Source organism: Ruficoccus amylovorans, assembly GCF_014230085.1.
In the GTDB taxonomy this organism is placed as follows: Bacteria; Verrucomicrobiota; Verrucomicrobiia; order Opitutales; family Cerasicoccaceae; genus Ruficoccus; species Ruficoccus amylovorans.
In genome coordinates this window covers 1-113,731 of sequence record NZ_JACHVB010000064.1, presented here as the reverse complement: position 1 = coordinate 113,731, position 113,731 = coordinate 1, and the positions used below count along the sequence as shown (strand labels likewise).

General features: G+C 61.9%; 102 protein-coding genes and 1 tRNA gene (1 of these 103 cut by a window edge). 53 read left to right on the top strand and 50 right to left on the bottom strand.

Features of this window, described 5'->3' with window-relative positions:
- The 5 genes from H5P28_RS19130 to H5P28_RS19110 all read left to right on the top strand — a co-directional run.
- Positions 1-43 carry the 3' portion of a hypothetical protein gene (locus H5P28_RS19130; protein WP_185677296.1) on the top strand. The gene continues 143 nt to the left of window position 1, outside the view, so only the last 43 of its 186 coding nucleotides appear in the window; its start codon lies off the left edge, out of view; it ends in the stop codon at positions 41-43.
- A 77-nt stretch (positions 44-120) separates the two neighbouring features.
- Positions 121-1,152 (top strand): LacI family DNA-binding transcriptional regulator, encoded by a 1,032-nt coding sequence (locus tag H5P28_RS19125; RefSeq protein ID WP_185677295.1) that lies wholly within the window; start codon positions 121-123, stop codon positions 1,150-1,152.
- A gap of 400 nt (positions 1,153-1,552) precedes the next feature.
- Entirely contained in the window at positions 1,553-2,359 is an 807-nt protein-coding gene (locus H5P28_RS19120; protein ID WP_185677294.1) for a LamG domain-containing protein, read from the top strand.
- A 459-nt stretch (positions 2,360-2,818) separates the two neighbouring features.
- Positions 2,819-5,593, top strand: a complete 2,775-nt coding sequence (locus H5P28_RS19115) for an FG-GAP-like repeat-containing protein (RefSeq protein WP_185677293.1) — start codon at positions 2,819-2,821, stop codon at positions 5,591-5,593.
- Positions 5,594-5,651: 58 nt separating this feature from the next.
- Positions 5,652-6,323: a type II secretion system protein gene (locus H5P28_RS19110; RefSeq protein WP_185677292.1), complete on the top strand. Its 672-nt coding sequence runs from the start codon at positions 5,652-5,654 to the stop codon at positions 6,321-6,323.
- Positions 6,324-6,399: 76 nt separating this feature from the next.
- Here H5P28_RS19110 and H5P28_RS19105 read toward each other — a convergent pair whose 3' ends face one another.
- From H5P28_RS19105 to H5P28_RS19095, 3 genes are all read right to left on the bottom strand, one after another.
- A complete protein-coding gene (locus H5P28_RS19105) occupies positions 6,400-7,431 on the bottom strand; it encodes a LacI family DNA-binding transcriptional regulator (protein ID WP_185677291.1) in 1,032 nt (343 codons plus the stop codon).
- A 104-nt stretch (positions 7,432-7,535) separates the two neighbouring features.
- Entirely contained in the window at positions 7,536-8,477 is a 942-nt protein-coding gene (locus tag H5P28_RS19100) for a glycoside hydrolase family 130 protein (RefSeq protein WP_185677290.1), read from the bottom strand.
- 218 nt (positions 8,478-8,695) lie between these two features.
- The gene (locus H5P28_RS19095) at positions 8,696-9,322 is read right to left on the bottom strand and encodes an MBL fold metallo-hydrolase (RefSeq protein ID WP_185677289.1); all 627 of its coding nucleotides are present in this window, start codon (positions 9,320-9,322) and stop codon (positions 8,696-8,698) included.
- Between the two features lie 91 nt (positions 9,323-9,413).
- Here H5P28_RS19095 and leuB point away from each other — a divergent pair, with 91 nt between their 5' ends.
- Positions 9,414-10,514, top strand: a complete 1,101-nt coding sequence (gene leuB / locus H5P28_RS19090; RefSeq protein ID WP_185677288.1) for a 3-isopropylmalate dehydrogenase — start codon at positions 9,414-9,416, stop codon at positions 10,512-10,514.
- A gap of 116 nt (positions 10,515-10,630) precedes the next feature.
- Complete coding sequence (gene alaS, locus H5P28_RS19085; RefSeq protein WP_185677287.1) at positions 10,631-13,294, top strand: alanine--tRNA ligase; 2,664 nt, start codon at positions 10,631-10,633, stop codon at positions 13,292-13,294.
- Positions 13,295-13,560: 266 nt separating this feature from the next.
- On the opposite strand, the gene H5P28_RS19080 is transcribed toward alaS, so the two are convergent.
- Both H5P28_RS19080 and H5P28_RS19075 read right to left on the bottom strand, forming a co-directional pair.
- On the bottom strand, positions 13,561-14,910 hold the full coding sequence (locus H5P28_RS19080) for a chloride channel protein (RefSeq protein ID WP_185677286.1): 1,350 nt from the start codon (positions 14,908-14,910) through the stop codon (positions 13,561-13,563).
- A gap of 101 nt (positions 14,911-15,011) precedes the next feature.
- Positions 15,012-18,275 carry a DUF748 domain-containing protein gene (locus tag H5P28_RS19075; protein ID WP_185677285.1) on the bottom strand — a complete coding sequence of 1,088 codons (3,264 nt, stop codon included), beginning with the start codon at positions 18,273-18,275 and terminating at the stop codon, positions 15,012-15,014.
- Positions 18,276-18,503: 228 nt separating this feature from the next.
- Between H5P28_RS19075 and H5P28_RS19070 the strand changes: the two genes are divergently transcribed.
- Positions 18,504-18,668, top strand: a complete 165-nt coding sequence (locus tag H5P28_RS19070) for a hypothetical protein (RefSeq protein ID WP_185677284.1) — start codon at positions 18,504-18,506, stop codon at positions 18,666-18,668.
- 160 nt (positions 18,669-18,828) lie between these two features.
- Here the strand turns inward: H5P28_RS19070 and H5P28_RS19065 are convergent, their stop codons facing one another.
- Positions 18,829-19,233 carry a hypothetical protein gene (locus H5P28_RS19065; protein ID WP_185677283.1) on the bottom strand — a complete coding sequence of 135 codons (405 nt, stop codon included), beginning with the start codon at positions 19,231-19,233 and terminating at the stop codon, positions 18,829-18,831.
- A gap of 74 nt (positions 19,234-19,307) precedes the next feature.
- Positions 19,308-20,252 carry a hypothetical protein gene (locus tag H5P28_RS19060; protein ID WP_185677282.1) on the bottom strand — a complete coding sequence of 315 codons (945 nt, stop codon included), beginning with the start codon at positions 20,250-20,252 and terminating at the stop codon, positions 19,308-19,310.
- Positions 20,253-20,428: 176 nt separating this feature from the next.
- On the opposite strand from H5P28_RS19060, the gene H5P28_RS19055 reads away from it, so the two are divergent.
- Positions 20,429-21,223 (top strand): substrate-binding periplasmic protein, encoded by a 795-nt coding sequence (locus tag H5P28_RS19055; protein ID WP_185677281.1) that lies wholly within the window; start codon positions 20,429-20,431, stop codon positions 21,221-21,223.
- A gap of 223 nt (positions 21,224-21,446) precedes the next feature.
- Here H5P28_RS19055 and H5P28_RS19050 read toward each other — a convergent pair whose 3' ends face one another.
- Genes H5P28_RS19050 through H5P28_RS19035 form a run of 4 tightly spaced genes read right to left on the bottom strand, consistent with a single transcriptional unit; the run spans position 21,447 to position 24,375 of the window.
- On the bottom strand, positions 21,447-22,397 hold the full coding sequence (locus H5P28_RS19050; RefSeq protein ID WP_185677280.1) for a tetratricopeptide repeat protein: 951 nt from the start codon (positions 22,395-22,397) through the stop codon (positions 21,447-21,449).
- A 3-nt stretch (positions 22,398-22,400) separates the two neighbouring features.
- On the bottom strand, positions 22,401-23,243 hold the full coding sequence (locus H5P28_RS19045) for an ABC transporter permease (RefSeq protein ID WP_185677279.1): 843 nt from the start codon (positions 23,241-23,243) through the stop codon (positions 22,401-22,403).
- Positions 23,240-24,094, bottom strand: a complete 855-nt coding sequence (locus H5P28_RS19040) for an ABC transporter ATP-binding protein (RefSeq protein WP_185677278.1) — start codon at positions 24,092-24,094, stop codon at positions 23,240-23,242. The genes H5P28_RS19045 and H5P28_RS19040 overlap by 4 nt, the downstream gene beginning before the upstream one ends.
- On the bottom strand, positions 24,094-24,375 hold the full coding sequence (locus tag H5P28_RS19035; protein WP_185677277.1) for an acylphosphatase: 282 nt from the start codon (positions 24,373-24,375) through the stop codon (positions 24,094-24,096). The genes H5P28_RS19040 and H5P28_RS19035 overlap by 1 nt, the downstream gene beginning before the upstream one ends.
- Positions 24,376-24,664: 289 nt before the next feature.
- On the opposite strand from H5P28_RS19035, the gene H5P28_RS19030 reads away from it, so the two are divergent.
- A complete protein-coding gene (locus H5P28_RS19030) occupies positions 24,665-25,363 on the top strand; it encodes a hypothetical protein (protein WP_185677276.1) in 699 nt (232 codons plus the stop codon).
- Positions 25,364-25,558: 195 nt separating this feature from the next.
- On the opposite strand, the gene ilvE is transcribed toward H5P28_RS19030, so the two are convergent.
- The gene (gene ilvE / locus H5P28_RS19025; protein ID WP_185677275.1) at positions 25,559-26,425 is read right to left on the bottom strand and encodes a branched-chain-amino-acid transaminase; all 867 of its coding nucleotides are present in this window, start codon (positions 26,423-26,425) and stop codon (positions 25,559-25,561) included.
- A 305-nt stretch (positions 26,426-26,730) separates the two neighbouring features.
- On the opposite strand from ilvE, the gene H5P28_RS19020 reads away from it, so the two are divergent.
- On the top strand, positions 26,731-27,363 hold the full coding sequence (locus H5P28_RS19020; protein ID WP_185677274.1) for a hypothetical protein: 633 nt from the start codon (positions 26,731-26,733) through the stop codon (positions 27,361-27,363).
- 366 nt (positions 27,364-27,729) lie between these two features.
- On the opposite strand, the gene H5P28_RS19015 is transcribed toward H5P28_RS19020, so the two are convergent.
- A complete protein-coding gene (locus H5P28_RS19015) occupies positions 27,730-28,806 on the bottom strand; it encodes an IS630 family transposase (RefSeq protein WP_185677273.1) in 1,077 nt (358 codons plus the stop codon).
- A gap of 223 nt (positions 28,807-29,029) precedes the next feature.
- Positions 29,030-32,752 carry a chromosome segregation protein SMC gene (gene smc / locus H5P28_RS19010; RefSeq protein ID WP_185677272.1) on the bottom strand — a complete coding sequence of 1,241 codons (3,723 nt, stop codon included), beginning with the start codon at positions 32,750-32,752 and terminating at the stop codon, positions 29,030-29,032.
- A gap of 372 nt (positions 32,753-33,124) precedes the next feature.
- On the opposite strand from smc, the gene pyrE reads away from it, so the two are divergent.
- The 8 genes from pyrE (at position 33,125) to H5P28_RS18970 (ending at position 40,828) form a co-directional block, all read left to right on the top strand.
- On the top strand, positions 33,125-33,694 hold the full coding sequence (gene pyrE, locus H5P28_RS19005; RefSeq protein ID WP_185677271.1) for an orotate phosphoribosyltransferase: 570 nt from the start codon (positions 33,125-33,127) through the stop codon (positions 33,692-33,694).
- A gap of 167 nt (positions 33,695-33,861) precedes the next feature.
- Positions 33,862-34,932 carry an SH3 domain-containing protein gene (locus H5P28_RS19000; protein WP_185677270.1) on the top strand — a complete coding sequence of 357 codons (1,071 nt, stop codon included), beginning with the start codon at positions 33,862-33,864 and terminating at the stop codon, positions 34,930-34,932.
- A 117-nt stretch (positions 34,933-35,049) separates the two neighbouring features.
- Positions 35,050-35,919 (top strand): bifunctional 5,10-methylenetetrahydrofolate dehydrogenase/5,10-methenyltetrahydrofolate cyclohydrolase, encoded by an 870-nt coding sequence (locus H5P28_RS18995; protein WP_185677269.1) that lies wholly within the window; start codon positions 35,050-35,052, stop codon positions 35,917-35,919.
- 12 nt (positions 35,920-35,931) lie between these two features.
- The gene (locus tag H5P28_RS18990; protein ID WP_185677268.1) at positions 35,932-36,537 is read left to right on the top strand and encodes an RDD family protein; all 606 of its coding nucleotides are present in this window, start codon (positions 35,932-35,934) and stop codon (positions 36,535-36,537) included.
- Between the two features lie 145 nt (positions 36,538-36,682).
- Positions 36,683-37,828, top strand: coding sequence for a response regulator (locus tag H5P28_RS20065; protein ID WP_185677267.1), 1,146 nt, complete (start codon positions 36,683-36,685; stop codon positions 37,826-37,828).
- Positions 37,829-37,835: 7 nt separating this feature from the next.
- The gene (proC, locus tag H5P28_RS18980; protein WP_185677266.1) at positions 37,836-38,639 is read left to right on the top strand and encodes a pyrroline-5-carboxylate reductase; all 804 of its coding nucleotides are present in this window, start codon (positions 37,836-37,838) and stop codon (positions 38,637-38,639) included.
- Between the two features lie 17 nt (positions 38,640-38,656).
- Positions 38,657-39,652 (top strand): ADP-glyceromanno-heptose 6-epimerase, encoded by a 996-nt coding sequence (rfaD, locus tag H5P28_RS18975; RefSeq protein ID WP_185677265.1) that lies wholly within the window; start codon positions 38,657-38,659, stop codon positions 39,650-39,652.
- Between the two features lie 18 nt (positions 39,653-39,670).
- Positions 39,671-40,828, top strand: a complete 1,158-nt coding sequence (locus H5P28_RS18970) for a hybrid sensor histidine kinase/response regulator (protein WP_185677264.1) — start codon at positions 39,671-39,673, stop codon at positions 40,826-40,828.
- Positions 40,829-40,886: 58 nt separating this feature from the next.
- Here the strand turns inward: H5P28_RS18970 and H5P28_RS18965 are convergent, their stop codons facing one another.
- Positions 40,887-41,336 (bottom strand): hypothetical protein, encoded by a 450-nt coding sequence (locus H5P28_RS18965; RefSeq protein ID WP_185677263.1) that lies wholly within the window; start codon positions 41,334-41,336, stop codon positions 40,887-40,889.
- Between the two features lie 25 nt (positions 41,337-41,361).
- Here H5P28_RS18965 and H5P28_RS18960 point away from each other — a divergent pair, with 25 nt between their 5' ends.
- The 3 genes from H5P28_RS18960 to H5P28_RS18950 are packed head-to-tail and all read left to right on the top strand — an operon-like array spanning position 41,362 to position 44,865.
- Positions 41,362-41,808, top strand: a complete 447-nt coding sequence (locus H5P28_RS18960) for a VanZ family protein (protein ID WP_185677262.1) — start codon at positions 41,362-41,364, stop codon at positions 41,806-41,808.
- Positions 41,809-41,846: 38 nt separating this feature from the next.
- Positions 41,847-43,856, top strand: a complete 2,010-nt coding sequence (ligA, locus tag H5P28_RS18955; protein WP_246456606.1) for an NAD-dependent DNA ligase LigA — start codon at positions 41,847-41,849, stop codon at positions 43,854-43,856.
- 16 nt (positions 43,857-43,872) lie between these two features.
- Positions 43,873-44,865 carry a DUF975 family protein gene (locus H5P28_RS18950; RefSeq protein WP_185677261.1) on the top strand — a complete coding sequence of 331 codons (993 nt, stop codon included), beginning with the start codon at positions 43,873-43,875 and terminating at the stop codon, positions 44,863-44,865.
- 176 nt (positions 44,866-45,041) lie between these two features.
- On the opposite strand, the gene H5P28_RS18945 is transcribed toward H5P28_RS18950, so the two are convergent.
- From H5P28_RS18945 to H5P28_RS18910, 8 genes are all read right to left on the bottom strand, one after another.
- The gene (locus H5P28_RS18945) at positions 45,042-45,551 is read right to left on the bottom strand and encodes a hypothetical protein (protein WP_185677260.1); all 510 of its coding nucleotides are present in this window, start codon (positions 45,549-45,551) and stop codon (positions 45,042-45,044) included.
- Positions 45,552-45,740: 189 nt separating this feature from the next.
- Positions 45,741-46,457, bottom strand: coding sequence for a pirin family protein (locus H5P28_RS18940; protein WP_185677259.1), 717 nt, complete (start codon positions 46,455-46,457; stop codon positions 45,741-45,743).
- A gap of 305 nt (positions 46,458-46,762) precedes the next feature.
- Positions 46,763-48,184 carry a chromosomal replication initiator protein DnaA gene (gene dnaA / locus H5P28_RS18935; protein WP_185677258.1) on the bottom strand — a complete coding sequence of 474 codons (1,422 nt, stop codon included), beginning with the start codon at positions 48,182-48,184 and terminating at the stop codon, positions 46,763-46,765.
- 552 nt (positions 48,185-48,736) lie between these two features.
- A complete protein-coding gene (hprK, locus tag H5P28_RS18930) occupies positions 48,737-49,699 on the bottom strand; it encodes an HPr(Ser) kinase/phosphatase (protein WP_185677257.1) in 963 nt (320 codons plus the stop codon).
- 5 nt (positions 49,700-49,704) lie between these two features.
- Positions 49,705-50,481: an LPS export ABC transporter ATP-binding protein gene (lptB, locus tag H5P28_RS18925; RefSeq protein WP_246456605.1), complete on the bottom strand. Its 777-nt coding sequence runs from the start codon at positions 50,479-50,481 to the stop codon at positions 49,705-49,707.
- Positions 50,481-51,032 (bottom strand): LptA/OstA family protein, encoded by a 552-nt coding sequence (locus tag H5P28_RS18920; RefSeq protein WP_185677256.1) that lies wholly within the window; start codon positions 51,030-51,032, stop codon positions 50,481-50,483. The genes lptB and H5P28_RS18920 overlap by 1 nt, the downstream gene beginning before the upstream one ends.
- Positions 51,033-51,044: 12 nt before the next feature.
- Positions 51,045-51,509: a hypothetical protein gene (locus H5P28_RS18915; protein WP_185677255.1), complete on the bottom strand. Its 465-nt coding sequence runs from the start codon at positions 51,507-51,509 to the stop codon at positions 51,045-51,047.
- A 259-nt stretch (positions 51,510-51,768) separates the two neighbouring features.
- A complete protein-coding gene (locus H5P28_RS18910; protein ID WP_185677254.1) occupies positions 51,769-53,055 on the bottom strand; it encodes a hypothetical protein in 1,287 nt (428 codons plus the stop codon).
- A gap of 178 nt (positions 53,056-53,233) precedes the next feature.
- Here H5P28_RS18910 and H5P28_RS18905 point away from each other — a divergent pair, with 178 nt between their 5' ends.
- Both H5P28_RS18905 and H5P28_RS18900 read left to right on the top strand, forming a co-directional pair.
- The gene (locus H5P28_RS18905; protein WP_185677253.1) at positions 53,234-53,800 is read left to right on the top strand and encodes an iron-sulfur cluster assembly protein; all 567 of its coding nucleotides are present in this window, start codon (positions 53,234-53,236) and stop codon (positions 53,798-53,800) included.
- 16 nt (positions 53,801-53,816) lie between these two features.
- Positions 53,817-54,410, top strand: coding sequence for a hypothetical protein (locus H5P28_RS18900; protein ID WP_185677252.1), 594 nt, complete (start codon positions 53,817-53,819; stop codon positions 54,408-54,410).
- Positions 54,411-54,513: 103 nt separating this feature from the next.
- Here H5P28_RS18900 and H5P28_RS18895 read toward each other — a convergent pair whose 3' ends face one another.
- Both H5P28_RS18895 and H5P28_RS18890 read right to left on the bottom strand, forming a co-directional pair.
- Positions 54,514-55,566, bottom strand: coding sequence for a tRNA dihydrouridine synthase (locus H5P28_RS18895; RefSeq protein WP_221773492.1), 1,053 nt, complete (start codon positions 55,564-55,566; stop codon positions 54,514-54,516).
- 321 nt (positions 55,567-55,887) lie between these two features.
- Positions 55,888-56,811: an aldose epimerase family protein gene (locus H5P28_RS18890; RefSeq protein WP_221773488.1), complete on the bottom strand. Its 924-nt coding sequence runs from the start codon at positions 56,809-56,811 to the stop codon at positions 55,888-55,890.
- 192 nt (positions 56,812-57,003) lie between these two features.
- Here H5P28_RS18890 and H5P28_RS18885 point away from each other — a divergent pair, with 192 nt between their 5' ends.
- From H5P28_RS18885 to H5P28_RS18860, 6 genes are all read left to right on the top strand, one after another.
- Positions 57,004-58,587: an NfeD family protein gene (locus tag H5P28_RS18885; protein ID WP_185677251.1), complete on the top strand. Its 1,584-nt coding sequence runs from the start codon at positions 57,004-57,006 to the stop codon at positions 58,585-58,587.
- Positions 58,588-58,589: 2 nt separating this feature from the next.
- Positions 58,590-59,510, top strand: coding sequence for a hypothetical protein (locus H5P28_RS18880; protein WP_185677250.1), 921 nt, complete (start codon positions 58,590-58,592; stop codon positions 59,508-59,510).
- A gap of 46 nt (positions 59,511-59,556) precedes the next feature.
- The gene (locus H5P28_RS18875; RefSeq protein ID WP_185677249.1) at positions 59,557-60,024 is read left to right on the top strand and encodes an NfeD family protein; all 468 of its coding nucleotides are present in this window, start codon (positions 59,557-59,559) and stop codon (positions 60,022-60,024) included.
- Positions 60,021-61,058, top strand: a complete 1,038-nt coding sequence (floA, locus tag H5P28_RS18870; RefSeq protein WP_221773487.1) for a flotillin-like protein FloA — start codon at positions 60,021-60,023, stop codon at positions 61,056-61,058. The genes H5P28_RS18875 and floA overlap by 4 nt, the downstream gene beginning before the upstream one ends.
- Positions 61,059-61,131: 73 nt before the next feature.
- Positions 61,132-61,839 carry a hypothetical protein gene (locus H5P28_RS18865; RefSeq protein WP_185677248.1) on the top strand — a complete coding sequence of 236 codons (708 nt, stop codon included), beginning with the start codon at positions 61,132-61,134 and terminating at the stop codon, positions 61,837-61,839.
- A gap of 215 nt (positions 61,840-62,054) precedes the next feature.
- Positions 62,055-62,672, top strand: a complete 618-nt coding sequence (locus H5P28_RS18860) for a hypothetical protein (RefSeq protein ID WP_185677247.1) — start codon at positions 62,055-62,057, stop codon at positions 62,670-62,672.
- Positions 62,673-62,878: 206 nt separating this feature from the next.
- Here the strand turns inward: H5P28_RS18860 and H5P28_RS18855 are convergent, their stop codons facing one another.
- The 3 genes from H5P28_RS18855 to H5P28_RS18845 form a co-directional block, all read right to left on the bottom strand.
- Positions 62,879-63,655, bottom strand: a complete 777-nt coding sequence (locus H5P28_RS18855; protein WP_185677246.1) for a DUF4115 domain-containing protein — start codon at positions 63,653-63,655, stop codon at positions 62,879-62,881.
- A 75-nt stretch (positions 63,656-63,730) separates the two neighbouring features.
- Positions 63,731-64,624, bottom strand: a complete 894-nt coding sequence (locus H5P28_RS18850; RefSeq protein ID WP_185677245.1) for a helix-turn-helix domain-containing protein — start codon at positions 64,622-64,624, stop codon at positions 63,731-63,733.
- A gap of 161 nt (positions 64,625-64,785) precedes the next feature.
- Positions 64,786-67,398, bottom strand: coding sequence for a DNA translocase FtsK (locus H5P28_RS18845; protein WP_185677244.1), 2,613 nt, complete (start codon positions 67,396-67,398; stop codon positions 64,786-64,788).
- Between the two features lie 236 nt (positions 67,399-67,634).
- Between H5P28_RS18845 and H5P28_RS18840 the strand changes: the two genes are divergently transcribed.
- From H5P28_RS18840 to H5P28_RS18810, 7 genes are all read left to right on the top strand, one after another.
- Positions 67,635-68,582, top strand: coding sequence for a type I phosphomannose isomerase catalytic subunit (locus tag H5P28_RS18840; RefSeq protein WP_185677243.1), 948 nt, complete (start codon positions 67,635-67,637; stop codon positions 68,580-68,582).
- A 284-nt stretch (positions 68,583-68,866) separates the two neighbouring features.
- Positions 68,867-69,673 carry an AsmA family protein gene (locus H5P28_RS18835; RefSeq protein WP_185677242.1) on the top strand — a complete coding sequence of 269 codons (807 nt, stop codon included), beginning with the start codon at positions 68,867-68,869 and terminating at the stop codon, positions 69,671-69,673.
- 108 nt (positions 69,674-69,781) lie between these two features.
- Complete coding sequence (locus H5P28_RS18830; protein ID WP_185677241.1) at positions 69,782-70,366, top strand: nucleotide exchange factor GrpE; 585 nt, start codon at positions 69,782-69,784, stop codon at positions 70,364-70,366.
- 12 nt (positions 70,367-70,378) lie between these two features.
- A complete protein-coding gene (gene dnaJ, locus H5P28_RS18825) occupies positions 70,379-71,509 on the top strand; it encodes a molecular chaperone DnaJ (RefSeq protein WP_185677240.1) in 1,131 nt (376 codons plus the stop codon).
- A gap of 213 nt (positions 71,510-71,722) precedes the next feature.
- On the top strand, positions 71,723-72,229 hold the full coding sequence (locus tag H5P28_RS18820) for an adenylyltransferase/cytidyltransferase family protein (protein ID WP_185677239.1): 507 nt from the start codon (positions 71,723-71,725) through the stop codon (positions 72,227-72,229).
- Between the two features lie 124 nt (positions 72,230-72,353).
- Positions 72,354-72,944, top strand: a complete 591-nt coding sequence (gene purN / locus H5P28_RS18815; RefSeq protein WP_185677238.1) for a phosphoribosylglycinamide formyltransferase — start codon at positions 72,354-72,356, stop codon at positions 72,942-72,944.
- 60 nt (positions 72,945-73,004) lie between these two features.
- A complete protein-coding gene (locus tag H5P28_RS18810) occupies positions 73,005-73,883 on the top strand; it encodes a 50S ribosomal protein L11 methyltransferase (protein WP_185677237.1) in 879 nt (292 codons plus the stop codon).
- 74 nt (positions 73,884-73,957) lie between these two features.
- Here H5P28_RS18810 and thiE read toward each other — a convergent pair whose 3' ends face one another.
- The 14 genes from thiE to nadC form a co-directional block, all read right to left on the bottom strand.
- Positions 73,958-74,596, bottom strand: coding sequence for a thiamine phosphate synthase (gene thiE, locus H5P28_RS18805; protein ID WP_185677236.1), 639 nt, complete (start codon positions 74,594-74,596; stop codon positions 73,958-73,960).
- Between the two features lie 32 nt (positions 74,597-74,628).
- The gene (amaP, locus tag H5P28_RS18800) at positions 74,629-75,345 is read right to left on the bottom strand and encodes an alkaline shock response membrane anchor protein AmaP (RefSeq protein WP_185677235.1); all 717 of its coding nucleotides are present in this window, start codon (positions 75,343-75,345) and stop codon (positions 74,629-74,631) included.
- Positions 75,346-75,360: 15 nt separating this feature from the next.
- The gene (locus H5P28_RS18795; RefSeq protein WP_185677234.1) at positions 75,361-75,825 is read right to left on the bottom strand and encodes an Asp23/Gls24 family envelope stress response protein; all 465 of its coding nucleotides are present in this window, start codon (positions 75,823-75,825) and stop codon (positions 75,361-75,363) included.
- Positions 75,826-75,944: 119 nt separating this feature from the next.
- Entirely contained in the window at positions 75,945-77,324 is a 1,380-nt protein-coding gene (gene accC, locus H5P28_RS18790) for an acetyl-CoA carboxylase biotin carboxylase subunit (RefSeq protein ID WP_185677233.1), read from the bottom strand.
- Positions 77,325-77,388: 64 nt separating this feature from the next.
- On the bottom strand, positions 77,389-77,853 hold the full coding sequence (gene accB, locus H5P28_RS18785; protein ID WP_185677232.1) for an acetyl-CoA carboxylase biotin carboxyl carrier protein: 465 nt from the start codon (positions 77,851-77,853) through the stop codon (positions 77,389-77,391).
- A 251-nt stretch (positions 77,854-78,104) separates the two neighbouring features.
- Positions 78,105-81,002: an AsmA-like C-terminal region-containing protein gene (locus tag H5P28_RS18780; protein ID WP_185677231.1), complete on the bottom strand. Its 2,898-nt coding sequence runs from the start codon at positions 81,000-81,002 to the stop codon at positions 78,105-78,107.
- Between the two features lie 21 nt (positions 81,003-81,023).
- Positions 81,024-83,009: a DUF4340 domain-containing protein gene (locus H5P28_RS18775; protein WP_185677230.1), complete on the bottom strand. Its 1,986-nt coding sequence runs from the start codon at positions 83,007-83,009 to the stop codon at positions 81,024-81,026.
- Positions 83,010-83,024: 15 nt separating this feature from the next.
- Positions 83,025-84,506, bottom strand: a complete 1,482-nt coding sequence (locus tag H5P28_RS18770) for a GldG family protein (protein WP_185677229.1) — start codon at positions 84,504-84,506, stop codon at positions 83,025-83,027.
- Position 84,507: 1 nt separating this feature from the next.
- A complete protein-coding gene (locus tag H5P28_RS18765; RefSeq protein ID WP_185677228.1) occupies positions 84,508-85,272 on the bottom strand; it encodes an ABC transporter permease in 765 nt (254 codons plus the stop codon).
- A gap of 10 nt (positions 85,273-85,282) precedes the next feature.
- Entirely contained in the window at positions 85,283-86,311 is a 1,029-nt protein-coding gene (locus tag H5P28_RS18760) for an ABC transporter ATP-binding protein (RefSeq protein ID WP_185677227.1), read from the bottom strand.
- Between the two features lie 151 nt (positions 86,312-86,462).
- The gene (locus tag H5P28_RS18755; protein ID WP_185677226.1) at positions 86,463-87,605 is read right to left on the bottom strand and encodes a hypothetical protein; all 1,143 of its coding nucleotides are present in this window, start codon (positions 87,603-87,605) and stop codon (positions 86,463-86,465) included.
- 185 nt (positions 87,606-87,790) lie between these two features.
- Positions 87,791-88,552 carry a type III pantothenate kinase gene (locus tag H5P28_RS18750; protein ID WP_185677225.1) on the bottom strand — a complete coding sequence of 254 codons (762 nt, stop codon included), beginning with the start codon at positions 88,550-88,552 and terminating at the stop codon, positions 87,791-87,793.
- Positions 88,549-89,541 carry a biotin--[acetyl-CoA-carboxylase] ligase gene (locus H5P28_RS18745; RefSeq protein WP_185677224.1) on the bottom strand — a complete coding sequence of 331 codons (993 nt, stop codon included), beginning with the start codon at positions 89,539-89,541 and terminating at the stop codon, positions 88,549-88,551. The genes H5P28_RS18750 and H5P28_RS18745 overlap by 4 nt, the downstream gene beginning before the upstream one ends.
- The gene (nadC, locus tag H5P28_RS18740; protein WP_185677223.1) at positions 89,534-90,469 is read right to left on the bottom strand and encodes a carboxylating nicotinate-nucleotide diphosphorylase; all 936 of its coding nucleotides are present in this window, start codon (positions 90,467-90,469) and stop codon (positions 89,534-89,536) included. The genes H5P28_RS18745 and nadC overlap by 8 nt, the downstream gene beginning before the upstream one ends.
- Before the next feature lie 333 nt (positions 90,470-90,802).
- Here nadC and H5P28_RS18735 point away from each other — a divergent pair, with 333 nt between their 5' ends.
- Complete coding sequence (locus tag H5P28_RS18735) at positions 90,803-91,396, top strand: DUF4126 domain-containing protein (protein ID WP_221773485.1); 594 nt, start codon at positions 90,803-90,805, stop codon at positions 91,394-91,396.
- Positions 91,397-91,535: 139 nt separating this feature from the next.
- On the opposite strand, the gene H5P28_RS18730 is transcribed toward H5P28_RS18735, so the two are convergent.
- Together H5P28_RS18730 and eda are read right to left on the bottom strand one after the other, a co-directional pair.
- Positions 91,536-92,561 carry a hypothetical protein gene (locus H5P28_RS18730; RefSeq protein ID WP_185677222.1) on the bottom strand — a complete coding sequence of 342 codons (1,026 nt, stop codon included), beginning with the start codon at positions 92,559-92,561 and terminating at the stop codon, positions 91,536-91,538.
- A gap of 261 nt (positions 92,562-92,822) precedes the next feature.
- Positions 92,823-93,464: a bifunctional 4-hydroxy-2-oxoglutarate aldolase/2-dehydro-3-deoxy-phosphogluconate aldolase gene (gene eda, locus H5P28_RS18725; RefSeq protein WP_185677221.1), complete on the bottom strand. Its 642-nt coding sequence runs from the start codon at positions 93,462-93,464 to the stop codon at positions 92,823-92,825.
- Positions 93,465-93,529: 65 nt separating this feature from the next.
- On the opposite strand from eda, the gene H5P28_RS18720 reads away from it, so the two are divergent.
- The 7 genes from H5P28_RS18720 to H5P28_RS18690 all read left to right on the top strand — a co-directional run bounded on the left by H5P28_RS18720 (position 93,530) and on the right by H5P28_RS18690 (position 100,053).
- Positions 93,530-94,090 carry a helix-turn-helix domain-containing protein gene (locus H5P28_RS18720; RefSeq protein ID WP_185677220.1) on the top strand — a complete coding sequence of 187 codons (561 nt, stop codon included), beginning with the start codon at positions 93,530-93,532 and terminating at the stop codon, positions 94,088-94,090.
- 120 nt (positions 94,091-94,210) lie between these two features.
- Complete coding sequence (locus tag H5P28_RS18715) at positions 94,211-95,581, top strand: glycosyl hydrolase (protein ID WP_185677219.1); 1,371 nt, start codon at positions 94,211-94,213, stop codon at positions 95,579-95,581.
- Between the two features lie 134 nt (positions 95,582-95,715).
- On the top strand, positions 95,716-96,549 hold the full coding sequence (locus H5P28_RS18710; protein WP_185677218.1) for a sugar phosphate isomerase/epimerase family protein: 834 nt from the start codon (positions 95,716-95,718) through the stop codon (positions 96,547-96,549).
- Positions 96,550-96,612: 63 nt separating this feature from the next.
- Entirely contained in the window at positions 96,613-97,764 is a 1,152-nt protein-coding gene (locus H5P28_RS18705) for a Gfo/Idh/MocA family protein (RefSeq protein WP_185677217.1), read from the top strand.
- Between the two features lie 165 nt (positions 97,765-97,929).
- Positions 97,930-98,829 (top strand): TlpA family protein disulfide reductase, encoded by a 900-nt coding sequence (locus H5P28_RS19945; protein WP_281398269.1) that lies wholly within the window; start codon positions 97,930-97,932, stop codon positions 98,827-98,829.
- 154 nt (positions 98,830-98,983) lie between these two features.
- Positions 98,984-99,247, top strand: coding sequence for a four helix bundle protein (locus H5P28_RS18695; protein WP_185677216.1), 264 nt, complete (start codon positions 98,984-98,986; stop codon positions 99,245-99,247).
- 17 nt (positions 99,248-99,264) lie between these two features.
- Positions 99,265-100,053: a 3-ketoacyl-ACP reductase gene (locus H5P28_RS18690; protein ID WP_185677215.1), complete on the top strand. Its 789-nt coding sequence runs from the start codon at positions 99,265-99,267 to the stop codon at positions 100,051-100,053.
- 177 nt (positions 100,054-100,230) lie between these two features.
- On the opposite strand, the gene queG is transcribed toward H5P28_RS18690, so the two are convergent.
- Positions 100,231-101,328 (bottom strand): tRNA epoxyqueuosine(34) reductase QueG, encoded by a 1,098-nt coding sequence (gene queG / locus H5P28_RS18685; protein WP_343075489.1) that lies wholly within the window; start codon positions 101,326-101,328, stop codon positions 100,231-100,233.
- Positions 101,329-101,421: 93 nt separating this feature from the next.
- Between queG and H5P28_RS18680 the strand changes: the two genes are divergently transcribed.
- The 3 genes from H5P28_RS18680 to H5P28_RS18670 all read left to right on the top strand — a co-directional run bounded on the left by H5P28_RS18680 (position 101,422) and on the right by H5P28_RS18670 (position 104,696).
- Entirely contained in the window at positions 101,422-103,284 is a 1,863-nt protein-coding gene (locus H5P28_RS18680; protein WP_185677214.1) for a GNAT family N-acetyltransferase, read from the top strand.
- 190 nt (positions 103,285-103,474) lie between these two features.
- Positions 103,475-103,858 (top strand): hypothetical protein, encoded by a 384-nt coding sequence (locus H5P28_RS18675; protein ID WP_185677213.1) that lies wholly within the window; start codon positions 103,475-103,477, stop codon positions 103,856-103,858.
- Between the two features lie 145 nt (positions 103,859-104,003).
- Complete coding sequence (locus tag H5P28_RS18670) at positions 104,004-104,696, top strand: hypothetical protein (RefSeq protein ID WP_185677212.1); 693 nt, start codon at positions 104,004-104,006, stop codon at positions 104,694-104,696.
- A 258-nt stretch (positions 104,697-104,954) separates the two neighbouring features.
- Here H5P28_RS18670 and H5P28_RS18665 read toward each other — a convergent pair whose 3' ends face one another.
- From H5P28_RS18665 to miaB, 3 genes are all read right to left on the bottom strand, one after another.
- Complete coding sequence (locus H5P28_RS18665; RefSeq protein WP_185677211.1) at positions 104,955-105,857, bottom strand: DMT family transporter; 903 nt, start codon at positions 105,855-105,857, stop codon at positions 104,955-104,957.
- A 266-nt stretch (positions 105,858-106,123) separates the two neighbouring features.
- On the bottom strand, positions 106,124-107,140 hold the full coding sequence (locus tag H5P28_RS18660) for an SAM-dependent methyltransferase (RefSeq protein WP_185677210.1): 1,017 nt from the start codon (positions 107,138-107,140) through the stop codon (positions 106,124-106,126).
- 120 nt (positions 107,141-107,260) lie between these two features.
- Complete coding sequence (miaB, locus tag H5P28_RS18655; RefSeq protein WP_185677209.1) at positions 107,261-108,646, bottom strand: tRNA (N6-isopentenyl adenosine(37)-C2)-methylthiotransferase MiaB; 1,386 nt, start codon at positions 108,644-108,646, stop codon at positions 107,261-107,263.
- A 179-nt stretch (positions 108,647-108,825) separates the two neighbouring features.
- On the opposite strand from miaB, the gene H5P28_RS18650 reads away from it, so the two are divergent.
- Both H5P28_RS18650 and H5P28_RS18645 read left to right on the top strand, forming a co-directional pair.
- Positions 108,826-109,758, top strand: coding sequence for a type II secretion system protein GspD (locus H5P28_RS18650; protein WP_185677208.1), 933 nt, complete (start codon positions 108,826-108,828; stop codon positions 109,756-109,758).
- 13 nt (positions 109,759-109,771) lie between these two features.
- Positions 109,772-110,176, top strand: coding sequence for a gamma-glutamylcyclotransferase family protein (locus H5P28_RS18645; protein ID WP_221773484.1), 405 nt, complete (start codon positions 109,772-109,774; stop codon positions 110,174-110,176).
- A gap of 61 nt (positions 110,177-110,237) precedes the next feature.
- Here H5P28_RS18645 and H5P28_RS18640 read toward each other — a convergent pair whose 3' ends face one another.
- Entirely contained in the window at positions 110,238-110,816 is a 579-nt protein-coding gene (locus H5P28_RS18640; protein WP_185677207.1) for an NUDIX hydrolase, read from the bottom strand.
- Positions 110,809-111,489 carry a LysM peptidoglycan-binding domain-containing protein gene (locus tag H5P28_RS18635; protein ID WP_185677206.1) on the bottom strand — a complete coding sequence of 227 codons (681 nt, stop codon included), beginning with the start codon at positions 111,487-111,489 and terminating at the stop codon, positions 110,809-110,811. The genes H5P28_RS18640 and H5P28_RS18635 overlap by 8 nt, the downstream gene beginning before the upstream one ends.
- A gap of 210 nt (positions 111,490-111,699) precedes the next feature.
- Between H5P28_RS18635 and H5P28_RS18630 the strand changes: the two genes are divergently transcribed.
- The 3 genes from H5P28_RS18630 to H5P28_RS18620 all read left to right on the top strand — a co-directional run bounded on the left by H5P28_RS18630 (position 111,700) and on the right by H5P28_RS18620 (position 113,354).
- A tRNA-Pro gene (locus tag H5P28_RS18630) sits at positions 111,700-111,777 on the top strand.
- 106 nt (positions 111,778-111,883) lie between these two features.
- Positions 111,884-112,525 carry a hypothetical protein gene (locus H5P28_RS18625; RefSeq protein WP_185677205.1) on the top strand — a complete coding sequence of 214 codons (642 nt, stop codon included), beginning with the start codon at positions 111,884-111,886 and terminating at the stop codon, positions 112,523-112,525.
- A 55-nt stretch (positions 112,526-112,580) separates the two neighbouring features.
- Positions 112,581-113,354: a hypothetical protein gene (locus tag H5P28_RS18620; RefSeq protein ID WP_185677204.1), complete on the top strand. Its 774-nt coding sequence runs from the start codon at positions 112,581-112,583 to the stop codon at positions 113,352-113,354.
- The last annotated feature ends 377 nt before the right edge of the window (positions 113,355-113,731 follow it).

Sequence of the window (113,731 nt, the reverse complement as noted above, 5' to 3'; positions counted from 1 at the left end):
ACGGTCCTTCAGACGGATACGCATTGCACATCCTGCCGGATAAGAGCACCTTACCCCATGCGCAACCCCCGCCTGCGAGTGAAATGACAAACGGGCCACCACCTCCAGCAGCACTACGACATGGATAAAAAGCGTTCGGTTTCAGTTTCAATGGTCGCGAAAAAAGCCGGTGTTTCCCCTGCGACTGTTTCCCGCATCCTCCACGGCTCAACCGGGGTGTCCGAAGACAAACGCAAGCGTGTGCAGGAAGCCCTGGACGAACTCGGCGCCATGCCGCGCATGCGCGGGCTGGACAACAGCTCCAACAAAAACCGGACGATCGCCGTGCTGATCGTCTCCCCGGACGGCCTGCACACCAATTCCGCCGACCTGTACCGGACGATCCTCGCCGTGGAAAGCATCCTCAGGAGCAAGCGCATCGATATGATCTTCGGGACCATCGACGAGGAAGCCGTCCTGCCCCGCGCCGTGCTGGCCGGAAAGGTGGACGCCGTCCTGCTGGCCGGGGCCGATTACCCTTCGCGCCTGCGCTCCATGCTGGAGGGGATGCCCTCCCTGTGGCTGAGCTCCCACCACGAGGGGCAGAGCGGGTTCACCCTGGCCGGGAACGAGGACATCGGCCGCATGGCGGGCGATTACCTGATCGAGCGCGGCCACCGACACCTGGCCTATTTCAAGATCCCCGACAGCCACCCCGTCCACGGCACGCGCGGGGAGTTCTTCGCCTTCGCCGCCTCGCGGGCCGGGGCCACAGTCGAGTATTTCCGCTCGGAGCCCACCCGCCTGCCCGGCGGAGATGATGTTGACTGGGAAGCCCTCTACGAGGATGTCCTCAAGCAAGTCCAACGCCTGAAAGCGATGAAGCCCAGGCCGACAGGCGCCTTTGTGCCCGTCGGAATGTTTGTCGGGCTGATCTACCGCGCCCTTGAAGCCTGCGGACTGCGCCCCGGCAAAGACATGGAAGTCATCTGCTGCGAGCAGAACCGCCCGCTGATCGCCTCACTCCAGCCGCGACCGGCCCGCATACAGGTCGATACCCACCTGGTCGCCCAGTGCGCGGTCGAAGAGATCATGCGCCAGATGGAAGACCCCGGCGCCAAGGCGCGCCCGATCAAGATTTCGGTCGCTCCGCAGTTGATCCTGGGCGACTGAGCAGGCACTCCGGCCAGGAGGCCATGCCAACCAAAAACTCCCCGACTCGCCCCACCCTCGCGAGAGTCGATAGCCTTGCCGTACCCGCAGGAGCCGGCCTGGCGGGCAGGCGGCATTGACACTGACATCACATTGAGGCGGAAAGAAACTGAGCTCCATTCATCTTCAATGACGACGCAACCATTCTCCATCACCGCTGAGAGATTGAGGCATAACAACAAATAAAGCCAACAAATAGTCATTTTGTTTCGTGAAATAAGATTGACTATTTCTCTCATTTTTGAAAAGTACCATACCATAGCCGATCTGACGGCGACTCCCAACCCCCATATATCTGAGTATGAAAAAGAAGATGACAATATTGCTTGCGCTCCCCCTCCTTTGCATCAGCCAAGGAGTCTTGCGCTCAGAAACAACCGCCTATTGGACATTCAATGAAGGCAGCGGACAAAATCTGGCCAGTACGGGCACCGCCGCCGACATGACCCTCCAGCTTGGAACCAGCCAAACGGGTTATGCCGATCCAGCCTGGGTTACTGAGCAAGGAGATACGTACCTACAATTCCGCACCGATGGCAGCCCGAACTACAACGCATTGACGCTGGCATCTACTGCAAACGCGTCAGCCTTGGTCCTTGACACATTCACAATTGAGGCCTTTATCAACCTCGCCACCCTCCCGGCATCAGGATATACGACGAACACCCCGTATTCCATCCTGGAGCTTATCAACTACGACGGTTCCGTCGGCTTAATCAACTACGGGCTTCGTGTGCTCACGACAACAGTCAACGACGAAAGTTTAACCACAGTCGATTTTTTCTACACCTACGATGACGGAGGGACCACAAAAACCAAGTCCGTCACCCACAATATGGCACTGGAGACGGATGCCTGGTATTATGTAGGCGTTACGCGTGACAGCGACGGACTGATCAGCCTGTACATCAATAACGATGTGGTAACCTCCTCCAATTCCCCGGATACGCCCTCGCTGACCTCTCCGACCCTCACGATCGGCGCATCCCGCACGAGCAGCGCCTATCGGCGCGGCCTCGACGGCGCCATCAGCGAGGTCCGCATCAGCGATGTGGCACTATCGCCCGACCAGTTACTGATTAATATTCCCGAGCCCTCCCAACTGGGACTGGGAGCATTTGGCCTCCTGCTCACACTCGCCTGCTACTTGCGTCGCCACAAGAACTGACGCGCCCTGTTGGCATTGTAACATCATCAACGGCTGTCCTCAGGCCGCCGCCAGGCAACAGGCGGCGGCCTCGCCGTCTCTCGAACCCAACACCGAAAGCCCCAGGTGCCGCCTTCAAATAACGAAGCGAGAGCATGTTCGCGCCGGCCAGCCTCGAGTTCCCAATACACCCTGAAAAAACAAATGAATTAATTTAATTTAATTTCAGAAACAAATTGACACAAAACTCATTCCCGCATGTACTAATAGAGTCGAAGCGATATGGAATGCCAGCAGACGCGAAGGCCTTACCGCCAACATTTGTCACTGAAAGACCAACAACGCTTCAAGTCCCTGTACCGCCCGCCCCCCCCTGCGCACAGTCTGCGACAGGAGAGGATACCTGGTTTTTCCACCGCCAAATAATACCGTGGAGCAGAGTCCTTCCGGATAACTTGATTCTCACATAGCTGCCTGAAAATGCCTTATCACCGCCCCCACTACCCGTCCCCCAGGAACATACGCCTCGCAAAAGCGCGGATCGCCTGCCTGGTTCACAGCACGCTTGTCGGCATCGCGGCCATGCTGCTACCGACCGCATTCAAGGCCGACGCGACGGAGCCCGTAACGCTGCTCGGTCGTTTTGTCGCCGATGGCGCGGGCGAGTGGGGAAACGCCCCTTCATTTGACGCCGACGCCTCCGCGCAAACCATCCCCCTGCAAGGGAGTCTCGACGGGGGCGGCTATACGCTCTCAGCCTGGATATATCTCGATCGCTTCATCGACGAAGGTAAAGACGGTTTCAGCAGCGTCAGCCCGGCAACGATTGCCACCTTGTCAGACGGCGAAAACGCCCTGGTCTTTTTCTCCATTTACAACAAGCGACTGCGAATCGCCCATCGGATGGTGTCGGGCTTCTCCTCCCTGACCGGGGAGCGCGAACTGCCTTTGCGCACATGGGTCAATGTAACCGCAATGGCCGACAGCTCGGACAATCTCCGCCTCTTCCAGAACGGCGTACCCGACGGAGCGACCTCCGGCGGCAAAGCGCGTTTCCGCCATCGCATTGACCGCCTGCAGATTGGTAGCTTCCGGCACCGGGCTCTGCGGGGGAGGATGGGCGCGCTCGCCTTTTATGACGGAAGCCTGGACCAGAATTCGATCTCGGCACTGGCCGGCGCCGACTCTGCCACAAGGATGGACAGGCTGCTGGACACGGCGGCCACCGGGCGCTCTGCCGTCCCCGACGTTGCGGCAGAAGAGTACGCGCAGCGCCGCCTGCGAGTGGCCGACGACACCCGCCTGCCGCTCGCCGCCGGCCACCTGGTGAGGACGGCGTTGATACCAGACGGCAAAGGAGGTTTGCCGCGGATGATGACACAGGGGCGCACCTTCGGCGCGTCACGGATCGTTTTTGACCATGCCCCAGAAGGAAACCGTGAGGATACTTTTCAAGGGCAGGCGGTGTTCGATGTCGGCAACGGAGACTTCCGTCCTCTCCTGCCCCACCGACAACCGGGCAGCAACCCCCCGTTTTTCGGATTGGACACCGAAGGCGTGGAACCCGGTCTGATCCTGCTCGGCGTTAACCCCCTGACCAATAAAACGGATCTGCTCCGCCTGCGCCTAAGCGGTGAAGAGGGAAAGGACTTCGAATTCGCCGAAGCCCTCCTGTGCAACGGCAAAACGTTCTCGCAAGCCTACCCCGGCGCGCGCCTCAGCTATGTGGGCCGGGTGGACGCAGATGAGGTTCCCGACCTGATTCTGGTGAAGACCCGCTCGGTTGGCTCCTACTACCCGGACGCGCCGGACCATTTCTGGGTCAACCGCCCATTGCCCAACAGCGGCCCCGGACGCGGCTACTCGGTCAATGGAAAATGGCTGGGAGGGGAGAATATCGACACCTATTACTGGGCAAAGGGCGGACTCTCGGCAGACGAGACGCTCAGCTTCGGTCCAATGAAGCCGATATACTTCGGAGACGAAGATTTTATCGTGCAATGGAAAACCTACTTTTATTCCAACGCCGGGGTGATTAACCGGGATGGCCAGTCCTATCTCATCATCACCGGCGACTTGGACAAGCTCCTCGCCCTACCCCTACGTGAGGAAGACGACGCACTCAGGTGCGAGGAAGCCATCCCCTTAATGGCTGATGACGCCCCCATACAAAACACCTACATCATCGAGGCGCTGGCCATCGGGGACATCGATGGCGACGGAGAGGAAGAAATTGTTGTATCAGGGAATCCCGGTTCAGTATCCGTCCTGAAAGGCAGTACGGTCGGCCAGTTCGTGGAACTTCCGGTCGTCACGCGCGGAGGGCCGCTCGCCATGCAGACCCTGATCGTGCCGACCGTGGCCGATTGGGACGGCGACGGGTACGAGGACATTATCGCCGGGGACGCTTCGGGCTCGCTCATGTGCTGGCCCGGCACGGCGGACCCGGAGGTCTTCGGCGAGCCGAAATACCTGACCAGCCAGGGCGAGAGAATACACATACAGGCCGGTTATCACGGTTCTTTACAGGGACCAAACGAAGCCCGCTGGGGGTACGTGAATCCGCTGGTATGCGACTGGAGCGGGCAGGGACGCCTGGACCTCATAACAAGCGACATCAACGGGGACTTGCTGTACTGGGAGCGCAATCCTCAAAACCCCTTCGATCTGCTTCCTGCGCGTCCTTTCACCGATGCCGGGGGTAAAAAGCTCAACCTTCCGTGGCGACAGCGTCCCGCTTTTGTCTCTGGGGATGACCCGATGGCACGCGAAGGCCGCCCAGGTCTGCTGGTGATTGACGGCGAGGGAGACCTGGCCTTGGCAACACCGGTCGCCACCGGAAAGTTGAGCATCGAGTCCGTGGAGAAAATTCACTATACAGACGGAGAGACAGTGCTGACATGCGGCCCAGTCGGAGCATGGGGGCGAGGAAAGTTCTGCTGGGTTGACTGGGACGGCGACGGGCGGCGCGACCTGCTTTTCGGAACCAACCGGATCAATAACATTTTCTTCAGTGACGAAGCGGTCGAGGCAAACAGCATGCCGTTCGTCTTCCGCAATGAAGGCAGCGAACAAAGCCCTCGGCTCGCCCGTCCTCGCCCGTTGCATCTGGATGGCAAACGCCTGAACTTTGGCACGCACATCACCGCCATGTGGCCGTTGTTTGCAGAGGGCGGAGCCATTCCCTCCGCGTTGCTGATCGGCGCCGAAGATGGACGCATCTACCGCTTTGAGCGTGAGGAATTAATCCCATGACCAGCGCCATCCTGACGCAAGTTGCCTACCCGCAGAAAACCACCCCTTGTTGCGCGTTATGAGAACTACCCTTGAACGAAAGAAACTAGCCGGATTTTCACTTCTGGAGCTTCTGGTCTCCATTGCGGTGATATCCATACTCGGAGCGATTATATTCGCTGCAGTCGGCGGAATCACCAACTCGGCACAGAGCACAAAGACAACCAGCCGCCTGCGCAACTGGTTCGTTTTTCTCCAGCTCTACGCGACAGAGAACAACGGTGCGATCCTGCCCGCCTACGAAGTTTATCCCGGCCACACTGGCATGAGGGCAACGATTGGCTACCGGCTGATCGAGAACGGCTACCTGGCAGGCCCGATTGAGGACGAAAAGACCCTGGGATGCGATGCGCAGCGCGAGCAATTCGGATTCAAGGACGCCTACTCTTTCGGGATGAACGGGCGCATTGGCAAACCCCAATCCGACGGAAATTTCACCCCGCTGGGAGTCCAGTCGTTTCAGGAGATTATCCAGCCCGAAAAACTCGCACTGGTCATGCACGGGATATGGAACGGAAACGCCTTTAATGCGGCTGTCTATGAAGCACGTTACGCCAACGAAGTGCAGCCCGTTTTCGATAACAATGTATACATCCTCTTTGCCGATGGCAATGTCTCCGCACGCGACCCTAAAACGACTCCGACCGAGAGGTCATCGGATGAAGGCCGCGCATTCTGGCTGGGAAAGTAGCACGGCGAGAGAAATACGGCCGCCATATGGTGCCCGCTTTTTTGTGTCAACCGGCAGGCGGCAACGGCACTGCGGGTCAGTCGCAGGCGTGCCGGAGTGACGGGCCGTCGATCCATTCGCCGGGGATGAGGGTGGTTTTCGGCTTCAGGGGCAGGCCCGTCTGGTTGAGTTGGAGCGCGGCGGTCACGCTCTCGACCGCGCCGGCCCCCATCTCAGAAAATGTGTGCGAGACGCCCGCCAGCTCCGCGTGCCCCGGCTCCCAGGAGAGGTTCACGAAATCGGTCTCCGCGTCGGCCAACTGGTCTTCCCGCGCCCAGCCGGGGATGAAGGAATTACCGCTGAGGACGACATCGGGGCGAGCCTCGCGCAGCCAGCGGGCCAGCGCCGCCCGGTCCTCCCCTTCGACGATCAGGATGGGCAGCGGACGTTTGTGGTTCTCGCGGAAAAAACTCAGGTAGGCTGCCGCCCAGAAATGCACCGAACGCCGGTGGTCGATCCCCCGCAGCGCCAGGCCGATACGCCCGTAGCCGAGCCGGGTCAGGCGTTCTAGAGTCGAGAGGCAGGCGGTAAAATGGTCATGGCAAATACGGTCCAGCACGGCGGGGTGGAGCGTATAGCCGATGCTCACCCCGGCGAAATGGTCCCAGGCCAGATCGACGACTTTTGACTCCTGCAACAGCGAGACAATGACGCCGCGAATGCCCCGGTGGGTGAGGATGTCGCTCAGCCGCCGATGTGTCATGCCGGGGGAATTGATGGCAAAGGGCTCCACCCGGTAGCCCAGCGGCTGGCCGCGCTCGACGGCCCCGCGAAAAGCATAGGAGGCAGGCAGCGAGCCGCGAACGATATCCTCCTGCCGGTGGTCGTGGAGAAAAGCCAGCGTCGTTTCGCCCCCCGGCTCGCGGCGGGTGCGCATCTGCGTCATGCAGGCGGCCACGAGGGGGTTTATCCGGTAGCCCAGCTCAGCGGCGGTCTGCTTGACGGCCTCCCTCGTCTTGAGGCTGATTCGCGGGTGGTTGCGCAGCGCCATCGAGACCGTCGCCTTGGTCACACCAAGCTTGTCAGCAATGTCCTGCAGGGACGGGGTTCTATCAGCGGGGCCGGACATAAGTGCTCGAAAACAAACCGTCCCCCAGCATGAAAACAGGCAAAAAAAACGCGAGCCTGCTTTGGCTCCAAATGAAACCGCAGGCCCGCGCTTTTCCCCAACGGTTATTCCCCGTCAAGGCAGGCGCCTAGCAACTCCCCGACCGTGCTCTCCGCCAGGCAAAGCACCTGGTCCGCCGCGCCGTAGTAAATCTTCACTGTGCCGTCGTCCTCGGCAATCGAGCCGTTGGTAAACACGACGTTCGGGCTCTGCCCCTGGAACTCGAAGGGCAGTTCGGGCGCGAGGATCGCGCGCTTGCTCTGGCCGATGAGCTTCCAGGGTTCGGCCAGGTCGAGCAGCATGACGCCGAGGCTGTAAACCTCGTCATTCACCTGACGCCGCACGCCGTGCATGATGCATAGCCAGCCCTTGTCCGTCTTGATCGGCACCGAGCCGGGGCCGATTTTTTTCTCGCCCCAGCCGAGGGTTTCCTTGGCCAAGACCCGGCGGTAGTGCCCCCAGAATTCCAGGTCGGGCGAGGCGCTGGCCCAGATGTCGAACGAGTTATCGTTCGGGCGGTCGAGCCTCCAATACAGCCCGTTGATTTTCTCGGGAAAGAGAACGCCGTTGCGGTTATCCGGCTCGCTGATCAGGCCCATCCATTCGAGGCGGCGGAAGTCCCGGTCGATCTTGAACAAACCCAGTTGGCAGGTTTTTCCGTTGGTCACGTCAGCGGCATGCGTGATGTAGTATTGGCCGTCGATCTCGGTCACGCGGGGATCCCAGTACGACTTGGTCGCGTCCACGTACTGGTTGAAAACCGGGTCGTCCGATGGCACCGCCAACGGTTCCGGACGCGGGGTGAAGCGGATGCCGTCCTCGCTCTCGGCGACCCACATGTAGCGCCCGAAGCACGAGTCTTCGCAACGGCAGACGAGGAGGTAGCGTCCGTCCTGCTTGACTGCCCCGGCGTTGAAAACCGACACAATGTCGCCGGGGAAGTCCGCCGCCGTGAGGATGGGGTTCGCGGCGTAGCGCCGCACGAGGCTTTTCTTGGCTCTGATCATGGCTGGATGAGGTAAGGGTTTTCAGGTTTACCGCTGCCAGAACGGCGGAGGAGCCGCGCCCGGCGGCATCCCCTCTTCAACGGAAAAACCTCATCCTCCCGGTATCGCACAGGAGAAAGCCAAAGGCCACGCAGCCCTTGCTTAACAGGTTAAACAACAGCCGGGTATTCCCGACACAATGACGCCCGGATCACCCCGCGCGCCGGTCAGCCGCGCAATCAACCGCGCACGTACGGGTTGGTCTTTTTTTCCTGGCCCACACTGGTGATGGGGCCGTGGCCGGGGTAGAGAATCGTCGCGTCCGGCAGGGTGTAAAGCTGGGTCTTGATCGAATGCTCCAGCGTCGGCCAGTCGCCACCCGGCAGGTCGGGACGCCCCACGCTGCCGGCGAAAATCGCATCCCCGACCACGCAGCACTCCTCTTCCGGGAAATAAATGGCGATGTTGCCGGGGGAATGGCCGGGCACGTGGCGAATTTCCGCGTCCTGGCCAAGCAGTTGCACCTTTTCCCCGGCAGCGAGAAAGCGATCCACCTTGGCGGGCGGGATTTCGTAGCCCGGCGGCAGAAACGCGGCCTGACGCATCGGGTCCTCGATCCACTCGCGGTCGGCCTCGTGCGCCCAGACCGGGATGCCCGCACCCTTGAAAGTTGCCGTGTCGATCATGTGGTCCCAGTGCCCGTGGGTTAACACGAGCGCGTCGAGCGTGAGCTTTTCGGCCTCCAGGATCGGCAGCACCGTCTGCCAAGCGGTGGCCGGGGCGTCGAAAAGCACGGCGTGTGAGCCGTTGTCGATCAGGATGGCGTTGGTTCCGATGGGCGGCAGTTCAAAGGACCGGATTTGCATATCGGTCTCAATTGAACGCCCACAACCGCCCCGAGGAAAGGAAAAACGCTTTTCATTCGCGCCCGTCTCGGTTTTACTGGGCCGCTTTGCCATGAAGACACTCAAGTTTGCCGTACTGCCCGGCGATGGAATCGGGCCCGAAGTGATGGACGCCACCCTCGCGGTGCTCGAAGCTGCCACCAAACCCGAGGGCATCGCCCTGGACTTCACCCACGCCGACGTCGGCGGGATCGCCATCGACAACCACGGCACCGCCCTGCCCGAGAGCACGCTGGAAGTCTGCCGCAACGCCGACGCCATCCTCTTCGGCTCCGTCGGCGGCCCCAAGTGGGAGAACCTCCCGCCCAAGGAGCAGCCCGAGCGCGCCGCCCTCCTGCCCATCCGCAAAGCCTTTAACCTTTTCGCCAACATCCGGCCCGGCCTCCTGTTCAAGGAACTGGTGGACGCCTCCCCGCTGCGCCCGGACAGCATCCCCGAGGGGATCGACATCGTCTGCATCCGCGAGTTGACCGGCGGCATCTACTTCGGCCAGCCCAAGCAGACCGTCACCCTCGAAGACGGCGACGTGCAGGCTGTGGACACGATGGTTTACAAGGTCAGCGAGATCGAGCGCATCGCCGAAGTCGCCGCCGTCACCGCCAAGGCCCGCAGCGGCCGCGTCTGCTCGGTGGACAAGGCCAACGTCCTCGAAACCTCCGTCCTGTGGCGCAAGACCGTGGTCGAGTATTTTAAGAAGAACCATCCGGACCTCGAACTGAGCCACCTCTACGTGGACAACGCCGCCCAGCAGCTCGTGCGCGACCCGAACCAGTTCGACGTCATTTTCACTGAGAACATGTTCGGCGACATTCTCAGCGACGAGATGGCCATCATCTGCGGCTCGCTCGGCATGATGTCCTCCGCCAGCCTCGGCACGGATAACAATTCGCAAGGCCTGCCCTACGGCCTCTACGAACCGGCCGGCGGCACCGCCCCCGACATCGCTGGCAAGGGCATCGCCAACCCCTGCGCCCAGGTCCTCTCCGCCGCCATGATGCTGCGCTACAGCTTCGGCCTCGACGCCATCGCCGACCGCCTCTCCGCCGCCATCCGCAAGGCCGTCGAGGACGGCGTCCGCACCGGCGACATCGCCTTCGGCAAAAGCCCGGTCGGCACCACCGTCATGGCCGACGCTATTATCGAACGTTTATAGTTCATAATTTTTTAACCACAGAGGGCACAGAGAACACAGAGAAGAAAAGAATTAAGATAGAACCTCTCTGTGTTCTCTGTGCCCTCTGTGGTTAACATCCAACATCTTATTCCCAAATGACCTCCGCTGAACTTCGTCAGAGCTTCCTCGACTTCTTCGCCTCGAAGGGGCACACGGTCGTGTCCTCGGCTCCGCTCATGCCGAGCTCGCCCAACCTGCTCTTCACCAACGCGGGGATGAACCAGTTCGTCCCGTACTTTCTGGGCGAGCAGAAGGCCCCGTTCAAGCGGGCCTGCGACACGCAGAAGTGCATCCGCGCCGGGGGCAAGCACAACGACCTCGACGATGTCGGCTTCGACACGTACCACCACACGCTCTTCGAGATGCTGGGCAACTGGTCCTTCGGCGACTACTTCAAGCGCGAAGCCATCGAGTGGGCCTGGGAACTGCTGACCCGCGTCTGGGGGCTGCCCAGGGAACGGCTCTACGCCACCGTTTACCGCCCCGACGAAGGCGATCCGGCGGAGTTCGACCAGGAGGCTTACGACATCTGGAAGGACGTGCTCAGCGCCGACGGGCTCGACCCCAAGCTGCACATCCGCACCGGCAACAAGAAGGACAACTTCTGGATGATGGGCGACACCGGCCCCTGCGGCCCGTGCTCGGAAATCCACATCGACCTCACGCCCAAGGGCGACTCGCGCGGCGAGCTGGTCAACGCCGACAGTCCGCAGTGCATCGAGATCTGGAACCTCGTCTTCATGCAGTTCAACGCCGAGGCCAACGGCACCTTCAAGCCCCTCTCGGCCAAGCATGTCGATACCGGCATGGGCTTCGAGCGCGTGGCCGGGATCTTCGCCACGACCGACGGGTTTAAGGATTTCACCAAAGAGCCCAGCAACTACGACAGCGACCTCTTCGGCGACCTCTTCCGGCACATCTCGGACATGTCCGGGCGCACCTACACCGGTACCGTCCCGAAGAACCGCGACGACCTCTCCGGCCAGGAAATGACGGACGTCATCTTCCGCGTGCTGGCCGACCACATCCGCACCCTGTCCTTCTCCATCGCCGACGGCATCCTCCCCGGCAACGAGGGCCGCAACTACGTGCTGCGCCGCATCCTGCGCCGCGCCGTCATGTTCGGCAAGCGCATCAACCTGCCGCGCGGCTTCTTCGCCAACCTCGTCGCCCCGCTGGTCACCAAAATGGCTCCCCACTTCCCCGAACTGGCGGACCAGCAGGAGGTCATCCTAAAAGTAATCCGGCAGGAGGAGCAGGCCTTCGACCGCACGCTCGACCGCGGCCTCCAGCTCTTTGACAAGTTCACCCTCGACGGCACCGGCATCACCGGCGAGCAGGCGTTCATCCTCTACGACACCTACGGTTTCCCGCTCGATCTCACGCAGATCATCGCCCGCGAGCGCGGGCTCACGGTGGACAGCGCGGGCTTCGAGGCGCAGATGGAGCAGCAGCGCCAGCGCGCCCGCTCCGCGCAGAAAAAGGACGTCATCTCCGTCTTCGAGGAGGGGGAAAAAGTCCACTCCACCCAGTTCGTCGGCTACAACTGCTCCGAAATCTCCCACGTCGAGACGACGCTCGTCGGCACCTTCGAGGGTGAGGAGGAGAGCTACCTCGTTTTCGCCCAGTCGCCCTTCTACGCGGAAATGGGCGGCCAGGTCGGCGACACCGGCCATGCCGAGATCGGCGGCCAGCGTATCGAGATTTTGAATACAATCACGGACGCCGCCGGGCACGTCCTGCACAAGGCCCCCAAGTCGGACGCCTACAACAAGCTCGTCAGCCAGCCCGCCGTGCTCAGCGTGGACACCGCCCGCCGCCGCCAGATCCAGCGCCACCACTCGGCCACGCACCTGCTCGACTGGGCGCTGCGCGAGCAGCTCGGCTCACACATCCGCCAGGCCGGTTCGCTCGTCTCGCCGGGGCACCTGCGCTTTGACTTCAGCCACTTCGAGGCGCTCAGCCCTGAGCAACTCCACGAGATCGAAGAGATGATCAACGCCAGGATCATCGCCAACGACCCGGTCCAGTGGTACGAAATCCCGCTCGAAGACAAGCCCGACGATGTCGTCTCGGTCTTCGGCGAGAAGTACGGGGCCATCGTGCGTGTGGTCGATATCGGCGGCTACTCGAAGGAACTTTGCGGCGGCACCCACGTCCGCGCCACCGGTGAGCTTGGGATGTTCAAGATCGTCTCGGAGGCCGCCATCGCGGCGGGCACACGGCGTATTGAGGCCGTCAGCGGACAGAACGCCATTGAGCTGGCCGGGCGTAATTTCGACCGCCTCGGCAGCCTTTCGCGCAAGCTCTCCTGCCGTCCCGACGAACTCGAAGAGCGCCTGCAAGTCCTCCTCGACCAGCGCTCCGAACTGGAGAAAAAGCTGCGCGGACTGGAGCAGAAACAGGCCGCCGCCCAAGGCGGGGACCTGCTCTCGCACGCGGTGGAAAAGGACGGTATCAAGTGGATCGCCGCCCCGGTCAAAGTCGCTAACCCGAACGACATGCGCGGGCTCGCCATCGACCTGCTCAAGAAGCTCGGCGAAGGCGTGGTCGTGCTCGGTGGCGACTTCGACGGCAAGGTCACGGTCCTGGCTACCTGCTCGCCCGAAGCGATCAAGCAAGGCCACAAGGCGGGCGACATCGTACGCGAGCTGACCGCCGCGCTCGGCGGCAAGGGCGGCGGCAAACCCGACTTCGCCATGGGCGGCGGCAAGGACGCCGACCAGCTCGCCCCGGCTCTCAAGGCCCTGCTCCAGTAGGAGCATTAGACCGGTCGAAACAGCTTTGAGGTTTAGGCGAGAGGGTGTTTTTTAAAAAAAGCACCCTCTCGCGCTCTCCCCAAAAAACTTTTGAGACGGAACTTCGTTCCTTTGCAGGAACGTTAAGCCGTGGAGAGAAGCGGCATCAGGAATGTATCCGGTTTTCGACGACAAGGTGTGTAGTTGTTTTTAACTACACGTTTTTCATTAACTATTGTCATACCGGTCGCCGGAGAAGTTTCTCCACGAAACGTCCGCCTTCCGGCTCACTCCAGCAGGCCAGGTCCGTCCGGCCCTTTTTTCCTGCGTCGCAGGTAAGCCAGCCCAACGTCCACCAACTGCGTTCCACCGATAGCCACCACCACCAGCGGCCACACCGCGGGCGCAGCTCCGGTCAGCTCAATCGCAAGCACTCCTGCTGTTAGCGGAGCACGCATCGAGCCCGCCAGAAACGCCCCCGCACCGAGCACGGCCGCCATGGCGGCATGCACCGGCAAGAAGAGCGAGAACCCGGCGGCCAGCATCATCCCGACCGCCGCCCCGGTTGACATTGAAGGGGTCAACTTGCCACCCGTGGCCCCGGCGCGGACAGTCAGCAGCGTGGCGACCGGCTTTGCCACGACAAGCAGCCCAACAATGAGCAAGGGCACCTCGCCACTGAAAATGTCCTCTGCCATCGCGTGTCCATTTCCCAGAATAAGCGGAAACGGAATGGCCAGCCCCGCCAGCAACAGGTAGCAGACGGGCATCATCCAGAGGATATTACGGTCCTTCGGTGCTCGCGCGGATGCCCCCTCCACCAGCTTTCCGAAGCCGTAGCCCAATGCCCCTGCCAGCGGGCCAATCAGTACCGCGATCAGGACGAGCGAAAGATCCACCCTCCCCCATTCCATCTGATAGGCATGGGCGTCGGGGACGGCGATCCGCGCGATAATCGTCGCGCCCCACGAAATAAGAAAGGACCATACCACCACCGCCAGTGCAAGCTTGCGTGCTGACCACAGCACGCGCAGGCCGATCATGATCTCGACGGCAAAGAGCATCCCTCCAAAGGGGATATTATAAATCGCGGACAAGCCGGCCCCGGCTCCGCAGGCGACGAGCACCCGCCGCTGCCACTCTCCCAGCCTCAGCCACGAAGCCGAGTCTGTGGCCGTGAGCGCCGCATCCTGCCGGGGCGCACCTTCGCGGCCAATGGAGCCTCCAAAGGCGACATTGACCACTTGCAGGGTCGTGTCGGCCGCCATCCAGCCGAGGGGAATTCGCTTGCCGCTGTAAATGCCCGAGACCGACGGGATGCCCGGCCCATGCCTACGCAGTAAAAACCAGGCAACCGCCACCAGCGGCCCCGCCACACAGACCGCAATAAACCGGTGATGCGCCGGGACCTTGGTAATGGCCTCGGCAAAAGTCCCCGTGCTAAAGCCGAAAACCGCGTGCTCCACCCCTTCGAGCATCCAGGTAAAAACCGCCCCGACAACCCCGGCAGCCAGGCACACGAGCGCGGCGGCCAGCACGAAACGCCACTCGATAAATTGGCGCAGTCCCGCCTGAGCTCCGGCGGCGGACAGGCCTTGAGCGGCTTCATGCGGCGGCGATGGCTCCTTCTCAGGCATCACTGACCTTTCTCTTCACGAACCAACCTCAAGGCGAGTCAAATAGGTATCCGGCCACCTCACATGATGTGGCAGCAAACGGACACGTTTCCCCCCTTCTCCTACTTCGACTTGGCCACGCCGAGCTTGAAGCTGACCTTGGAGCCGTCCTGGGCGAAGCCGCCTTCGGGGGCCTCTTCGGCCACGCGTCCGGCGTCGAGCTCCTGGCTGGCGAGGATAAATGTCTTAACCTCCTCGGCCCGCTGGTGGGCGAGCAGTTGCAGCAGCGTGTCGGGGACCTCCTGCACCTCGACCAGCTTCGCCTTCATCACGCCGGGTGTGAGTGTGACTTCGGTGCCGTCGGGGTTGGCCGGGAGCCCTTCGGGGAAGGCTTTGTCAAAGAGCGCCTCAACCGCGTCGTTCCAATCCTTGCCCTCCTGGGTACGCAGTTCCTCGATGCTGTCTTCCACCAGATCCTCGCGGAAGAATTCGACATCCTTTTTCATATCGACCGAGGGCACGAGGTTGAGCGCAAGCGCCGGGCGGTCGTAAAGCGCCTTTGCCAAAAGGGTGAGCGGCTCCCTGGCCGCGTCCGGCAGGTTTGAGCTTCCGGCGACAAAGGTGACTTCGCTCGGCGGAGCCTCGCCGCCGGAGCCGAAGGCCGAGCCCAGCAACGCAAACGGCGCGGTCACGACCTTCTCAAAGATATTGGACAACGCGGTGCTAACGACCTTGCTGATCGTAAACTGGGGGTCTTCCAGATTCCCGCTCACCGGCACGTCGAGGTCGATAAAGCCGTCGCGGTTTTCCATCACGGCGATGCCCAGATCGAGCGGCAGATTCGGGGCCTTGCTCTCGGGCACACGCTGGCCGAAGCGCACTTTTTTGATCTTCAGCTTGTTGTCGCCCTTGAGCTCGTCGGTACTGACCCCGTAGGAGAAGTCACCGTTGAAGGTGCCGCCCGTCAGGGGCGAACCGACCGCCTGTACGGCGTAGCCGGAGAAGCCCGTCATCGGCAGGTCACTGATGTTGACCTGGACGGTGGACTGCGAAAGCGGATCGACCAGCAGCGTGGTGCCGGTGACGTTGATCGTGCCCGAGCCGTCCTTTTCCAGCGTCAGGCTGGAGTCGATGTCGGTCGTCGCGCCGGGTGCGAGGCTGAGCGGGCCGACCGTGGCCGCCATCTGCTTGAGGGTAAAGGCCGCATTGGGTGTCACCGTCTGGTCGAGGACCGAGACGGTCCCGTTCTTGAGCACGAAGCGCTTCAGCCCGATATTAGCGGGATCGACATCAAAGGCCGGTCCCGGCCCGTCGGGTGCTGTGTCGCCGGCGGCTTGAGACTGGTTTCCCGCACTCGGACCCGCAGGCACAGGCTTGTCCCCGGCGGCGGAAGTAGCGTCTGCTGCCGGGGGAGTCGCGGAGTCGGGCATTTGCGGGATCAGCTCGGTCAGGAGGTTAAGCTCGCCGCCGGGGGCGCGAACGACATGGGTGGTCAGGCCCTCAAGCGTAACGGTGTCCACCTGGGCCTTCATCGGGTGGGTGGCGGTGTCGATGGCGGTGATGGTCAGCTTGTCCCAGCTCACCAGCGGCTCGGTGTCCGCCCCGCGCCCGAGCGCGAAGCCCGCCACCAGCGCGTCGCCAAGCGAAGTCATGTCCGGCAGGTCATCCGCCGGAAAGCTCGCCTGCGTGCGCCCGCTGTGGACGAGGCGCTGGGCGGCGACGTGCAGCGGGGCCTCGGCGGTGTAAAGCGGTGGGCCGACGGTCGTGTCGAAGTCCGTCAGCGTAACGGTGTAGCTGGCCTCGACCGTGGGCAGGGCCTGGTCGGGGAAGCTCGCCTTGAGTTTACCCTTGTTGGCGAGGACGGCGCGATTGAGGCGGGCGGGCGAGGAAGCCGCCACGTACGGGCTGAAAGCGGTCAGGTCGATGTTTTCGACGTTGTACTCAAAATCCACGGACGGAGGGACCGAGGTAAAGGTGCCCCTGGCCGTGACCTTGCCCGTCTCGTTGACGTTGAGCGCAAGGTCGAAGGGGAACGGCGTTTCGCTCTGGTTGGCCATGTCGGTCACGGCGAGGTTGATCTCGCCGAGCGTCACCTTGACGGGGTCGGCGGGGACTTCGTCGATGAGGATGAGGTTCTGGTTCTCGACGTTGAGCTGGCCGACCTTGAGATCCCAGCTCACTTCGACCATCTCCTGCAACTGCTGCCAGGCCGAAGTGAAGGCCAGACCGATGTCCTGCTGGTCGGCGATAAGCCCGAAGATAAACTCGCGGGCGGCCTTGTCGGCCTGCTGCTCCGCGGCCACCATCTGCTCCAGCTCGGCCTGGCGCTCCTTCGGGGTCACGTAGCGGACAAGGCTAAGCACCCCGGCCTTGTCGCGGACGACCTTGAGCATGCCGTTGACGATGTCGATTTTGTCCACCGCGACCGCCCCCCGGAACAGGTAGACGGCGATGCCATCCATCTCGAAACGCTCCAGTGTCTGGAAGGGCTCGTCGGAGCCACGCGGACGCAGTTCAAACCCTTCCAGCAGCACGCGTCCGTTCTGGATAAACAGCTCGCGGGGCTCACGCACCGGACGGAACGCATAGTCGGCGGAAAAGCTCAACTCGCCCCCGGCCACGGTGAAGCCGAGTTCGTCGTTGGTGAACTTGTAGAAATCGGCCAGCTTGATCCGGTCGATGCTGATGCTCCCATCAGAGCTGAGCGGGTCGAGCTTGATGCTGCCGTCGATTTTGATCTCCTCGCCGGAGGTTGTATCGAGGGTAAAATGGTAGGGGTTGTCGCGGTCGGGCGAGGTCCGGATATCCTTCATCACAAACGACAGGTTCTCGACCTTGCGCTCGAAGGGGTCGCTGAGGTTTTCCAGCCGGGCGCTGAGGGTGGCCTTTTCGACCTGAAGGATTTCGACCTCGATGACGGGGATCTCGAACGGCTCACCCGACTCCTCGTTCTGATGCACCTGGTCCTCGACCTGCGCCTGCAACTGCTCCAGCGCACTCTGGATATTGACGTTTCCGTCCGGATCGACGACCAGGTTAAACATCGGCTCGCCGAAGTAAACTTCCTGAAAGCGCAGGTTGTCCCCAAAGAGCGAGGTGAACGCGAAATTGACCCGCAACTCCCGCATCCCGAGCGCGACCTCACCATCCGGCGTGAAGCCCTGCATGCCCTCCACGCGCAGTTGGTAGGTGTACGGGTTAAAATAAATGGCCTCGATTTCGCCATGTCCGGCGATGCTGTCATTGACCTTGGCCAGCCCCACGTAACGGATCAGCAGGGGCACGCCCCAAAAGCCAAACACGGTGTAAAACAGGACGAGCGCCACCGCCGTAATGGCAATGCGCCGCAGCCACTTGAACTTGCGTCGTGGTTTCTCCGCCATCATACCCCCACGCTAGGAGCATTCATGCGACGGTGCAACCACCGGTATGATAAAAATGACGCTCAAAGCAGACGTTTATCTCCTCTGCGGCTCGCGAAATGGTTTTGTTTTTACCGCAGAGGCGCAAAGACTCAGAGGCTTTGATCGGGCACCTGCGGGTTGCTCTCCTGCAGGATACGCGATCTCAAATCTCTTGAATCACTGGCAATACGGTACTACGGTTTAGGTATTATGTTGGGTTTCATCGTCATTTTCGTCTTCGGCCTCCTACTCGGGTCGCCGTTCCTGCTGCACGGATTGATGTCTTGGCGGATCGGGGCGAAGGATGAAGCCGTGGCGGAATGGACGCTAATCGGCCTGATCGCTTTTGTCGGCGGCATCCTCGCCGCTGTCTAGCGCCTGAACCCGACCAACAAATGGGATACGGCTTTATTTAAGGGCACAAGAGGACTACAAAAGCCTTCAAACACCCAGAGATCGCTCTGCGTCTTTGTGCCTCTGCGGTGGAATAGTGCGATCAGCAACCAAGCCAACGTCAGTTGAGGGCGCCTTCGCCCTAGAACCAGCTAGAATCCTTCTGCTCCCAGGACCCGCCGACCATCTCCTTGCGTTCCTCACAGCTTTCACGGACGGGGGTCAGGCTCAGCTTGTCACCGTCGCGCTCGTAGAGATAGACGCCGGTCACGTCCGGGCAGATGGCCAGCCGCGAGTCAAACTGCAGGCTGACATGGTTGCTCTGCGGGTAGTAGGCCCAGCCGGTCAGGCGGCGGGGGGTCTCACCCTCGACGACGAGGGAGAAGCGGTTGTTGTCCTGAAACTGAAGGGCGTTGCCGTTGCCCGCGTTCACCCACTCGCCGGAGAGGGCGGCGGGTGCCGGGTGCTTGAAAGTGTCTTCGCTGACGCAGCCCGTGAACCAGGCCAGCGTGCACAACAGAGCGGAAAGAATGAATGCTTGTCGCATGAAAAACACTGTGAACCCACTCTGGCCCGCAAGGCAACCCCCTTTGTCAGGCGTGTGACGTTAACCCCGGCCGTTTAAAACTCGTAGCCGACCCCGGCCCCAAACCACACCATGCTGTCCGGGCCCATCTCGATGCCGTTGATGCCGGTCGGGCCGGTGCCGTCGTTGTTCCAGGCGTAGCGGACGCCAACGTAGGTGGAAAAGCCCTCGAAGAAGTTGTAAATCAGGTTGAGCTGGTTCTCCGAATAGACGTACCCGTTGCGCCACTGCTGGCCGCCGGGCGTACGCCCGTTACCGAGCCAGGCGTTGGCGGAGAGCCAGCCGAAGCGCGCCTCGAAGTCCAGCACCAGCCCCTCGGGCAGCCCGAACTCCTCGTGCAGGTCCCAGTCCTGCTGGATGGCGAAAATCAGGTTCTTCTGGTCGAGCATGAAGTCGTACTCCATGTATACCGAGGGGTGCAGCAGGCAGTTCGCGATCAGCCCGATATAGACCGTGCCCCGATCCGACCAGCCCGAACCCCAGGGCGTGGGTACGCCGGGACCGTAGTTCTGCTTCGTGGCCAGGACGATGTTGCCACCGATGTCCACGTCAACGTCCGGGGTCAGATGATACTTCCAGCCCCCGTAGATGAACATCTGCTCGGAAAAACGCGAATCCAGCGGGATAATACCCTTGATCGACGTGTAGCCCTCCCCCCCGAAAAGCGGCCCCAGCCAGACGAATTCCGGCATGATCGACTGCTGGGCGGCCTGCGAGCCCCAGATCACCGTCTGTGACTCGTAGCTGAAGTTCAGCCCGAACGACTGGTCATCCCAGGTGCCGACCCAGCGCTCCATGTCAAAACTCTCAAAACTGCTCCAGGCCTCGGTGTTGACATCGTCCCATTCGTCCCAGTCGGTGCCGGTGGGCGTGTAGGCGTATTCGCCGGCGGTCTGCCCGTCCTGCCCATGCAGCGGAAGAGCCGCCAGGGCCGAGAGGAGCAGAAGGCCGAGAAAAGAGGTCCGGGGAAGCAGTTGCATGGCGGCCACTAAAGGAACTCTCCCCGCCGTGCACAAGCCCGGATATTTATTAATCCTCGCTGCCTAAAGCACGCGCACACAGTCATCCCGGCCCCTGCGCCGACCTTCTTAAATATCCGCCCGAGCCGCTTTTGACTGGCTTTTTCGGGCGCATTGGGGATATTTCAGCAGCACGCATGGACATCCGCTCTCACATCCTCCGCTTCTTGCTCCTGTTCACGCTGGCCCTGCCGCTCGTCGGCCAGGACACCGACCGGCCCAACCTGAGCCCCTTCCGCGTCGCCCCGCTCAAAGTCGGCGTGACCCCGGATTCGCCGCCCCTGGTCTTCAAGACCGGAGACAAGCTCGAAGGCGTCGAGATCGACCTGGCCCGCCTGCTGGGCAAGCAGCTCAAGCGCCCGGTGCAATTCGTCGAGCTGGAGTGGGAGGACATGATCCCGGCCTTGCAGGACAAGCGCATCGACATCGTGATGTCGGGCATGACCGTCACCCGCGAGCGCGAAGACCTCGTCGCCTTTTCCGAGCCCTATCTGGAGTACGGCCAGATGGCCATGGTCCGCAGCGAGGACAAGGTGCGCTACAACTCCATCAACAACATCCTCAGCACCCGCGCCCAGGCCGGAGTCATCAGCGATACCACCGGAGCCAACTTCGTGGACAATCACTTCCCGCGGGCCAAGCCGGTCGAGTTCTCCACCCCGGAGCAGGCGACCGACGCCCTCGTGCGCGGCCAGGTGGACCTCTTTATCTATGATTCGCCCGTCATTCTCTGGATCGCCTCCAAGCGCGCCGGTGACGAGATTGTGGCCGTCCCGCAGAACCTCACCGTCGAACACCTCGGCTGGGCCATGCGCAAGGACGACACCGCCCTGCAAAACAAGGTCAACACCGCCCTCACCACCATGCAGGAAGACGGCTCGCTCAACCACGCCATCGCCCTGTGGCTGCCCCAGATGCCGGGGATTTTGTAAGCGGCTTTCGGAGTCGGAGGATTTTTTTAACAGGAAGGCCGGGAAGAGCGGCAGAGAAAGTTCGCCGGTAAGCAAAGCCCTCACGAGGGCCGTTGGCGGGTTCTTTTTCTAACCACAAAAGGCACAGAGGATTTGCCTGGATAAGCTCTGAGTCGGATCGGACGCCACGCACCGGAGTTCCGCGGCGCACAACCCCGAAAAGGATTTTAACGACTCTCCCCCACTAGTGACTGTGGCCTTCGTGACTGTCAGCGTGCGAAGGCTGAGGCTCAGGCTCGGGGTACATTTCGCCGGGATAGACCTGGGTGTTGCCAAGGGGAGTCTGCACACCGACCGGGAGCTCATCCTGCATGTAGCCGGTCAGGTAACGTTCGTTCTCCTGCGCGGGCAGGCGCTGGACGGCGGGCACGTTAAGCTCGTTTTCCAGTTCGCGGATGCGTTCGAGGACGACGGGCTTGTTCGCGCGCATGTCGTCGTCGGGTAGTTCCGAGTAGAGCTGGCGGTAAAAGTCGTACGCTTCCTGGTCGCGCTTCATCTGACGCAGCAGTTCGGCGTAGATGCGGGCCGTGTAGTAGGGCCCGTCTTTGGTGCGGTACGCCTTGAGGAAGTATTCCGCCGCCTTCTCCTTGTCCTTCATCTTGTTGTTGTAGATCTGGGCCTTTTCCAGCGGGATGCGGTAGTCGTCGGGGAAGTACTTCCCGGCGCGGTCGATGAAGTCGATCCCCCGCTGCGCCTGCTGGTTGTAGATCTGATCCTGCACGCTCCTGGGGACGGCGTCCAGGCCGCCCGCCTCGTTGATGCGCCAGATCGGGATGTCGTAGGCCATGATGCGCGAGCCGTTGAGCCAGAAAAACATCGGGCGCGGGTCGATGGCCGTGGTCAGGTTGATGAGGGCCTCGGTTTTTTCGCGGTCCTTTTTCTCCCAGTAAACATTTGCCCGGATGAAAACCATGTCCGCGATGATCGTGCGGAATCCGCCCAGCAGGCCGATGACCAGGCCCTGCCCCAGCGCGCCCTCGACCTCCTTGAGGTTCAGCTCCGGCTGGAGCGAACGCACCTTGCCCCAGGCGTGGCGCTGGAGCGGCGACAGCACCAGGCCGACCACCAGCAGCGTGCAGAAGCAGGCCAACAGCGTGACCGTGCGGCGCACCCAGATGTTTCGCTTCAAATCCATGACTTAGATTTCCCGGCGGCGGAAGGCGTACACGGCCAGTCCGATGAAAACGACGATATAGACGAGCCCGTAGCCCCCGATGGCCCAGGGCGTGAACGCTCCGAGTTGCTCCGTGGCGTCGTGCGGAAAGAGCATCACGTCGCCCACGTTGAACATCTGGAAATTCGGGAACAGCAGGCTCAACGCCCAGACGAGGCCCTTGAGCACCGGGTTGCCGATGTTTTCCCAACTGTCGCGAGCGATGTACTGAAGCTGGCAGATAATCATGACGAAGAACGACACGACCACCGAGTACAGGTTGGTATTGGAAAAGCTGGAAACGAACAGCGTGACCGCGCAGAGCACCCCGAGCTTGAGCCACTGGAGAACGGCGAAGCCGAAGAGCCCGCCGTAGCTGACCAGGCGGTGCCCGTCCTCAAACTGGTCCCCGAAACGCTCCATGAGCGCACTCTCGCGCCAGTAGAGCATGACGCCGAGGATGCCCGACATCAGCGCGGTAAAGACCAGCAGCAGCAGGAACACGCCGAGGAACTTTCCGGCCAGAAACTCCCAGCGGTACACCGGCTTGGCCAGGATGGTCAGGGCCGTGCGGTTCTCGATCTCGCTGTAAAAGAGCTGCGCGGTGGCAACCACGGCCAGGATCGAGCCAAAGAGCAGGATCGCCCCCAGCCCGAAGTCCGCGATGAACTTCAGCTCGCCGCTGCCAAAGTCGAACTGCCGGAAAAAGCGCGAGCTGACAATCAGCGCCACCGACAGGATGACCAGCGCGTTAAAAAACTTCTGCCGGACGGCATCCAGAAAGGTGTTGCGTCCGATGGTGAGGATACGGTGACAGGATCCGCTCATGACTTGCCTCCCTTGCCGGTGTGTTTGAGGAAAAGGTCGTCCAGGCTGATGCGCGGCGTGTCCACCCCGACCAGCTTGGAGCCGTGCCTGGCCAGCACGGCCTCGACCTCGGCCCGGGCGGCCTCGGGAAAATTGTTTACCAGCAGCGATTGCTGGTCGTGCTTGCTCAGCAGGTCGTCCACTTCGCCTTCCAGCACGACCTTGCCCCGGTCCATGATCGCCACGCGGTCGCAGACGCCCTCGACCTGCGCCAGCAGGTGCGAGCAGAGCATAATCGTCTTGCCCTGCTTCTTGAGCTCGCGGATGAGGTCGGCGATAGCGGCCGAACCGATGGGGTCCACGCCCGCCGTCGGCTCATCAAGGATGATGAGCTTGGGGTCATGGACGATGGCCTGGGCGATCCCGATGCGCTGGAGCATGCCCTTGGAGTAGGTGCCCACCCGGCGGTCCGCCGCCTCGGTCAGCCCCACCATATCGAGTACGTCCTTGATCCGCTGCTTGATCTTGCCCGGCTCAACGCTGCACACCTTGGCATAGAACTTCAGCAGCTCGCGCCCGGTCAGGTAACGGTAAAAGTACGGCGCTTCGGGCAAAAAGCCGACGTTGAGCCGGGACTTCACCTGATGGCTGGGGACGCCGTAGATCTCGCAGCCGCCGGAAGTCGGCTCCAGCAAGCCGAGGACGACCTTCATGGTCGTGCTCTTGCCGCAGCCATTGGGACCGAGCAGGCCGAAAACCTCGTTATCGTGAATGTCGAGAGAAACATCGTCCACGGCCCGCAGCTTCCAGCCACGCAGGCCGATGCGGAAATCCTTGACGAGATCATGGATACGGATGGCAGGGGCTTCCATTAACGACTGATAGTAAAGCCGCGATAGCGCGAATTGCAAGTTTCCGTTTTCACCTCGGTTTCTCGGATGTAGGAGCGCAGCGCCCGGCCAACCTCCTCCACGAAGGCCTCGACTTCGGCCCGCTCGCCCTCGGCCCGCAAGTACACGCGCCCGTCGGAGAGGTTCTTCACCTCGCCGACCACGGCGAACTCCTTGGCCACCTGAAGCGTCGTGTAGCGGAACCCCACCCCCTGCACATGGCCGGAGAAGTGGACATCGGCGGCGAATACGGTCTGCGACATGCGGAAAAGTTTGAGAGTTTGAAAGTTTAAGAGTTTGAGAGTTGTGGCGTTTACCAACACAGGCAGAAGCCGGGCGGGCAACGGGACGTACCCACCATTGGGGCGCTTTTTCGGGGTACCTCCACAAAAGCAGAAATCCACCCGTTTTCGCGAGCCGATTTTGGAAAAAGTTGGCCCCTTACCTGCTGGAATAGAGTACGATATAACTTACTCTCAATTCGGGATTGAAAAAAACCGAAGGCTGGGAAACATTACACTCAAGCATTAACCGCCAACCCAGGCACGCCACATGAGCGGATTCGATTTCGAAAACTATTCAGACGGAGATTGGGATCAGAATGAGGACTTGGCCTGGAATGAGTACGATTGGCAGCGGTACCTGAGGGATAACGAACGCGAGATTTCAGAATTCCTCAACCACTACCACAAACTCAAACACGAGCCAGACCACCTCGACGCCATCGCCCGGATCATGGGATGGGACAACGAGGAATGGTCCCCCGGCGATTCGGCGGAAGACAACTCATTTTCCGACGACGACGACAGCGAACGCCCCCGCCGCGAAGGCGAGAGCGATCTGGATCCGTACACGATCCACAAACACCCGGTCTACATCGTCACTCACGGTCTTTACCAGCACCTGTTCAAGTGCTGGGAGATGTTCACGCTCCAGAACCAGCGCTCGATCAACCCGGTCGAGGTCGGCCGGTTCTCGGCCAGCCTGCACGCGGGCGAACTCAACGCGGTCATGGCCATCAACGCCCTCGACATGGGCGATTTCAACCTGACCGTCTGCCACCTGAAAAACTCGCTCTCGGCCATCAACCACAGCCTCTCCCTCCTCCAGAAACTCTCGATCAAGAACCTGCGCATCCTCAACCTCTTCCAGGCTGAGACCACCCGCACGCTCTTCGACCTGCGCGAAGTCTGGCTGCGCGTCATGAACGACTGCCGCGAGGAAGAACGCCGCGGCGCCGACAACGACTGATATCAGTTCTAAGCAGCTTTAAGGGTTATACGAAAGGGTGTTTTTTTGAAAAAAACACCCTTTCGCGCTCTCCCTGAAAAACTTTTAGGACTGAACTTCGTTCCTTCGCCAGAACGGTAACCTTCAAACCCGGAGAGAATCGGTATAATCAGGTAGCGGGTGACATAAGCCCGCAATCCAAATGCCGGGGTGCCCTTAGAGCTTGGTCCCGTCGCGGGTGACGCGTTCGCGGAAGGCTTGCAGGAACTTGCCGGTCACGGGGCCGGGCTTGCCGTTGCTGATCTTGCGGTGATCGACTTCGACCACGCCGATGATCTCGGCCGCCGAACCCGTGAGGAACATTTCCTCGGCCACCCACAGGTCGTAGCGGGTGAGCGCGGTTTCCACCAGCGGGACCCCCAATTCGGCGGCGATGTTCACCACCACCTGCCGGGTGATCCCGGTCAGCGAGCCGGAGGAAACCGGCGGGGTGTAGAGCTTGCCCCCCTGGAGGACGAAAATGTTGTCTCCGGTGCACTCGGCGACGTAGCCCTCGTTGTTGAGCATGATCGCCTCCTGGTAGCCGAGGTTGCTCGCCTCGATCTTGGCCAGGATATTGTTCAGGTAGTTCAGGCTCTTGACCATCGGCGGCAGGGCAGCCGGGCTGTTGCGGCGCGTGGCCGAGGTGATGATTTTGAGGCCGTTCTCGTAAACTTCCGGCGCGTAGAGCTGGATCTGGTCGGCAATAATGATGAGCTGCGGATCGTGGCAGGTCTTGGGCGAGAGGCCCAGAGCACCGGCGCCGCGGGTGACGATGAGCCGGATATAGCCGTCGGTCACGCCGCTCTGGCGGCAGGTTTCACAGACCGCGTCGGAAACTTCCTGGCGGGTCCAGGGCATTTCCAGCATGATCGCCTTGGCCGAGTACTCCAGCCGCTTCAGGTGTTCGTCGAGCTCGAAGACGTTACTGCCGTATACGCGGATGCCTTCGAAAATACCGTCCCCATAGAGGAAGCCATGATCGAAAACCGAAACCTTTGCCTCGTCCCGGCCGTAAAACTTGCCATTGATGTAGATCTTCATTGCTCGAAAAAGAGTGACAGATAGTCCTCCGCTCATGACTTGTCTAGGAAGAAAAGAATACGACGCCTCCGGGGAGGGGTCCCGTCCCCGGACCTCAGGACACCATACCGATGACTCCCGACCCGCCCAGTCTAGCACATCAGCACCCACCAAAACAGATACAGCGAACAGAAATTTCAACCCGTACAGGAGCCCTCGAAGCCCTCATTCGGTGGGGGAGAAATCCACCTGATTCCGAGACCTGATGGCGCGAAAACTGCTTTCGAATATCCTCTCTCCACCCTCACCACCGACTCCCCACAACCGTGAAACCGAACTCCATCTGGACCACCACCGGTGTCAGCCTGCTGACGCTGCTGGCCTCTCTCGCCTGCGCGCGCGCGCAGTTACTGATCAGTTTCGAGGCGCTCTCGGCCAACGAAACCAGAATCACCTTCAGCGGCACCGATACCCTGGACCTGGGCGCATCGACATGGACCACCGGCTCCGCCGGAGCGAACCTGACCAACGCCATCGCCGTCGTCGTGCCCTCCGGGGCGTATCACTACGGGGAGTACGAGGACTTTCTGGTCGAGGGCATCCCCTGGAACCCGATCAGCGGCTTCACTCCCGAAGACCTGACCGGCATCGGCGGATTCGACGCCTCCTTTGGCAAGCTGACCTTTTACAGCGTCGAGTACTTCGACTCGCTGTTAGCCGTCATCTGGGACGGTGCCTTCACCATCAACTACTCCTTCGAGCAGATTGGCGTGGCCCCCGACAGTTCCGGCCAGATCACCTTTGAGAACATCGACGCGGATATTGTTTTCACGGTGAATTACGCCGTCGGCTCAGCCATCCCCGAACCCGCCATCACCACCTGGCTCGGCGGGTTGGCGGGCCTGCTCGTCCTTGGCGGCTACCGATACCGCCGCTTGGCACGGAGCACGCTCTGCTAGTGTCCCGTTAGCTTAGTTCCTGATAAAAATATTTTCACCGCAGAGGCGCAAAGACGCAGAGCGACCTCTGTATCCACGAAGTTTTTTGTGCTTCTTGTGCCTTTTTGTGGCCATTAACATTTGTTAAGAACTTAGCTAACACGACACTAGTGTGCGGTTACCGAAGTTTGCTGCATATTTTTTGGGGGCTATGCGCCCCCAAGCCCCGCAGCAGGCATAGCCTGCACTTTCGATGCTGCCGCATCGCGTCAGGGATTGTTGCTTTTAGCTTGGCTAAAAGCAACAATCCCTGAGGAACATCCAAACTGGGTTGCACCCCAAAACTTATGCGAGGAACTTAGCTCACAGCACACTAGTGTGGTGAGTCTAAAGTTTTCGGCATAATTGAGCGACCTTCCCGAGTATGGCATCGGCGGAAGCGGTCCAAACGAATGGCTTTGGATTTTGGTTGTGGAGGTCGATATAGTCGTTGATGGCCTGCTTGAGTTGCTCGAGTGCTGCGAAGGAGCCTCGCCGGATGGCCCGGGTGGTGATGAGGGCGAAGAAGCGTTCGACTTGGTTGAGCCAACTGGAGTGCGTGGGGATAAAATGCAGGTGCCAGTGAGGACGCTTGCTGAGCCACTGGTTGACGGTGTCGGTCTTGTGAGTGGCGTAGTTGTCCAGAACGATGTGAATGTCTAACCCCTCGGGCACGGTGCGTTCGATCTGGCGCAAAAAGCTGAGGAACTCGCGGCTGCGATGACGTGGCTTGAGGCTGCTGATGACCTCTCCGGTAGCCACGTCAAGAGCGGCAAAGAGCGAGGTGGTGCCATGGCGGTAATAATCGTGGGTCTGCCGCTCGGGCGCGCCCGGACGCAGAGGCAGAACCGGCTGGCTGCGCTCCAGGGCCTGTATCTGGCTCTTTTCATCCACGCAAAAGACCAGGGCGTTGTCCGGCGGGCTCATGTACAGGCCCACCACGTCGCGCACCTTGTCCACGAAGTAAGGGTCCTTCGAGAGCGTGAAGCTCTCAGTGCGATGCGGTTGCAACTGAAAGGCACGCCAGATGTTGCTGATCCTCGTTTGGGACAGGCCCATGCGCTGAGCCATCGTTCGGGTGCTCCAGTGGGTGGAACACTCCGGCTTTTGCTCCAAAGTCAGACGCACCACTTCGGCCACCTGCTCATCGCTAATCGTACGGGGGCGGCCACTGCGCGGCGCTTCGCTCAATGAGGGCAACCGCCCGGCGGCAAAACGATTGCGCCAGTAACCCACCGTGTGCGCCTTGACGGACAACTCCGCGGCAATGCTCCGGTTGCTCAGCCCCTGCGAAGCCAGCAAGACCATCTTGGCTCGCTGAACCTCCTGCGCCGGTGCATTACGCTTACGAACCAGCCCTTCAAGGGCCGATTGCTCTTCTAAAGACAAGGTTATGGGCGTGGCCGGACGGCCTGGACGTGTCATTAATAAATAAATGACGTAATCATAGAAAATATCAATATTATTATGACGAAAACTTTAGACTCACCACACTAGAGCGGTTTAAGAAATACTGTAGCCACCATCGTTAAATGGTTAAATGGCCAATTGTTAATTGTTGGATGCGGAACGTAGAAAACAACAATTAGCCATTTAACTATTTAGCCATTCGGCCTTTTTGTGGGGCTACGACTTTATTTAAACCGCTCTAAACGCCTGAGCCGCCCTCTTCGACTTCGATGGCCTCCTCGGTGTCCGAGTTGAAGCGCATCGAGACCAGACGGGTGACACCGCGCTCCTGCATGGTGACGCCGTAGATCGAGTCGGCGGCGGAGACCGTGCGCTTGCTGTGCGTGACCACGAGAAACTGCGAGTACTTCGTGAACTGCTTCAGGATGCCGACAAAGCGCCCGATGTTGGCGTCGTCGAGCGGGGCGTCCAGCTCGTCGAGCACGGCGAAGGGGCTGGGCTTGACCATGTAGATCGCAAAGAGCAGGCCCACGGCGGTCATGGTGCGCTGCCCCCCGGAGAGGAGCGAGAGCGTCTTGAGCTTGGTGCCGGGCGGGCGGGCGGTGATTTCGATGCCGGAGTCGAGGATGTCCTCGGCCTCGATCAGCGCGAGGTCGGCCACACCGCCGCCGAAGAGTTTTTCGAAGGTGAACTTAAAGTTTTTGCGGATCTGCTCGAAGGTCTCCGAGAACATCTTTTGCGAGGTCGCGTTGATCTCGTCGATGGCCTTGAGCAGTTCCTCCTTGGACTTCCAGAGGTCTTCGCTCTGGGAGTTGAGGAAGTCGTAGCGCTCCTTGAGCTCGGCGTACTCCTCGATGGCCACGAGGTTGACCGCGCCCAGCGAGTGGATGCGGTTGCGCAAGTCGCGGATCTCGGCCTCGACCACGGGCCAGTCGGTATCGTCCATGGCGGCGAAGTCCTCCGCCGTCGGCTCGCCGCGCTCACCCTTGCTCTTGGCGATGAGGCCCTCGTCCTCGTCGATGTCGTCGAGCTTGAGCCGGGTCTCGAATTTCTCGTCGGCGGCCCACAGTTCGGCCTTCCAGTCGATGTACATGATCTCGCGCTCATACTCGGTGCGGACCTTTTCGGCCAGAAAGTTCGTCTGCGAACGCTCCTCGGCCAGCTTGACTTCGCAACCGTTGAGGGCGGTCTCCTTCTCGCGCAACTCGGTGCGCTCACCGCCAAGTTCGTTCTCGGCCTCGCGGATGGCGGCCTCGACCGTGTTGAGCGCCTCGCGCTTGGCCTGCAGGGTCTCGGCGGTGACGGAAAGGGTCTTTTCGATCTCGTTGGCGCGGGCGCGCTGCACCTCCGAATCGCGGCGCAGCTCCTCGACCTGCACGCGCAGCGTGTCGGCCTCCTGACGGCGACGTAAAAGACGCTCGTCCAGTTGCCGGGCCTGCGAACGGGCTTCGGTCAGGCCGCGGTCGAGCAACTCCAGCCGCTGGCGCTTTTCGGCCAGTTCGAGGCGGACTTCGGCCAGGCCCTCCTGATGCGCATCGCGCTCGGCGCGCATGTGCTGAAGGTCGCTCTCGGTCTGGGTGATCTTGTCGCGCTGCTCGGTCAGGGCGGTTTCGGCCCCTTCGAGGCTGGCCCGGCCATCGGCCAAACGCTTTTCGGCGTCCTCGCGGTTGGCCTCCAGTTCTTCGAGTTGTTTCTGCTGGCGGTTGACGGCGCTGGCGTTTTCGTTGAGCGACTGCTCGGCGGCGCGAAGCTCGGCCTTGAGGCTGGAAAGCTCCTGTCGGATCTCGTTCTCGCGCTTGCGGTTGTCCTCCACCGCCTGGTCGGCGGCGTCCATGTCGGCCTGGAGCTGCATGGCCCGCTCGTTGAGCTGGGTCAGGGTCTCGTTGTCGCGCTCGATGTCGGCGCGCAGGCGCTTGATGTGCGCCACGCGCTGGATAAAGCTCTCCTCCTGCTGGCCCTTGCGCGGGCCGCCGCCGAAAACCAGTCCGCGCCGGTCCACCAGTTCGCCGGCCTGCGTGGCCACGAGCGTAAAAGTGAAGTCGGCCCGCTCCCGCCAAAAGTCGAGAAACTGCGCCAGGCTCTCGCACAGGTAGCAACCGTCGAGGAAGCTCGAAACCAGTTCGCGGGCGGAGTCGTCGCGCCCCCGGGCCACCCGGTGGGCGGGCACAAGCCACTCGGGCAACTCCTTGTTGACGTAGCCGGGGGTCGGTGTCTCCACCTGGAGACATACACGACCCAGTTTGCGCTCCTCCAACGCGGCCAGCACCTCGGCAGTGCGGGACTTGTCGCGCAGGACCACGGCATCGGCGGAACCGCCGAGCAGGGTTTCGATGGCTCCGGCGTGGCCCTCGTCGATGTCGAGCAGGGCGGTCAGGGGGTGAAATTCATCGCGGGGCAAGACCTCGTCGAGCTTGCCCTGCAGGATGGCCTTGGCTCCGGCGGAGAAGCCCTCGAAACGCTTCTGCAAATCCTCCAGCGTGGTCAGCCGGGCGCTCTGGCGGGCCACCGTGCGGTCCATTTCCTGAATCTCCTTCTGGAGCTCACGGAACTCGCCGCGCAGGCGCTGCACCTCCGACTGGGACTCAGCTACGCCGGTGGCGGCCTCCTCGGCCTGGCGCTCGCGCTCGTCGAGCACGCGGGCGGTCTCGTCTCGGCGCACGGCCAGCACTTCGCCCTGTTCGCGGGCCTGGTAAAGCCCGTCGCTGAGGTCGCTGTGCTTGATCTGAAAAGTCTTCAAATCCACCTCCAGAGTGGTACACTGGGAACGCAGGCGGGTCAGCGAACCCTCGCGGATAAGCAGGTCGCGCTTGTACTCATCGAGCCGCTGCTCGGCGTCGCGGAGGCGGGCCAGCAGGCCCTGAAAGGCGTCGTTGCGCTCGCGAAAGGCCTCGTCGGAGGTCCCCATGAGGTCGAGCGCCATCTGCTTGTCCTGCTCAGTGGAGGCGGCCTGCTCGTCAATGGCGCTGCGCTGGCTTTCCATGCCGTCCACTTCGGCCTCGATCTCCTCGATGCGGCGGGAAATATCCCCCACCCGCACCTCGGCGAAGTCAGCCTGATTGGCGGCATTTTCCATCTCCGAGCGCAGGTCGGAAACGGCCTGCTGGGCCTCCTGAAGCGCGGTAAAAAGCTCGGCCCGCTCGGAGCGACGGCCCTCAAGCCCGCCCTCGGCCTCGTCCAGATGCCGGGAGAGGCGGCTCACGTCGGAGCGCAGTTGCTCGGCCTTTTTCTCCACGTCGGCCACGGCGGCCTTGCGGCGGGCGTACTGGAAGGTGTTCCAGGCCAGGTCAAGGTGGGTCAGCCGGTGCTTGATCCGCTGGTAGCGCAGGGCCTTGCTGGCCTGGCGCTTGAGCGAGCCGATCTGGCGGCCCACTTCCTCGATCACGTCGGTGACGCGGGACAGGTTCTGGTCCACGAGGGAAAGCTTGTTCAGGGCCTCCTTGCGCTGCGCCTTGTAACGGGTGATCCCGGCGGCTTCTTCAAAGATCGTGCGGCGCTCCTGCGGGTTCGAGGAGAGGATCTGGTCGATCTGCCCCTGCATCATAAACGAGTAGCTGGCCCGGCCCACGCCGGTGTCCATGAACAGGTTCTGGATGTCCTTCAGGCGGCAGCGCTTGCCATTGATAAAGTAGTCGCCCCCGCCCTCGCGGTCCACACGGCGGGTGATCTCGACCTCGTTGAAGCGCGTGCCCAGCTCGGCCTCGCAGTCGGAGAAGACGAGTGAAACCTCGCAGGAGGGCAAGGGCTTGCGCCGGTCGGTGCCCTGGAAGATGACGTCCTGCATCTTGCTGCCGCGCATGGCCTTGGCCGACTGCTCGCCCAGTACCCAGCGGATCGCGTCCACGATGTTGCTCTTGCCGCAGCCGTTGGGCCCGACGATGCACGTCACCCCCTTGTCCAGTTGGACACGGGTACGGTCGGCAAAGCTCTTGAAGCCGTTAATGACGAGTTCGCGCAGGTACATGCAGACTAAAAGCCGGTCTATGTAGGCCCCCCGCCCGATTCCCGCAACCCTTTTTGCGCGGGGTGCGTGACCGCACGGGACAATGATGGGGCTGTGCCCCATCGGCGCCAGAAAGGCGCCTGCCCCCTGACGCTGACCGTCCGCTTGCCCCAAAATCCACCCATTGCGACAGCAACACCGCCACCGCTCCCGGGAAATCGCCCCCAAGACCTCAGCCAACTAGCGCTCTCAGCTCCTTCTCCGTCCGTCCGCTGGGGGTAGTGGCCTTTTAGACGCGTAGGGGGCTTGCCCCCCTCAGTGCCTGCGGGTGCAACCCGCGCCTCTCAGTAAAAATATTGCGTGCGGGGCTGGGGTTTGTCTGAGTTAGCGGCCATGTCCGAGACTCAGAACGAAGTTTTAAGCATTTTCAAGGAAACCGGCGCCCTGCTCACGGGGCACTTTGTGCTGCGCAGTGGGCTGCACAGCGGGCACTTTTTCCAATGCGCGCGGGTGTGCGAGCGGATGAAGCAAGTCACCCGGCTGGCCGAGCTGCTGCTGGAAAAGGTCGGCGCGGACACCTTCGACACGGTGGTGGCCCCGGCTATGGGCGGGCTCGTCATCGGGCAGGAAGTCGCCCGGCAGGCCGATGCGCGGTTTCTTTTCGTCGAAAAAGTGGACGACAAACTCGCCCTGCGGCGCAATTTCAAGATCGAGCCGGGCGAGCGCATCCTCGTCGTCGAGGACGTGATCACACGCGGCGGTCGTGTGCGCGAGGCGCTCGACATCGTCAAGGCCGAGGGCGGCAACTGCGTCGGCGTAGCCGTGCTGGTAGACCGCAGCCAGGGCCAGACGACCTTTGAGGTGCCGCTGACTTCGCTGCTGGAGCTGAGCTTCCCCACCTACGAGGCCGACAAGCTCCCCCCCGAACTCGCCGCCCTCCCCGCCTCCAAGCCCGGGTCGTGAGGGCACTTTGGGAGTTTGAAAGTTGGAGCGTTCAAAAGTTTGCGACGGCCTCGCCTGCGCGACGCTCAAACTTTCAAACCCGAAACCCTCAAACTCCCAAACCTGGCAATCCGCCTTTTCCAGTTGACCCTCCGGCGGGTTTGCATGATAGGTTAAGGCATCTAGCGATGCGTAGCCTTATCGCCATTTTATCCCTGCTGGCCGCAGTCACTCTCCAGGCCCAGCCCGCCGTCAACCTCTACCTGGAACCGGAGGATAACGGCGTCGTGTTCAAGACGGCCCCCCTCGCGGAGGTCGAAGCACTCGGACCGGAGCACCCCGTCATTAACGGCACGGTTGACAACAACTGGTACCGTATCGCCTATCCGGGCCAGTACGTCGGCTTCGTGGAGATCCCCAACACCAATGCGGACGGCACCTTCAACCCCGGCGCGCCTCTTTTTATCCGCAAAAGCACCAGCAGCGGCATCATCATTCGCATCCCCTATGGGGCCAATGCCAAGGTGATCGACCGCTCCGGCAACTGGGCCACCGTTTCCTACCGTGGCGAGGGGCACGTCTATTATAAGAATCCGGCCCTTTTCCCGCCGCTGCCCAGTATGCCGCCCGCCAGAGCCGCCACTACAGCGGGCGCCACGACCCAGCGGGCGGCCTCCACCCCGGCGGCTGCCTCCAGTGCGCCCGGCGTGGCCGTGAGTACGATCCCGGTCGGCCAGACCTCCGGCAGCATGGCGGTGAGCACGATTCCCGTGACCCAGGAGGGCGGCGAAATCATCGCGGTGGAAGAACTCGAACTGCTCGAACCGCTCCCGGCCAAGCAGACACCGCCCCCCGCCGCCAGGACCACCGCCCCGGCTCCCGCGAAGACAGCGGCCCCGGCTCCGGTCGTCGCCCAGCCGCAACGCCCGAAGGCTCCGCCTCCCGGCTACATGCCGGTGGCCACCACCAGTTCGCCGCAGTCGCAAATCCTTTCCCGTGAAGTCCCGCACCTGTACGAGGGCGTCTTTACCCGCGTCCGGGGTTTCAGCTTCGACTTTTTCGGACCTGACTACGCCTACGCGCTACAAGACCGCTCCGGCAAACGCATCGCCTACGTCGATATTGAGAACGCCCTGCTGGTTTCCCCCATCGAGGCGTACCTGGACAAGCCCGTCACCGTCGAAGGTCTGCCCGAAAAAATCGGCGGCACCGTCCCGATCCTGATCAAGGCCAAGTTCATCCGCCTCAATCGCTATTAGTATCAGGGGGCCGTGCGCCCCCAAACCCCGCAGTGCGTGCCGCACGGGACAAGAAGAGGCGTTGCCCCTTAAAATCCGGCATTGCCAAGTGGCGGCGTGAGCTTTTCTGTCGGGGGAATGGAATTGATTGACGGTAACGCGATCTCAAAGCAGGTGCAGGCCGACGTGGCCGCCGAAGTCGCCTCCCTCATGGGGCAACCCTGCGTCACCTTTATCCGCGTGGGCGAAGACCCGGCTTCGGTCTCCTACGTGAACAAAAAGCAGCGCATCGCCGCCGAAGTCGGCATCGAAAGCCGCCTGTGCGTGCTGCCCGAAAGCACCACCCAGGAGGAGCTTTTCCTCATCATCGACGAGTTGAACGCCGACCCCGGCGTGCACGGCATCCTCGTGCAGGCCCCCCTGCCCGCGCACATGAACGAGCGCGAAGTCTTTAACCGCGTCTCCCCGCTCAAGGACGTGGACGGCTTCAACGCCGCCAACATCGGCAAGCTCTGCCAGGAAGACCCGAGCGCCTTCGTGGCCTGTACCCCGGCGGGCATTATCGAACTGCTCAAGCGCTCCGGCGTCCAGACCAAGGGTAAAAACGTCGCCGTGGTCGGGCGCAGCCTCATCGTGGGCAAGCCCGTCTCGCTCCTGCTCATGATGAAGGCCGAGTTCGGGGACGCCACCGTCACCGTCTGCCACTCGCGCACCCAGAACCTGCCCGCTATCGTCTCGCAGGCCGACATCGTTGTCGCGGCCATCGGGCGGGCGAAGTTCATCACCGCCGACATGATCAAGGAAGGCGCGGTCGTGATCGACGTGGGTATCAACCGCGTGGAAGACGCCAGCCGCAAGAGCGGTTACCGCCTGGTGGGTGACGTGGATTTCGAAGCCGTCGCGCCCATGTGCAGCGCCATCACACCGGTCCCCGGCGGGGTCGGCCCCATGACCGTGGCCATGCTGATGAAGAACACGCTCAAGGCTTTCAAGCTGAGCCAGTCCTAGCAACCGGCCCAGATGCCCGACCCGACCCCGCCCGGATTGCCCAGAGGCTCTTCCCTGCCTCCGCTGCTGCCTCAGCCGCGGCTGGCAGGCATGGGTGTGCGGATGCTGGCCTTCCTGATGGACTTCGTGCTGGTGTTTTTCTTCACCCTGTTCCTGCTGGTAAAGGTCCTGCTGCCTCAGTACCACTACGAGGGGATGCAGGAGTTCATCGCAACTATCGACGGCTACGCCGCCTCCGTCGAGGAAGCCCAGCTCAACGGCGAGGAGCCGCCGCCCGTCCCCCAGCCCACCGCCGACAGCCCGATGGTCGCCATGCTCGCCTACGCCTGGGAAAAGGCCATGCTCATCTTCTGGATCTACTTCGGGCTGGTGGAGGCGCTGTTCAAGGGATCGACTCTGGGCAAGCGCACCTTCGGCCTGCGCACGGTCAAGGCCGAGAGCGGCCAGCCCGCGCATTTCTTCGAGTCCGTGCTGCGCGGCGCGGTCAAGACCCTCGCCCTGCTCTTCCCCATCCCGCTGCCCATGCTGTGGTGGATCAACTACTTCGTCCCCTTCTTCAACCGCCGTCGCCGGGCCGGGCACGACTTCATCTGCCGCACAGTGGTGGTCGCGGAGTAAGCCGCCAACCGCCAGCACCCCACGCACCAAGGCGAAAAAAGCCACCGCAGCCGCGGGAAGCCCCCCGGATTAACGCAAAAATGGGTTTGCGCTGACCGCCTGAACACGCTCATCATAATCGACGAACCCGAACCCACCAAGCGCTGTGAAGCCCGCTAAAATACTCGTTGTCGACGACCAGCCCATCAACATCAAGCTGCTCCAGCGCAAGCTCGAACGCGAAGGCTACGCCGTACAGACCGCCTACAACGGGCTGGAGTGCCTCGAAGCGGTCAAGACCGGTGCCCCCGACCTGATCCTGCTCGACGTCATGATGCCCGAGATGGACGGCATCGAGGCTTGCCAGCGCCTGAAGGAAAACGAGGACACCAAGGCTATTCCCATCATTTTCATCACCGCCAAGTCCTCCAAGGAGGGCAAGCTGGAAGGGCTCAGCGCCGGAGGCGTGGACTACATCACCAAGCCCATCGACCTCGACGAGACCCTCGCCCGCGTAAAGACCCAACTGCGCCTGCAGGAGATTTTCCGCGCCAACATGGACCTGCAGATGCGCCTGGCCGACTCGCGCAAGACCGCCGCCATCGGAGCCATCACCCAGGGCATCGCCCACAACCTGAACAACCTGCTCGGCGTCGTCGTCGGCTACCTCGACCTGCTCAAGAACGGCTTCGACAGCCCGGACATGGTCCAGCGCAGCGTCACCCTGATGGATCAGGCCATCAGCCGAATGGTCAACATCATCCGGCAGTTGAGCACCATCGCCACCAACGAGCGCGTCGCCCTCGTCCCGCTCAACCTCCAGGACCTGCTTGAGGCCAGCATCACGCGCTTCAAGGAGGAGTACGGGGTGGATACCGTGGTTACCATTTCCAACGACCTGCCCGAAGATTTCTGCGTGGACACCAACGCCGAGGTCATCGAGAGCATTATCGGCAAGCTGCTCATCAACGCCTGGGAGGCTTACCCGAAAAACGAGCCCAACGAAAACCGCGAAGTCTGGCTCGAAACCGAGCTGCTCGACGTCAACGACAGCCAGCGCCTGCTGATCAAGGTCAACGACGACGGCACGGGCATCCCGGCGAATATCCGCGACACGGTTTTCGAGCCCTTCATCACCAGCAAGACTTCGGTCGGGCGCGGCCTCGGGCTGACCATGGCCCGCCACGCCATCCGCAACCTGCGCGGTGACCTCGACCTGCAAGAGCGCCCGGGCGGCGGCACCTGCGCCGTGCTCAGCTACCCGATCATCCAGACGATTTCCGGCCAACTGGCCGGACAGTCCATCGGCTAACAATTTTATGGCAAAAGTGGTTTTCCTCGGTGCCGGCAGAATGGCTTCGGCCATCGTCTCCGGCCTCATCCGCAAACAGCTCTACCGGCCCGATGACATCGCCTGCACCTGCGGCGACGACGACACCGGCCCCGAACTGGCGAAAACAACCGGCATCGGCTTTTCCCGCGACCTGGCCTCCCTCCTCCCGGAGGCGGACATCATGGTCCTCGCCTGCAAGCCGCAGCAGTTCAGCGCCCTCGACGAGGGGCTGACCGCGCTCACCGGCGGCAAGCTCGTCCTTTCCATCCTCGCGGGCACCACCCTGGAGCGGCTCGGGAAGAAATTCCCGCAGGTGCGCAACCTCGTGCGCGCCATGCCCAACACCCCCGGCCAGATCGGCGCGGGCGCGACCGCTTTTGCCTCCAGCCACATCCTCTCGGACGCGGACAAGACCGCCGTGGAGGGCATCCTCGGAGCGCTCGGACTCACCGTCGCCCTGCCCGAAAGCCAGCTCGACGCCGTGACCGCGCTCAGCGGCTCCGGCCCGGCCTATGTTTTCGAGTTCACCAAGGCGATGGAGGAGGCCGGTGTCGCCCTCGGCCTGGAGCGCGCGACCGCCGCCGTGTTGGCCAAGCAGACCGTGCTCGGCTCGGCCCTGCTCATGGATGCTTCGACCGAAGACCCCGAAACCCTGCGCAAGCACGTCACCTCCCCCGGCGGCACCACCCAGGCCGCGTTGGAATCTTTTCAGGGGAACAAACTGCGCGCCATCGTGACCGAGGCCCTGACCGCGGCCAGGGACCGCTCGGTCGAACTTTCCCAGCTTTAGTTTTTCTCCAATCTATTATGAGTTCTCTCGAAAAAGGACGTATCCTCGTCACCGGCGGCGCCGGCTTCATCGGCAGCGGGCTGGTCTGGGCGCTCAACCGCCGCGGCCTCGACAACATTATCATCAGCGATTTCCTCGGCGAGGACGAGAAGTTCAAGAACCTCGTCCCCCTCCGCTACGCCGACTATGTTGAGGCCGACGACCTCATCGACGAGTTGGAGGACTTCGACGACATCCGGACGATTTTCCACCTCGGTGCCTGCTCCGCCACCACCGAGCGCGACTGCCGCTACCTCGTCCACAACAACTACGACTACACCAAGGTCATGGCCGAGTGGGCCCTCCACAACGGCTGCCGCTTCGTTTACGCCTCCAGCGCCGCCACCTACGGGGACGGGGCCGAGGGCATGGACGACAAGGATCCCGACCTCTCCCGCCTGCGCCCGCTCAACATGTACGGCTACTCCAAGCACATGTTCGACCTCTACGCGCAGCGCCACGGCTTCCTCGACCAGATCGTCGGCCTGAAGTATTTTAATGTCTTCGGCCCGAACGAAGACCACAAGGGTGACATGCGCAGCGTCGTCCACAAGGCCTACGCCCAGATCCTGGAGACCGGGCGCGTCGGCCTCTTCAAAAGCTACCACCCCGACTACGCCGACGGGGAGCAGATGCGCGACTTCCTTTACGTCAAGGACGCCGTTGAGATGACGATCCACCTGGCCGAAACGGCCAAGGCTGGCGGCCTCTACAACCTCGGCTCAGGCCAGGCCAACACCTGGAAAACCCTTGTCACGCCGATCTTTGAAGCCCTCGACCTGCCCGTGCAGATCGACTTCATCGACATGCCCGAGACCCTGCGCCCGAAGTACCAGTACTTCACGCAGGCCGACACCGCCCGGCTGCTCGACTCCGGCTATGGCGGCACGCAGTGGCCGTTGGCCGAGGCCGTCACCGACTACGTCAAAAATTACCTTTCCGGCGACAAGCGGCTCGACCCCGGCATTGCCTGAGCGCGGACAGACTTCTCCATGAGCGATCCCGCCAGCCATCAGGACCCGCAAGCGTCCGAACCGATCAACGAGGAAAAGCTGCTCACCCTGGGCAAGCTCGCCCGCGGTATCGCCCACGATCTGAAAAACCTCCTCGCCGGGGTCCAGGGCAACACCGAGCTGGCCCTGCGCGAGTTCAAGAACGAGAACCTCGCCCGCAAGGCACTGGCCAACGTCATGCTCGCCTCCCGCAGCGCCCACGAGCTGGTCGAACAGATCTCCGCCTACAGCCGCCACGACAACATCCCCCACAAGGTGCTCGACCTGCGCGAAACCATCGCCCACGTCGAACGGCTGCTGGAGGGCTTTGTCAGCCCGGCAGTCACGCTCACGGTGGAGCTGCCACCCAAGCCGGTCTGCGTCAAGGCCAACGCCAGCCAGATGCAGCAACTGGTCATGAACCTTTGCCAGAACGGCCTCCAGGCCCTCGGGGACAAGGGTGGACGGCTTTGCATCAGCCTCGGTTGCGACGCGGCCCGGCAAAAAGCCCTCCTGAAAGTCAGCGACAGTGGCCCCGGTATTTCGTCCGACATCCTGCCGCGCATTTTCGACCCCTATTTTACGACCAAGGAACTGGGCATGGGCACCGGGCTGGGCCTGGCCGTCGTCCAGAAAATCGTACAGGATTGCGGCGGCGAGATCCAGGCCACCAGCCAGCCGGACATCGAGACCACTTTCTCCATCGAGCTGCCGCGCTCGCTCGAGACACCCGTCCCCGAGGCCCCCATGCCCACTCCCGAGGATTATCCGCAGGAGAAAAAAGCCATCCTGCTGGTGGACGACGAGCCGATCATGCGCGGGCTGGGCATGGACATCCTGCACACGCTCGGCTACCGTGTCAGCGTGGCTGAAAATGGCTCCGAGGCGCTTGACATGGTGAAGCGCCACCCGGATTACTTCGACCTCGTGCTCTCGGACTCGAAGATGCCAGAAATGTCCGGTCCCGAGTTGGCGGAGCAGCTTTACGCCGTGCGACCCGGCCTGCCATTTATCCTCGTCACCGCCTTCAACGACTCCGGCACCGAGGCCCGCCTGAAGGAATTCGGCGTGACCGAAATCGTCCAAAAGCCCTTCCTGATCGAGAATCTCGCCCGCGCCCTCAGCAACGCGCTCAACCGGGTGGGCAAAGGCAGTTGACCAACCGGACAATACGTGGGGCGAGAGGTTTTTGCCCCCCAGCCCGGACGCCGACCGCTCACTTGCGGACGATGACGGGGTTCTCCGTCAGCGCATCCGACCCGTCAGGCACCCGCATGGACCGCGGCATGATCACCTCTTCAACTCGAACCCCGTAGATTGCCAATTCGTCTTCGAGCTTCAGCCGGTTTTCATCACTGATTTTTTTGCGGAAAGTCACCACCGCCGCCACCTCGTCCGCGTCCTGATCGAAAAAGTCGCCAATCGTTTCCCATCCTCGCGCCCCCGTCGCCCCGGCAGGCCGGACCAGCCACTGATCGCCCATAAATGCCGCCTCAATCTCGACGACCCTACGCGCCTGCTCATTGCCAGACATGCACGAGGCCAGCAACGCAACCCCCGACAGCATCAGGGCGAGGACGACAATCAGGCGATCTGCCAAACCAGCGGGCCGGAAGAAATTCTCCGAGGCGCAACACCGCGAGCCAGGCTGAAGGAACATTGCCATGAAAAACAAATCGTAAGAAAAAGAAATGAGCGTGAAAACTCCACGGCAGCAACCCTTTTTCCTGCGCTGGCTCCTCGTCATCGCATTGGTGGCCAGTATCTCTCTGCTTTCCGGCGGCAGCGTGCCACCCGAGATCGTCCCCGGCATTATTCAGATCGACAAGCTCGCTCACATTCTGGTCTTCGGGCTGCTCGCTACCGCGGTTTTCCGTGCGCTTCCCGACGGGATGGCTCCTCATCGAAAAATGGCTTGGGCTGTCGGCCTGACCATCGCCTTCGGTCTTTCCGATGAACTGCATCAGGGCATGAACCCCAACCGTACGATGGACGGCTGGGACTTGCTGGCCGACGCCGTCGGGGCATTCGTCGCGACTTTCGTCTACCGCTATTGGGGGCTTTACCGGCGCGTCCTCGAATGGCGACCCATTCCCCGCTCCGCGCCCGGGCCACTCACCGAGCCCCTGCGCTCTTAGCTTGCTCCGCCCGCCGCGCTTCCCATGCTCGTGACTGTATGATGGACAAGTCCGAGGCCACCCGCCGCATCCGCGAACTGCGCGACACACTCGCCCGCCACGACGAGCTCTACTACCGCCAAGGCACCCTCGAAATCGAGGATCAGGAATACGACGCGCTCAAGCGCGAACTGGCCGCGCTCGAAGCCGAGTTCCCCGAGCTGTCCACCGACACCTCCCCCACTCGCCACGTCGGTGACGACCGCACCGAGGGCTTTGCCAAGGTCAAGCACCGCGAGCGCATGATGTCGCTTGACAACACTTACAACGAGAGCGAACTACGCGAATTCGACGCACGCCTGCGGCGCATTTTCCCCGACCGCGAGCTGGGCTACGTGGTCGAGCCGAAGATCGACGGCGTGGCCGTCTGCCTGACCTATGAGCAGGGCCGCCTCGTGCGCGCCGTCACGCGCGGCAACGGCGTTGAGGGCGACGACATCACCGCCAACGTCCGCGAGGGCGTCCCCGCACTTCCCGACCGGCTCGCGGGCGATCAATGGCCCGAGATCGTCGAGATTCGCGGCGAGCTTTACATGACCCTGACCGAGTTCCAGCGCATCAACACCGAACGCGAGGAAAAGCAACTCCCCCTCTTCGCCAACCCGCGCAATCTCACCGCCGGCACGGTCAAGCAACTGGCCGGCGTCGGCGGGCGACGGCTGGAGATCGTCCTCTACGGGCTGGGCTTCTGCCAGCCGCGCCGCTTCGGCAAACAGAGCGAGTTCCACCAGGCGGTCAGGGGCTGGGGCTTGCCCACGCTGGAAAGGTACTGGACCGCCGAAGGCATTGACGAGGCTTGGGCCTGTATCGAAAAACTGGATACACTCCGGCATGAGTTCACCTACGAGACCGACGGCGCGGTCATCAAGCTCGACGACTTCGCGCTCCAGGCCGAGGCCGGAGCCACCGCCAAATCCCCCCGCTGGGCCATCGCCTACAAGTTCGCCGCCGAGCAGGCCGAAACCCTGCTGGAAAAAATCGACGTGCAAATCGGCCGCACCGGGGCCGTCACCCCGGTGGCTTACCTGAGCCCCGTCCAGCTCGCCGGAACGACCGTCTCCCGCGCCACTCTCCACAACGAGGACGAAATCGCCCGCAAGGACATCCGCCCCGGCGACACCGTCGTCGTGCAGAAGGCCGGGGAAATCATCCCGCAGGTTCTGCGTGTCGTCACCGACAAGCGCCCTGCCGACAGCCAGCCTTTCGACTTCGCCGCCTTCCTCCAGGAAAAGGGCATCGACGCCGAACGCGTACCCGGCCAGGCCTTCTGGCGGCTCAAGGGCCGGGACGACCCCGCGCTCATCCGCCGCAAGCTCAAGCACTTCGCCAGCAAGCCCTGTCTCGACATCGAAAACCTGGGCGAAGCCGTCGTTGACCAACTGGTTACGCAGGGGCTCGTCCGCGACCCCGCCGACCTCTACACCCTCACGGTCGAGGAACTGCTCCCGCTGGAGAAGTTCGCCCAAAAGTCCTCCGAAAACCTCGTCGCCGCCATCGCCGCCAGCCGCGACAAGGAAGTTTGGCGGCTCGTTCACGCCCTGGGCATCCCCAACGTCGGGGCGCAGTCGGCCAAGGACCTCGTGGCACACTTCCACGGGCTACCTGCCATCATGCGGGCCAGCGCCGAGGAGCTGGAGGAGGTGGACGGCATCGGCGGCATCGTGGCCGCGAGCATCCGCACGTTTTTCGAGGACGAGGCCCAACTCGACCTGGTCAACCGCCTCATCGCGCACGGCCTGCGCATAGAAGAGGAGCCGCCCGCCGAGGCCGGGACCGAAACACCGCTCACCGGCAAGACCGTCGTCCTCACCGGCACCCTGCCCACCCTGAGCCGCGACGAGGCCACGGCCCGGATCGAAAAAGCCGGGGGCAAAACCAGCTCCAGCGTGAGTAAAAAAACCGACTATGTGCTGGCCGGGGAATCCGCCGGCAGTAAGCTGGAAAAAGCCCGCAAGCTCGGCGTCGAGATCATCGACGAAGACGCTTTCCTCAAGTTGATTAACCCCTGACCCTCCCCACGCCGCCATGTGGTACTACGCCATCTACAACCGCCAGCACGGCCCGGTTTCGCCGTCCGAAATCGAACGCCTGATCGAGCAGGGCATCGTCACCGCCGACACCCTCGTGTGGCGGGCCGGGATGAACGAATGGCAACCCGCCTCCCGGACCCCCCTGGCCGAGAAGTTTCCCGCCGCTCAAACCCTCGGCGACCTTCCGCCCATCGTGGATACCCCGTCGGCCCGCCCCGGCTACGGCCAAGGCATCCCGCAGGACCGGGGACTGCCGCCGCCGACCAGCTTTGAGGTTCCCGCCGGGGCCAACGCCCGCGCCCTTATGTCTCTGGCCAGCGACATGATGAGTGGCCGCTGGAGCACCGGGATTGGCTTTTGCCTGATCTACGGGCTGGTTTATATCGGCATCCAGATCATTCCCTACATCGGGGGCCTGATCAACTCTGTCCTCTTCGGTGTGCTGGAGGTCGGAGCCATGCGCTTCTGGCTGACGTACACGCGCGGCGGCGAGCCCAAGACCGACCAGCTTTTTTCCGCCTTCCCCATTTTCCTGAAAACCTTTCTCACCTACCTGCTTTACAGCGCGATCCTCGTCGTCGCCATCCTGGTGGCCGCCATCCCCGGAGGCATTCTCCTCGGGATCGCCGCCGCCACGGGCACAGACTTCGATAGCCCGGATTTGTCCCCGCTGCTCATCACCGGTTTCGTTGTCATGGGCGTGGCCGTGGCGTTTGCCGGGGGCATCCTTGCCCTGATGCTCTCGCAGGTCTTCTACATCCTCGCCGACAATGCTGAGACGGGTGTCTTCGAGAGCCTCCAGCGCAGCCGCTCACTCATGGTGGGCAACAAATGGCGACTGTTCCGGCTCTGGGTGCTTTTCGGGCTGTTGAGCATCGGCTGCATCTTCACGCTGGGTATCGGCTTTATCTGGCTGGTGCCGTACAGCCGCTGCACCATGACCTGTTTTTACGAGTCACTCCTCAGTCAGGAGCGAAACAACGCCTGAGCTGCTACCATTCGGGTCGGTAGAAAAAACGTTCTCGGGATTACTCAGCCAGTGTTTTGCCCATAAAAAAAGCCCGTCCGAGAATCTCCGGACGGGCTGAAAAAATGCGCGCTTCGCTGCGACAGCCGGGGCGCTCACAGAAACACTCGTGCCCGGCAACGCGTTCTTACCCCGCACTACGGGAGTCGGCCCGAGCGCTGAAGCTCCTGCTGAAGCGCGATCTGGAACTCGGTCAAGTCGCCTTCGCTGGGACGATAATCGCCGGTGTCGCTGCGCGGGATCAGGCCGAGACGGCCGGTCTGGTCAAGTTGCCAGTCCATCGTCTTCCCGTCGCTGAAAGTCACCGAGCCGCTCAGGACCGCGCCGGGGCGCTGGATCTTGTCCAGAGTCACGCTGACCTGGCCGCCGCCGGGCATGTCGTCTTCCGCGCCGGGGAAGGGCAGCGGCTCGTCGTCGCCGGGAGCGGCGGCAGGCGCGGGGGCCGGGGCGCGGCTCAGGTCGGCATCGGGCCGGGGGCCGCTCTTGTCCTTGAGTTCCAGGTCCAGGTCGTCCACCAGAAAGCGGACTTCCATGAAGGTCATGTTGAGCCCAAACTCTTCGGCCAGGCGTTTTTGCACGTCGGACAGGCCGAGGCCTTCGCTGATCCAGGCGCTGACTTGCGCCTTTTGTTCGTTGGTCAAATCCATGATAGTAAGGGTTCTTGTGCCACGCGGGCTCACGCGCAAGCCTAATACCGATTCAAGTAGCTTTGGGGGTTATGTGAGAGGGTGTTTTTGAAAAAAACACCCTCTCGCGCTCTCCCCAAAAACTTTTGAAACGGAACTTTGTTCCTTCGAAAGAACGGGAACCTTCAAGCCCACCGGACCGGATTTTGCTCACGCGAAGTCCATCAGCAGAGCCTCGGCGGCCGACTCCGCCGTCAAGGTGAGTGTGCCCGGCGTTTCCAGACTGGCCCCATCGCCTTCGCGCAGCGTCTCGCCGTTCAGAGTGAGCGCTCCTTCGGCGATCTGCAGCCAGACCCCGCGCCCCGGAGCCAGCTCGTGCGTGGCACTCTGCCCCGGCGCGAGCCGCAGGCGGTAGATGTCCACCTCCTGATGGATCGTGGCCGAGTCTTCGCGCCCGTCGGGCGAGATGATGAGCACCTTGGGCGCGTCGGCTTGGGCAGGACTGGGCTGCCATTCGGTATAGCCGGGGGTCAGGCCGTGCTCACGCGGATGTATCCAGATTTGCAGCAGGCGGGCGGATTCCTCCGCGCTCGGGTTGAACTCGCTGTGCTGCACGCCGCGCCCCGCGCTCATGAGCTGCACCTGCCCGCGCCCGAGTACCCGGCCATTGCCCATGCTGTCCTCGTGCTGGAGGTGCCCGTCGAGCACGTAGCTGAAGATCTCCATGTCCCGGTGCGGATGCATCCCAAAGCCCCGGCCCGGCGCGATCCGGTCGTCGTTGATGACACGCAGTGCCCGATAACCCATGTGCGCCGGGTCGTGATAGTTGGCAAAGGAAAAGCTGTGCCACGTGTCCAGCCAACCGTGGTCGGCATGGCCGCGGTCAGCGGCCCGGCGAATGCGCAGGGAGGAAGCAGTCGTACTCATCCGCTACCTTAGCACAACTCCCCCGGCCTGTCCACCGGCGTGTTTTCGGGCTACGCCAAGTGCGTGACCGCACTGGACACATACGCGTTGCCCCCTACCCGTCCAGAAAGGCCGCTGCCCACTGCGCCTTCTCCTTCCGGGAGAGTGCCAGCGTGGATGAGCTGGCACTCGTTCCCCGCCGGGGCGATCAGTACGCTTACGGGGCAGGAGCCTTTCTGGCTCCGATGGGGCGAGCCCCATGATTGTCCCGTGCGGTCACGCACTTGTCCCGTGGGCACGCACCCGAGGGTGCAGCGCATGCCCTGCTAGAAGCGGTGGGCGGCGAGCTGCTTTTGCAGGTAATCAACGGCTCGCGAGACGGAATCGTCCTGCTCCATGATGTTCTCGACCGTCTTGCAGGCGTGGATGACCGTGCCGTGGTCGCGTCCGCCGAAGGCGTCACCAATCTCCTGCAGGGAGTGGCTGGTGAGCATGCGGCTGAGGTACATGGCGATCTGGCGCGGGAAGGCGATATTGGCCGGGCGGCGCTTACTGACCATGTCGGTCAGGCGCAGCTTGTAGTAGTCAGCCACCTTCTGCTGGATTTTTTCAATCGTCACCTTGTTCTGGGCCTCCTCCTGCAGGATGTCGTGGAGCAGGCGCTCAACCGTCGGGATGTCGATCGAGCTTTTCATGAGGGCGGCGAAACCGGCCACGCGGGTGAGGGCCCCTTCCATCCGGCGGACGTTGCGCGAGACGCGCTCGGCCAGGAACTGGAGGATGGGCTCGGGCAGTTCCAGGTTCATGGACTTGGCCTTTTTCCCAAGGATGGCGACGCGGGTCTCGAAGTCCGGCGGCTGGATGTCGGCCACCAGACCCCACTGGAAGCGGGAGACAAGGCGGCTTTCGAGCTTGGCGATCTCGCTGGCGGGGCGGTCGCTGGAGAGGAAAATCTGTTTCTGGCGCTCGAAGAGCTCGTTGAAGGTGTGGAAAAATTCTTCCTGGATGCGCTCCTTGCCGGAGAGGAAGTGGATGTCGTCGATCAGGAGCATGTCCACCTGGCGGTAGCGCTGGCGGAACTTGGTCACGGTGTTGGTCTGGATCGCCTCGATGAACTCGTTGGTAAAGCTCTCGGTGGAAATATAGGCGATCTCGGCGTCTGGGTTGGTCCGCAGGGCGTGCTGGGCCACCGAGTGCATGAGGTGCGTCTTGCCCAGGCCGGTGTCTCCGTAGAGGAAAAGCGGGTTGTAGGCGCGGGCGGGGGCGTTGGCCACGGCCATGCAGGCGGCGTGGGCAAGCTGGTTGCCGGCACCGACGACGAAGTTCTCGAAGGTATTGCGCGGGTTCAGGATGATGCGCGAGGAGAAGCCGCCCTTTCTGGCGGTACGCTCACGCGGCTCATTCACCCGCGGGGTGCGCGGTTGGGCGACGGGGCCGACGGCGCGCCCCGGCAGCGAGCCATCGTCCTTCGAGGTATCAGCCTCGGCCTCGCCCTCGGACACCCGATAGCGGATGCCCATGGCATGCCCGGTGTTTTCACACAGGCGCTTGGTGATAATATCCTGATAGTTGTCCTGGATCCAAAACGCCGAAAAGTCGTTCGGCACTTCCAAGGTTACAAAATCATCGCTTTCATCGACACACTGGACCGGCTCGAACCAGGTGCGGTAGACATCATGGGGAAAAAGGCTCTGTAAGTCGCCCTTGATCGTGTCCCATAAAGTCGTTTGATGGCTCTGTTGACTCATGTATTGTTACAGCGTTTTAGAGGATTTATTCACAAACTGTTCCTAAACAATTATAGACAATCACGGCTCACCGGATTGTGTTAATCGGAATAGGCCTTCAGCAGAAGGCGTGCGCGGACAGGGGTCAGTTATCCAGGCGGGGCAGCAGTGAGAGTAAATCCATAAGTAGTTTAAAATTAATTAGTTAGTAGCAACTTTCCGCATTAAACCTGAGAAGCGGGAGGGAAACCAGTAAGTCGTGGCGGCTCCTCCCGAAACTGCCCAGTAGCGTTGTATGGAGGGAGTAAATTTTGCCCCGCCCCTGTTGGCAAGTTCTAGTTTTCCACAAGTTACTAACACCGCCCACAACCCCGATTTTGTCACCTTTTAGTTGCACAAACGACATGATTTTTGGAGTTCCCGCAAATGGTCCTGATTGAACAAGTTAGCGGGTATCGTGCCGACATTTTGCTGCCCGGCAAACCGGAACAGGAATGTAACAAACGTCCCGAGGGTGAGGAAAAATAATTTTCTCAGCCCGCAAAGATTGCCTCTCCGGGAATAAAAACCGGCTCACGAACCGGAGGTCATCGCGGCGATGAGACGCTCATTGAACTCGTTGGCCGAGTCATGTCCCATCAGACGGAGGGCCTGCACGAGAGCGCCCACCTCGACCAGACGGGCCATATCCCGCCCAGGCCGCACGGGAATCATGATGTGGGGCACCTTCATCCCGAGAATCTCATAATAAGCGAGCTCCAGGCCGGTTCGCTCCTCGTCGATGCCCGGCTGCCACTCGGTAAAGGTGATCACGAGGTCGATCCGCTTCTCCAACCGCACGCAGCGGATGCCGAAAAGATCGCTCACGCTGATGATACCAATGCCCCGGCACTCCATATAGCCGCGGTTGAGTTCGGCGCTGGTGCCGACGATCTCGCGGTCACCGACCTTCTTGATATAAGTCACGTCGTCGGCCACGAGGCTGTGCCCGCGCTCGATCAGGGCGAGAGCGCATTCGCTTTTGCCTACGCCGCTTTTGCCCCGGATGAGGGTGCCGATGCCCTTGATGTCGAGCAAGGTCCCGTAAATGCTGGTGCGGGGGGCGAACTTGTCCTCCAGCAGGATGGTGGTTTCGGCGATGAAGTCCTTCGATTTCATCGGGGTGCGGAACATCGGGGTGCGCGACTCCTCGGCGGCGGTGTACATGGCCTTGATCGGCACGAGGTTGCGCGAGACGATAATGCAGGGGATATGCCGGGCGATGATTTCGCGCACGATGCGCAACTGCTGTTCCTCGTTGAGATCGCGCAGGTAGGCCATCTCCCCGGCCCCGAAGAGCTGGAGCCGCCGGTTGGCAAAGTGCTTGAAATAGCCGGTCAGCGCGAGGGCGGGCCGGTTGATGCTCTTTTCGCGGATGAAGCGCTTCATCCCCTCCTCCCCGGTGACCAGTTCCAGCTCGAGCTTTTCCGCGAACGAGTCGAAAAAGTCGCGGACAGAAATGCTTTCGATGATCTTGGCGTTGGGTTGAGGGGGCATGACGATCAGAGGTTGAAGTTCGCGCCGAGGTAGAACTCCCGGCTTTTGGGGTCGTTGACAAGAAAGTCGCTGCTGCCCTCGCAGAGCACCTCACCCTGGTGGATGAGATAGGCACGGTCCACGATGCTGAGGGTTTCGCGCACATTGTGGTCGGTGATGAGGACGCCGATGTTCTTGCTCTTGAGGCCGCGGATAATGTCCTGCACCTCGGCCACGCTGATCGGGTCCACCCCGCTGAAGGGCTCGTCCAACAGCATGAAACGCGGACGGGCGACCAGCGCCCGGGTAATTTCCAGGCGGCGGCGCTCCCCACCGGAAAGCGTGTAGGCTTTCTGCTTTTCCAGCTTGTCCAGGCCAAGCTCTTCCAGGTGAGCCATGACGAAGTCGCGCCGCTCCCGGCGGGGAACGGGCAGCGTCTCCACCACGGCGAGGATATTCTGGTAAACGCTCAGCTTACGAAAAACCGACGGCTCCTGCGGCAGGTAGCCGATGCCCATGCGGGCGCGGCGGTACATGGGCTTGGCGGTGATGTCGTGCTGGTCCAGAAAGACCTGTCCGCCGGTGGCCTCAACCAGCCCCACCACCATGTAAAAGGTAGTGGTCTTGCCCGCGCCGTTAGGGCCGAGCAGGCCGACGATCTCGCCCGCATCCACGCGAACGTCCACGCCCTTGACCACGGTGCGCTTGCCGTAGGTCTTGACCAAGCCCTTGGTATGGATGGAGCCGTGGGCCGACTCCCCCTCCAGGGCGGGCATGACGACGGTCTCGTTCTCGGCGGACATTACTTGGAACCCTCCTGGTAGCCCATGTCCCCGATGTTCGGGAGGATGACAGTGGGCCGTTTGCCGGGTTCGCCACTCTCGGAGCCGAAGACGCGCGCCTTTTTCTCGTTCTTGTAAAGCTCGATGCGCTCACCCTTGACGGTGCCCTCGGAGTCGTAAACGACCGGGTTCTCGGTCAGCACAACCTTGCCCTCGCGCGGGTAGAGCTCGGCCCGGCCGGACTCGGCGCGGCGGCCGCTCTGCTCGATGACGACGTTACCGACAAGCGTAATGTGGGTGATGGTCCCCAACTCGCCCACCGCGCCGGTACTGTCGGTCAGGCGGTTGGCAATGACGGTCATCTCGTCGCAGGTGGCCTTGAGGTTGGTGCCGGTCACGACGACATCCTCATAAAAGTGGAAGACGTTCTGGTCGTCCTCGCCGACCATTTCGAGGCGGACGCTGGTGACGACGGTATCCTGGGCTTCCGTGTTCTGGGCAGACAATGGCGCGGAGAGCACCAGCGAGGCTCCCAGCACGAAAAGGCAGTGGCGGATAAAGCGGTGTGTCATGGATGAAAAAAGTCAGTCGATGATGGAGCCGAGCGACTCGCGGAAGGTCACGCGGGCATCCTGATTGATGGTGATTTTGTGCTCCTTGTTGTGCCAAGCCCAGTTCTCCCCGACGATGGAGTAGGCGTCGTGGCGGTCGTGGATCGTGATCAGGCCCGTCCCCCAGGCGATCCCCTCCTTGGGGTAGATGATGGCCAGCGGGCTCTGGATGGTCGTCTGTGCGGTGACCGGATCGTCTGCACCGTAGGTTTTCAGGACCATGGCGGTGACTTCGATCTCCTCGGGATTTTTCACGATAGCCTCGTCACCGGAGAGCAGCCAGGTGCGATTACCGGTGGCATCGTCGAAGCCCGGCAAGCGAAATTTGTTAATCGGGGCGTCCGGCCTCATCGCGTCATCCCGCGCCCAGGCGGTGACGGCGACAGCCGCCCACAAGCCGACACCGGCAAGAAGGAGCGAAAACAGACGGGAACTCATGGTTGATAAATAAGCAGGTTGCTAAAAAAGCGCCCCCAAAGCAACCGCGAAGGCGAGCCTTTATTAGGCAACGGCTTCCATGACAGGCGCGGCACAAGGCAAGTTCCCTTCCACACTCCCGGACGGCTTTATCAATTTAACCACAAAGGCACTGAGGCACCGTAGGGGGGTACCGGCAAACCCAGAAAGGCCATAAAGAAATAGCCAGAGCGCCAAATTCGCCCGCTTACCCACCGGAAGCCGCCTAGAGCATTTCGCTTTAGTCCGCGCTGGCGCTGGCCACCTCAAGCGAACCAACGTTGAGGGCGCGCTCTTCGTCGCCGCGCAGGCTGATCGCCTCCAGCGTGTAGGTCTGGCGCAGCGGCAGGCCCGGCTCGCGCGGCTCAAGCTGCCAGAGTGCGTCGTAGCGAACCTCCTCCTGCGCGGACGCTTCGTCCGTGGGCAGGGCGCGGGCAAAGAAATCGGCGTCGCTCATCTTAATGCCCGCCGGAGGCAGGATCGTCTTGAGCAGGATAGCGGCCTGGCGGGCACGGAAGCCGCTGGCATCCCCGAGGTAGCGGATACCGAACTGGTAAGTCGCGTTGCTGGCATCCACCCGTGCCACAAAATCGGCCTCGTCGTTGATGACAACCGCGACCGGCTCCTGCGGGCGAGTCGTGACAGCATCCGCCTTTTCGTCGGGGCTCAAGCCGAGCATCTCGTCCAGCGCGGCGTCGTTTTTGCACAGCAGCAGGCGGCTGTCGATCAACTCCATGCTGTTGGCGTCCACCGCGCGCAACGAGATCCAGGTCTCCTTGCGGTCGGGCGAGGGCACCAACTCGGCGTAAACGAGCGCGGTGCGCTGGGCATTGGCGGTATCGAACTTGTTCGGGTAATTGACGGTCGGCACCCCGTCGATGACGAGGTACAGGTAATCCGAGGCATCGGTGGGGACGATGGAATAGCGGTTGCCGTCCTTGCGGCGCATTTCTTCGGCCAACTTGGTGCGCAGTTGCGGCAGCGGGGTGGTGGCATCGGTAGTACTGGCCCAGGCCCCGATCAGCAGGATACGCTTGTAGCCCATGCCCCAGAGGGTAAAGAGCTGCTTCTCGATCACGGGGACAAGCACGTCATCGCCAAAGGTCTGCGGCGCGAGGTCCAGCTTGTGCGTGGCGGCGGCAGCGTTCGCCGGTGTCTGTGAGGGCGAAGCCTCCTCGGCCTTCAGGCGCAGGGCGTTGAGCTCAGCCTCGGCCTCGGCGACCTTGGCTTGGCCTTCGGCGGCCATGCGCTTGCCGTCCTCCTTGTCACGGGCAACGGAGGCCGCATCGCGGAAGGCGCCGACTTCGCGCTCTTGCAGGCGCTTCCCCGAGTCGATCAGGGAAAGTCCCTGCTTCTTGAGATCCATAGCGCGTTCCCAGGCGAGAATATCCGTCGTGGCGAGGCGTTGGACAACCTCCTCGTCACTCAGGGTCGTCACGGGCTCGGCCGGAGCGTTCTTTTTCGCCGCCTGTAAAGCAACAGGCAGCAGGGCTAAAATTACAATGAGGGCAAAACGGGGCAATTGCATACGTCAGAGGATTTGGCGTTACAAAACCTATCTGCATAGGAGAAATTCATGCAGTCAGCAAGGGAGAACTCCTGCCGGTCTTGTGATTATTCGGGCTGTAGTATCACTTGCCGGGTATCATTTCAAACAAAGGGGGCCGGCGGTTGACTTTTCGCATTCCATTAACAAAAACATAAGCATGCTTGATGAGACCATTTACCTGGAACGGGATTGCCCCGCGACCCTCATTCCCGCCGGTGACGTGATCACGCTGGCCAAAGAAAGCCCCGTCTCGGTCAATCAGGCGCTGGGAGGAAGCGTCACAGTAACGACCCCGCAGGGAATGTTCCGCATTGAGCGCCAGCACTGGAGTGCCCTCGGGCAGGAAGCCGCCGACGCGCTCGAAGCCGAGTTCCAGGCGCAGGAAAGCGCCAAACCGAACCTGGACGGCCCCTTCAGCGAAGACCAGGTCTGGTACGTGCTCAAGTCCTGCTACGACCCGGAAATCCCCGTCAACATCGTCGATCTGGGCCTGATCTACAGCCTGGAGACCCGCCCCGCCGAGGGCGGCAAGCACGAAGTCGATGTCCGCATGACGCTGACCGCGCAGGGCTGCGGTATGGGCCCGACCATCGCCGCCGACGCCAAGGAGCGCATCGAGGCGCTGCCGGGGGTGGACTTCGCCAACGTCCAGATCGTCTGGGACCCGCCGTGGAACCCGCGCATGATCTCGGACGAGGGCAAAAAGAAGCTCGGCCTGGTTTGAGCCAGCCGCCCGCGCCATGAAAAAGCCGGTCTACCCGCTCATCGCCGCGCTGATTCCGGCCCTGGCGATTCTGGCTGGTGGCATCACCTTCTCCACCGCCCAGTTGAAGGACTTCGTCGATAAACTCTCGGACATGGGGAATGTTTCCGAGTTTCCCGGGGAGTTTACCTTCCACTGCGCAACGGCGGAGCCTCAGGTCGTCTGGCTTTACCAAAGCGTTTTATATCAGGGACGCCAATACACGACTGACAGGCTTCCCGAGGGAATCACCCTGCACATCGAGTCCCTTGACGGCGGGGAAGCCGTCGAAATCCGCAATCCGGGCGGCAGCACGACCAAGCACAACGGCAACATGGCCGCTGTTGTCGTCGCCAAGTTCACCCCACCCCACCCCGGCGACTACGTACTGCGCGTCAACGGTGACTCGAAAAAGTTTATCCTGGCCGTCGGGCCGGACGATTTCGCGGAAACCTTTATGAAAATCGCCACCGGCCTCTTTGGCCTCTTCGGAGGAATCGCCGGAGCCGTTATCGCCTTTGTGGCGGTCTTTTTCCCCTTGCGGGCACGCAACCGAAAACAGGCCGGGCCACCGCCCATCCCCGAAGCCTAGCTTCGCGTCGCGTCACCCAGGTTTTCGCCATAAGCGATGGGAAGTGCAACCCCGTTTGGATGCTCCTCTGGGCTTGGGGGCGCAGAGCCCCCAACTCGTAAACCTAGAGCGAGCAGCCTTGTTCGGGTTCACAGGGGTCGCCCTCGTGGTTGGGGCGGGCGATGACGCCTGAGTAGGGTTCTTCGGCGTAGGCGCGTTCCGCCGCGCCGTCGGCCAGCAGGTGCTCGTCGCAGATGGCGAACAGCTCGTCGGGTGTCTGCGCCCGGCGCATGGCCTTGAGAAAGCTGCTCTCGGGGTCCACGCTCTGCCCGACGAAATTGAGAAACTTCTTTAAATACGCGATATGCCGCTTGGGCGGGCTGCCGGGGCGCAGGGTGGCCTGCCAAAGCCGGTCAATGTAGTCGCGCACATCGGCCAGCGTGGGCCGGAAGTACTTCTCCCCGGCGGCGGCTTCGCGCAGTTGGCGGAAAATCCACGGGTTGCGAATGGCGGAGCGGCCCACCATCACCCCGGCGGCACCCGTCACTGCGAGCACGGCCCGGGCTTTTGGGACGGAGGTGATGTTGCCGTTGGCCAGGACGGGACAGCGCACCGTCTGCACCGCCTGCCGGATAAAGTCGTAGTGAACACCCCCGCGGTACATTTCCTTGACCGTGCGCCCGTGCACGCTGAGCAGGTCGATCCCGTGCTTGTTGACCAGGCCCAGAAGAGTCTCGTAGTGCTCGGTCGAGTCGAAGCCGATCCGCATTTTCACCGTGAAACGCCCCGGACAAGCCTCGCGCAACGTACCCAAGACGCGGTTCACGTGCTCGGGGTCGCGCAGAAGCCCGCCGCCTACGTTCTTCTTGTAAACCTTGGGCGCGGGGCAGCCGAGGTTGAGGTCCACCCCGGCGACAGCGTAAGCCTGGAGTTCGCGCGCGGTCCGGGCCAGCGCCTCCAGATCCTCACCGATCAATTGCGCGAAAACCGGGCGCCCAGACGGGTTTTCGGTGATCGAGGAGAGAATATACGGGATGAGCCGCGAATGCGCGTACACGCGGAAGTACTCCGTAAAAAAGTAATCCGGCGGCCCGAGTTCCGTCACCACCCGCATGAACGGCAGGGTCGTCACATCCTGCATCGGGGCCAACGCTGAAGGCGGCTGGCCGGGGATCATGGTTTCGGGAAGCGGTTGCACGGGCGATTCTTGGGTTAAAAGCGCAGACAGAACCCCAAGAAGCGCCCGCCTGCAACGCCTAATACCGTTTCTTAACGGATATGAGGCCTCCCCCAACTACCTTGATTCAAGCAGGGCATTCAACTGGAATATCTGGAAGAAGGCTAAGCCGTGGGCGAAAGCCCTTCATCCCATAGCCATAATCCACTAAATACAAGAGCCTTACACGCAAACAGGACAACGCGATTCAACGTTCTCTCCGTACGCGTTCAGACGCAGCTGGAAGCCCCAAACTTATGCCTGGAACCCAGCCAACAGGCCCTAGGCCAGGGCGACCTCGACCGAGAAGACCTCGCTCTTGCCGGGCTCGACGAAGTGCAGGCCCTTCTGGAGTTCGGGGCTGTTGGGCGGTCCCATCCAGGGCTCGACGCAGTAGAAGGGGCTGTCGGCGTTCTGGGTCCAGGTCACGAGTGTCGTCCAGGGCGCGGGCACCTTCTGGTCCCCGATGCGGACGAGGATGTCCTCCTCGCCCCCACGCGGCCCAAAGCGCACCTCGCTCGTCTTGAGCCGGCAGCGAATCAGGTCCACGATGCGCTCGTCGTCGAAGCTGGCCGCTTCCGGGAAATCCTTCACCGGCACGAGCTTGCCTTCGCCGTCCTGGTGGAAGGCTTTTTTGGCCGGGGCGTTAATCACATACTCGCCGCGACCGAGCCCTTCATGCCAGGGCAGACTGAAATAAAAGTGGTGCCCCGCTGACCACGGCACGGCCTGCGACCCGTGGTTGACCAACTCGTAATCGACAAAAAACGCCAGTTGCTCGAAGCGGTAGCGCACCATAAAAGTGTAGTCGTAGGGGTAGGCGACGCGGCACTCCTCGTCGGGCTTGAATTGCGCGGTAAAACCGTGGTCGTGCTCGGTCACGATCTCAAAGCGCCCCTGCCGGGCATAGCCGTGCATGGCCATAGGGCGACGTTCACCATCGGGGGCCCGCCAGTAGCCAAGATCGCCCTTGTCAAAGGTCCGGGCAGAGAAGGGGAAAAGCACCGGATTGCCACCGCGCACGTGGGCGATGTTGTTCAGGTCGGCGTCCTCGGGCCAGTGGATGACATCGCGGTAGCTGCCGTCGGCCAGCGTGAGGTGCCAGTTCATCAGGCGCGCCCCGGCCTCCGGGTACGCGAGAAAAGTCGAGGCCCCAATCTGCCATTTGCGCACCGGGTGGCCGTTGATGTCGAGAGTTTCCATCATAAGCCGACGCTAGCCACTCCCCTCCCCCCGATAAAGCCAAATCACACCCCGCCGAAAAAACCCCCGCGGGCACGGCCCTGAGGGGACAGAGCCCTCCCAGTGCTGCTTCAGTCGGAGTGCTGCCCAACCGGAGCGCAACCCGGTGGCTTCGCCTTGCTTTTCGGACGCGGGTGGGTAGCGTGGGGTCAACCGATGTTTAAACCGGCCTCACTCCTCTCTGCCCTCTTTATCCTCTTCGGCCTGTGCGGTTTCGCGCTGGCCCCGGCCGACGGCGGCTCCGAAAACATGGCCTCGGAGGCCGACCAGACCCAGACTGTCCCCGCCGACTCCAGCCCGAACACCGCCCCGGGCGAAACCACCCCGGACGCCGCTGCCGATGACGACAACTCGACGGCCCCAGGCCCGGTTGCGCCCGTCATCGCGATCCAGCCCGGCGTACGCAGCGTCTATGTCGTGCCCATCGAAGGCGAGATCGGTGGCCCCCAGCTTTATATCCTGCGCCGGGCGCTCAAGGACGCCATCGCCAACGGTGTGGACACGGTGGTACTTCAGATGGATACGCCGGGCGGGCGGCTCGACACCACTCTGGAGATGATGGAGGCGCTGGATAACTTCGAAGGCGAAACCATCACCTACGTGGACGATGACGCCATTTCCGCCGGTTCCTACATCGCTGTGGCCACGGACTCGATTTACTTCGCCCCCAAGGGCAAGATGGGCGCGGCCGAGGCCGTCACCGGCCAGGGTGGCGACATCGACGAGAGCATGCAGCGCAAGATCAACAGCTACCTGCGGGCCGTCGTGCGGGTGCTCTCCGAGACGCACCGCTACCGCGCCGACGTGCAACGGGCCATGATGGACCCGGAGTTTGAGCTGGAAATCGACGGCCATGTAATCAAGCCCACCGGGGAGTTGTTGACCATAACCGCCACCGAAGCGGCCCGGCAGTACGGCGATCCGCCCCAGCCGCTGCTGGCGGCGGGCATCGTTGAATCCGTGGACCAGCTCCTGAGCCAACGCTACGGCGAAGGCAATTACGAGATCCGCGAGTTTCACCTCACCTGGTCGGAGGAGTTCGCCAAGTGGTTCGCCCGCATCGCTCCGATACTGGTTTCCGTCGGCATCCTGCTCATCATCGTCGAGGTCAAGACCCCGCACTTCGGGCTGATCGGCGGGCTCGGCATCGCGCTGGTCGTGGTCGCGTTCCTGAGCAACACCTTCGCCGGGCTGGCAGGCAATGAACCGATCCTGCTCTTTTTCCTCGGCCTGCTCCTCATCGCCGTCGAGCTGCTCTTTTTCCCCGGCGTGCTCGTCATGCTCATCCTCGGGCTGCTGAGCATCGTCGCCGCCGTACTGTGGTCGATGGCTGATGTCTGGCCCACCCCCGAGGGTGGGTTCACCATCAGTACCGAGGCGATTGAAACCGCCGTCAAGAACAGCTTGCTCGCCCTCATCGTGGCAGGTGGCGGTTTTGTACTACTGCTGAAATTCCTGCCCAACTCACCGCTGTTTCGCCGCTTCATCTCACAGGGTGAGGTCGGCGGCCCCTCCGAAATCAACGCCGGAGGCGGTAGCACCTCTGCCGGCCAGACCGGCCTGCCCGACCTGGGCGCGCGCGGCACCGTGGTGCGCGACCTGCACCCGCTGGGCATGGTCGAGATCGACGGCCAGCAATTCCAGGCCCGCTGCTCCAACGGCGAAATCCGCCGCGGCCAGCCGGTCGTCGTGGTCCAGCGCGGCAGCTTCGCGCTGGTGGTAGAACCTTGTGATCCGTAGCCATGAGCCTGATTCCGCGAATCGTCCTGTTTGTGCTGCTGAGCGCTCCCCTGCTGTCGGTTGCGCAGCCGGAGGCCAACGAGATAGAAGAGGAAATGCCCAAGGGGCACGAAAGCCTTTCACGCCAACTTGCCGCCCTGACGGCGGGCGACGGGTACACCCTGATCCACGCCCAACTGGAGCAACCCGGAGCGTTTGGAGGCACGCCCAAGAAAATCCGGCAGGAAATGACGCTACTTTACGGCAACGGGGAGCTTTACGCGTTCTCGACCTACAGAGACATCCCCACCCGAATGGACGAACTACTGGGAGTGTCGATATTTCCTTCCGACCTGCCCGACCCAGATGGCTTTCAACACGCCAGCGCACTCAAAAAGGAGGCCATCCATGCCGCTGACGGTGCGATGCAGCAGGCTTCAGAGACCGCCCTTTACAACATCAAGGACAACCGCATTGTCAGCACCAAGGATGGTAGCTCCTTCAAAAAAACCGGCTCCGATCTAGTGTTCATTCTAGACTACATGTACCTACTCACGACCCTTTGCGAATGGCCACTGCTGAAACAGAACGGCGAACTCGTTACCATGAAGGGGCAGACAGAGCTTAAGGGCGTGAATTTCTGTGAAGCACAACTGACGTCTGACATCACCTTTGAGACGAACGGCGGCATGCGTGTCTCCGTATTTCCCGGCCTGCCGGAGCGCGACATGTTTATCACGCTGGCACCCGAGGACGACGGCACGCTTGCCACGATACGCTTTTCCAGCGGCCCGAATTTTTCCAAAATCTTCCATATCCGCCCGCGGGAAAAACTCGCCACCGACGACCCACGTGCGCAGGCTTTTATCGATCAAGTGAACGCCGAACTCGCTGTCGCCGAGCTCGCCTCGCAAATCCCCACCCCCTGCCCGAAACGCAACTGAGTGCCGGGGCCTTTTCGATTCCTCACGCCACCTGACACCCCCCCCCATGAGCCTGATTCCTTCCCTCATCGTCATCGCGCTGGTATTGCTCTTTCTGGAGATATTCCTGCCGGGCGGGGTGCTCGCGGTCATCGCCGTGGGCTGCCTGCTGGCGGCGTCCTACCTGACTTACAGCCAGTACGGCCCGTTGCCGGGGCTGGGGGTCTTCGCCGGGTCGCTGTTACTATGCCTGGTTTTCTTTTACTTCGAGCTGAAACTGATCAAGAGCCGCCGCATCGGGAAGTTCCTGCGCTCGGAAGGCTCCATCCAGAGTTCCTCCAACACACCCGCCGGGGACGACTCCCTCGTCGGGCAGAGGGGGAGCGCCTTGACAACCATGGCGCCCTCGGGCAGAGTCCGTATCGCAGACCGTAATTACGAAGCCGCCACCCAGGGCGGTTACGTGGCCAAGGGAACGCCGGTCGAAGTCGTCCGGGTCGAAAGCTTTAAACTCATCATCAAACCATTGTCATGATTATCCCCGCACTCGCCGTCAGCATCTGGCTTATCGTTTACGCCATCCTCGGGCTTTTTGTCCTCGCGATCCTGTTCGTCTTTTTGTCCTTCCTTCAGGTCTGGCTCAAGGCCGCCTCCTCGGACGCGCCGGTGAGCATGTTTACCCTTTTCGCGATGCGCTTCCTGCGCCGTCTGCCCTACTCGCTGATCGTGGACGCGCGCATCATGTCGCGCAAGGCGGGCATCGACATCAGCATCAACCAGATCGAAACCCAGTACATGGCCGGGGGCGAGATCATCCAAACCGTCCAGGCGCTCATTAACGCCAAAAAGGCCGGCATCATCCTGGAATGGGACAAGGCATGCGCCATCGACCTGGCCACCAAGGGCACCAGCAAGTCCGTCATGGAGGCCGTCCACACCTCGATCAACCCGAAGGTCATTGACTGCCCGGCTTCCTCCAGCGGCCGTACCACGATTGACGGCGTGGCCAAGGACGGCATTCAGGTAAAGGCCCGCGCCCGCGTGACCGTGCGTTCGAACCTCGACCATTACGTGGGCAACGCCTTGGAGGAAACCATCATCGCCCGTGTCGGCGAAGGCATTGTCACCACCATCGGCTCGGCCGAAAGCTATAAGTTCGTGCTGGAAAACCCGGACCGCATTTCTAAAAACGTACTCGAACGCGGCCTCGACGTGGGCACGGCCTTTGAAATCCTTTCCATCGACATCGCCGATGTGGATGTGGGTGAAAACATCGGGGCCAAGCTCCAGGAAGCCCAGGCCATCGCCAACAAGAACATGGCCCAGGCACAGGCCGAAATCCGCCGTGCCGCCGCCGTCGCCCTGGAACAGGAGATGAAGGCCCGCGTGCAGGAAATGCAGGCCAAGGTCATCGAAGCCGAGGCAGAGGTTCCCCTCGCCCTGGCCGAGTCCCTGCGCTCCGGCAAGATGGGCTTCATGGACTACTACCGCCTCCAGAATATCCAGTCCGACACCGCCATGCGCGAATCCATCTCCAAGCCCGAAGAACAGGGCCACCAGGAAAGCTAGGCCCGAAGCCTTCGCGCCGCGCACCGCCTGACCAGCAACCACCGCCCTTTTTCAACGCACCCCGCTTACCGCTATGGACCAACTCGGAGAATGGCTCGTCCCTGTCGTCGTCTTCGTCATCTGGGCCATCAATGCGGCCATGCAGATGGCGAAGAAAAAGGGCGAGCAGGAGGAAGAGGCGGAGCAGGAATCCCGGCCCTACACCCCACTGGACCATCCGGCCAACGACAACAACGAACGGGCCCGCCGCATTCAGGAGGAAATCCGTCGCAAGATCGCCGAGCGCCGGGGCGAGGCTCCGCCCCCGCGCGAACAGGCCGACAACGGCCCTCCTCCCCTGCGTCAGCCCGCCGACCACCGCATGCCCTCACCGCTGGAGGCCCCACGCCCGGTCAGCAACCAGCGTGAGCCGCAGCACCGTCGCCAGCAATTTCCGCGACCGAACACCACGAGCACGGAGCCTTCTCCCTACTTCGAGGTGCCTCCGCCCCCCCGCAACTACGAAGCCGAAATCGAGGAACAGCGCCGCCAGGCCGAGGAAGCCCTGCGCCGGGCAGAAGCGGTCCGCCGTCAGACCCGCGCCAAGACCCCGGCACGCGCCCCGCGCAAGCCGATTCTTGAGCACAGTGGCGACGCCACCTTCAAATCCATCCGGGGCAGCCTGCGGCGCGACCTCAAAGACCCTGCTGCCGTCCGCCGGGCCGTTCTGCATTACGAAATCATCGGCCCCCCGGTCAGCCTGCGCCACGACGACCGGCCGGGTGCCACCCGCGGCCACTGAGGAGCCTTGTCCGGATTATCCCCGTGGACAGGTACGTAACCGCACAGGACAATAAGAGGCGCGCCCCAGTGGTGTTTCCGTTCGTGACACAGAGAACAGCTCTCCCAGGAAAATGACTGGCCAAGCCAACAGCTCTCAAGTATTTCTGGAGACATCTTGATAATGGAAGACGGATGCCCCTAACGCCCGTTTTCATGCCTCCACCCCCCATCGCCATGATCCGAACAGCCCTCTGCGCCCTGCTCTTTGTGTCCACCCTCGCCCTCTGCCACGGCAGCGGGAATTTCCCGTCCCGGCTCGGGGAGTGGCGGCTCGGCGGCGTCACTGTGTACGACGACCCGGCCCTGGGCTTCAGCCTGCGCTACGACCTGCCGCAGAGTGAAGACAAGATGGACATCTATTTTTACGACAACGGCCAGAAGGACCTCGGCACCGGGCTTTCGGAGCCCGTGATGAAGGAACTCGCCACTGTCTTTCGCATGATCAAGGTCATGGAAGAGCGCGGCTATTACAGCGACCTCTCCGAGCCGCAGCTTGGCCAGGGTACGATCGACCTCGGCGGACAAAGCGTCCCCTTTCTCTTCGGTTCGCTCAGCTACCGCCAAACCGACAAAGGGCAGGAACAGCACGAGGGCACAAATACCGCCCTGCGTCAGTCTTTCGCGCTCATCACCGCCTATCACGGACGCTACCTGAAAGTCCGCTTTACCGCGGTGGGCGAGGATGAGGAAGCAGCCCGGCAGCAATTCACCGCCGCGATGGAAGCACTGGAGAACGTCTTCGGTACGCGCCAGCCCGAGAAAATACTTCAGCCCGCCGGCGGGAAAAACTGACCGTGCACCGGCGGCAGTGTACCTCCCTGCCCTTGCCGCGGACAAACGGCGGCTCGAATCCGCACTCCTGATTGGGACGCGGAAAATAAAGCTGCTCACACGGAGGCACAGAGGCACGGAGAACAAGCAAGCTCACCAGCCGAGTGGTCCGTATCCATCGGCCTGGCTCGGGAGGGGGAGTTACCCTTCTTGGGGAAGATAGAGAATTACTGTCCGGCCCCGCTATCGGACCGGACGTCAAGCTGAGCCACCGGCCCGTCCATCCCGTAGTAGGTCTGACGCGTCCCGGTATGGTTCGACTTGTATGTCTTCCCGTTGATCTCGACCGTCACGTTCTGGATGGCCGAGCTAACCACACGGATGCTTCCAGTGCGGGTCAGCGTCTCGCTCTGACCGGCGGACATCATGCCCTTGAAAAGCTCCTTGTTGTCGTTCTCCTGGCGAACGAGCACGTAGCACTGGCCCGTAGCCGTGATAGTCACCGAACCACTCTCCTCAGGAGGTGCGGCATCTTTCGTCCCGACGATTTTTGTCTCCTTGCCCGCCGTCTCGCCCGCAATCACAACCACCGGCCCGTCCATGCCGTAGTAGGTCTGCCGAGTGCCGGTCTGGTTCGACTTGTAGCTCTGCCCGTCGATCTCGACCGTCACGTTCTGGATGGCCGAGCTAACCACACGGATGCTTCCAGTGCGGGTCAGCGTCTCGCTCTGACCGGCGGACATCATGCCCTTGAAAAGCTCCTTGTTGTCGCTCTCCTGGCGAACGAGCACGTAGCACTGGCCCGTAGCCGTGATTTTTATCTGGCCGGTTTCGGCCCTGGGCTTTTCTGCTGACACGGAATCGCCTTTGACTGCGACAGCAACGGGGACAGCAACGGTAGTTTCCGGCTCCGGCGTGGCGGCATGGTCGGCGTTGGCGGGAGCTTGTGCCGTTGGCGGCGGCGCTTCCTCCGGCCCCGATGGCTCCGCGTATCCGGCGCTCATCGCGACCAAGGCGATACACCACCCCCACCTGAAAATTGTCAGAGGGCGGCTGGTTTTCATCGTAAAACGATCCCGTTACGGGTTCTGGAGCGGTGTCACAGGGCCGTCCATCCCGTAGTAGGTCTGGCGGGTGCCGGTTTGGTTGGACTTGTAGGTCTTGCCATTGATCTCAACCGTCACGTTCTGGATGGCCGAGCTGACCACACGGACGGTCCCGGTACGGGTCAGCGTCTCGGACTGACCGGCGGCCATGTTACCCTTGAAAAGTTCCTTGTTGTCGTTTTCCTGGCGAACGAGCACATAGGCCGGGCCGGAAGTCGAAATCGTCACCGTGCCGGTCTGGGCCAGGTCGGCTCCCGCCGCAGTGCCGGAAGGAGTGACGTTGGTCGAGGCGGCGGGCGGAGTCGTAGCCGTATCGGTCGGCTCGTCCGGGGCGCTCGGGCTGATGAGCAGGTTAACCAGTACGGCCAGCAGGCCGACCAGCACAAAGGTTCCCGCCACGATGAGGCCGATCTTCCAGTACAGGGACGAATCGGTCTTCTGCTCCATGCGGTCAGCCGGGCCGTCGTGACCGCTGCTGGGGCGCTCCTTGATGCGGGCGGTCTTGGCTACCTTGGCACTATGCTCGCCAAAGGGCGGGGCCGATTCGGTGCTGCCGAGGGTCTTCGGTTCGTCGGGCAGGTCCATCCGCCCGAAGAGTTCCTTGTTCTCGCGTTTGGAGACGACCTTGCTGGCGCCAAGCAGGACGGCGTTATAGTCCGTCATGAGCTTGTCCTCGTCGAGTTTGAGGTAGCGCCCGTAGATTTTCAGGAAGCCGCGTTTATAGACCTCGGGCAGGTCGAAATCGAAGTGGTTGTTCTCGAAATTCATCAGGAAGTCACTGCGGACTTTCGTCGCCTCAGCGGCCTCGCGGATGGAGATCCCCTGCCGCTTGCGTGCTTCCTCTAATCTGTCCCCGATGTTCGGCATCTAAAATCCTGAGTTTGTGGGAATTCTCCAACTGATGGCAAGGCCGAAAGTCCGGCTTGCGCGCGCATTCTGCAAATGTCCCGGCAGCACGCCCCCAACCTCGCCAACGCTTCGTTCACTCACCGCAACTTTCAAACCCTCAAACGCTTAAACTCTCAAACTTATAACGAGTCGAGGTCGCGAAGAATCTCGCGGGGGCTGGAGCCGTTTTCCGGGCCGACGATGCCCTCGTCCTCCAGAATCTCCATGATGCGGGCGGCTCGGTTGTAGCCGATCTTGAGCCGACGCTGGAGCATGGAGGTGGAGGCGCGCTTGGTGGCGCGGAGGACTTCGATGGCGTCGGGCACGAGCTCGTCGTCCCACTCGCCCTCGGCCCCACCACCGCCGCCGTCTTCGCCGCCGGCCTCGATCTGCTGCTGCACTTCCTCGGCAAACTGCGGGTCGCCGTTGCGGGAATTGAGGAAGTCCACGATGTGGTTGATCTCATCGTCGGAGACAAAGGCCCCCTGCGCGCGCACGAGGTTGGATGTGCCCGGCGGCACGAAAAGCATGTCCCCCTTGCCGATGAGGGCTTCGGCCCCGCCCTGGTCGAGGATGGTGCGACTGTCCACCTTGGAGGCGACTTTGAAGGAGACGCGGGTCGGCAGGTTGGCTTTGATCACGCCGGTGATGACGTTGACTGACGGGCGCTGCGTGGCCAGGATCAGGTGGATACCGGCGGCACGGGCGAGCTGGGCCAGCCGGGCGATGCCCGTTTCAATGTCCTGCGGGGCGACCATCATCAAGTCGGCCAACTCGTCGATGATGCACACGATGTAGTGGAGGCGCTTCTCGGGAATCTCGAACTCCACATCGTCGTCGCGGGGGACATCCAGGTTGGCAGTGGCGGCGCGTTCCTCCGGCGACATGGCCGAGGACATCTCAGCCTCGCGGGCTTCGGCCTCGTCGCGCTCCTTCTTGTTCTTGGCGATCTTGGCGTTGAAACCGGCGATGTTGCGCACGCCCATCTTGGCGAAAATCTGGTAGCGCCGCTCCATCTCGCTGATCAGGTACTTGAGCGCGCCGGGAACTTTTTTCGGCTCGGTCACGACCGGGATCAGCATGTGCGGGAGCTTGTTGTACACCTGCATTTCCACCACCTTCGGGTCCACCATGAGGAAGCGCAGGTCCTCGGGCGCGGCGTGGTACAGGAGCGAGGCGATAACGGAGTTGATGCAGACCGTCTTACCCGACCCGGTGGAACCGGCGATGAGCATGTGGGGCATGCGGGTCAAGTCCTCGACGATGGGCTTGCCGGTCACGTCCTTGCCCAGCACGACGGGAATCTCGGCCTTCGACTCGGCCCATGCGCGTGACTCGACGATCTCGCGCATGGTCACGGGCAGGGGCTTGGGGTTGGGCACCTCGATCCCGACCGTGCCCTTGCCGGGAACCGGGGCAAGGATACGCACGGCCTCGGCCCGCAGGCCCAGGGCGAGGTTTTTGTCCAGGTTGAGAATCTTCTCCACCCGCACGCCGGGGGCGGGAATGACCTCGTAGCGCGTGATGACGGGGCCGGTCTGGACCTCGGCCGGTTCGACCTTGACGTTGAACTCGTCCAGAATCCGGGCAATGTCGCGGGCACGCTCCTGGTGTTCCTCGGGGGAAGCGAAGTTCTCGCCCGGCGCAACCGGGTCGCTGAGCAGGTCGATACTCGGGAAGGTGTGGTTGCCCTTCTTGTCGGGACGGGCGATGCGGGCCTTTTCGGTCACTTCGCTGTCAATGATCTTCAGCCCCGGCGATGTCACCTTGAGCGGACGCTTCGGGGCTTCCTCGGCCTTTTCCTCCGCTTCCCGCTTGCGCGGCAGGGTAAAGATGGCCGCTCCCTTGCGGGGACGGGAATCCTCCGCCGCCGGCACGGCGGCGGGCTCTTCGCTGACGGGTACTTCCGGAGCCGCCGGTTCGTCGGCGGTGACGACCACGTCCTCCTCGGGACGCAGCGAGGGCTTGCGGACTTCCTTCTTCGGCGGGGCGCCTTTTTTCGGGAAAACGCCCTCCAGCGAACGCTCAGGCGGGGCGGCCTTGCGGGCCGCTTTCAGCTCGGCCAGACGCTCCTTGCGGGCCTTCCGCTTCTGCTCCAGCCGCTCCAGGGTCTGGTGGATATTATCCGTAAAAAGGAAAGTCGAGCTGACCACGAAGGCGAGAAAGATCAACAGGCTCGCCCCGAAATACCCGGCGTAGGTGATGACCTTCTGGTTGAGCACGAGCAGCCCCAGCCGTCCGCCCAGGCCATTGAAGTAGAAGCGCCGCTCCGGCAACTCCTGCCCGGCGGTAATGACCTGCACCCCGGCGGCTTGCTCATTGCTCCACTCGGCCGAGCCGGGACGCGGGTTGTCAAAAACCTTCTCGTCCGCCAGCGTGAACAACCCGGTCAGCGAAACGAGGAAAAACACGGCCGCGATCACCAGCCGCAGGCGCACCCGGTGGGCCTGCCGGAACAGCAGCAGGTAGCTGATCCAGAACAGCAGCAGCGGGATCAGCCACGAAACGATCCCGAAAATGCTGAACGTCAGGTAGGCCAGTTCCGCCCCGATCTTGCCGGTCAGGTTCGGGTCTGGCTGCGCCCCGGCATGCAGGTGCGCCGACTGGCTCGGATTGAAGTCCAGCAGAGCGACCAGATAAATCACACTAAGCGCCAGCACCGCCAGCGCCCAGAAAGGCTTCGACTGGGGTTTGCGCGGGGCGAAAGAGGTTTTCTCCTGCGCGGTGGCAGGCTTTTTCGAGAAGAGGCCCATTTTCCAAAAAGACCATCCTAGCCCGGCTACGTTCAAAAACAAGTCCGAACCCCGGAGCCCGGAGTTTTCATCACCCGCGCGCCCCTCAGGCCGTAGGCGGACAAAGGGCATCCCCCCAGCCCCGACCCGTGACGCCCCCCAGCCCGCCGACCTGAGCCCACCAACCACCTACGCCTGACTTTGGGAATATGCCCTGTTGACCGTTGCCCGGCGGCAGTTTATTTGTGCTGGCTGTTATGCGTATGTATCTTTTCAAGCCTCTCTATCAGGAACGCGTCTGGGGCGGACGCGGCCTCCATGACAAGCTCGGACGCGAGCTGCCCGGCTCCGCCCCCATCGGCGAAAGCTGGGAGATCGTGGACCGGCCCGAGGCCCAGTCCGTCGTGGCTGAAGGCCCGATGGCGGGAAAAACCCTCCGCCAGCTTCTCGAAACCAGCGCATCCACCGTCATGGGACCGGGCTACGCCCCGTCCACGCCCTTTCCCATCCTCGTCAAGTGGCTGGACTGCCAGGATCGGCTGAGCCTCCAGGTCCACCCCCCGGCGGACATCGCCCCCAGCCTCGGCGGCGAGCCCAAGACCGAAAACTGGTACGTGGCCGAAGCCGAACCACACGGGGCCATGCTCATCGGCCTGAAAAACGGCGTCACCCGCGAGCAATTCGAGACCGCCCTGCGCGAAAACCGCCTCGAACCCCTCGTCCACCGCATCCCGGCGAAAAAGGGCGAGTCGATGTTCGTGCGCAGCGGACGCCTCCACGCCCTCGACGCCGGTTGCCTGATTTTGGAGATCCAGCAAAACTCCGACACCACCTACCGCGTCTATGACTGGGGCCGGGTCGGACTGGACGGCAAGCCGCGCCAGCTCCACATCGAGGAGTCGCTCAAGTGCATCGAGTTCAACGACTTTGAGCCGGACCTCCTGCGCCCCGAGGGCAAGACTCAGCGCATCGCCGAGTCCGAACTGTTCAACCTCACCCGCCACACCCTGGAGCCGGGCGAGACGCTGGAGTTTGCGGCCAATGAGCAACCGCGCCTGATCGGTGTGGTGGACGGCTCCCTGCGCGAGGCCGACGGCACCGTCCTTCCCCGCGGCACCAACGCCCTCCTGCCCTACGCCGAGAGCTTCACCTTCACCGCCACCACCCCCTCCACCGTCCTCGTCACGGACGGCTTCGGCGGGTGACCGGGCTGCGCCCCAGGTGAGTCTTGGAATAAGCTAAAAACTTTGTGTTCTCCGCCGCTGGTGTGAAAAATAACCCCAATTTCACATCAGGAACATCAAGCGATGCCGATAGTATCCCGCAGGTCCCCCCTCTTCTACGCTGTGGTCATCATCCTGCTGGCGATCGTACTGCTGACCGCAGTTTTTACCGCTCTTGTCGTCTTTTCCATTTCTCATCCCACGCCTTTGCCCGACCAAGCCGCTGCCGAGCGCGCATCCTCGCAATATAACCCTCTCTCTCACGCATGTTAAAACTGCTTCTCAAGCCCTTCGGCTGTCTGGCCAGTCTGCTGGGTGGGCTGCTGGTGCTGCTCGTCATCGCGCTGATCGTGCTGTTTTGGGTGGCCGAAGCGTGGACCCCGAAGTTCGTGGCCGGGTGGATGGAGCAGAGCAGCGGCTTCGACGTGCAGATCGACGACGCCAACCTCGAACTTTTCTCCCAGCAACTGGTCTTCGAGGACATCGTCATACAAAACCCGCCCGGCTTCCCCGAGGAGAGCTTCCTGCGCATCCGGGGGCTGGCGGTCAAGCTGCCGCTGGCCGACGTCGCCAGCCAGGACTTCCGGGCCAGCGCCGTCTCGCTCGACATCGACTCGCTCACCATCGTCATCCCCGAACGCGGCCCCAGCAATATCGCGGCCTTTATCGACGCGGTGGACTTCCAGCCCGCCGCCGTTGCCGTCCCCGCGTCCGACGCCCCCCGACTGGAGAGCTTCCGTCTGACCATCAACGAGGTCATCATCGAGGACCACAGCTTCCGTCGCCCCGACATCACCCGTTACAAAATCGGCTACGAGGGCAATTTTTCCAACATCAGCCGCAGTACCGACGTATTCCCCGAGGTCGAACGCGAACTGCGCGCCCGCAACCTTCCCGGCCTGGACACGGCGTTTTTCCAGGCGCTCTTCGCCGCGCTCCCGGTCCAGTGCTTCGCTGACATCGAGCCCGCGGTCCCCGGCCTCCTCCCCGACCAGATCGACGGCCTCACCGACGAAATCGGCCAGACCCTCCGCGACCGCGCCGTCGAAAGCCTCCGCCCCCAGAAACCCTGAGCGGGGGATTTATCAGTTATCATTAGCCTCAGTCTGAAAGGTCGGTGAAAAAAATCCCTTGAATCTCGCCGGGATTGGGCAATGGTTTTGCCTCTTACCAACATGTCTATGAAGGAGAAACCCGAAAACAACGAACCGGAAGCGGCCATCGCCGACGAACAGGCCGCCCAGACCCCGGAAGAATCGGTCGCTCCTGAGGAGGCTTCCTCGGAAACGGCCCAATTGCTCGAAGAGCTGGACAAGGCACAGGCCAAGGCCAAGGACTACGAGGACCGCTACCTGCGTGCCATGGCCGACCTGGACAACTTCCGCCGCCGCGCCGCCCGCGAACGCGAAGAGTCCCGCCTCCTCGCCAACGCCGGGCTGATTGAGGAGATACTGCCCGCGCTTGACAATTTCCGGCTCGGCCTGGCCGCCGCCGCCAACCATCCCGAAGCCGCCGTCGTCTCCAAGGGCTTCGAGGCCGTGGCCGCACAACTGCGCCAGATCCTCGCCGATCACGGCCTGGAGGTCATCGAACCGGCCCCCGGCGACGACTTCGACCACAACCTGCACGAGGCCGTCTCCCAGCAGTCCAGCGACGAAATCGGCGACCACCAGGTCATCACCGCCGTGCGCGCAGGCTACCAGCTCAATCAACGCCTGCTGCGACCGGCTTCGGTCGTGGTTTCTTCCGGCCCCGCCGCAAGCTAGGCCCTTCCCAGCATGGCGCAAAAAGACTACTACGAGCAGCTCGGCATCAGCCGGGACGCCTCCGAGCAGGACATTAAAAAGGCCTACCGCAAGCTGGCCATGAAGTACCACCCGGACAAAAATCCGGGTGACGCCAAAGCCGAGGCCACTTTTAAGGAAATCGGCCACGCCTACGAAGTACTCAGCAACCCCGACAAGCGCGCCGCCTACGACCGCTACGGTCACGCCGCTTTCGAGCAGGGAGCCGGTCGCGCCGGAGCGGGCGGCTTCCACGACCCCTTCGACGTCTTCCGCGAGGTCTTCGGCGGAGGCGGGGGCGGAGGCGGCATCTTCGAGGAATTTTTCGGGGGTGGCGGAAGACGCGGCCCCCAGCGCGGAAACGACCTGCGCTATGACCTGGAGATTTCGCTGGAGGAAGCGGCCGAAGGCGTTGAGAAAACGATAAAATACCGCCGCCAGGCCGCCTGCGACAAGTGCTCCGGCTCCGGAGCCGAGCCCGGCAGCGGGGAACGCGTCTGCCCGACCTGTGGCGGCGCGGGCCAGGTCATCAGCTCGCGGGGCTTTTTCCAGGTCCGCCAGCACTGCCCGACCTGCCAGGGCCGCGGCAAGGTCATCGAAAAGCCCTGCTCCAAGTGCTCCGGCCACGGCGTGGTGGACGAGACCCACACGCTCAAGGTCAAGATCCCGGCCGGGGTTGACAGCGGCTCGCGCCTGCGCTCCGGCGGCAGCGGCGAGGCCGGCCCCAACGGCGCTCCCGCCGGCGACCTTTACGTCATCATCCATGTCAAGGAGCACGAGGTCTTCGAGCGCCACGAGAACGACCTTTACTGCCTGATCCCGATCAAGTTCACGCTGGCCGCGCTCGGCGGCACCATCGAAGTCCCCACCCTCAAGGGCCGGGCTTCGCTGAAAATCCCCGCCGGGACCCAGAGCGGCACCACCTTCCGCCTGCGCGGCAAGGGCATGCCCACCCTGCGCGGCGGCCACCACGGCGACCAGCTCATCCAAGTCGAAATCGAAGTTCCGAAAAAGCTCAACAGCGACCAGCGGGCCAAGCTGGAGGAGTTCGCCGCCGCCTGCGGAGACGCCGACCAGCCCGTAAGCGAGAGTTTCTTCGAGAAGGCCAAAAAGTGGTTTGAGTAAGGGCGGTTTTCACCACCTCAATACCTTTCAAAATTTTAACAGGAAGGCCGGAAAGGCAGGAAAGAGATAGCCGCATGTTCGCTTACTTTACTTACTTTCCGCTCTTGCGAATACAACGGTCTGCCCGAAGTACCCACTCTGACGGGTGATTTCGCGGGCAACTGCCTTGAGCTTGACCCGGCGCGGGCTCGACGGGAAGATGCGCGTTCCCATATGGCGCTCCCACTCGACATCCCGAAACTGCTCAGCCTCGACGAAGCCGCCCGCCGCCGCGAAGCTGCCCGCCAGGCCGGGGAAAAGGTTGTCCTGACCAACGGTTGCTTCGACCTGCTGCACACCGGGCACCTGTATTTCCTCAAGGAAGCCGCCAAACAGGGCGACCGGCTCTACGTCGCCCTCAACGGCGACGCCAGCGTCCAAGCCCTCAAGGGGCCGACCCGCCCCGTCCAGAGCGAGCAGGAACGCGCCTACCTGATGGGCAGCCTGCCCTTCATTGATACACTGGTCATCTTTCACACCCCGCGCCTGACCCGCGAAATCGAGGCCCTGCGGCCCGACCTCTACGTCAAGGCCGGGGACTACAACCTCGGCAGTCTCAACCCCGAGGAACACGCCGCTCTCGACGCCTGCGGGGCCGAAATCCGCTTCCTGCCCTTTCTTCAGGGCTACAGCACGACTTCGCTCATCGCGAAAATCCGCGCCGCCGCCGACACTTTTTGAAAGAATGGTTAAATGGCTGATTGCTAAATGGTTGACGACAGATGAAAAGCTTTTCGTCCAACAATCACCTGGCAACCTGGGAGCCTGTTTTAACGATTAACAATTAACAATCAGCCATTTTCGCATGGTACGCATCGTCATACTTGGTTCGGGCCGCGGCAGCAACGCCGAGGCCATTCTCAACGCGCAGGAGGCCGGGCAACTCGGCCTCGCCCAGGTCGTCGGGCTCTTCTGCGACCAGCCCGACGCGCTCATGCTCAAGCTCGGCCCGCGCTTCGACGTACCGGCGTTTTACCTGCATCCGGGCAAGTTCAAGACCAAGCTCGAAGGCGAGGCGGAAACCCACTGGATCGAGACCATCCAGCGGCTCCAGCCGGACTTCATCGTGCTGGCCGGGTTCATGCGTGTGATCAAGCCGCCTTTCATCGAGGCCTTCAAGGGGCGCATCATCAACCTCCACCCCAGCCTCCTGCCCAAGTACCCCGGCCTGCACTCCATTCAGCGCGCTATGGAAGCCGGTGATGCGGAAACCGGCTGTACCGTCCACTGGGTCACGCCCGAGATCGACGCCGGGGAAGTCCTCGGCCAGGAGCGCGTCCCCATCGCCAAGGGCGATACACTCGACGAGGTCGAAGCCCGCGTCCACGCCGCCGAGCATCGCCTGCTTCCGGCCACCATCCGCCGTCTCGCCGACGAGCTCATGCTCCGCCATTAAGATCAAATAATACACGTCCGCCGCACCCGGCCACTGACCTGCTTTTTCTCGCACCACACCATGTTCATCCTCAAAGCTGAAATCCCGGCCGAACTGGCCGACGCCCTCGAAGCCCACTTCTGCGAAGAAGGCCTGCTCTCCTGGGGCATCGAATTTGCCCCCAACGGCCCGCTCTTTCTCAAGGGCTTTTTCGAGTCCGAAGCCGAGGCCGACGAGGGGCTGGCCGCGCTGCGGATCACCTTTCCGGCGCTGCCCGCGTATTTTGCCGGAGAGCAGATCGAGGACCGCGAATGGCAGGAGGCGTACAAGGAATTCCTAAAACCGTGGTCAAACGGACGCCTGCACTGGGTCCCGGCCTGGGAACGCGAAAGCTATGTCGTCCCTGAGGGGCACGTCGCCCTCTACCTGGACGCCGGCATGGCCTTCGGCACCGGCAGCCACGAGACCACGCGACTGATGGCCCGCCGACTGATGGACTTCGCGCAGACCCGGGGCGACGCCTACGCGCAGCAGCGCATCATCGACGCCGGTTGCGGCTCGGGCATCCTCGCCCTGTCCGCCGTCCTGCTGGGGGCGAAGAGCGTTTACGGCTTCGACCAGGACCCCGAGGCCATCCGCGTCAGCCGCGAAAACACCCTGACCAACGGCATCGCGCCCGAAGCGGTGAGCTTCGCCGAGGCCGGGATCGAGTCTGGACTCGAAGGCCGCCAGGCAGATTTCATGATGGCCAACATTCAGGCCGACATCCTGAAAATCCACGCAGCTGGACTTTTTGCCGCCATGGCCCCGCACGGCACACTGGCCCTCAGCGGCATTCTTTCCCGCGAACTCGATGAGGTGCGCGAGCATTTCAACTTCGCCGCCACCGAGGCCGGAATCACCTGCCGCGCCGACTCGCGTATCGACGGCGAATGGGCCGATCTGTGCCTGTTTCTGTAGGGGCTGTTTAAAATTACCTTCCGAGGCTGCGCGCCACCCTTGTTACTCGAAGTAGTTTAGAGCAGAAACCGGACTCAACTGCGGCAAGCCGTCTTGTATTCGGCAATCACTACACTGGAATCCTCTGCGCACAGGACATCCGATACCGCCACCACCCGGCGGGCTCCGGCGGCGAGCACCTGGGAGAGATTGTGGCGCTTGATCCCGCCGATGGCAAACCACGGCAGTTCCGGCTCCATCTCCGCCACGTGACGGACTAATTCCAACCCGACCGGCGTGTAATCCGGTTTCGTCGGAGTGGCAAAGACCGGCCCCACGGCAAAGTAATCCAGCGCGTCGGAGTGGGCAAGCGCCCCGGCAGCCTGCTCTGGCGAGTGCGTGGAGAGTCCGAGCACACGGCCCGGGCCGAGGCGTGCGCGGGCTTCGCCCGGCGACATGTCGTCCTGGCCGACGTGGAGCCCCAGACCGGGAAAACGCAGCGCGGCCTCGATGTCGTCGTTCACAATGAGCGGCACCTCCGTCCCCTCAAAAAGCGGGACCAGCGTATCCAGAATCCCGATACGCTCGGAGGTGCTTTCGCGCTTGGCGCGGAGCTGGATAATATCCGCCCCCCCCGCCAGCAGCGCACGGCACTTGGCGACCAGGTTTTCACGCGGCACATAGCCGGTGTCGAGAATGGCGTAAAAAACCGCCGCGTGCAAATCCGCCCCCATCGATAAATGACTTAAACCCGGCCTCGCAGGGCTCAGGCCTTTTTGGTCTCATCGTCATCCCGGCTCGGGGCGAATGGATCGGCATCGGGATCGTAACCGGCGTCCTCCTGAGCGGCGACTTCAGTTTCCGCCGACTTTTTACGGCCAAAGCCAAAGAACCCGCGTTTGGGTTTCGAGGCGGTATCGTCGTCCACGAGGGCGTCCTCGTTGTCGTCTTCGGCCACAATCACCCGCGACTCGCCAGTGCGAACCGGATCGACCGCCGGAACCGGCACCAAGGCCTCCTCGGAGGCAGATTCCCCGGCCGCAGAAGGCTTGACGCGGCGAATCCCCTTCAGGCCCACGTCGATGCGCACACTGCGACGGTCGAGGTTGAGCGTATTCTGGAGGATGTCCTCGATCCGCATCTGCAATTGGCTGGCAACTTCATTCAGCCGCTGGTCCTCGTTCAGGCGCAGGCCGATGTAAATGTAGAGCCGTCCGCGTCCGGCCTTGATCCGCACCTTCGGCTTGCGCGGGGTGTGGACGTAGTGGCAGGCGTTGAGCACGAGGTCACGGATGGCGCTGCGCGTCACCTCGACCCGGCCCGAAGTCGTCTTAAAAACGCGGATCGATCCACGACGGCGGCGCAGGGCGCAAAAGCCCAGCAACACAATCAGCAGGACGATGGCCGTGCAGACGACGAGCACACGGTCGTGCAGATAAGGCTCGATCTGCGTCTGATAAAAACTCTCCAGCTTGCCGAGCATATGTCAGGGGTGAGGTTAGTCGGTGTGGGGATGGTCCCAGTGGTCGGTCTTTGGTCGGGCCGACTCGGGTTGCTCCATGCGCACACCGTCAACAAAAACTTCCACCTTGGCCACGCCCTTGCTGGTCATGGCCTCGACCTGATCGCGGATCGCCTGCTGGACGACCTTGGCCGTGCTGGCGATGCTCACGCCGAAGCGCATCTCCACGTGGATTTGGATCAGGTAGTTCTCCGCCTCGTCCTCGCGAACCTCCACGCCACGGTCCATTTTCTTGGCACCGAGAGTTTCCCACAGGCCGTCGGCAAAGGTGCCTCCCACGGAGTACACACCGTCCACCTGGAGCGCAGCCATCTTGACGATGTTGGCCACGACCGGGATGTTGATGTGGATCTCGTCGGAGTTTTCCGTCGCTTCGAGCGGGACAGGAATGGAGTTGGGATCCGGTTCGTCAGCGGGCAGGGACGGTTGTTTAGGTGGCATGGTACGGTTTCGGTTAAGGATTAGATCAGAAATGGAGAAGCTATGCGCAAGCGCCGGGAAGACTATTGATGGCTTTCAAGTGCTCGGCAAAGCAAAAATTGGCACCTCCTCGGGAGGCCTTAGAGATCGTCGGAGGGGGCGAAAAGGTCCTTTGGCGTGCGCTCCATGAAGTCGCCCACGAATTTCGTGGTGGCCTCGCCGGAACGGAAGACCGGGTCTTTCATGATGGCGGCGCAGAAGGGGATCGAGGTGCGGATGCCGCGGATGATGTATTCGTTGAGGGCGCGGTACATACGGTCAATGGCGATCTCACGGCTCTGCCCGTAGGAGATGACCTTCGAGATCATGCTGTCGTAGTACGGGGGCACGACGTAGCCGCCGTAGATGTGCGAGTCGATACGCACACCGTGGCCGCCGGGCGGGTAGTAAAGGTCGATCTGGCCGGGGCACGGAGCGAAGTTGCGGGCCGGGTCTTCGGCGTTGATGCGGCACTCGATGGCGTGGCGGATGAAGCGCACGTCCTTCTGGTCCAGGTCGAGCTTTTCCCCGGCGGCGATGGCGATCTGACGCTTGACCAGATCGTAGCCGGTGACCTCTTCGGTCACGCCGTGCTCCACCTGGATCCGGGTGTTCATCTCGATGAAATAGAAGTCGCCGTTTTTATCGACGAGGAACTCGACGGTCCCGGCATTCTGGTAGCCGCAAGCTTCAGCGATAGCGACAGCGGCCTTACCCATTTTTGCCCGCAGCTTCTCATCGACGAAGGGCGACGGGGCCTCTTCGACCACTTTTTGGTAGCGGCGCTGCACGGAGCAGTCACGCTCTCCCAGGTGGATGACCTTGCCGTGCTCGTCGGCCAGGAGCTGGAATTCGATGTGGCGCGGGTTCTCGATGAACTTCTCCACATAGACCGAACCGTTACCGAAGGCCTTAAGCGCCTCGTTGCGGGCCATTTCAAACTCGCGGGCAAAGGCCACGGCATTGTGGGCCAGGCGCATGCCTTTGCCACCGCCGCCGGCCACGGCCTTGATGATGACGGGGAAGCCGATCTGCTTGGCCAGCTTGAGCGCCTCGGTCTCGGAGTCCACGGGGCCGTCACTGCCGGGGATAACCGGAGCCTTGGCTTTTTTGGCCACAGACTTGGCCATCGCCTTGTCGCCCATCAGGCGAATGGTGGAGGAGTTCGGCCCGATAAACTTGATGTTGCAGCTCTCGCACTGCTCGGCGAACTCCGCGTTTTCCGACAGAAAGCCGAATCCGGGGTGAATCGCGTCCACATCGGCGATCTCGGCCGCGCTGATGATGCGGTCGGCCTTGAGGTAGCTCTCGGAGGACGCCGCCGGGCCGATGCAAATGGCCTCGTCAGCCAGTTGCACGTGCAGGGACTGCTCGTCGGCCTCGGAATAGACGGCGAGGGTCTTGACGCCCAGTTCGCGGCAGGCGCGCACGATGCGCAGGGCGATTTCGCCACGGTTGGCAATAAGGATTTTCTTAATCATGGGTGCTCGGGCGGTCGCGCCGGGAGACGGCGCGGCTGCAGGATGAACATTGGGCGGAAGAAGCTCAGGAAGCCTTGATTTTGAACAGTGGCTGGCCGTACTCGACGGACTGGCCGTTCTCGACCAGGATTTCGAGTATCTTGCCCTTGGCCTCAGCGTGGATCTCGTTCATGACCTTCATGGCCTCGATGATGCAGACCACGGAGTCAGCCTTGACCTCGGCGCCGACCTCGACGAAGGCCGAGCTATCCGGACCGGGTGCGCGGTAGAAAGTTCCCACCATGGGCGACTTGATAAACTGGGTGCCGGGCTCTTCCTTCGGCTTGGCCGGGCCGACGGAGACCGTCGGGGCCGGAGCCGCCGCAGGTGCGGCGGGCGCAGCCACGGGAGCCGGGGCGGGCGCGTACATGACAGGCTTCTGCGACTCGCGGCAGATGCGAAGCTTCAGGTCCTTTTCCTCGATTTCAAACTCGGTCAGGTCCGAGCGCTTCATCAGGTCGATGATATGTTTGATTTCCTTGAGATCCATATCGGCAAAAGGTTTTTTGGGTCCAAAAAGTGCGTGCCGCAACCGGGTGCAAACCGGTACGGGAGGATGAAAGCCCACAGACTAGGAGAATTTTTCCCCGGCGGGCAACGTTTTGTTGTCACACGTTTTTTTCATTTTCCGGAGGAGAAAAAGCGCAAATCACGCCTGACGCGTGCCGCGAAGCCGCTAAACCGGCACTACGGGGGCGCGGCAGGGTCTGCCACGGACCACAAAAAGACACAAAAAACACCTCAATTGCCTGCCCCGCCAAGCTTGGGAACTTCTTCGGGAACTTCTTCGAGCACGTTAAAAAGGCCGCTCTGGTCCGAAGTCAGCGGGGTCTGCCCGGTGGGGTTCTGCACCTGTTTCTGGCCGGTAAAGATGCCGATGGGGCGAAAATCGACCTTCCAGCGGGGCTTCGAAAACGTCCCCTGGAGCTGCGCCTCCACCACGTCGGTGAGTGGATTGATGGCGGAGAATATCTGGGAAATCACCGGCACATCGATCCCGCCCAACGGGTAGAGTGAGAGGAAAAAGTCCAGCTCGTTGGTGTCGAGGTTGATGTTGCCATTGGCGTCGATGCGGGCGGTGGGGCCGGAGATTTCGACCTTCGAGAAGTGCGCGTAGCCCTTGCCGACCACGAACGGAGCCTGCCCCTTGGTGAAGTCAACCGTTCCCAGGTTGAGCCCGACGGCCTGGATGGCACGGGAGAAACCGCCGAAGAGGTGAATCTGCCCCAGCACGGCGTCGCGAACGCCGATGTTCCCATGACCGCGGAAGCTGGTCACGTCCCCGGTTTTGCCCTGGGCGTTCAGATCGAAGTCGATTTTGGCCAATTCCTCCTTCTTGCCCTTGCTGACGGGCGGCGGGGGGGGCTGGACCGGCGCAGGGGCCGGAGCCGGAGCGTCTTTCTCGTCCTCGCCCAGAAAGGGGATAGCGTCCTGCAACTGCTCATAGGAGGCTCCCTTCAGGGACACTCCCAGTGCCATCTCGTCCGCTCCGTCTGCCTCAGCCAGCTTCACATCCGCCTGGCCGGTCCCCTTCCCCCCGGCCATGCCGAAGGTCATCCCGCGCAGTTGGAGCAAACCGGGCTTGAGGAAGCCCCGGAACGCCAGATGGTCAAAGACAAAGCCGTCGTAAATCGTCTGCGTGTCCATCCGGGCAATGATTTTCAGGTACAACTGGTCCTCCCTGCCGTCCTTGCCATCGACAGTCAGGCCGTTGACCTGGACCTGCGGGGGGCTGGTCGTCTGGAAGTCCTTGACGTAGCCAAGTGCTTCTTTTCCCGCCAGGCCGGCCCCCTGCGTGAGCGGAAGCGTGCTGGCGGCGGCAAAGCCGAGCGAGGTACGCTGATCCCCGTCATCAGGCGAGTAGCAGAACTGGAGGGCAGCATTAAAGGCTCCCTCCCGGTTTTTCCCCTGCATGTCATACAGGATAATCCTGATCGGCTCGCGCCAGAGCATGGCGGTAAAGGTATCCACATCGACCCCCTGATACGTGAGGTCCACCAGCTTGTTATAGCCGAAAAAGGTCTTCCCCTCGTCCCCGCGCCCGTAAAAGCCCTGAATGTCGATGTTCGAGTAGGGAAGCGTCCCGTGGAAGTCGAAGTCCTTCCACAGCGGCTCCCACCAGTCCGCGTCAATCAGGAAGGAAATCTCCATCGGATCAACGTTGCCCTCCAGCAGAAAGCGGTAGCCCTTGGTATCAAAATTCTCGCTATAGGAGCCTTCGACGGTGTAGCGGGGAGTCGAAAGAACCGCCTGATAGACGTCAAGCTGGCTGGGGGTGACCCTCGCCCGGGCGAAAGCGGAGGTCAGCTCAAGCTTTTCGTAGCGTGTCCGGCCAAAGTCCAGTTCCACCTCGGCCGAGGCGAACCGGAACCCCTCGTCCAGCCGGACGTTACCGCTCCAGCGCGGGCGCTTGCTGCAATCCAGGTCCGGCGGATGCTCGAACTTACCTTCGAGAAAGCTGATCTTGAGCAAATCCATCGGATCCCACCAGGCCCGCACGGCCAGGTCCGCCGTCTCCTTCTGCATATCGACCCGGCCATCGACATGGAGCCAGTGCAGGTCCTCGCCAGTCAGCAGGTGAAGCGAGGCCTCAACCAGCGGCGAACGCGCAAAATCCGCGCTCCCGGTCACGGTATCGACCTTCAGGTTGACCGCCTCGACATTGATGGCAGCCAGCTCACAGGCCTGCGGCAGCGCATGGAGCCCCGGTTTCGGGATGATAGCCTGCAATTGGACGGCCCCGGCCTTCGCCTTGCCCTCCCAGGCCATGTTACGCATCCGGGCGTATGCCTTGCGGAGCCGGAACGAGTCCGCGTCCAGCCCGGTAGCTTCGGCCTGAGCCGTCATCCGCCCCCCGTCGATCCCCTGCCCCAGATTGAAATCCTCGGCCTGAAAATCGACTGCCAGCCGGACATCCTGACCGTCGGGCGCGGGCTCGAAACGCACCTGCACGCGCGGATCAGTGAAGCGCTCCACCCAGGCGTTTGCCTTGAGCACTTCCCGGCAAAAAGCCGCATAGGCGGCCGCCGTGCGGCGATCACGCTCCTCAGGGGTCACTGCCTCGTCCGACTCCATCATTTTCTCAATCCGGGCCACGGGCAGCGAACCGTCGGCCCGGATATCGAGCCCGCGCAGGCGCAAAATGAGCCGGTCCAGGTCGAGACGCTTGTTGCGGATGGCGACTTCGGTAAAAATATCCTGTGCCACCTGCTCGCGGGCCCCGGTCGGGGAAAGCACGGTCGGGCAAAACAGGTTGCAGCGGGAGAGCCAGACCTCGTCGGGCAGGAAATGCCGCTCGAACACCGCCCAGGGGGGGAATTCGATCAGGACCAGGTCGGCCTCGGCAATCGGCTCGTGATAGCCGGGGAGCCGCACCTCGATCTTGCGCAACAGGAGGATACCCCGCAGGTCGAGCTTCATGCTGGCGATCTCCACCTCATAGCCCTGCTCGGCCAGTGCCTGCTCCACTTTGTCGGTAACAAAGCCCGGGATGGGCAGCTCCCCGTCTTCCCAGAGCAGGTAAATAAGCGCGCCCTGCGCGAACAAGGCTGCCAGCAGCCCCAGGTTGAACAAGACATGGATCCACCCCAGCAGGTGTTTCCACCAGGGTCGGACCGGATGCTGGCTCCGCGCGCTCATGAGGATCGGGCTTAAGCGGCGTCAGGGGGCCTGCTTGTCAGGCGTGGCGGCGGGCGCGGCAGGCGGAGAAGGAGCCGGCTTCTCTCCGGCAGCCTCGGGCAGCGGGAGCGGCAGCGGCTCGGCCTGCTCGATGCCCTTCGGTGTATCCGGAAGGACGGGCGCGTCCTGCTCGAAAGTCAACGGGAAGAGCGCGTCGATCATCTCCTGCGTCAGGTAGAAGGCCAGCCCGTTGGCCGGGAAACCGGCAAGCTGCTTGTTGGCGCTCAGGCGCGGACCGAAATCGAACTCACGCTGGGTGGTGGCTCCAGCCTGGCTGCCGGGCAGGAAGTAGTCCACCGTCAGGCGGTAGCGCCAAGTCCCGGCAGGCCAGTCGCCAAAGGGCTTGTCCGCGTAGGAGCCGACCCGGAAGTTTTCCAGTTCGTCCACGAGGTCGAGCGCGGCTTCGCGCTCCTTCTCCGGCAGCGAGGCCCAGTGGGTGCTCCAGGTTTCCTTCTGCGTGTCGAGCTTGGCCGCGAGCAGTTCCTTGTCGCCGTCCAGGTCGGTCAGGGTGAGCCCCACCACCCGGGCCCCGGCCATGCTCTGGTCGAGCACGCGGCTGCGGTAAGTCAGCGGCTCGGAGTTGATCTGGTTAAGGATCAGGCTCCCGACCTTGTAAACAAAAGGCTCGCCGGAGAGCTTGGCGTAGAGGCCGTCGCTCTGCTTATCGGTCCCGAGCAGGAGCGTCTGCTCGCTGGCCCCGCGCAGGGTGACGCGGACAGTTTTCGGCCCGGCCAGCCCCCACTGCTCCAGATCCTGCCCCGAGGGAGCGTCGGAGGCAAAGGCGGTGGCATTGAGCGTGCGCAGCGAAATTAGCAACTGCCCGATAATCTCCGCGTCGGCGGGCTGAGTGACGATCTTGCCGCCCGGCTCCTTGCGAAAAATCTGCCAGCTTTCCTTTTCGTCAGCCTGGCGTTTTTCGAGCTTCTGGAGGGTCAGGCTCTTTTCGTTCTCGGTGATCTCGATGGCGTTGACCTGCGAGGGGTCGAACACGAAAAACTGCCGCTGGCGCAGGCGGTCGGCGGAGTTGCTGAGGCGTTCGAGCGGCTTCTGCTCCACCGTGAAGACCGTGCCCGAGGCGCGGTCGTTCTCCAGGCGGGCGTAGCGCTGGGGCTCCTCGCCGGGGAGCACTTCCGGCACTGGAGCACCCACCAGCAGAGTACGACGGCGGTTGTTGCCCCCAAGGGTGATGCGCATGTACGGCTCGGCAAAGACGGCGTTCTCGCCACCGGGCAGATCGCGCACGATGTGGATGCTGCGCAGGGCGGTCAACTGGCCCAGAGCGGCGTCCACCTTGGCGTTGTCGGCGCGGACGCGGATGGGCGACTCCAGCCACCAGTTGTCCCCGCTCTCCTCGAAGCGGTAGCGCTGGTCGCCCTGTTCGATGGTGAGTGAGCGCACCTCGAAAAGCGGGATGTCAAAGACCCGGTCGCTGCGCAGGTCGGCCAGGCCGATAGTGATGGCCTTGAGCAACTCGTCGCTGACGACGAGCACGGCGTCCCCGTCGGGCGGGAGCAGATAGACGCGCTTGCCGAGCTGGGTGGGCGCACCGATCTTGAGCGCAACCTCCTTGCCCCCCATCCGGTAGCTGAGGATGATGGACGGGTCTTCCAGCCCGAAGTCAGCCAGGCTCTGCCCGCTGTGCCGGATCTCGGACAGCGGGATGGAGACCTCCTTTTCCAGGAACTGCAACTGGGTCAGGATACGCTGGATGGCGTTGTCATTGGCGGGCCAGACGTAGGGACTGGTGATCTCCCAGCCGCTGCGGGTACGCTCGATGACGCGCTCCTCCTGCTTCTGGGCGGTTTTGACCTGGATGCGGATCTGGTCCACGCCGGAGGCGTTGGAGAGGATGTTGACCGTCTCCTGCATGTACGCCTCGCGCGGGTCGGACTGCTTCTCCAGGACGTAGATCCAGTAGAACGCCGCCAGATTGAGGATGACCAGAATGATGGTGAGTTTCAGGCGCATGGGCGGTGTAAAGTTTTAGCGACGGCGAATGAAGGTGACCATAATGCCAAGCAGGGCGACCCCACCGGGAAGGATCAGGAGGCGGAGCCCGGTATCGATCAGGTCCTGACGGCTCAGGCTGATCTTGTAGTTTTCCAGCTTGCGCGGCTCGATGTTGACCAGCGACTCCTGGTCGAGAATCCAGTGGATGAGATTGTGAAAGAGCGTCTCGTTGGCCGCCGCCGGGAAGCGGTTGTTACTGAACAGGCCGGAGTTGCCGAAGACCACGAGCTTGCCGCCGGGGATGTTCAGGCCAAAGCGGTTCCCCGCCGAGCGTTCCGAGACCATGGCCAGCGTGACCGGGCCGGAGAGGTCCGTGTCCTCGTCGTACTGGATGGGCTTGCGCAGGTAGTCGCGCTCGGCCCAGCTCTGAGGCGAGGAAGCCATCAGCGGGGTGATTTCCAGGCTGTTGTCAATCGGTGCGCCGAGATCCTGCCGCACCGGACGGCTCAGCCCGACCAGCACCTTGAGCTGGTTGTCGTGAAGGATCTTGGTGATCGGGTGCTCGGAGAAATTCCCCACCAGCGAGTCCCCTTCCGAAGCCAGAAACTCGTTCGAAGCCTCCAGCACGAGCATGTCGTCGGACATGACGCCCCAGTCGTAAAACAGATCGTCCAACCCATGCGGGTTGCCCGGCTCCAGCAGTACGACGAGACGGCCGTTGTCCTCGGTCAGGTAGCGGCGCAGCTTCTCCTGCTCGGGCGGGAGGAGTTGCGTCTGGATACCGGCGATGATGACCAGCCCGGCGTCTTCGGGCACCTTGGGGACTTCCATCAAATCGAGGGGCTTCTGGGAAAAATTGCGCTGACGCAGGTAGTACGAGGCCCGCGAGAAGCCGCGCAGCGGGTCAACGTCGTCCGGGCGCATCTCGCCGTGGCCAGTGAGGTGGTAAATGGTCTTGGCGTTTTGGTTGGTCACGTCGAGGATGGCCGAGGTAAAGGCCTGCTCGCCCTGAAAAGCGCTGACGCCGTTCTGGTCGGTTTTCCACACATCCAACGGGAGCACCTGCTTGTAGCGGTCGCCGCTGCTGACCACGATGACATTGTCCTGGTCCGGGCTGATCCCGAATTTGTTAACCAACTCCTGCGCCTTCTCGCTCTGGCGGTAAACATTGACGTACTCGACGTTGATCATGGGCCTGCCGCCGTGGGTCTTGCTGGCCAGCTCGTACTCGCGCAGCAGGCGGCTGACCTGCCGGAAGATGAACCGCATCTCCTGCGGAGCCGACTCCGGCGGCGAAGTCACAATGATCCGTACTGGCTCGCGCACCTGGTCCAGATAGGCCAGGGTCTCGGCCGAGAGCGAATAGCGGTTGTTGCTGGTCAGGTCGTAACGCTCGAACGAGCGCGAAGCGATGTAATTGACCGCCCCCACCAGCGTGACGAACAAGATAATCTGCACCAGCCGGTTGATCCGCAGGACCCAGCGCGCGTAACTGAACTCTTCCATTCGGGACATATCAGGCCTTGGATTCGACGACGAGCGTGGTGATGCCCAGCAGCAGGGCGGTGTTGCTGAGGTAGAGGATAAAGGGCCGCGTGTCGATGACCCCGCGGCTGAAGTCCTCCAGGTGCTTGAACGAGCGGATATACTCCAGCGGCGACTCCAGCCAGTACATCCACGAATACTCCTGAATCGGCAGCCTCAGCAAGAGTTGCCCGCTGATGATAATGATAAAGAGCAGGCTGAAACACAGCATCCCGGCCACCAACTGGCTGCGGGTCAGGCTGCTGGCGAAAATCCCCAGCCCGATGTAAAGCGCTCCGCTCAGGGCGACAAAGAGGTACCCCCCGAGCATCGGAGCCAGCTCCAGCACCACGGCCTTGTCCGCCGTGCTTTTGAGCCCGTAGGCGGCGATAAAGGGGAAGCCAATCGTCAGCCCCCACAGCAGCATGTAGAACACATACGCGCCCAGGAACTTGCTCAGCACCACCTGCCAGGCCGTGGCCGGGGTCGTCATCAGAGTCTCCAGCGTGCCCAGGCGGCGCTCCTCGGCGATGGAGCGCATGGTCAGCAGCGGCACCATGAAAAAGACCGGAATCCAGAAGACCTGGAAAAACATCACCGAGGGCGACATGTCGGCCTCCCGCGTGCCCGCCTCATTGAGCACCAGCAGGTAGATCAGGCCCATCAGCAGCAGAAACAGCACCGAGGCCACGTAAGTGGCGGGCGCGATCAGCAGCATGCGCAATTCGTGGGAAAAAAGGGTCAGAAAATGTCGCATCGGTGCAGGGTCAGGTCTGGGCGGGCGTCTTGTCCGTTTCGTTCTCCCGGGTGTCGTCGGCTTTGTCTTCGGGCAGACTCTCGTCCCAACTGCGTTTGGTGGCGGACATGAAGATGTCCTCCAGGTTCGGCTGCAGGCGGGCCACCTCGTGAATACGGGCCTGGCGGGCGCGCAGCGCGTCAATAAAGGCTTCAGTCAAATCCAGATGCGAAGGTGCCTCCATCAGGTACTCGCACATGCCTTCGGTCTGGGCGGAACTTTCCAGTGCCAGCTCGGGGCTGACGGCCGGCAGGAGTGTCGCCATGCCCTCGGCCCGGAGCGTCGTGCGCACACGGTAGCGGGTCATGGGCAGGAACCGCTCCCGCAAGCTCTGGGAGGTTCCGTTGGCCACCACCCGCCCCTGATTGATGATGATCACCCGGTCGCAGCAAAGCTCGATCTCGGGCAGGATGTGGCTGGAAATAATAACCGTCATGCGCCCGCGCAGCGAGTCGATCAGGTTTCGGATGCTGAGGATCTGGTGCGGGTCCAGGCCGATGGTGGGCTCGTCCATCACGATCACCTCCGGCTCGGCCAGGATGGCGTCGGCGATGCCCACGCGCTGCCGAAAGCCCTTCGAGAGCGTCCCGATCAGGCGGCGGCGGGGCTTGCGGTGCAGTTCGCACACCTCCATCGCCTCCTCCACCCGGTCGCGGATGCGGCGGGCCGGAATCTCTTTGAGCCGGGCGCGGTAGCGCAGGTACTCGATCACGCGCATGTCCTCGGGCAGCGGGTTGGACTCGGGCATGTAGCCGATGTGCTTTTTCACCTCGCCCGACTGGCTGGCGACAGGGATCCCGCACACCCGGACAATGCCCGAAGTGGCCGGCATGATCCCGCACAGGATACGCATGGTCGTGCTCTTGCCCGCCCCGTTCGGGCCGAGAAAGCCGACTACTTGCCCGGGGGCCACCTCGAAACTGATGCGGTCAATCGCTTTGCGCGGACCGTAGCTCTTCGTTAAATCGAGGACTTCAATGGCTGGCTGCTCTGGTTCCAAGGATCGTGGGTTAGACTCGTTCGCGGCGAAAGGGTTCAACAGCCGGTTCGGCTGCGTATCTGTTCACTTTGAGCCATCAAATCCCAATCTGGCAACCCAAGAAAATCCCGAATTCCGTACCCGACCGACGCTGAATACCGGGTTCGCAGGCTCAAGCCACCCGCGAGCCGGCCCGCGCTCCGCGGCACCTGCGAGCAAGGAGAAGAAGCAGGACTGCGCCGCCAGCCAACTGCGCCCAGACCGCAGGCTCCGGAACATGAACGACGTATCCATTGGGCAAGCCCTCGCCATTGGCAGTGTAAACCCCGATGACATAATCCTCGTAGACCGAATTGCCCGAAGTCGCATCGACGTCCAGCCCCTCCTCCGAAGGATAAGCGATGTCCAGCCAGTCAGCCTCCCCGAATCCTCCTTCCCCATCCCGAGAAACCTGGGCATAGAAGGCACCCGAAGTGCCATCGGCGATCCAGTCGCCGGTCAGGTTATAGCCACCATTGCCATCTCCAGTGATACCATCGAAATGCGTGATGACGTCTTCACCGGGCGCGTTGTCGTAGTAGAAATCGGTCCAGTTGGTCGTCACGCCTGTGACAATATCATAATCCAGCAGGTAGCCAACGGAAAGCCCTTCATTACCGATAGCGCTGTAGCCGCCTGCGATGGTGTAGCTCGTTCCTCCGTTGTACCAGACTCCGTATGCGGTGATGCTGGCCACCCCGGCTTTCGTCAATTCGCGGTAGGATTGGCTGACAATGTCATAAATAAACGCGCGACCCGTGGCCAGGTCCGTATCAAAGTTCCCCACCAGCAAGTCGCCGTGCGTGCTGTGGGCAATGGTGTTGAGCGTCGTCTCACCACTGTGCGTGGGCGTAAGCGTTGTCCAGGTCCCCCCTCCGGCGGCCGGACCTTCGTAGAAAAGCCCCAAATCCCTGGCGCCTGTCTCTGACGTTTTATAACTGCCTGCCACCCGGATATTTCCGTTCGACAGCGTGTTGGGTCCGTAAAGAGCCGTACTTGTGGTCGTCGCACCGGGTTGGTTGAGAATCCACCAGGTTCCGCCCCCCATGACAGGCCCCCGGTAAATCAGCCCCTGCGTGCCGCTACTGCCTCCCGGCGTATAAACCCCGGTCATATAAACGCCCCCGGAGTTGTCCGCTCTGATGCCCGTCAGGTAAGTCGAGCTATTGGGGATGCTACCATCATAATTGAGAGTCACATAATCAGCCTTCGCACCTCCAGCTATCCCGACAACAACCAGTATTCCAAGCCCAACGCGTACCAATGAATTAATCATGGCTCTAGGGAGTATCAAGGTTCTTCAGCCCGTCAAAGGGTAAGATGAATACCCTATAAATAAAAGAACAACACATTATTTTTCCGCATGAAACGCATTAATCTAATAGGCCCAAAAAGAATTAATTATCGGGTAGATGAAAACATAAAATCTACAATTTTCACCGACGGCTGACCCAGCAGGCATTACACCGACTCGCCCGAACGCCGCCAGGCCTCGGCCAGCCCAAGCAGGCTCAGGTACGGCACCTGCCTGATCGGCTCCTGTGCCTGATCGAGCCAGACAACCGTGCCCCCACCAGTGGCCAGCACTGCGGGCAGTTCCTCGCCCCGGGCCGCAAACTCCTCCCGGCTGCGCTCCAGGAGCGCCCGGATCATCCCGCCGTAGCCGACCACGCAGCCGAGCTTCATGGCGTCACGGGTCGAGCGCCCGATCCGGCCCGGGTCTTTAAGCTCCTCCAGGCTCAACTCGGGCAAGAGAGCGGTTTTTTCGTGTAAATACTTGGTCATCATGGCCGGACCGGGTGCGATGATGCCCCCGATATAGCCGTCGGCACGGGTCACGAGGTCGAAAGTCGTCGCGGTACCCGTGTCGATCACGATGGCGGGAGCCCCGCAAATCACTTGCGCGCCGATGCCGTTAGCCAGCCGATCAGGACCGATCTCAGGCGGGTGTGGATAACTGATGGCCAGCCCCGGACAATGTGCGTGGTCCAGGCGTACGCCGTCAACGACGCCCGCCGCTCGCAGGCATTCCTCCAGCTCCGTAGTAGCCGCCGGGACAACCGAACAATACGCCACCCCCTCGAAATCCGCCTCCGCCAACCGCTGGGGCAGCAACTGAGCCAGCTCGCGAGTCGGCAAATCCTCGGTTCGGGAGACCCTCTGCCCCTCGACATACCCCAGATGCAACCGCGTGTTACCAATGTCGATGCACAAAATGCTCATTTTTGTTTCCTCAAGGTGACATCCCCCGCCGCAAACTGCCGCTCCTGCCCGTCCGGCAGGCGCAAACGCAAGGTCCCAGTCTCGTCAATACCGAGGTACTCGCCCACGATCTCGCCGTCGGCTAACGAAACCGTCACTTCCTGCCCGGTAAGGGCATCATGCAGCGGCCACTGCTCCCGAAAGGTTTCCCGGTAGCAGTCTTCCAGAAAGGTATCGCAAGCCTTCTGCAACGCGCAAATCAGCTTCGCCGCCGTCTCATTCAGGTCGAAAACCCTCCCAACCGCTTCCCGTAGCGATCCAGCCACCCGGCGGACTTCGGGAGGATACTCATCGGTGACACCGTTCACATTGAGCCCGATCCCAAACACCAGGTCACGCAGCATTTCCGAGTCGGAGCGAGCCTCGGTCAACATTCCGGCTACTTTTTTCCCGTTCCAGTGCAGGTCATTGGGCCACTTAACCTTGAGCGACACGCCGCACAACTCGTTGATTGCCAGAGATGTCGAAAGCCCCATCCACAGAGTGAAAGTCTGCATCCGCGCCGGAGGGAGCTGCGGGCGCAGAGCCAGACTGAGGGTCAGATTCCCCGGGTCCTGGCTGAACCACTCCCGCCCCCGGCGACCTCGCCCAGCGGTTTGCCGCCCTGCCACGACAACGAAAGGCGTGTGCTCACCTTCGGCCAACAGGCGCTCGGCCTGCGTGTTGGTGCTGTCGGTCTCGGCCAGAAAGTGCAGATTCGCCGGGCAGGCCAGTCTTAACAGGTGCGCAGCCAGCAAAGCCGGGTGCAGAGCCTCGGGAATTGTCTCCAACCGGTAACCTCGATTCCGGATCGCCTCGAAGGCGAAGCCCTCCGTCCTCAGCCGCTCCAACCTCCCCCAGACCGCCGCCCGGGACACACCCGTGTCCTCGGCGATAGAGGAGCCGGAGACATAGCCGCCGTCTGCCGCCAGAAAGGCGGCCAGGATTTCCGCGTCGCTGACCTCACCCATGACTGCTCCAGTCCAGGCCGATGTCCATCCAGCGGCTGCGGTGCACGACCGCTCCGCTAGACACGAAGTCCAGCCCGAGCGAGGCCAGCGACTTCGCATTGGCCTCGTTGATCCCGCCGCTGGCTTCGGTCCAGGCCTTATCGCCGATCAGGGCCACGGCCTCGCGCAAGCCTGCTGTGGTGAAATTATCCAGCAGAATCACGTCCGCACCGGCTTCCAGCACGGGCGGGATCTGCTCCAGATGGTCTACTTCAACCTCGACCGCGAGATCCGGACGCCGCTCGCGGGCCGCCCGCACGGTGGCGGCCAGGCGCTCGCCCACGGTGGCGTCGCTCGCCGCCAAGTGGTTATCTTTAAACATGATGCGATCAAAAAGCCCCAGCCGGTGATTCCACCCGCCCCCGGTCGCCACGGCGTATTTTTCCAGCATGCGAAAGCCGGGCGTGGTCTTGCGGGTATCGAGCAGGCGCGGCCCACTTTGTCCCAGTAGGGTGACATAATGCGCCGTCGTGGTGGCAATCCCGCTGAGGCGCTGGAGAAAGTTCAGCATGACGCGCTCGGCGCGCAGGATTGTCCCGACCGGGCCGGAAATCCGCCCAATCAGCCCGCCCTCGTCCAGGGGCGTCCCGTCCGCCGTCAGGGGGCTCCACTCGCAGCCCCCCCCGTAAACCTCCAGAATAACCGGTACCAGCCGCAGTCCGCACAGGCGCATCGGCTCGCGGGCGACCAATTCGACCGTCCCCCGCGCATCCGCAGCCAGCAGGTCCGTGGTCGCGTCACCACCGGGGCAGTCCGGCTTTCGCAGACCGGCCCCGCCGAGGTCTTCGTCGCGGGCCATTTCGACCAGACGCCGCAGCCAGGCCGGATCGAGTTCATCCCAGCTCAACCGGCGCAGTAAATGCCCAGCATGCCTTTGAGGTTTGCTCATGCCCATTTCGCTAGGCCAAGCCCGCCCCCGGCGCAAGCTCATTGCATGGAAGAAAGCCTCCCCACCACCGTGGAGTCGGCCGTATCGCTCTTTCCGACCGCGCCCGACCGTGCTGACCGCGCAAGCCTCCCCCTGTAGCGCGTAGCCACACAGGCCCTAAACGGACATCCATTCCTCGCTCGCCCGGTTACGCGGCCATCGCATTGACCGGGGCCGCCATCCGCTTATGTCCCTTGCAAACGAGCCGATATCTGCTAAATAATTAATGTCACAAGCCCGCTCAGATAAAATAATTCGCAGACGCGGAGCGACCACTCAACCAGCACACAGGATATGGACCAGGGCACATTGACCGGCATCGTCGCCGTTATCGCGGGCATCGGCCTGAGCGCCGCCGCCGGGTTTCGCGTGTTCATCCCCATGCTGGCCCTGAGCATCGCCGGTAAAACCGGCGTGATCGAGCTGAGCGAGAGCTTCCAATGGCTGGCAAGCTGGCCCGCGCTGATCGGCCTGATCACTGCCACTCTGGCCGAAATCGCCGCCTACTACATCCCGTGGGTGGACAACATGCTCGACAGCATTGCCACCCCGACGGCTCTGCTCGCGGGTACCTTCATCTCCGCCGCCGTCCTGCCGGAGATGAATGATGGACTCAAATGGACCCTCGCCGCCATCATGGGCGGAGCCCCGGCAGGCGTGGTCCAGGCCGGAACGGTTCTCACCCGCGGAACCTCCACCGCCACCACCGGCGGCATCGCAAATCCCATCGTCTCGACGGTGGAAGCGGGCACTTCGCTTGTCACCGCGATCCTCGCCCTGGTCATCCCCATCTTGATCGGCATCATCGTGCTGTGCGTCGTCATCTGGCTGAGCGTGAAGCTGTTCAAGCGCTTCCGTCGCCGCCCCGGGCTCCACCCGGCGGCCTAGACACCTTCCTTTAACTTTGGGGCTGCGCGTCCCAAGCCTGCGGCAGGACACAGTCCTGCAGCTGTGATCCTGCAGATCACTCGTTTTATACTGCGCTGATGTTTGCGTTTTAAAACGCTAGCTGACCGCCACCAGGGCCTCAACGGCTGACCTGCACGATGGCCATTCCCAGGTCCTTGTCCCACACAGGCTCAAGCGGGAAGTATAACTGACGCCCCGCCACTGTCATGAGGAGGTAGAGAGGGCGCGCACGGGGCATGCCAGTGTCGATGGTCCCCTCTTCGCTGACCGGCCAGGATTCTTCCGTGTAGTTCTCCAGGTAGGTATTGATCCTCGGCAGGTCGCGTTTCTCAAAATCCGCCCATTGCCGGGTCGCTTCGGACACATCCATATTGCTGAGCTTCCAGGCTTCATTTGCATCTCCCAGCGCCTTCCAGGCCTTGATGTATTCGGGCATCGCTTCCAGGAAAGCCCTGTTCGCGCGCAATTGCGCCCGGTAGAATGCGCTCGACCCAAAACTGGGCCCACTCGCATAGACCTTGTCGGTCTGCTTCTTCCATTTCTCCAGCTTGAGTTCAAGCGCCTGGATCACGTAGCTGACTTCATCGAGCCGGGAGTTTTTGACCACGTGGTTGAAATCATCCACCATCCGTTCGTCCGTCTGGCGCTCGACCGGGTAGTAGTAGTAATTGACGTAGTAGCCGGAGGAATCACGGTCCGAACGGTAACGATACCCGGTCGCCCCTTCCGGTTCAGGAAAGGCGTTGCGCAGGTGTTCCAGTTCCTTTTCCAGTCGTTCTTTGGTAGCCCCGTCATGGCCGATCTTCATGACGCTTTTAAAGAGGAGTATCTGCTGCGTCATCGCCGCCTTCAAATCCTCATCCAACGAGCGGCTCTGGACCACGACGGGAGCTCCCTGCAGATAAGTTCCCAGGTCCGGATAGCTCACCCGACACACCGGCCCGGCGGGCGGGACTGGCCGCTTAGCCTCCTCAGCCGGAGGAGGCACCGGCTCTGGGGCAACCTCCTGCACGGCAACCCTCTGCTCCTGCACGGGAACCGGGGCTTCTTTGTCTTCAATCTGGGCCTTAAAGAGGAACCAGCCCAGGGCAATAGCCACGATAAAGGCCCCGACGGCTGCTAGCACATTAATAGCGTCACGCATGATAATAAAACAGGGAAAAACGGGATGGCTGCCAAACCGGAGATAAGCGCGAAAGACACGGTGAATTTATTATACTTATAACAACAACTTCCTCCATGCTTCCGTATTATTTTAATCCACAAAAGGGGAAACCAGCGCAAGCTCCAAACGCGCAACCGCGCCCGGTATCGACAAAACAACCGGCCAGGCCACACGGCCCGACCGGTTGTTTTTCTACGTCATAGATCCTCGGGGTGAAACCGACCCCGGAAAACGCACGCCTCAAGCCCCGGCATTAACGAGGGCTTCCTTGGTCAGGCGGGTGATTTCATCGAACTTGCCCTCCTTGACCAGATTGCCCGCCACGATCCACGAGCCGCCCACGGCCAGCACGCTCTTGATCGCCCAGTAGTCGGGGGCCTTGGCGGCATCGATGCTGCCGGTGGGAATAAACTTCACGCCCGTATGGGAGAAGGGAGCGGCCAGGGCCTTGACCATCTTCGCCCCGCCCGCCGGTTCGGCCGGGAAGAACTTCAGCACCTTACAGCCGAGCTTGAGGCCGCGGCTGACTTCGCTCGGGGTGATGACCCCCGGCGTGATCGGGCAGCCCGCCTTCTGGGCGGCCTCGACAACGGCCTCGTCCAGCCCGGGGGCGACGAAAAACTGCACCCCGATGTCGGCCAGTGGCTGCACCTGAGCGGCGTCGAGCACCGTCCCGGCTCCCACGATCATATCGGGAAACTCCTTCAGGATCGCTCGGATGACGGCCTCGGCAGCGGGCGTGCGCAGGGTGACTTCGATCAGGTTAAGGCCGGCTTCCTTCAGCGCGGCGGCGGTTTTCAGGCCCGCGTCCACGTCCTCCAGGACGGCGACGGGCAGCAGGCGTTTCTGTGCAAGCAGGGTTACGGCAGGATGTTCGCTCATGGGTTTTGAATTTTTCTTTGACAATATGAAACTATCTATTTTTTATCGCAAGAGAAAATTTAATCATGCCCACGCCCAACTCCAGCCCCGAGAGCGAATCCGCTCCGCTCTATGACTTCTCGGTCCTGCGCGCGCTGCGCAAGCGGGAGGAATTGACGTTGGGGCAGGTGGCGGAGCGCTCGGGCGTGTCCGTGGCGGTCATCTCCAAGCTGGAGCGCAACCAGTCCAGCGCCGAACTCGAAACGCTCTATAAGCTCGCACGGGTCTTCAGCATGAGCGCGGCCGAACTGCTCGGACTGGCCGAGGCGCGCATGGCCCACGAGGTGAAGGCGGAAAGCTACGAGCATGACGGCTTCAAATTCAGCCGCATCACCTACGGAAAGGCGAGAGTCTTCTACGGGCGGGCCGTCAAGGGCAGCCGCATCACCCGGCCCGAGATGCACCACGACGACTTTGAAACCTGCTGGGTGCTTTCCGGTAAAATCCAGATCAACCTCCCCTCCGAAACCCGCATCGTGAAGGCCGGGCGGGCACTCCAGTTCGACGCGATCCTTGAGCACTCCTACCAGGCGCTGGAGGACTCCGAACTCGTCCTCGTCCACCTGCGCAAGGAAAACCGCTTCTAGGCCCCGGCAAAGCACGGACCACACGCCCTCTCCGGGGCGAGCACCCCCACCACTCTTTTAAACCGCATCACCCACCGGTACTGTCATCGCCGCAAAGACACGCACAAGAAATTATTTTCCATGAAAATCGACACCACCCTTACTCTTGAATCACTCCAACCCGCCCTCGAACGCTTCTGGAAAATCTCCGGCCAAAAGATCAAGCTGATCGAGGCCGAGTACGACGCCTCCAAGGGCTCGCCGGTCTTCACCGTCGAGGGCAAGTACACCACACGCGGCTGGACCGAGTGGACGCAGGGCTTCCAATTCGGCTCGGCGATTTTGCAGTTCGACGCCACCGGGGACGAGAGCTTCCTCCAGTACGGGCGCGAGCAGACGCTCGCCGTCATGGCCCCGCACATCACCCACAAGGGCGTTCACGACCACGGCTTCAACAACGTCTCCACCTACGGCAACCTGCGCCGCCTCATGCGCGAGGGCAAAATCCCGCACAACGAATGGGAGATGAACTTTTACGAAATGGCGCTCAAGGCCTCCGGCTCGGTCCAGGCCATGCGCTGGAGCCCGAACGACAAAGGCGGCTACCTCTATTCCTTTAACGGGCCGCACTCGCTCTTCGTCGATACCATCCGCACCATCCGCGCCGTCGAGATGAGCTGGCTGCTCGGCCACTCACTGCTCACGGACAACGACGCCGCGATCAACCTGCTCGAACGCGCCCTCAACCACGCCCGCTCCACCGCCGCCTACAACATCTTCTACGGCGAGGGGCGCGACAAATACGACGAGTGGGGCCGCACCGCCCACGAGGCCATTTTCAACATCAACGACGGCGCTTTCCGCTGCCCGAACGCGCAGCAGGGCTTCTCCGGGTTCACTACCTGGACACGAGGGCTCTCCTGGGCCATGCTCGGCTTCCCGGAACAACTGGAGCTCGTGGCCGAGGTGCCGGACGCCGAGCTGGAACCGCTCGGCGGTCGCGCCGAAGTCGAGGCCTTCCTTCTCAAGGCCGCCCGCGCCACGAACGACTTCTTTATCGCCAACACCGCCTCAGACGGCATCCCGTACTGGGACACCGGTGCGCCCAAGCTGTATCAGCTTGGCAACTACACCGAGCGCCCTGCGGACCCGTTCAACGACTGGGAGCCGGTCGATTCCTCCGCCGCCGCCATCGGTGTGCAGGGCCTCCTTCGCCTGGGCAAGTACCTCAAGGACAAGGGCGAGACCGCCGACGGCGAACGCTACTGGCAGGCTGGCCTGACCTCGCTCAAGGCGCTGCTCGACGAGCCTTACCTCTCCACCGACGAGAAGCATCAGGGCCTCACCCTGCACAGCATCTACCACGAGCCCAACGGCTGGGATCACGTCCCCGCCGGGCAGAAGATCGCCTGCGGCGAAGCCTCCATGTGGGGCGACTACCACATGCGCGAGTCCGCCCTGCTCGTCACGCGCATGCTCAAGGGCGAACCCTACTACCGTTTCTTTAATTAAGAGGAAATGGCTGAATGGTTAATTGTTAAATGGCTGATTGGCCGGTGGGCGCGTCCCACACGTTCCGCAATCAACAACCGAGCACTTAAACCATTTAGCCATTTGACCATTTAGTCATTTAGCCACTCAAACCCATGCCTGCAAAACCGCTCACCGACTTCTCCCGCCTGTGCATCCACACGATCACGCACAAGCCCTGGAGCCTGAAGGAAACCGTCAGCGCCTTCGCCCGCGAGGGCGTGCCCGGCATCACTGTCTGGCGTGATGCCGTCAAGGACATGACCCACGCCGACGCCGGGAAGCTCATCCGCGACAACGGCCTCGAAATCGTCTCGTACTGCCGCGGCGGGTTCTTCCCCGCCAAGACCGAGTCCGAGCGAGCCGCCGCCATCGCCGACAACGAAAAGTGCATCGACGAGGCCGCCGCCATCGGCGCACCGTTGATCGTGCTCGTGGTCGGGGCCGTACCCGGCATCCCGCTGCCCGAGGCGCGTCAGCAGATCGCCGACGGTATCCGCGCCGTCCTCCCCCGGGCGAAGGACAAGGGCGTCAAACTCGCCATCGAGCCGCTGCACCCGATGTACGCCGCCGAACGCTCCGCCGTCAACTCCATGAAGCAGGCCAACGACATGTGCGAGGCCATCAATGACGATCACGTCGGCATCGCAGTGGACGTTTACCACCTGTGGTGGGACGATATGCTCAAGACCGAGATCGAGCGCTGCGCCGCGTTGGACAAGCTCTTCGCCTTCCACATCTGCGACTGGCGCAGCCCGACGGAGGACTTCCTCCTCGACCGCGGCCTCATGGGCGAGGGCGTGATCAACATCCGCGAAATCCGCTCCTGGGTCGAGGCCACCGGCTACAAGGGCTACAACGAAGTCGAAATCTTTTCCAACCGCTGGTGGAAGGAAGACCAGAACAAGTTCCTCGACCAGATCAAGGAAGCCTATCTCCAGTATTCATAATCTGGATACAGGCGACAACCAATCACAGCCATTTAACGATCAACAATTAGCCATTACACTCCAATGAAGACACACAAAGTTGGCATCATCATGAACGGCGTCACGGGCCGCATGGGCACGAACCAGCACCTGCTGCGCTCCATCGACGCGATCATCAAGCAGGGCGGCGTCAAGATCAGCCCGAACGAAGTCATCATGCCCGACCCGATCCTGGTCGGTCGCAACGAAAACAAGCTCAAGCACCTGACCGAGATCAGCAGCGTCAAGGAATACACGACCGACCTTGACAGCGTGATGAACGACGATCGCTTCAGCATCTACTTCGACTCGCAGGGCACGCTCCAGCGCTTCGACGCGGTCAAGAAGGCCGCCGAGGCGGGCAAGCACGTTTACTGCGAAAAGCCCACCGCCATCAAGACCGAGGACGCCTACGAACTGTACAAAATCTGCCGCGACGCCGGGGTCAAGAACGGCGTTGTCCAGGACAAGCTCTGGCTGCCCGGTATGCTCAAGTTCATGCGTCTGAAGGAAAACGGCTTCTTTGGCGACATCCTCAGCGTGCGCGGCGAGTTCGGCTACTGGGTCTTCGAGGGCCACACCATCCCGGCCCAGCGCCCCTCCTGGAACTACCGCAAGGAAGACGGCGGCGGCATGGTCGTCGATATGCTCTGTCACTGGCGCTATGTGATCGACAACCTCTTCGGCCCGGTCAAGAGCGTCTCCTGCCTCGCCGCGACCCACATCCCCGAGCGCGTGGACGAGCAGGGCAAGCCCTACAAGTGCACCGCCGACGACAGCGCCTACTCGACCTTTGAGCTGGAAAACGGCGTCATCTGCCACTTCAACTCCTCCTGGAATGTGCGCGTGCGCCGCGACGACCTGCTCACCATGCAGGTGGACGGCACCAAGGGCAGCGCCATCGTCGGCCTGCGCGACGTGTGGATCCAGCACTACGGCAACACGCCCAAGCCGATTTGGAACCCGGACATTGCCCAGCCCATCGACTTCTTCGACGGCTGGAGCAAGGTACCCGAGCAGGAGAGCCACGACAACGCCTTCAAGGTGCAGTGGGAGCTGTTCCTGCGCCACGTCGTGCTCGACGAGCCCTTCCGCTGGACCCTCCTCGAAGGTGCCAAGGGCGTGCAGCTGGCCGAGTACGGCATCAAGAGCAGCGAAGCCCGCCAGTGGATCGAGCTGCCGGAACTGAAAGCCTAGGTCCCTGTCTTTTATCCGGTAACAACCGCATAATCGCCGCCTGCGCCAGGCTTCCCCCAGGCCGGGCGGCCCCGTATTGGACGTGAGGAAAGCCTTGCCCACGGCACCCGTCGTGGGCAAGGTAATCCTCGTCCAACAACCTATTAACACCGGATAGAACAACCTATGAAATCACCCGCTCTTATTCTCGCAGGCGCCGCCGCGGCCGCGCTCTTTGCCTTTGTCCAACCTGCCGTGGCCCAGCAGGCCACCCCCGACGCTGGCGACCCGCGCCAGGCCATGATCGACCAACAGCTCCAGCAGCTCAAGGGGCAGGGAGCCTCCGAGACCGAGCTGATGCTGATCGAGACGATGGCCTACTACCAACTCGGCATGGATGACAAGGCCCAGGCCAACATCGCCAAGGTCAAGGAAGCCATCCCCGCGATTGAAAAGGCCGACGGCGAAAACTCCGAAAACGCCCGCGCCGCCCGCGCCATCATCATCATGGCCGACGCCAAGCAGGCTTGGGACGCCGGTGACACCGCCAAGGCCGAAGCCGCCATCGGCAAGGCTTTCGTCCAGATGCCCGAAATCACCGCCGGTATCGGCGGACAGTGGGTTAACGAGTACTGGCAGTCCAAGTTCATGCAGGACCTGAGCGTCCCGATGGACAAGGCACTGGCCGTCGTCACCGACGAGGGCAAGACCGTCACGCTGGCCGACCTGGCCAAGGGCAACAAAGCCGTTTACATCGACTTCTGGGCGAGCTGGTGCGGCCCGTGCATGCAGGCCATGCCCGAACTGAAGGCCCGCGCCGCCGAGTACTCGGACAAGGGTATCGTCTTCGCCGGAGTCAACCTCGAAGACCAGGCCGCCGCCGCCAAGGTCGGGACCGAACTCGACATCGCCAGCACCAAGATCAACTGGCTGCTCGAAACCCCGGACTTTGCCCTTTCCGACATGCTGAACGTGGCCTCCATCCCGCAGGTCGCGCTCGTCGCCCCCTCCGGCGAAATCCTCTGGCTTGGCCATCCCGCCGACCCGGCCCTCGTGGACGAGTTGAACAAGCTGACCGCGAACTGAGGATCGGCCATTTGCCAGCGTTCATTTTTCATTGTCAATTGACCTCCTCCAGTGAGCGATTCTTCCCCAGCCCTGAACCGAGCCAATCAACTGGAGGACCGCTTCGTGGAGTTTGCTGTGTCAGTCATTCGTCTGACCCGGCATATCCCCACCGATGAAGCGGGCAAACATATCGGCAAACAGCTCCTGCGCTCCGGCTCCCAACTATGCGGAAGCCCGGGGTGCAGAGAGCAAGGCCGATTTCATCCACAAGCTGGGGATAGTCCGCAAAGAACTCAACGAATCTCGCATCTGGCTGCGTATTCTACACAAGACAGGTGCGCCCGCCAGCGAACTCGTTGCCCCGCTGCTGGGCGAGGTCACTGAGCTGTCGAGAATCATCGAATCCTCTCTCAAGACAGCACGCTCCCATCATTGAACAATGACCCATTTGCTATGAAAAATGACAAATCCTCTAAACCCGTCGCACTGGTGACAGGCGGCAGCCGCGGCATTGGCTTCGGCTGCGCCGAGCACCTGGCCAAGGCCGGATTCGACCTGGTCATTAACGGCATGCGTCCCGAGGAGCAGGTGGCCGACACCTTGCAGGCCCTTCAGGCCCTCGGCGCCCGCACCGCCTACGCCCGTGGCGACATCGGCTCGAAGGAAAGTCGTGAGGGCATCCTCGCGGTCGTGCGCGAGAGCTTCGGCAAGCTCAACGTGCTGGTCAACAACGCCGGAGTCGCCCCCAAGGAGCGCCTCGACATCCTCGAAGCCAGCGAAGAAAGCTTCGACTACGTCGTGGGCACGAACCTCAAGGGCGCATACTTCCTGACACAGGCTGCCGCCCGTTGGATGGTCGGGCAGAAGAAGGCCGACGACGCCTTCCAGGGCGCGATCATCAACGTCAGCTCGATCTCGGCCACGGTCATTTCCGTCAACCGGGGCGAGTACTGCATCGCCAAGGCCGGCCTGTCCATGGCGACGCAGCTCTTCGCGGTGCGCCTGGGCGAGTACGGCATCCCGGTCTATGAAGTGCGCCCCGGCGTGATCAAGACCGACATGACCGCCGGTGTAACGGAAAAGTATGACAAGCTCATCGCCGACGGCCTCTGCGTGACGCCGCGCTGGGGCTTCCCCGACGACATCGGGCGGGCCGTCTCCTCGCTCGCGCGGGGCGACTTCCCCTACTCCACCGGTCAGGTCATCATGGTGGACGGCGGACTCACCCTCCCCCGCCTCTAGCAAACGCTCGGCGTTTGATCCGAATGATGGGGCTGTGCCCCATCGCCGCCAAAAAGGCGGCTACCCCATGCCTGCTCAGTTTTGCTGAGCCAGTTTGGATGCTTTGCTCAGCGTTTGTTGAAGAAGCTTAGCTTTTTCAACAAACGTTGATGCGATGCGCAGCATCGAAAGCACAGGCTAAAATACTGGTCCAGCCGGGCCCTGCGGGGTATGGGGGCGCGGAGCGCCCGTTCTCGAATTGAGCCTGCACACCGCCCATTGCGCATGCTCGGCCACGAGCGGATCGGGATCGGCGGCGGCACGCTCTAATGCGGGACGGTCGGCGGCGGTACCGGTATTGCCGAGGACCACGCAGATGTTGCGCTTCCAACGCGAGAGCCCGGTACGGCGCATCGGCGTCCCGGCCAGCGTTTCGTTGAACGTGTCCTCATCCCAGCCAAGCATCTCACGCAAATCCGGATACGCGCGCGGGGCGAATTTCGCTTCGCGGGTCAGTTGCGCCCACTTGTTCCACGGGCACACGTCGAGGCACTCGTCGCAGCCGTAGAGGCGGTCGCCGATGGCTGCGCGGAACTCGTGCGGGATGGCCCCTTTGTGCTCAATCGTCAGGTAAGAGATGCAGCGCCGGGCATCGAGCTGGAAGGGCGCGTGAATCGCCCCCGTCGGACAGGCATCAATACAGCGAGTGCAGGTGCCGCAACGCTCAGGAGGAGGTGCGTCCGGCTCCAGTTCCAGCGTGGTAAAAATCACCCCGAGAAACAGCCAGGTGCCGTGCGTCGGGTTGAGCAGGATCGTGCTCTTGCCCTGCCACCCAAGCCCGGCCTGCACGCTGATCGGCTTTTCCAGCACCGGGCCGGTATCGACATAGGGCCGCTGCGCACCACCGTGATTCTCACGCAAATAGTCGCAGAGTCTTTTCAACTTCTTGAGCACCGCCTTGTGGTAATCGCCGCCGAGCGCGTACTTTGCAATGCGCCCGCGCCGGGGCGGCTCCGGTTGCCAGTAGTTCACCCCCGCGCAGATGATGCTGCGGGCCTCGGGCAGGATATTCGCCGGGTGCAGGCGGCGCTCATTATTGCGCTCCATCCAGCCCATATCACCGTGTCGCCCGTCCGCAATCCACTTCAGGTAATACTCACGGCGCAGCGGTGGCTCGATTGGGGCGACGCCGAGCGCGTCCAGTCCCAACTCACGGGCCTGCTCTTGCAACGCGCTTTTGATGTCCACCGCCATGTCCGGGCTAATGTGCATCATCAGCCCGGCAAATGCCAGCACAGGTTACACATGAGAAGGATCTCCCGCACGGTCACTCCCGAGCCGTAATCCGGAGTTGCCCCGGACATGGCCCGTGGGGTAATCTCACAACCGATGAAGCCCCTCGATGTCCGCGCCTGGCCGAAGCTGGTCCGCCCCGGGAGCCGCGTCTTTATCGGCTCAACCGCCGCCTGCCCGCATGCGCTGGTGGCTTCCATGCTCAAGTGTCGCGAACAGCTCAAAGATATCGAGCTGGTACACATCTTCGTCCTCGGCGGCTCGCCCTGGGCGGAGGAAAAGTACCACGACACCTTCAAGGTCAACTGTTTCTTCCTCAGTACCGGCACCCGCGAGTCGGTCAACGCCGGATGGAGCGACTACACGCCCAGTTTTCTCAGCGATGTGCCCGCGCTTTTCAAGGAGGCGATTCTCCCGCTCGATGTCGCGCTGATCCAGGTCTCCCCGCCGGACGAGATGGGCTTCTGCTCGCTCGGGGTGAGCGTGGACGTGATCTCCGCCGCCGTCCAGAGCGCCCGCTGCGTGATCGCGCAGGTCAACCCGCGCATGCCGCGCACGATGGGCGAGAGCTTTCTGCACAGCGACGAGATCGACTACTACCTGGAGGCCGAAGCCGACCTGCCCGAGTGGCACCCCGCCCCCGGCAACGGCGAAGCGGGCGTCATCGCCAACTACGTTGCCCAACTGATCGAGGATGGCAGCACACTCCAGCTCGGCGTCGGCAACATCCCCGACCAGGTCTGCCGCGCCCTCTACGGGCACAAGCACCTCGGCGTGCACACGGAGATGTTCAGTGACGGCGTCATGCACCTGATGCAGGCCGGGGTAATCGACAACAGCCGCAAGTCCATCAACCGTGGGCGAACGGTTTCCTCTTTTTGCATCGGCACCCGGGCGCTCTATGATTTCGTCGACGGCAACCCGCACATCCATTTTCTGCCGACCGAGCTCACCAACAACATCACCAACATCGCCCGCAACTCCCAAATGGTCTCGATCAACAGCGCGGTCGAGGTGGACCTGACCGGGCAAGTCGCCGCCGACTCCATCCGCGGACGCTTTTACAGCGGCATCGGCGGAATGGTCGACTTCATGCGCGGGGCCGCGCTGAGCGAGGGCGGCCTGCCCATCATCGCCCTTCCCTCCACCGCCGAGGACGGCAAGACCTCCCGCATTATGCCGCGTCTGAGCCCCGGCGCGGGCGTGGTCGGCAGCCGCGCTGACGTGCACTTTGTCATCACCGAGTACGGCATCGCCACCCTGCGCGGACGAAGCATCCGCGAGCGCACGCTGGAACTTATTCAGATCGCGCACCCGAAGTTCCGCGACGACCTGTTGCGCTTCGCGCGCGAGCAGTGCTACGTCCCGCCGTACCAGAAGCTCGTCTCCCGCCCCACCCGCGAGATCGGCGGCGTGGAGTTCGAGCGCGTCACCCTCGCCAACGAGGAATATGTCTTGCGCCCCCTGCACCCCTCCGACGAGCGACGGCTGCAGGAGTTTTTCTACTCGCATACGCCCGAGACCGTCCAGAAGCGCTACGGGTACAACATCACCAGCATGACCCGCGAGCGGGCGCACGAACTGGTCAGCGTGGATCAGGAGAAAGACCTTGCGCTGGGGATATTCGAGATCAAGGGGCCACGCCAGCGCATCCACGCGGTCGGCCGCTACTACCTCGACGAGGACGGCGAGGCAGCGGAAATCGCTTTCGTCGTCCGCGAGACCAAGCGCCGCCACGGTATGGGCGGTCTCCTCCTGCGCCGCATGCTGGAGATCGGCCGCAAGCGTGGCTTGAGCCGCCTGTGGGCTTTCGTCTCGCGCAATAACGAACCCATGATCCGGCTCTTTTACAAGAACGGGGGTAAAAGTGACGGTTCCAAAAACGACGAGGACATGCGTATTATTTTCAACTTACAAGAGTTGAAAACTGAAGATTCCAACGCAAAGCATATCCAGTAAAGCCCCGCCAGAAACTGAGGAATGCCCCTTACACCTAGCATCGATTCGTGTCTTACAATCCAATTCCTAGTCTTCACTAAAGTGCTTATATCCGGCACTACCAGTCTGTTTTAGTATTAATTAATGCTTGCCTCATAACGAATCAGACATAGCTATAGGTACGCTTAACAGCATTAACCTAAGTGCAACCATGAGTATTCATAACGAACTGAAGCGTATCGAAAAGGCCGAACAAACCCTGGCCAAGCAGAAGAAAAAGCTGATCGAACAGCAGAAAAAAGAGAAGGCCGCCCACGCCAAGCTGGAAACAGTCGTCAAGCAAAGTGGCTTCGATACGCCCAAAGAACTGGTCGAAGCATTGATCGAAAAGTACGGCATCCGCCTGCATCGCCGCCGCGCCGCCGCTGCCGCCCCGAGCGGTCGCCGCAAGCGCACCAAGATCACCCCCGAACTGCGGGACGAAGTCAAAGCGAAGCTCAAGGAGCACTCGATGAACAAGGTTTCCAAGGATATGGAAATCAGCTATGCGGTTATCGCCAAGATCGCCAAGGGCGCTTACGACAAAGCCAAGTAAGGCCTCCACATCATCTTTATCACTAAAAAGCCGCAGTCCGGAACGACTGCGGTTTTTTTATTTATCCAACTAGCGAACCGAAGTTGCCCCGCGCCTTTTGACAAACACCAAAAGCTGGCATACGCTATGCTCAATCCCTAGCATTATGCGGCTCGTATTACCGAGGTGCAGGCATAGCCTGACCCGCGAGGATGAAACCTTTCTCGCGGAAACACTGGCCACCACGCCGGCGGCCATTGAGGCCGTTATTGCGCTGTTACGCGATCCGCCGATGCGTGACGCCCTACTGGACGAAGCGGTTGTTTTTCAAACCGTGTTGGATTCGCCCCGGTCGCTAAACATATCGCCCGGCCTCTACTTCTACCTGCTCGTGCGACACAGCCTGAAGCAGAGCGGCGTCGATGACCGCGAACTGGCCGACTATCTGGCCACCCTTCTGCTCGACTACCTGCCAGATCGGAGCGAAAATCGTATGCACGTGCCCTACCTTGGGGACTGTATGAGCGAGATTGCCGCCTCGGCCGGAACCGACCGGTTCTTCCTCGTCGTCGAGTTGGCCGACCGCCTGCTCTTTCTCACCGGTCTCTTCCCCGCCCATTTCGAGCATCGGCGGCAGCGGCGCGGGGCGCCTTCGCTGGGCTTTTACGAAAATGTCGGGCTGGCCCACTATCGCAGCGCCAGCGCCCACACCCTAGCCCGCGAGTTCTGCCTGGAGCCGATTTTCAAGGCACTCGGTGAAGCCTTTCATGAGGTGCGGCTCGGGTTGAACCGGATCGGCGACAACCTCGCCTTCGCGGGTGACGATGGCCCTGCCCCGGCGCGTTACCTGCTCAACTGAACAGGCGCTCGCCGGGTATCGCGAACCTGCCCCGGTGACCTATAAGCAAGCGTGCCTGCGTGTAGTTTAAAGCATTTCAAAAAAATACTGTAGTCACAAAATTTGAATATGCTCCAAATGGTCAATTGTCGGATGCTGAACGCAGGAAATAACAATTAACCATTTGGCCTTCTGTGACGGCTACGACTTCATTTAAACCGCTATAAAATAAATACACACTGGCCCCATGCACTCGATCGACGCCAATCCCCACTCCAGTCACAATGCCTTGGGGCGGTACTTGAAGCGCACCACTTGCAGGCAGCCTGCGATAATCATGGCGGCTCCGAGCGCCTCCAGCCAGGTGAAACGTTCCCCCAGAAAGACGACCGCCCCCAGCGCCGTCACCACCGGGAGCGAGAGCTGCATGCTTGCCCCCTGGGCGACCGGCAGGTACAGGTAGGCCCGCGTCATGGACAGCTGCCCCAAACTAACCAGCGCCCCGCCCATCACCAGCACAGCGACCGCGTCCCAGGCCGGGGCGGTCGGGTGCGTCGAGACCGGCCCGCAGACGACGAGCAGGGCGTAAAAGCACTGCGCCGAGAAGATCGTAGCCGTGTGCTCACGGCGCGAGAGATGCCGGATGACCACGATAACCCCGGCCGCGATAACTCCGCTGAGGATGCCCAGCGCGTAGTAGATGCCGATATGGCCGCCATTGTCCCACATGCCGGTGATGAACGTCAGCCCGAAGAAGGCCAGCCCCATCCAACCCAACTGCACGGCGTGCAGCTTTTCCTTCAGAAAAACAGCCGCCAGAATGCTGGCAAAAATCGGGTAGGTACAATTAAGCACGACCGCCCGCCCGGCCCCGAGCTTAATCATGGTGACGTAAAGCAGGACGAGATTGGCACCGCCAAGCACCCCGCGCAGGATCAACCACGGGTTCTTGACCAGGTGCTCCGGCTCGAATCTCCCCCGGGGCCAGAAAAACACGGCCACAATGAGCAGGCCCATGACAGCACGCGCCAGGGTCAAGGTCCAACCGCTCACTCCGGGCATGTCTCCGGCAGCCTTGAAAACAAGGTTACTGGCAGCAAAGAAGACGATCGACATGACCATCAGGAGCAGGCCCCGGTGGCGTCCGTCGAGCGGTGAGGTTTGACTATCGGGTTGTCTCATCTGTGTTTCGCGTTTTTCAGCGAAGACAACCCGTTGGCACATTTATCTGCTTCCATCCGCGAAGATCCTGAACCGTCAGGTTGTCTCCGGCAGAGGCGCACAGCGTCACCGGAGATCTGTTCCCACCCAAAGGCGGCTCCAGAGCCCTTTTACAAGAGTGATGCGCGTGCGAATGTTGTTCATGTGAGCTGCCAATAATAGTCGGCCGGGAGCCAAACCGTCAACGCCAATCCCGTCGCCGTCAACCGCCTGCCGCGAGTCCGAGCTCAACGCCGGCTCTGTTCCAGCACACAAAAAGCCCCACCCGCTCCGAAAGGATTGGCCACAAAGGCGGCGGCGGGGCTGGCCTGGGTGCGGGCTTCCAGGTCGGGCAGCCATGTTTCCAGAAACTCCGCCTGCGTGCAAAGCCCCTCGGTACGCAGGCCAAGTTGCTCACCCCAGCGCTGAAGATCGGCGAAGTTCACGTCGCAGGTCACATCCTGCTCGCCCATCCAGGCGTACACGTCTATCCCTTCCAGCCGCTCGTGACGGCGATAGGCGCGGCACTCGCTTGAGGGGTAGGCGCGCCCGTAGTCGATAGTCAATACAGCACCCGCCTTCAGGCGCGACATGCTTCGCCGCACCCAACTATGGTACGAAGGGTGCACGAAAAGCCGCAGTTCGTCCCGCACACGGGTGGGGGCGTCGGCATCGATCCCACGCAGCAGGGGTTTACTCGCCTCAAGAGGCTCATCACCGTCCAGTCCGACGTATACCTCGCGCCAGTCGTTCTGTTGCCATGTCAGTTGCACGGCGGGAAAGGCATCGACGAACTCGTTGGAATAAACGAGAGCCCGCCCGTCGCAGGACTCGAAGGCCTGCACCAATGTATCGAAAATCTCGATACGATCCTCCGGCAAGGCAAACTTCAGAGCCGCGCGGAAGACCGGCGAGGTCTCCACCGCTCCGAAGGAAAACAGGCCCCGCTCGCCAGCCCCGTCAAGGGCGTGCAGTACATGCCGCATGAGCGAGCCGTTACCCGGCCCTAACTCGATGACCGTGCAGGGGAGGTCTCCGAAGTGCTCGCGGCGGCGGGCCATCAGCCAGGCGGCGACGGCATCACCGAGGATGGCGTTCAGCGTGGAGGAGGTGGAGAAATCCCCGCCGCGCCCGACATCCGAAATATGCTGCGCGTAGTAGCCGCATTCGGGGTGGTAGAGCGCCTCCCGCATGAAACGCTCAAAAGTCACCGCACCGCCGCAGCGCCGGATGAAGTCCTGGAAATTCGTCCACTTCCCACTCACAGCCGGCGAATGTTGACAAAGCCTGCCCCCAAATCAAGCACCAGACAGCCACAATTGTAAAAAAACAGTAAACAACCCATCCGGAAGGTCTTTTCTCCCTAACAGAAACAAACAAGCCCCTCAGACTGACGCCGGGACTTTATCCAGATCAACTCCGCTGAGCACGAGCTCGCCCTCCAACGTGGTAACGGTCGCCTCCTTGATCCGTACAGGCACCAGTTGGCCGACCAGCCGCTCGCTCCCGGTGAATACCACCTTGCGGAAGCCCCGGGTACGTCCGGTGAAACGGTTCTCACCGCGTCGGGCCGGGCCCTCGACCAGCACTTCCAGCGTCTGGCCGACGAGGGACTGGTTGCGCCGCAGCGAGTGCGCCTGGAGCTTGTCGAGGAGGATCTGGTTGCGTTCTTCCTTAATCTCCTGCGGGACGGGGTCGCCCAGCGGCTCGGCCGCTGTGTCAGGGCGCACGCTGTATTTAAAGACATACGCCATGTCGAAGCCGATCCGCTCGAAGGCATCACAGGTCAGTTGAAAATCTTCCTGCGTCTCGCCCGGATAGCCCACAATAACGTCGGTCGAAACCCATAGGTCCGGACAGCGCTCGCGCATCGCCTCCAGAATACGGCTGAATTTCTCCACGCTGTAGGGACGGCGCATGGCCTTCAATATCCGGTCCGACCCGCTCTGGAGCGGAAAGTGGATGTACTCGCAGAGCTTTTCCAACCGCCCGTAGCAGTCGATCAGGTCCTGCTTGAAGCCGGAGGGATGCGGGCTGGTGAAGCGGATACGCTCGATGCCCTCGACCGCGTTGATGCGCTCCAGCAGTTGCACGAAGGGGCTCTTGCCGTCCACAAAGGGGAACTCGCGCACGCCGTACTGGTTGACGATCTGCCCCAGCAGCGTGACCTCCCTGGTCCCGGCGGCGGCCAACTCCTCGACCTCGGCCACGATGTCGTCGATGGGCCTCCCGCGCTCGGGGCCGCGCGTCTTCGGGACGATGCAGTAGCTGCACTTCATGTTGCAGCCCTGCATGATGCTGACAAAGGCCGAGACCTGGCGCTCGCCGGGCACGTGATCGCGGATCGTGTTCTGCGAGCCGGCCTCCGCCTCCAGGTCCACCAACGTGGAGGGCCGGGGGCCCTGCCCCTGAAGGCTGGCAATCAGGTTGTCGAGGTGATCCGGCACGGTATGGAACTTCTGCGTGCCCACCAGCAGGTCGAGGTCGGGGAGGCGGTCAAGCAGGTCCGCGCCCTTGTTCTGGGCCATGCAGCCCATCACCCCGACGAGGAAATTCGGGTTGCGCTTCTTGCGGCGGCCGAGATGCCCGGCCTTGCCGATGGCCTTCTGCTCGGCCTGCTCGCGCACGGAGCAGGTGTTGAGCAGGACGACGTCGGCTTCGCCCTCGTCCTCCACGATGCTGTAGCCGCGCGCGCGCAACATCGCGGCCACCGCCTCCGAGTCACGCTCGTTCATCTGGCAGCCGTAGGTCTTTATGTGGACGCGGTTCATGATTGAGAAAGGCGCTAGTAGATAAGCTTAAACACCCATAAATTCAAGTGTTGATCTCGGGCGCGGAAGAAAGCCACCCATCGGGAGGCCTTGGCACGACCGACCGCATCCGCTCTTCCCACAGACGAATTGTCGTCAAATTCTTGAACTTATGGATCATTGAACTTACGAATTTACCCATGCGATCCGTCTATCTCGCCATTTTCTCCGCTTTCCTGCTCTGCCTGAGCGCGTCCGCCCAAGGCACAAGCGAGGCAAAGGTCTTCAAGCTGGAGAACCGCAACGCACAGGAACTGCTCTCACTCGCCCAGCAGATGGTCACCCCCGGCGGGTCCGCCAGCCTCGACGAGCGCACCAACTCCATTGTCGCGACGGGCACCGCCGACCAACTCGACCAGCTCGGCAAAATTCTGGCCGAACTCGACGGCACGCTCAAACAAGTCGCTCTCTCCGTCTATGTGACTGAGGTAGAGGCTTCCCTGCGCCAGCAATATGGGCTGGACCTCGCGGGCACGACGGTGCTGGACGCCACGCAGTTCGATGCCGTGCTCGACCTGATCGACCGCCGCCAGGGCGGGCAGATCTATAATTCCATGAATGCGACGACCATGAGCGGCAGCCCCGCCTACCTCCAGGTCTCGACCGATCAGTTTGTCACTCTCGGCGAGCAGACCAACTCCTGGGGCTCCTCCCAGAGCGTTGTCGAGCGCGTCCCGGTCGGCCAATTTTTGACCGTCGATCCCCGCGTCAAACCGGACGGCTCCATCGACATCGCCCTCACCCCCACGGTCAGCCGCAGTAACAAACCCAACGACATCACCGTACGCAGCACCGCCACCCATGTCATCGTGCCCGACGGCGGCGCTATCGCCATCGGCCAATCCGCCGCCGCCAGAAATGCCTCAACCACTTCAGCCGTACCCTTTATCTCTCTCGGCGACTCCGGCCAAACCACCGACCGGCAAGTCATTATCTTCCTGACCGCCACCACCGCCTCGGGCACAAACATGCTGCCCGTCGCCCCCAACCAGCCCGCCTTCGACAACCCGGAAGTGCTCGGCCCCAAGCGCCAGATCAAGAGCCGCGAACGTACCGGCCCCGGCGCTCGCTAGCCCCAATCCAGCCATGAACTTGCGCGTATTTGTTTACGGCACGCTCAAGCCCGGCGGTTTCTACTGGCCGCGCTACGCCGAAGGCAAAGTCACCGCCCACCAACCGGCCCGAACCCGAGGACTGCTCTACCACCTGCCCGCCGGTTATCCTGCCCTGACGGAGGGCGAAGGCTGGGCACGGGGCACCCTGCTCACGCTCAAAGACGAGGCCGCGCTGGCGGGATTCGACGAGCTCGAAGGCTACCGCATCGGCCGCCCGCCCGAACAGAACGACTACCAGCGGCGCAAAGTCGAGTGTGAGGACGAGCACGGCAACTCCCTCGGCCCGGTCTGGGCCTACCTGATGCTGCCGGAAAAAGTCCGCGAAATGGGCGGCATCCGCATCCATGCCGACACCTGGACCGGTCCCCCCGTTTAAGGCGGTTGCGCGGGGAGGTACACGGCGCCATCGTCCGACTCACACAGCCCGCGCGTGCTCTTTACACTTGGCCCGTCATCACCGGCTGTCCCGCCAGATAGCTCTCCAGAAAAAAGACGGAATTGATGGCCAGCGCATGGCTGATCTTTCCGTTGCGGGCCATACGGCTGACCTCGGCCACAGGAAAGAGCTTCACCTCCAGTTCCTCGTGTTGGTCGAGATTTTGGCCCGAGTGCAGCGTGCAGCCCTCGGCCAAGACGAAAAACGTGCGGTTCTCCTGCAAAGCGGGGTTCGGATAGCACTGGGCCAGCAAACGCGATGTTTTGCAGCGGTAGCCGGTTTCCTCGACCAGTTCACGCAGCCCGGCAGCGACCGGCTCCTCGCCATCGTCAATGATCCCGCCCGGCACCTCCCAGGACAAGGCCTGCGTGCCAAAGCGGTATTGGCGCACCAGAATCACCTGCCCATCCTCGGTCAAAGGCACGGTCTGCACCCAGTCATTGCAGTGGATTATGTAAAAATCCCCACTGCGACCATCGCCCGGATGCCGGTAGTGGCGTTTGTAAACGTCGTAAACCTTGCACTGGGCGTGCAAGTTCTCATCACCGGGCACCCACAGACTCGGAACCCGCTCACTCATTGTCGGGAAGCGGCACCCGGATTCTCTGACCGATGGCCAGCCGGTGGGGATCGTCGTCCGGATTGGCTTCGAGCACCTTTTGGAGAGGCACACCGTACTTTTTGGCCACGCTGGCAAAGCTCTCTCCAGAGGCGATCACGTGCATCCGGTAGCCCGGTTCGGCATCCTCGGGTTCGGCGACGGACGCCGCCTCATTCGGTTGATTAGTGGCGCCAGTACCGGCGTTTGCCACCGAGGGCCGCGAGGAAGCGCTCGGACGAACTTGCCCGCTGTTCAAAGCCTCAACCACCTTGGTGATACCCTCGGTATTGGCCGCGACTTTCTGGTTCGTCTGGTTGAGAGCCATGCCGACATCGTTGAGCGCCTTCTGCACCTGCCCGGTGACGGTATTGATAGAGGAATCCATCTTGCGGCCCAGCAGTTCGTAATCATGCCGGAGCTTTTCGTTCTGGGCGTTGAGCTCGGTGATACGCTTCTCCAACTGCGCTACCTGATTACCACTCTCGCTGAGGCGGGCGGTCAATTCGTCCTCTTTGCCCCCGGTCAGTGTGAAGTACAGGGCGACTCCCCCAAGGGCGATCCCGACCAGAGCCAAGGCAATCGGAACGAACACAGGCATGCCACCGCGGCTCTCCCCCGCGGTATCCAGTAACGAGTCGGATACATCATCCATTGCGCGAGCCTAGAGGCTTCGAGGTCCGGTGGGCAAGCCGCATTCTCGCCTCAGGCTGGCTTTGTTCGGACTGCACAGGGAGCCGTCTCCCGACCGCTCCCCTCCCCAACGGCCCCGAACAGCAAAAATCGCCCACTATCCGCACCTCCTCCGTCCAAGTAAACATTGACTTTAACCCCCGGCACCGGGATGCTTACGCGTTTCCTGAGTCGGGGTGTAGCGCAGCCTGGTTAGCGCATCTGCTTTGGGAGCAGAGGGTCGGAGGTTCGAATCCTCTCACCCCGACCACTGATAAATCCTGAAAAACGCTGATGTTCAAAGACATCAATGTCGACCAGCATTTCAGGGGCACTCTGGACAACCCTAGACAACTCCGGGCAACTCCGAAAAAACGGTGCATTTTTGGCAACCGTTTTGGCAACCGCGTGGGACGGCTTATCGAAAAAAGCCCTTTTTTTTAGCCCAAAAGAAGCTATGTTTCGGCATCATAAAAGCAAAAAAGATGTCCAATCTGAGCGACGACATATTTGTTACAAGAGACACACTGTTGGAATCTCTTGGACTAAAGCTTACTGACTCTACTTTTTTTGAGTGGGGCCATAAAGGGCTGTTAGTACGGGCAGTTGTTAAAGGCTACTACAAGCTGAACGCCACACGAGCCAACTTGGGGCTCCCCCTTGCCGATCTCAAGGAGTTTCGCCAGCAACTTGAACGAGAGCATGAACGTCATAATCAAGCTTGGCAGCGAAAGTTGTTGTTTACAGCCCTAAGCATCCTCAGCGAGGAAGCCCTGATTTGCCCTGCCGATGACATTCCACTCCGCCTGACCCCGAAGGATATGGAAGTGGTGGCAAAACACTACGCCGTCCATCGCCCCTTTCTAGAAATCCCTCCCCCCTCTGCGACGATATCTCCCTCGACTGCCCCAACCTGCTTACTAACCGATCCAATAGAACGCCTACATTATGTCGGTAGCGTACTGGATGCCCACGACATGAGCACCACCGGACGGATACGCGGCGCAACACTCGAGTAATCCCATCTCAACCGTTCCCTTTCTATTCTTGTCTTCTGATACTTATTTCCACCTCATGAATACTCAGTCGTTGATTAAGTTCATTATAACATTGGAGTCCCTGCTTAAATTCCCCAGAGACCGTCTCTTCTTCCTGACCATTACACTTCCTGCCTATGAAACTGGTTTCCAGGCGCTTGGGAAGGCCATCAACAAGCTGACAACCTTCTTTGGGAAGCAGAATATCGAGTGGGTCAAAGTGTTCGAGACTCACCTCTCAGGCCAGATCCACATCCACTGCGTCCTCCTGCTCCCTTGGAACACTCGGAAAGAAGTCTTCAATCGCTCGGGTATTGACGGGAAGGCCCCCCAGTCCGTCATCGAGCAGCACTACTCCGAGCGGTTGCTCCAGCTCTCCCGGACGCTGGGAAAGAGAATGGAAGCCTATGGCTTTGGTCGCTGGAACATGTCCCCGGTCTGCGACATGCAGGCCCTCATCTCCTACCTGACCAAGGAGGCTGGAACTTCGCTGGGCCATCATGTCCGGCGCTGGTCTTGCTCCAAGGGACTAAGGGTCTGCAAGGGGCCGATTGCCCTGTGTTCGCCCCGGGCTCGCGCACGCAGGCAGGCAACCCACTTTGCTGCCTATGGCTTGGGATGTCGCACCATTGAAGAACTGCGAAGCCTGCTGGGCAAGCACTGGAGCTTCATCCTCATGAACCTCATCAACAGGTTCACGGATGGTATCCTGCACAAGCAGACCCGAGCGATCGTTAACCATATCCGCTGGCGAATCGATGACAATTACTACCGGCATGGGGCCCACTCACCTCTAGAATGCAATACATAGTGGAGCACCATCGCAATAACCTCATCCGGGGTGATATGCGCAAAATCTACAAAAGCATCGAACATCTCATCCTTCCCCCACCACCGCCTGCCTATCCCTGATGGACTGAACCCATCAGTGAGACAGTGACCGACCCAGCATACTCAGTCTTGCAAACACTTGGTTCTCTCCTTCATCCCCTTCCATTCTAAATAAGAAAAGGCGGGGCTCGGCCACCGCCTGACGAGCATTACGCGTCCCCCTGGCAGGCTGCACAAGGGGTGGAGCAGGTTCCCTGCGAGACCCCTTGTGCAGAGCCTTCGGCGTCCTGCCTGTGGTGACGCGGCTGGCGAGGCGGGATCCCGGCAAAACGCCCCGTTTCCGGGTTATATATAGTT

What these genes read in the sequence shown, in the direction of transcription:
- H5P28_RS18715 (WP_185677219.1), top strand. Translation starts at nt 94,211, where the DNA reads ATGAAAATCGACACCACCCTTACTCTTGAATCACTCCAACCCGCCCTC.
- H5P28_RS18995 (WP_185677269.1), top strand. Translation starts at nt 35,050, where the DNA reads ATGGAATTGATTGACGGTAACGCGATCTCAAAGCAGGTGCAGGCCGAC.
- H5P28_RS18670 (WP_185677212.1), top strand. Translation starts at nt 104,004, where the DNA reads ATGCGGCTCGTATTACCGAGGTGCAGGCATAGCCTGACCCGCGAGGAT.
- H5P28_RS18885 (WP_185677251.1), top strand. Translation starts at nt 57,004, where the DNA reads ATGTTTAAACCGGCCTCACTCCTCTCTGCCCTCTTTATCCTCTTCGGC.
- H5P28_RS18895 (WP_221773492.1), bottom strand. Translation starts at nt 55,566, where the DNA reads ATGATCCCCGGCCAGCCGCCTTCAGCGTTGGCCCCGATGCAGGATGTG.
- H5P28_RS18920 (WP_185677256.1), bottom strand. Translation starts at nt 51,032, where the DNA reads ATGACACACCGCTTTATCCGCCACTGCCTTTTCGTGCTGGGAGCCTCG.
- H5P28_RS19030 (WP_185677276.1), top strand. Translation starts at nt 24,665, where the DNA reads ATGAGCGGATTCGATTTCGAAAACTATTCAGACGGAGATTGGGATCAG.
- H5P28_RS18795 (WP_185677234.1), bottom strand. Translation starts at nt 75,825, where the DNA reads ATGCCACCTAAACAACCGTCCCTGCCCGCTGACGAACCGGATCCCAAC.
- H5P28_RS19035 (WP_185677277.1), bottom strand. Translation starts at nt 24,375, where the DNA reads ATGTCGCAGACCGTATTCGCCGCCGATGTCCACTTCTCCGGCCATGTG.
- H5P28_RS18855 (WP_185677246.1), bottom strand. Translation starts at nt 63,655, where the DNA reads ATGAGCGCCGGATACGCGGAGCCATCGGGGCCGGAGGAAGCGCCGCCG.
- H5P28_RS18720 (WP_185677220.1), top strand. Translation starts at nt 93,530, where the DNA reads ATGCCCACGCCCAACTCCAGCCCCGAGAGCGAATCCGCTCCGCTCTAT.
- H5P28_RS18665 (WP_185677211.1), bottom strand. Translation starts at nt 105,857, where the DNA reads ATGAGACAACCCGATAGTCAAACCTCACCGCTCGACGGACGCCACCGG.
- H5P28_RS19100 (WP_185677290.1), bottom strand. Translation starts at nt 8,477, where the DNA reads ATGATCAGAGCCAAGAAAAGCCTCGTGCGGCGCTACGCCGCGAACCCC.
- H5P28_RS18640 (WP_185677207.1), bottom strand. Translation starts at nt 110,816, where the DNA reads ATGAGTGAGCGGGTTCCGAGTCTGTGGGTGCCCGGTGATGAGAACTTG.
- H5P28_RS18865 (WP_185677248.1), top strand. Translation starts at nt 61,132, where the DNA reads ATGGACCAACTCGGAGAATGGCTCGTCCCTGTCGTCGTCTTCGTCATC.
- hprK (WP_185677257.1), bottom strand. Translation starts at nt 49,699, where the DNA reads ATGCCCCCTCAACCCAACGCCAAGATCATCGAAAGCATTTCTGTCCGC.
- H5P28_RS18910 (WP_185677254.1), bottom strand. Translation starts at nt 53,055, where the DNA reads ATGCAATTGCCCCGTTTTGCCCTCATTGTAATTTTAGCCCTGCTGCCT.
- H5P28_RS19080 (WP_185677286.1), bottom strand. Translation starts at nt 14,910, where the DNA reads ATGCCTGAGAAGGAGCCATCGCCGCCGCATGAAGCCGCTCAAGGCCTG.
- H5P28_RS18755 (WP_185677226.1), bottom strand. Translation starts at nt 87,605, where the DNA reads ATGATTAATTCATTGGTACGCGTTGGGCTTGGAATACTGGTTGTTGTC.
- accB (WP_185677232.1), bottom strand. Translation starts at nt 77,853, where the DNA reads ATGGATCTCAAGGAAATCAAACATATCATCGACCTGATGAAGCGCTCG.
- H5P28_RS18765 (WP_185677228.1), bottom strand. Translation starts at nt 85,272, where the DNA reads ATGCGACATTTTCTGACCCTTTTTTCCCACGAATTGCGCATGCTGCTG.
- H5P28_RS19055 (WP_185677281.1), top strand. Translation starts at nt 20,429, where the DNA reads ATGGACATCCGCTCTCACATCCTCCGCTTCTTGCTCCTGTTCACGCTG.
- H5P28_RS18645 (WP_221773484.1), top strand. Translation starts at nt 109,772, where the DNA reads ATGAACTTGCGCGTATTTGTTTACGGCACGCTCAAGCCCGGCGGTTTC.
- H5P28_RS18950 (WP_185677261.1), top strand. Translation starts at nt 43,873, where the DNA reads ATGTGGTACTACGCCATCTACAACCGCCAGCACGGCCCGGTTTCGCCG.
- H5P28_RS19000 (WP_185677270.1), top strand. Translation starts at nt 33,862, where the DNA reads ATGCGTAGCCTTATCGCCATTTTATCCCTGCTGGCCGCAGTCACTCTC.
- H5P28_RS18970 (WP_185677264.1), top strand. Translation starts at nt 39,671, where the DNA reads ATGAGCGATCCCGCCAGCCATCAGGACCCGCAAGCGTCCGAACCGATC.
- H5P28_RS18675 (WP_185677213.1), top strand. Translation starts at nt 103,475, where the DNA reads ATGAGTATTCATAACGAACTGAAGCGTATCGAAAAGGCCGAACAAACC.
- accC (WP_185677233.1), bottom strand. Translation starts at nt 77,324, where the DNA reads ATGATTAAGAAAATCCTTATTGCCAACCGTGGCGAAATCGCCCTGCGC.
- proC (WP_185677266.1), top strand. Translation starts at nt 37,836, where the DNA reads ATGGCAAAAGTGGTTTTCCTCGGTGCCGGCAGAATGGCTTCGGCCATC.
- pyrE (WP_185677271.1), top strand. Translation starts at nt 33,125, where the DNA reads ATGTCCGAGACTCAGAACGAAGTTTTAAGCATTTTCAAGGAAACCGGC.
- H5P28_RS18780 (WP_185677231.1), bottom strand. Translation starts at nt 81,002, where the DNA reads ATGAGCGCGCGGAGCCAGCATCCGGTCCGACCCTGGTGGAAACACCTG.
- H5P28_RS19945 (WP_281398269.1), top strand. Translation starts at nt 97,930, where the DNA reads ATGAAATCACCCGCTCTTATTCTCGCAGGCGCCGCCGCGGCCGCGCTC.
- miaB (WP_185677209.1), bottom strand. Translation starts at nt 108,646, where the DNA reads ATGAACCGCGTCCACATAAAGACCTACGGCTGCCAGATGAACGAGCGT.
- floA (WP_221773487.1), top strand. Translation starts at nt 60,021, where the DNA reads ATGATTATCCCCGCACTCGCCGTCAGCATCTGGCTTATCGTTTACGCC.
- H5P28_RS19115 (WP_185677293.1), top strand. Translation starts at nt 2,819, where the DNA reads ATGCCTTATCACCGCCCCCACTACCCGTCCCCCAGGAACATACGCCTC.
- H5P28_RS18900 (WP_185677252.1), top strand. Translation starts at nt 53,817, where the DNA reads ATGAAAAAGCCGGTCTACCCGCTCATCGCCGCGCTGATTCCGGCCCTG.
- H5P28_RS18690 (WP_185677215.1), top strand. Translation starts at nt 99,265, where the DNA reads ATGAAAAATGACAAATCCTCTAAACCCGTCGCACTGGTGACAGGCGGC.
- H5P28_RS18940 (WP_185677259.1), bottom strand. Translation starts at nt 46,457, where the DNA reads ATGAGTACGACTGCTTCCTCCCTGCGCATTCGCCGGGCCGCTGACCGC.
- H5P28_RS18875 (WP_185677249.1), top strand. Translation starts at nt 59,557, where the DNA reads ATGAGCCTGATTCCTTCCCTCATCGTCATCGCGCTGGTATTGCTCTTT.
- H5P28_RS18905 (WP_185677253.1), top strand. Translation starts at nt 53,234, where the DNA reads ATGCTTGATGAGACCATTTACCTGGAACGGGATTGCCCCGCGACCCTC.
- H5P28_RS18620 (WP_185677204.1), top strand. Translation starts at nt 112,581, where the DNA reads ATGAATACTCAGTCGTTGATTAAGTTCATTATAACATTGGAGTCCCTG.
- H5P28_RS19050 (WP_185677280.1), bottom strand. Translation starts at nt 22,397, where the DNA reads ATGGATTTGAAGCGAAACATCTGGGTGCGCCGCACGGTCACGCTGTTG.
- H5P28_RS19045 (WP_185677279.1), bottom strand. Translation starts at nt 23,243, where the DNA reads ATGAGCGGATCCTGTCACCGTATCCTCACCATCGGACGCAACACCTTT.
- ligA (WP_246456606.1), top strand. Translation starts at nt 41,847, where the DNA reads ATGATGGACAAGTCCGAGGCCACCCGCCGCATCCGCGAACTGCGCGAC.
- H5P28_RS19040 (WP_185677278.1), bottom strand. Translation starts at nt 24,094, where the DNA reads ATGGAAGCCCCTGCCATCCGTATCCATGATCTCGTCAAGGATTTCCGC.
- eda (WP_185677221.1), bottom strand. Translation starts at nt 93,464, where the DNA reads ATGAGCGAACATCCTGCCGTAACCCTGCTTGCACAGAAACGCCTGCTG.
- H5P28_RS18820 (WP_185677239.1), top strand. Translation starts at nt 71,723, where the DNA reads ATGGCGCTCCCACTCGACATCCCGAAACTGCTCAGCCTCGACGAAGCC.
- H5P28_RS18735 (WP_221773485.1), top strand. Translation starts at nt 90,803, where the DNA reads ATGGACCAGGGCACATTGACCGGCATCGTCGCCGTTATCGCGGGCATC.
- H5P28_RS18705 (WP_185677217.1), top strand. Translation starts at nt 96,613, where the DNA reads ATGAAGACACACAAAGTTGGCATCATCATGAACGGCGTCACGGGCCGC.
- thiE (WP_185677236.1), bottom strand. Translation starts at nt 74,596, where the DNA reads ATGGGGGCGGATTTGCACGCGGCGGTTTTTTACGCCATTCTCGACACC.
- leuB (WP_185677288.1), top strand. Translation starts at nt 9,414, where the DNA reads ATGAAGACACTCAAGTTTGCCGTACTGCCCGGCGATGGAATCGGGCCC.
- rfaD (WP_185677265.1), top strand. Translation starts at nt 38,657, where the DNA reads ATGAGTTCTCTCGAAAAAGGACGTATCCTCGTCACCGGCGGCGCCGGC.
- H5P28_RS18835 (WP_185677242.1), top strand. Translation starts at nt 68,867, where the DNA reads ATGTTAAAACTGCTTCTCAAGCCCTTCGGCTGTCTGGCCAGTCTGCTG.
- alaS (WP_185677287.1), top strand. Translation starts at nt 10,631, where the DNA reads ATGACCTCCGCTGAACTTCGTCAGAGCTTCCTCGACTTCTTCGCCTCG.
- H5P28_RS18960 (WP_185677262.1), top strand. Translation starts at nt 41,362, where the DNA reads ATGAGCGTGAAAACTCCACGGCAGCAACCCTTTTTCCTGCGCTGGCTC.
- H5P28_RS18810 (WP_185677237.1), top strand. Translation starts at nt 73,005, where the DNA reads ATGTTCATCCTCAAAGCTGAAATCCCGGCCGAACTGGCCGACGCCCTC.
- H5P28_RS18650 (WP_185677208.1), top strand. Translation starts at nt 108,826, where the DNA reads ATGCGATCCGTCTATCTCGCCATTTTCTCCGCTTTCCTGCTCTGCCTG.
- H5P28_RS18680 (WP_185677214.1), top strand. Translation starts at nt 101,422, where the DNA reads ATGAAGCCCCTCGATGTCCGCGCCTGGCCGAAGCTGGTCCGCCCCGGG.
- H5P28_RS19070 (WP_185677284.1), top strand. Translation starts at nt 18,504, where the DNA reads ATGTTGGGTTTCATCGTCATTTTCGTCTTCGGCCTCCTACTCGGGTCG.
- H5P28_RS19060 (WP_185677282.1), bottom strand. Translation starts at nt 20,252, where the DNA reads ATGCAACTGCTTCCCCGGACCTCTTTTCTCGGCCTTCTGCTCCTCTCG.
- H5P28_RS18750 (WP_185677225.1), bottom strand. Translation starts at nt 88,552, where the DNA reads ATGAGCATTTTGTGCATCGACATTGGTAACACGCGGTTGCATCTGGGG.
- H5P28_RS18965 (WP_185677263.1), bottom strand. Translation starts at nt 41,336, where the DNA reads ATGGCAATGTTCCTTCAGCCTGGCTCGCGGTGTTGCGCCTCGGAGAAT.
- H5P28_RS18845 (WP_185677244.1), bottom strand. Translation starts at nt 67,398, where the DNA reads ATGGGCCTCTTCTCGAAAAAGCCTGCCACCGCGCAGGAGAAAACCTCT.
- H5P28_RS18775 (WP_185677230.1), bottom strand. Translation starts at nt 83,009, where the DNA reads ATGCGCCTGAAACTCACCATCATTCTGGTCATCCTCAATCTGGCGGCG.
- H5P28_RS19015 (WP_185677273.1), bottom strand. Translation starts at nt 28,806, where the DNA reads ATGACACGTCCAGGCCGTCCGGCCACGCCCATAACCTTGTCTTTAGAA.
- H5P28_RS18850 (WP_185677245.1), bottom strand. Translation starts at nt 64,624, where the DNA reads ATGCCGAACATCGGGGACAGATTAGAGGAAGCACGCAAGCGGCAGGGG.
- lptB (WP_246456605.1), bottom strand. Translation starts at nt 50,481, where the DNA reads ATGTCCGCCGAGAACGAGACCGTCGTCATGCCCGCCCTGGAGGGGGAG.
- ilvE (WP_185677275.1), bottom strand. Translation starts at nt 26,425, where the DNA reads ATGAAGATCTACATCAATGGCAAGTTTTACGGCCGGGACGAGGCAAAG.
- H5P28_RS19095 (WP_185677289.1), bottom strand. Translation starts at nt 9,322, where the DNA reads ATGCAAATCCGGTCCTTTGAACTGCCGCCCATCGGAACCAACGCCATC.
- smc (WP_185677272.1), bottom strand. Translation starts at nt 32,752, where the DNA reads ATGTACCTGCGCGAACTCGTCATTAACGGCTTCAAGAGCTTTGCCGAC.
- H5P28_RS19125 (WP_185677295.1), top strand. Translation starts at nt 121, where the DNA reads ATGGATAAAAAGCGTTCGGTTTCAGTTTCAATGGTCGCGAAAAAAGCC.
- H5P28_RS18830 (WP_185677241.1), top strand. Translation starts at nt 69,782, where the DNA reads ATGAAGGAGAAACCCGAAAACAACGAACCGGAAGCGGCCATCGCCGAC.
- H5P28_RS18635 (WP_185677206.1), bottom strand. Translation starts at nt 111,489, where the DNA reads ATGGATGATGTATCCGACTCGTTACTGGATACCGCGGGGGAGAGCCGC.
- H5P28_RS18880 (WP_185677250.1), top strand. Translation starts at nt 58,590, where the DNA reads ATGAGCCTGATTCCGCGAATCGTCCTGTTTGTGCTGCTGAGCGCTCCC.
- H5P28_RS18890 (WP_221773488.1), bottom strand. Translation starts at nt 56,811, where the DNA reads ATGATGGAAACTCTCGACATCAACGGCCACCCGGTGCGCAAATGGCAG.
- H5P28_RS18860 (WP_185677247.1), top strand. Translation starts at nt 62,055, where the DNA reads ATGATCCGAACAGCCCTCTGCGCCCTGCTCTTTGTGTCCACCCTCGCC.
- dnaJ (WP_185677240.1), top strand. Translation starts at nt 70,379, where the DNA reads ATGGCGCAAAAAGACTACTACGAGCAGCTCGGCATCAGCCGGGACGCC.
- H5P28_RS19110 (WP_185677292.1), top strand. Translation starts at nt 5,652, where the DNA reads ATGAGAACTACCCTTGAACGAAAGAAACTAGCCGGATTTTCACTTCTG.
- H5P28_RS18915 (WP_185677255.1), bottom strand. Translation starts at nt 51,509, where the DNA reads ATGAGTTCCCGTCTGTTTTCGCTCCTTCTTGCCGGTGTCGGCTTGTGG.
- H5P28_RS18990 (WP_185677268.1), top strand. Translation starts at nt 35,932, where the DNA reads ATGCCCGACCCGACCCCGCCCGGATTGCCCAGAGGCTCTTCCCTGCCT.
- H5P28_RS19065 (WP_185677283.1), bottom strand. Translation starts at nt 19,233, where the DNA reads ATGCGACAAGCATTCATTCTTTCCGCTCTGTTGTGCACGCTGGCCTGG.
- H5P28_RS18770 (WP_185677229.1), bottom strand. Translation starts at nt 84,506, where the DNA reads ATGTCCCGAATGGAAGAGTTCAGTTACGCGCGCTGGGTCCTGCGGATC.
- H5P28_RS18695 (WP_185677216.1), top strand. Translation starts at nt 98,984, where the DNA reads ATGAAGCGGGCAAACATATCGGCAAACAGCTCCTGCGCTCCGGCTCCC.
- dnaA (WP_185677258.1), bottom strand. Translation starts at nt 48,184, where the DNA reads ATGAGTCAACAGAGCCATCAAACGACTTTATGGGACACGATCAAGGGC.
- H5P28_RS19105 (WP_185677291.1), bottom strand. Translation starts at nt 7,431, where the DNA reads ATGTCCGGCCCCGCTGATAGAACCCCGTCCCTGCAGGACATTGCTGAC.
- H5P28_RS18730 (WP_185677222.1), bottom strand. Translation starts at nt 92,561, where the DNA reads ATGCGTGACGCTATTAATGTGCTAGCAGCCGTCGGGGCCTTTATCGTG.
- H5P28_RS18710 (WP_185677218.1), top strand. Translation starts at nt 95,716, where the DNA reads ATGCCTGCAAAACCGCTCACCGACTTCTCCCGCCTGTGCATCCACACG.
- H5P28_RS18745 (WP_185677224.1), bottom strand. Translation starts at nt 89,541, where the DNA reads ATGGGTGAGGTCAGCGACGCGGAAATCCTGGCCGCCTTTCTGGCGGCA.
- H5P28_RS18945 (WP_185677260.1), bottom strand. Translation starts at nt 45,551, where the DNA reads ATGGATTTGACCAACGAACAAAAGGCGCAAGTCAGCGCCTGGATCAGC.
- amaP (WP_185677235.1), bottom strand. Translation starts at nt 75,345, where the DNA reads ATGCTCGGCAAGCTGGAGAGTTTTTATCAGACGCAGATCGAGCCTTAT.
- purN (WP_185677238.1), top strand. Translation starts at nt 72,354, where the DNA reads ATGGTACGCATCGTCATACTTGGTTCGGGCCGCGGCAGCAACGCCGAG.
- nadC (WP_185677223.1), bottom strand. Translation starts at nt 90,469, where the DNA reads ATGAGCAAACCTCAAAGGCATGCTGGGCATTTACTGCGCCGGTTGAGC.
- H5P28_RS19075 (WP_185677285.1), bottom strand. Translation starts at nt 18,275, where the DNA reads ATGATGGCGGAGAAACCACGACGCAAGTTCAAGTGGCTGCGGCGCATT.
- H5P28_RS18840 (WP_185677243.1), top strand. Translation starts at nt 67,635, where the DNA reads ATGCGTATGTATCTTTTCAAGCCTCTCTATCAGGAACGCGTCTGGGGC.